Here is a 93,842-nt window from a genome sequence, read left to right on the forward strand (position 1 = left end):
TCCTGGTTCATCGGCGCGACGTAGTCGAGCCGATCGAAATAGGGCATCGCCTGCAGATAGGTCTTGGTCTCGATCAGCTTCTCGGTGCCGCGGTGGAGCAGGCCGATATGCGGATCGACGCGCTCGACGACCTCGCCATCCAGCTCAAGGACGAGACGCAAAACACCGTGGGCCGCCGGATGCTGCGGACCAAAGTTGATCGTGAAGTTGCGGAGTGCCGGGCTTTGCTCGTTCATGCTGAAGCTCCCACTCACTTGGTCGCTTTCTCATCGCCCGGCAGCGGATAGTCCGCGCCTTCCCAGGGCGAGAGAAAATCGAACTTGCGGAATTCCTGGTTGAGCCGGACCGGCTCGTAGATCACCCGCTTCTCCTGGTCGTCGTAGCGCACCTCGACGAAACCGGTGGTCGGGAAGTCCTTGCGCAGCGGGTGGCCGTCGAAGCCGTAGTCGGTCAACAGCCGGCGCATGTCGGGATGGCCGACGAAGATCACGCCATAGAGGTCGTAGGCCTCGCGCTCGAACCAGTCGGCGCCCGGGAACACGTCGATGATCGACGGCACCTGCGTCATCTCGTCGGCTTCGGCCTTGAGCCGGATGCGGGTATTCAGCGTCGGCGACAGGAAGTGGTAGACGACCTCGAAGCGCTTGGCGCGCTCGGGGTAGTCCACGGCCGTGATGTCGGTGAAGTTGATGAACCGGCAGGCCGGATCATCGCGCAGATACTTCACCACCTCCACGATCCGGGTGGCCTCGACGTTCACCGTGAGCTGATTGAAAGCGACCGAATGACCGAGAGCCGCGCCCGGAAGCGCGCTCACGATCGTCTGCCCAAGGGCGTCGAGCCTGCCGTCGTCCATGACCAAAACCTTCAGCGTTCAATGGTGCCGGTGCGACGGATCTTCTTCTGCAACAGCAGAACACCGTACAGCAGCGCTTCCGCGGTCGGCGGGCAGCCAGGCACGTAGATGTCAATGGGAACGATGCGATCGCAGCCGCGGACCACCGAATAGGAATAGTGGTAGTAGCCGCCGCCATTGGCGCAGGAGCCCATCGAGATGACGTAGCGCGGCTCCGGCATCTGGTCGTAGACCTTGCGCAGCGCCGGCGCCATCTTGTTGGTCAGGGTGCCCGCGACGATCATCACGTCGGACTGGCGCGGCGAGGCGCGCGGCGCGAAGCCGAAGCGCTCGACGTCGTAGCGCGGCATCGAGACCTGCATCATCTCGACTGCGCAGCAGGCCAGGCCGAACGTCATCCACATCAAGGAGCCGGTGCGGGCCCAGGTGATGAGATCGTCAGCGGTCGCAACGAAGAATCCCTTGTCCGACAGCTCGTGCTTGACCTCGAGGAAATAGGGGTCGTTGGCACCAACAGGCCTGCCGGTCGCGGGATCGAGAATGCCCTTGGGGGCCGGTGCGATCACCGGACCGGAGGACGGGGTCGGGCTCAATCCCATTCAAGCGCGCCTTTCTTCCATTCGTAGGCAAACCCGACCGTCAGCACGGCCAGGAACACCAGCATCGACCAGAAGCCGGCCGCGCCGAGCTTGCCGAATGCGACCGCCCAGGGAAACAGGAAGGCAACTTCGAGGTCGAAGATGATGAAAAGGATGGCAACAAGGTAGAAGCGGACGTCGAACTTCATGCGGGCGTCGTCGAACGCATTGAAGCCGCACTCGTAGGCCGAGAGCTTTTCGGGATCGGGCTGCTGATAGGCGACCACGAAGGGCGCGATCAGCAGCACCACCCCGATGATGGCTGCGACACCTATGAAAACCACGAGGGGGAGATAGTTCTGAAGGATGCCGGTCATCGGCGCCACTTTCCTCTGCGGTTTCGGTGCAAACCGCAGACTCGCTGCATTGGAATTGGTCGAAGCCTTAGCGCAGCGCACCAAGCCGCGCAAGACGAGCCGCTTCGCCGTCGTCATCCCTCCCCACATTGCGGAAACCCGGACACACAGGGAAAAGCAGCCGCGGCAGGAGACCTTCGCGCCGGGCATCGCAGACCCGCAGCTTTACGGTGTCGCAGCGATGCGGACGGAAGCTGAATTGCTCAGCGATCGCCAAACACGCACGCCGGTGTGCGCAAGCTCCGGGCTGGTCGATGTCGTGTGGCGAGGGCCGCGAATCGGGTGACCCGTCGCCGGCCGAAGGGCGATCGTCCGATAGCCTTTCGCTATCGACTAGATGGTTGCGTGGGGCCGCCCGATCAAGGTCGACGCAGTGCTCGAAGGTCTGGTCTGCAGGGCTGTCCGATCACATGATCGAAGCCTCGGATGACGCGACCGGCCTGGCCCAGCCAGGATCCTCGGACGCCTGGCTGCTTACTGCCGATTGCCCCGGCGCCTGCTGCAACCGATGAAACCATTTTGAGGAAACGAAGAAACCGGATCGAAACAAACCGCAGGTAGAAGTACGGCCAACAAAGTGGCGCTCTGAGACGCCGGGAGGCCGACATGAACCACTCGCTCCATTCCGCAGACCGTTCGACCCATCTGAAGATCATCGTGGTGGCCCTGGTGGCCGGCATTGCGGTGACCGCCTTCGGGATCGCTGCCCGCACCAATGTCGACTACAGCCAGACCGCCGCGCATGTCGTGAAGGCGGGCAAGCCGGTCGTCGTCACCAGTTCCGCGAACTCGATGGTGCGCTGACCACTCACCGCATCAGCGAACCGTGACGTCCAGGCCGCCGCTTCGGCGGCCTTTTGCGTTGCCCGCCAGAGCGAAACGGCGCAACTTATCGCTGCGCGCAACAGCGCGAGCCGGACACGAAGATGATGCTGTAAGGGGGGGGCTAAGCCATTGAAAATGGCGCGAGAGACGGGGCTCGAACCCGCGACCTCCGGCGTGACAGGCCGGCGCTCTAACCAACTGAGCTACTCCCGCGTGATCGCGAAATCCCGCGGAGGAGTGCGACTTAAAGGGGCGATGTTTCGAAGTCAAGGACAATGAAACCGATTTGTGAGAAGTCCTTGCACAGAGGTCAACGACGAGGCCGGCCCGCGGTCCGGGTTCGGCCGGCGATCTACGCAGCGAGCTGCCGCAAGATGTGACCGCACGGCGTTCAGACCGCCAAAACGGCCAAGCCGCCGCCGATCACGTCGAAGCGGCAGCCCCCAAAGCATGATCGCAAGCCTCGCCGGAGCTGCCGGAGTCGGGCAGCCCAGATGAAGACGGTCAGACGTGAGTTGCCCAACGGCGGCGGCGAACCGGTCCGCCCATCGGGAAAAGAGTCGATATCCGAATCGTTCGACCGAGCAGGCTCGACGTCTCGTCGGATCATGCGAGGCAGCCGGCTTCAATGGGACCGCCTTCGTCCCTCTATTTGGGCAGTCGCAGGCGGCAGATCGCCGGCATCCCCTGTCATCTGGTATGCCAGCCTGATATATTACTGGACCGATTGCGGTACAATATTCCTCCTTCGTCCTATCGTGGTGCCCATGTCAGACCAGTTCCGCAGCTATACTTATTCCGTCACCGAGCGCTTCCTCCGCTACGTGGTGATCGACACCCAGTCGGACCCGAGCTCGCCGACCTGCCCGTCGACGCTGAAGCAGAAGAATCTCGGGCGGCTGCTCGCCGGCGAACTGCAGGCGATGGGGCTGGCGGACGCCCATCTCGACGACCACGGCTATGTCTACGCCACGATCCCCGCGACCACCGACAAGACCGTGCCGGTGATCTGCTTCTGCTCGCACATGGACACCTCGCCGGATTGCTCGGGCGCCGACGTGAAGCCGCAGATCGTGCGCAATTACCAGGGCGGCGACATCACCCTGCCCGGTGATTCCAGCCAGATCATTCGCGCGGCCGAACACCCGGCGCTCAAGCAGCAGATCGGCAGCGACATCATCACCACGGACGGCACGACCCTGCTCGGGGCCGACAACAAGGCCGGCATCGCCGAGATCATGGACGCGGCGCAGTTCCTCATCAGCCACCCCGAGATCAAGCACGGCACGATCAAGATCCTGTTCACGCCCGACGAGGAGATCGGCCGGGGCGTCGATCGGGTCGACCTGAAGAAGCTCGGCGCCGATTTCGGCTACACCATGGATGGCGAGACCGCCGGCCACATCGAGGACGAGACCTTCTCCGCCGACGGCGCCACCATCATCATCAACGGCGTCAGCGCCCACCCCGGCTTTGCCAAGGGCAAGATGGAGCACGCCATCAAGATTGCGTCCGCCATCGTGGAGCGCCTGCCGAAGGACAGCTGCTCGCCGGAAACGACCGAGGGCAAGGAAGGCTTCCTGCATCCGGTCGGCATCTCCGGCGCGCTCGAGCAGGCCAGGCTCGACTTCATCGTCCGCGATTTCAGCGAGCAGGGCCTGCGCCAGAAGGAGGCGCTGCTCGAGGACATCGTCAAGGACGTGATGAAGGACTATCCGCGCTCGACCTACGAGATGAAGGTCAAGGCGCAGTACCGCAACATGAAGGAAGTGATCGACCGCCACCCGGAGATCGTGACCTATGCCGAGGACGCGATCCGTCGCGCGGGACTGACGCCGGTCAGGACCTCGATTCGCGGCGGCACCGACGGCTCGCGGCTGTCGTTCATGGGCCTGCCCTGCCCCAACATCTTCGCAGGCGAGCACGCCTTCCATTCGCGGCTGGAATGGGTCAGCGTGCAGGACATGGAGAAGGCCGTGCAGACCATCGTCCATCTGGCGATGATCTGGGAAGAGCGCAGCTGAGCGCTTTCGGCGCGGCGCTCAGTTCCGCGCCGTCACCAGCCAGATCGAGCCGGACAGGCTGACGCTGCCGCCCTGGAGATGCTGCGCCAGCAGGTCACGCACCGACTGCCGGGCAGCCTGCCGCGTCGTTTCATCATGTCCCTCCAGAGCACGGCTGGCCGGACCGATCTCGAAGGCGGACTGCACGGCCGCCTCGAGCCCCTGGCCGCGGGCGATGTCGAGCGACAGCGCATGCGCCTGCAGCGCGACATCGTTGAAGCCGGCCTCCCCCAGGATCCGCCGCACCCGTTCCTCCGAAGCAAAGGCGAACGGGCCCGGATCCTCCGGCGCCATCTCCGGAAGCTTGGGCACGTGGCGATACACCGCCTGCAGCGGCGCGATCATCCAGGGATTGGCTTTCGGCTCGCGCCAGCAGGCAAACACGATCCGGCCGCCGGGCTTGAGCGCGCGGCGCATGTTGGCGAACGACGTCACGGGGTCGGCAAAGAACATCACGCCGAAGCGCGAGACCAGAAGGTCGAAGCTCGCCGGCGTGAACGGATGCACGGTGGCATCGGCCAGCACGAACTCGACCGGAAGCGCGGGCGGCGCCACGGCGCGGGCGCGCTCCAGCATGGGAGTGGAAATGTCGATGCCGAGCACCTGGCCGCCGGGTACAACCTGCGCCGCGAGCGCAATCGCCAGACCGCCGCAGCCGCAGCCGACGTCGAGGATACGGTCGCCGGGTCCGGCGGCGATCCGGTCGATCAGGATCTGCGACACCGGCGCGAGCAGGACGTCCTGCGCCTCCTGGCGATCGGACCAGCGCTGGCCGCCCGGCCCGTTCCAATAGGCGATCTGATCGGCGTTGCGGTCGTCTCCAAGAGGCAATGACATGATGCGTCCCGATGACATGATGACAGGCCGGCATCGCGCATGCTGGGGCCCGGCCTGTCAAGGCACGAGGGCGCGACGGACAGATGTCACCGGGCCTTGACCACACCGTCGAGACCATCCGCGATGATTGAGGGTACCGCTCGCCACGACCGCAGATCAGCGCCCGCCCTACTCAGTGGCGCTTTGCCGAGTGCGACATCGTTTCCATATCACCGGTGGAACGGGCCTCGCGATCGGGCATTCACGTGGCGGGCCGTGAGAAAGGACCATCATGAGTGGACATCCTCGCTTGTTGCTGCTCGTGGCAGCGGCGCTGTCATTTGCAGCCGTAGCCCAAGCCGAAGCCGCCGGCGGACGCAGCGGCACGCCGGTGCCGACGCGGCAGAACCCGGTGTTCTCCGATCCGCTCAATCAGCCGATCACCCCGTCGCGGCCGCTGACCGAGCCGTACAGTCCCGGCTACCCGTCCTACCAGACGAGACCGACGCAGCCGCGTTATCCCTCACGTCAGCAGCAGCGCTGACCAGGCGCCGGCCCGCATCCGTCTTGAAAGCACCGATGGTCTCTGATTTGCATTGAGTGCATCGGAGATCTCATGCGCTGCCTCGTCGTTGCCGACCTACACTACGCGCTGCCGCAGTTCGACTGGCTGGTCGCCGCCGCCGGTCATTTCGATGCGGTGGTATTCGCGGGCGATGCGCTCGACCTGTCCTCGATCGTCGACATTCGCGCCCAGATCGTCGTGGTGAAGAAGTATCTCGCTCTGCTCGCGGCGAAGACCCGCGTGATGATCTGCTCGGGCAACCACGATCTGGAAGAGCGCAGCGCCGATGGCGAGAAGATCGCGGCGTGGATCGGGACCCTCCACGAGCTCGGAATTGCCGCCGATGGCGACGATCTCCTGATCGACGACACGCTGTTCACGATCTGCCCGTGGTGGGATGGTCCGCTGGTGAAGGCGAGGATCGAGCGCCAGCTCACCAATGCCGCGCAGCGGACGGCGGCCCGCTGGATCTGGGTCCACCACGCGCCGCCGGCGAACTCGCCGGTGAGCTGGGGCGGCAAACGTTTCTTCGGCGACGCCGAGCTCGTCGGCTGGATCGAACGTCACCAACCGTCCATGGTGATCTCGGGCCACGTCCATCAGTCGCCCTTCATCGGCAATGGCTCATGGTTCGACCGGCTCGGCGCGACCTGGGTGTTCAACACCGGCCTGCAGCCCGGACGTCCCCCGACCTACATCGTGATCGAGACCAACGCGGCGCGCGCCTACTGGCTGGCCGCCGGCCATGCCGAATGGATCGATCTCGCCGCACCGCTGCGGCGGCCGGCGCAGCCGGTCGCCGAGCCGCCGGAATGGCTCAGAGCCGTGGGTCGGATTCCAGATCCGTTCCTGGCGAGACCTGCTGCGGCGGCAGGTTGATCATGCTCTGCAGGACGTCGCCGACCATCGAAAGATGCGTGCCGTGCCCGGCATATTGCCGCTTGAGGTCGGCGAGATAGGTGTTGGCGACGTTGAGCCGCTGCGCCAGCATGCGTGCGATCCACAAGGTCGCCTCGGGATTTTCGGTCAGGAAGCGCTGCGCATCCAGGATCTCGTAGATCCGGCTGTCGATGAGCGCGCGAACGGTCGCCGTATGCGCCTGCTCCAGCAGCAGCGACATCTCGCCGAACAGCGCGCCCGGCTCCGAGACAACGGCCACCGTAGCGCCGGCCTTGATCACCTCCAGCCGCCCGTCCAGCAGGATGTAGAGATGCCCGGTGCTGTGCCCCTCCTGCAGCAGGTCGCTTCCTGCCGCGATGATGCGTTCGTGTCCGCCGGTGCAGTGACGCAGAAAGTCGGTCATGAGCCCAACCACGTGTGACGTTCGAGGATGCAGCGTAGCCGAACGGCCGACGATCGCCATGGGAATTTCAGGCGCCCTCATTCACCGGGGGGGCAGAGCGGAGGCGCGGCTCCAACGGCCTTGGGCTGTCTCAATGCCAGCAAAAAACCTCGCTTTGGCCGATCGTTTCCATCGTGACGACCAAGACCCGAGCGCTACAATGGTGCAACGCGGGGGCGCTGCATGACGGATATCTGGTACTATTCCGAGGGCAATCAACCGAATGGTCCGGTCTCGCTCGCCAAACTGATCTCGGTGCTGGAATGTCTTGCCGACCCTCGGCCGGTGCTGATCTGGCGACAGGGCTTCGACAAGTGGAAGCCGGTCCGCGAAGTCGGCGAGGTCGCAGGTCAGTTGTTTCAACGACCGCCGCTGCAGGGCTCCTCGGCGCCCTCCCCCGAAACGCGCGAGCCCGTTGTGACCGCCGAGGAGGCGATCGCGTTCAAGAACGTCAGGGCCCAACCGCACGGAATCGGAGGCTGGCTCGTGCTCGTTGCCATCGGACAGGTGCTCGGCCCCATCCGGTACCTGATCAGCCTTGCCGACTACGTTCGATCCATCCGCGATGAGGTATGGACCCGCTTTCCGGCCATGATCTGGGGCGAGATCGCGCTGAGCCTCGCGTTGCTCGCCTTCTCGGCCTACACCACGATCCTGATGTTCAAGCACGCACGGAGCTTTCCGCGCTTCTTCATTGCCGAGATGCTGTTCACTGTCGTCGTGCCGCTCCTGGACGTGCTGGCGATCGCCGCCATTCTGGCGATCTCACTTGATCGAGCGATGACGGATTTCCTCAGCCGCGAATCGATCAATGCAGGACAATTGGCGATCACCGCGATCAGCGCGGCGATCTGGATTGCCTACGTCCTGCGGTCTCGCCGCGTGGCCAACACCTTCGTCAAATGAAAGCGGGCCGCAACGCGGACGGCACTGGGCGCTGACTTGACGACGGCGTTTACGGCTCCGCTCGGCATCGAACGGAGCGCGGCCTCTTGCATGTGACGAAAGCGTTCCGCGCCGGTCGGCCCCGGCGAGACTCGATGGGAAGCTTGCCTGCGGTGAGGTGGTAGGCGGTGAGAGATTCGAACTCCCGACCCTCTCGGTGTAAACGAGATGCTCTAACCAGCTGAGCTAACCGCCCGTCCTGCAGCCGATCGGGTATCCTGTCCAGCCATGCCGTGCAGGCCCGTCGCGCTGCGCCTCTTTACCCCCTGCCCGGGACGCAATCAACGCCGGAACCGCACGTCAGGCCGGAAAGCCGCGGCAGCTTTGTCGATCAGGACAACCCATTCAACGGAACGAGCCCAAAACGAAAACGGCGCCCGATCGGGCGCCGTTTCCTTGCATCTGTTCTGGCCTCAGTGGGCGGTCAGGCCGCCGGCGGCTTCGTCGCCATCGGCCTTCACGGGCACCTTGGTGTCCTCTTCCCAGACGATCGGCACCGGCTTGCGGACCAGGGCCCGGGCAACGACCTCGTCGAGACGGGAGACCGGGATGATCTCCATGCCGCCCTTGATCGCATCGGAAATCTCCGTGAGATCCTTGGCGTTGTCCTCGGGGATCAGCACCGTCTTGATGCCGCCGCGAGCGGCAGCCAGCAGCTTCTCCTTCAGACCGCCGATCGGCAGCACGCGACCACGCAGGGTGATCTCGCCAGTCATCGCGACGTCGTGACGAACCGGGATGCCGGTCATCACCGAGATGATCGTCGTCGCCATGGCCACGCCGGCCGAGGGGCCGTCCTTCGGGGTCGCCCCCTCCGGCACGTGGACGTGGATGTCACGCCGGTCGAACAACGGCGGCTCGATGCCGTAGTTGATCGCCCTGGAGCGGACGAACGAGGCCGCCGCCGAGATCGACTCCTTCATGACGTCGCGCAGATTGCCCGTCACCGTCATCTTGCCCTTGCCGGGCATCATGACGCCTTCGATCGTCAGCAGCTCACCACCGACATCGGTCCAGGCGAGACCTGTCACGATGCCGACCTGGTCGTCGCTCTCGATCTCGCCGAAGCGGTACTTCGGAACACCCAAGAATTCCTCGACGGTCTTCTCGGTGATCTTCACCGACTTCTTCTTGGAGATCATGAGCTCCTTCACGGCCTTGCGGGCCAGTGTCGAAATCTCACGCTCCAAATTACGCACGCCCGCCTCGCGGGTGTAGCGCCGGATCACGAGCAGCAGCGCGTCGTCGTCGATCGACCACTCCTTCGAGTCCAGGCCGTGCTTGGAGATCGCGCTGGGGATCAGGTGCTTGCGGGCGATCTCGACCTTCTCGGTCTCGGTGTAGCCCGCGATGCGGATGATCTCCATGCGGTCCATCAGCGGGCCGGGAATATTGAGCGTATTCGCGGTCGTGATGAACATGACGTTCGACAGGTCGTAGTCGACTTCCAGATAGTGATCGTTGAACGTCGTGTTCTGCTCGGGGTCCAGGACCTCCAGCAGCGCCGACGACGGGTCACCCCGGAAGTCCGAGCCCATCTTGTCGATCTCGTCCAGCAGGAACAGCGGATTCGAGGTCTTGGCCTTGCGCATCGACTGGATGATCTTGCCGGGCATCGAGCCGATATAGGTCCGGCGGTGACCGCGGATCTCCGCCTCGTCGCGCACGCCGCCCAGCGACACGCGAACGAACTCGCGGCCGGTGGCCTTCGCGATCGACTTGCCGAGCGAGGTCTTGCCGACGCCGGGAGGCCCGACCAGGCACAGGATCGGGCCGGTCAGCTTGTTGGCGCGCGACTGCACCGCCAGGTACTCAACGATGCGGTCCTTGACCTTCTCCAGACCATAGTGATCCGCATCCAGAACCGCCTGCGCGGCCTCCAGATCCTTCTTCACCTTGGACTTCTTGTTCCACGGAATCGACAGCAGCCAATCCAGGTAGTTGCGCACGACGGTCGCTTCCGCGGACATCGGCGACATCTGGCGCAGCTTCTTCAACTCGTGCTGGGCCTTCTCGCGCGCTTCCTTGGAGAGCTTGGTCTTGTTGATGCGCTCTTCCAGATCGGCGAGCTCGTCGCGGCCGTCCTCGTCACCCAGCTCCTTCTGAATGGCCTTCATCTGCTCATTCAGGTAGTACTCGCGCTGGGTCTTCTCCATCTGGCGCTTGACGCGCGAGCGGATGCGCTTCTCGACCTGCAGCACCGAGATCTCGCTCTCCATCAGGCCCAGCACCTTCTCCAGGCGCGTGGTGACGGACAGCGTCTCCAGGATGCCCTGGCGATCGGCGATCTTGACGGCGAGATGCGAAGCGACGGTGTCGGCCAGCTTGCCGAAATCGGTGATCGACTGAACGACGCCGACGACCTCAGCCGAGATCTTCTTGTTCAGCTTCACATAGCTCTCGAAGTCCGACACGACCGAGCGGCCCAGCGCTTCGGCTTCGACCGACTTGGCATCGGTGTCCTCGAGCGCCACGGCAGTGGCTTCGTAGTAGTCGGCGCGATCGGTGTACTTCTCGACGCGCGCGCGCTCCAGGCCCTCGACCAGCACCTTCACGGTGCCGTCGGGCAGCTTCAGGAGTTGCAGCACGCTGGCGAGCGTCCCGGTCTCGTAGATTGCATCCGGAGCTGGATCATCGTCGGACGCGTTCTTCTGCGTCGCCAGCATCACCAGCGCGTCGTTCTTCATCACCTCTTCGAGGGCGCGGATGGATTTCTCGCGGCCGACGAACAGCGGAACGATGTTGTGCGGGAAGACGACGATGTCGCGGAGCGGAAGCACCGGATAGGCGTGGCTCTCGCCGTAAACGATGGTCGGCCGGGGTTTAGGGGTCGTCATGGCCTGTTCCTTTTGTTTAGCCCCCTTGCACGCAGTCCGCCATCGTGCGCAACCGCCACAAGGTGCGATCTGATCCGGACTTCACTGACGCGTCGATATCGCCCGCTTATTTCGGATCGTTTGGTGAGGCGAATCCCGGGATTGAGATTTGTATCGCCACGCGACATTAGGTGGCTATCGACCCGGGGGGTGTCAAGTATCGGTAAACGCCCGCCAAAAATGGCTTTACGCGGCGGGTTACGCAAACGCTGCGATGCCGCGGACACAGTGTCCGCGGCAGTCGCTGATCCGATCAATCGAGGTGTTCTGTCTCTCGTACCAGCGCGGATCACGCGCTGGCGCTGCTTTCCACCGCACGATCGGAGCGATCGGCGTAGATGTAGAGCGGGCGGGCGGTGCCTTCGACCACCTCGCGCGAGATGACCACTTCCTCGACGCCTTCGAGACCCGGCAGGTCGAACATCGTCTCGAGCAGGATGCTCTCGAGGATCGACCGCAGACCACGTGCGCCAGTCTTGCGCTCGATCGCCTTGCGCGACACCGCACCCAGCGCCTCGTCGGCGAAGGTCAGCTCGATGTTCTCCATCTCGAACAGCCGCTGATACTGCTTCACCAGCGCGTTCTTCGGCTCGGTCAGGATCTTCTTCAGCGAGTTCTCGTCGAGATCCTCGAGCGTCGCCACGACCGGCAGACGGCCGACGAACTCGGGGATCAGGCCGTACTTCAAGAGATCCTCAGGCTCGACGTGACGGAAGATCTCGCCGGTGCGGCGATCTTCCGGCGCCAGCACCTGGGCCGCGAAGCCGATCGAGGTCGACCGGCCGCGCGAGGAGATGATCTTCTCGAGACCGGAGAACGCACCACCGCAGATGAACAGGATGTTGGTGGTGTCGACCTGCAGGAACTCCTGCTGCGGATGCTTGCGGCCGCCCTGCGGCGGGACCGACGCAACCGTGCCTTCCATGATCTTGAGCAGCGCCTGCTGGACGCCCTCGCCCGACACGTCGCGGGTGATCGAGGGATTGTCCGACTTGCGACTGATCTTGTCGATTTCGTCGATGTAGACAATGCCACGCTGCGCCCGCTCGACATTGTAGTCGGCGGCTTGCAACAGCTTCAGGATGATGTTCTCGACGTCCTCACCCACATAGCCGGCCTCGGTCAGCGTCGTCGCGTCGGCCATCGTGAACGGCACGTCGAGGATGCGGGCGAGCGTCTGCGCGAGCAGCGTCTTGCCCGAACCGGTCGGACCGATCAGCAGGATGTTCGACTTCGCGAGCTCGACGTCCGAGTGCTTGGTCTGATGGTTGAGGCGCTTGTAGTGGTTGTGAACGGCGACCGACAGCACCTTCTTCGCATGGTTCTGACCGATCACGTAGTCGTCGAGAACCTTGCAGATTTCCTTCGGCGTCGGAATGCCGTCACGCGACTTGACCAGCGAGGACTTGTTCTCCTCGCGGATGATATCCATGCAGAGTTCGACGCACTCGTCGCAGATGAAGACGGTTGGACCTGCGATCAGCTTGCGGACTTCGTGCTGGCTCTTGCCGCAGAACGAGCAGTATAGCGTGTTCTTGGCGTCGCCCGTACCGACCTTAGTCATTCCTGTCTCCGTCCGCGGTTCGCTCTTGTCCGCTCGTTCTTTCCGATCCGGCGCGGGCCGGACCAGTGTGGTGAAAGAGCAAATTTCGTACCAAAATTAAGACCTTGTTCTTCACCTGCCGTGCGATCCACGACTTCTGCGAATCCCCCACGATCCATAACTGGACACTCTAGCCAATCATGCTGTCATCCGACTATCAAGAATTCGCTAATCGGAGCACAGACCCTAGACCGTGACATTACCGTGATTTTGAGGCTTGACACGGTAAGAACACGCGAAATCGGCCGAACGTTGCGTGTTTGCCACGCCTGTTTGCCCGTCGCACGGCAGGGTTGCGGCCCTTTTAGGACCCACCTCGATACCGCTGCCAGCCGAGGCCGGCAGCAGTGATGCCGTCAGTCTCCGGGGCCCGATCCAGGGGCCCCGGCTCGCTCATTCCTGGCTCACTTGCCCATCGCCGCCGGATCTTCCGGCCGCTTGTCGAGCACCTTGTCGATGAGCCCGAACTCCTGGGCGGCTTCCGCCGTGAGGAATTTGTCGCGTTCCAGCGCATCCTCGATCGCCTTGTAGGGCTGCCCGGTGTGCTTGACGTAGATCTCGTTGAGCCGCTTCTTGAGGCTCAGGATCTCCTGGGCATGCAGCATGATGTCGGTCGCCTGGCCCTGGAAGCCGCCGGACGGCTGATGCACCATGATGCGCGAGTTCGGCAGCGAGAAGCGCATGTCCTTGTGGCCGGCGCAGAGCAGCAACGAGCCCATCGAGGCCGCCTGACCCGTGCACAGCGTCGACACCGCCGGACGGATGAACTGCATCGTGTCGTAGATCGCGAGACCCGACGTCACAACGCCACCCGGCGAGTTGATGTACATCGCGATCTCCTTCTTCGGGTTCTCGGCCTCGAGGAACAGGAGCTGGGCGACGATCAGGGTCGCCATGCCGTCCTCGACCGGGCCGGTCACGAAGATGATGCGCTCCTTCAGGAGGCGCGAGAAGATGTCGTAGGCGCGTTCACCGCGGTTGGTCTGTTCGACCACCATGGGCACAAGGTTCATATAGGTTTCGACGGGATCGCGCATGAATCACCCAGAGGTTGGACCAGCAGTTGAGACGACCGGCCGCCGCAGGTGAGGCTCATTCAACGAGCAGCGACGGACGAATGTCCCGTGATGCAGAACTTCAAGACCGAGCCCACAGATATGGACCAATTTCCCGGTGACAAGACCGGGCCCCGGGCCAACCGCAAGCGAGGTCGTTGCCCTGTTGAAGCTGATTCCCGCCGCGGCGACCAGCGCCGGAACCGGGTTGACCGGCGCTTTCGCCGGTCAACCTTAATCATGCGCTGATGTCGCAAACCCGACGAACGGTGGCCCGATCAGGCCGCCTTGTCGTTCTCGTCGTCTTTGAACAGCTCGTCCTTGGACACCTTCTTCTCGGTGACGTTCGCGAGCTCGAGGATGAAGTCGACGACCTTGTCCTCGTAGATCGGCGCGCGCAGCTGAGCGAGCGCCTGCGGGTTGCTGCGGTAGAAGTCCCAAACCTCCTTCTCGCGGCCAGGCATCGAGCGCGCACGCTCGATCACGGCGCGGCTGACCTCGTCGTCGGTCACGGTGATCTTGTTCTTCTCGCCGATCTCCGACAGCACGAGGCCGAGACGGACGCGACGGTCGGCAATGGTGCGGTACTCTTCCTTCGCCTTGTCCTCGGTGGTGTTCTCGTCGGCGAAGGTCTTGCCGCTCGACTTCATCTCGGCCTGGACCGAGTTCCACATCAGGTTGAACTCCTCGTCGATCAGCGACGGCGGCGCATCGAACTTGTGGGTCTCGTCGAGGCGGTCGAGCAGCGCGCGCTTGACGCGCTGGCGGGTCGCCTGGCTGAACTCGCCGGCCAGCCGGTCGCGCATCAGCTCCTTCAGCTTGTCGAGCGATTCGAGGCCCAGCGTCTTGGCGAATTCGTCGTCGACGACCTTGTCCTCCGGCGCCTCGATGGCGGTCGCGGTGGTCTCGAACTCGGCGGCCTTACCGGCGAGCTCGTTGTTGAGATAGTTGGTCGGGAACGTGACCTTCAGCGTGCGGGTCTCGCCGACACCCACGCCGACCAGCTGATCCTCGAAGCCCGGGATGAAGGTGTTCGAGCCGATCACGACATCGATGCCCTCGCCGGTGCCGCCGTCGAAGGCGACGCCGTCGATGGTGCCCTTGAAGTTGATCTTCACGCGATCGCCGCTCTCGGCCTTCGCACCCTCGGCCTTGGCGGCGTAGCTGCGGTTGGCGTCGGCCAGGCGCTTGATGGCCTCGTCGACGTCGGCGTCTGTGATGTCGGCGACCGGCTTCTCGACGGTGAAGGTCTTGAAGTCGGCAAGCGCGATGGCGGGAACGACCTCGATCGCGACGGTGTAGGTCAGGTCGGTCTGGCCGGCGAGGATCTTCTCAACCTCGGCCTCTTCCGTCGGCATCGTCACCTTCGGCTCGGTGGCCAGGCGGAAGCCGCGCTCGGTGAAGATCTGGGTGTTGGTGTCGCGGATGGTCTGGTCGATGGTCTCGGCCATGACCGACTTGCCGTAGATCTTCTTCAGGTGCGCCACCGGCACCTTGCCGGGGCGGAAGCCGTTGATGCGGACCTTGTCCTTCAGATCGACCAGCTTGGCGTCCGCCTTGGCGTCAAGATCCGCCGCCGGAACGCTGATCTGGAACTCGTGCTTCAAGCCTTCCGACAAGGTTTCTGTGACCTGCATGGCGCCAATCTTCTTCCGCTACGGTCCGAACCCTTGCGATCCGGACACACCTGACTCAATTGTGGACGACGCGCGGCAAAACGCCTTGCGCCGGGTGGGTCGGCGGCCCGCTTTCTCTTTGCGAGACAGCGGGGTCGCCGGTAAAACTTGGGGCAAACGCCAGAGCAGCGCTTGGTGCGGGCGGAGGGACTCGAACCCCCACAACTTTCGTCACTGGAACCTAAATCCAGCGCGTCTACCAGTTCCGCCACGCCCGCGTGAACTGCATCGATAACCCGGCCGCGGTGCCGCGGGCGGCGCGGCTTATACCACGCGCGAAACCGTCCGCAGCAAAAAAATGGGCTGGCGACAGCACCACAGGCCGGCCGATCGACCGTGTCGGACGCACACATAAGGGAAAACCACATGATCCGCATCCCCCTCATCGCACGATGTTTTGCCGCATGAGGCAGCCTGTGGAGAGGATCAGCCGCAGGACGCTGCTTGAAGGCCTCGCGGCAGGGCTGACCGCATCGCTCGGCAGGCCCGCGGTGGCCGCGAGCCGGATCGGGCTGGCGCTGGAGGCCCGCGCCGAATCTCTTGCGCTCGGCCCGGGCCGCGCGCCCAGCCAGCTCTGGCGGCTGACGGCCCCCGCCCCGCTGGTCCGGCTTGCCCGTGACGCGGCACTCGACCTCGGCTTTTCGAACGGGCTGTCCGTCGCAGCGGCCCTTGCCGGCCGCGGCCTCGCTCTGCCCGCCCCGCTGCTGGGGCAGCCGGCGGTCGGGCCCGGCGGCCGGACCAGCATCGCCGCGACCGCGGCACGGGCCGGCACCGGCCTGCTCGACGTGCGGCTGCTGGCCGATCATGCGGCTCTCCCGATCCGGCCGCTACCTGTCATCGTCGATGAGGCCCAGCCCGTAACTGTCGACCGCGACGAGATTTTCCTGGTGGAGGACTTCCGGCTGAGGCCGGACGGAAACGCGCTGGCGCCGGGCACCGAGGCAAAGGACGCCGAGCTGGTCTACGCCGTCAACGGCCAGATCCAGCCGGAGATCGCGCTGCGGACCCATGCGCGGGTCAGGCTCCGCATCATCAATGGCTGCCATCGCGCTGTGATCGCGATCAAAATCGCCGACCTCGACGCGGTCCGGGTCATGGCGATCGACAGCCAGCCGGCCGAACCGTTCCTCGCCCGCAACGGCGCCGTGGTGCTGCCGCCCGGCGGCCGCACCGACGTGTTCATCGACATGCCCGCCGCCAAGGCGCCGCTCCAGGTCCTGCTTCATGACGGCACAGCCGCGCGCCCCCTCGCCCGGCTCGCGCCGTCGGGCGAGCCACCGCTGCGGGCTGCGCCGCTGCCGCCGGCGCCGCCGCTCCCCGCGAACGGCCTGCCGGACAAGCTCGATCTGGGAAAGGCCGTGCGCGTGGACCTCGCGCTCGACGGCCCCGACTGGCGCCCGGCGGTGCAGTTCAGCGCGACGAGTGCGCCTGCCTTCCAGGCCAAGGCCGGCCGCGTCGTCGTGCTCGCGTTGGCGAACAAGACCAGCGGCACCAATGTGGTCCATCTGCACGGCCAGCCATTCCGGTTGCTCGACCGGCTCGACGACGGCTGGAAGCCCTATTGGCTCGACACCTTGGCGCTCGAAGCCGGCCAGACCCAGCGCATCGCGTTTCTCGCCCAACAGTCCGGACGGTTCCTGCTGGAGAGCATGGCCGCGAACTGGGCAGCGCCGCGGCTGTTGCGGTGGTATGAGATCGCTTGAGGAAACGAACCAGGGAGAACTCCCATGACCACAGCCGCCATCACCGGCGTGACCGCGCGCGCCGTCGTGACCCCGATGAAGCGCCCGCTGCGCAACGCCTTCGGCGTCATCGACACCGGTCCGCTGGTGCTGATCGACGTCACGACCGATCAGGGGGTTACGGGGCACTCTTACCTGTTCGCCTACACCAGACTCGCACTGAAGCCGCTGGTGCACCTGGTCGAGGAGATCGGCCGGGAGCTCGCCGGCAAGCCGCTGGTGCCGTTCGACCTCATGAAGGCGATGGACGCCAAATTCCGCCTGCTCGGCTGGCAGGGCCTGGTCGGCATGGCCGTTTCGGGTCTCGACATGGCGTTCTGGGACGCACTCGGCCAGATCGCGAACAAGCCGGTCGCCGCCCTGCTCGGCGGCGCGCCCCGTCCGATCCCGGCCTATGACAGCTACGGCGTGCTCGACGCCAGGGACGACGAGCGCACCCTGCGCACCGCGCGCGACGAGCACGGCTTCCGTGCCATCAAGACCAAGGGCGGCCATGGCGACCTCGCCACCGACGAGGCCATGATCAAGGGCCTGCGCGCCCTGCTCGGCCCGGACATCGCGCTGATGCTCGACTTCAACCAATCGCTCGATCCCGCGGAAGCCACGAGCAGAATCGCGCGGCTGGCCGATTACGACCTGACCTGGATCGAGGAGCCGGTGCCGCAGGAAAATCTGTCCGGCCACGCCGCCGTCCGCGAGCGCTCCGAGATTCCGATCCAGGCCGGCGAGAACTGGTGGTTTCCGCGCGGCTTTGCGGAAGCAATCGCGGCCGGCGCCTCCGACTTCATCATGCCCGATTTGATGAAGGTCGGCGGCATCACCGGCTGGCTCAACGTCGCGGGGCAAGCCGATGCCGCCTCGATCCCGATGTCGAGCCACATCCTGCCCGAGGCGAGCGCGCATGTGCTGGCGGTGACACCGACCGCGCACCTCCTCGAGGTGCTGGATCTCGCCGGCGCCATCCTTGCGGAGCCGTTGCAGGTGGTCGACGGCAAGGTCACCGCGAAAGGCCCGGGCCTCGGGCTCGCGTGGAACGAGAGCGCGGTGGCGAAGTATCAGGTAACGTGAGCAAGCACTAGAATGCGCGCGAGACGCGCGGACGTGACTACACCCACAACCGTCATCGCCCGGCTTGACCGGGCGAGCCAGTACGCCGGGACGTCTTTGATCTAATCGACAGGCCGCGGCGTACTGGATGCCCGCCTGCGCGGGCATGACAATTGTTGCTGACGTGACGGCTCGCTGTCCTCAGTACTCAATCCCGAATCGATCATAGAGCCTTCGAAACACCGCCGGCAGCGTCTCCGTCAGGTCCTCCGCGATCAGCCCCGGCCCCGCTTCGCTGCCGGCCTCGCCATGCATCCACACGCCGATGCTGGCCGCCTCGAACGCCGGTACGCCCTGAGCCAGCAGGCCCGCGATGATGCCGGCGAGCACGTCGCCGGCGCCGGCGGTGGCCAGCCAGGGCGGCGCATTGGCGGCGATCGCGGCACGTCCGTCCGGTGCGGCGACGGTGGTATCGGCCCCCTTCAGAAGCACCACGGCGCCGCAGCGCGCGGCCGCGTCGCGCACACGCTCGAGCTTGGAACGTCCCGGATATTTGTTGCTGAGGTCCGAGAACAGCCGCGGGAATTCGCCCTCATGCGGCGTCAGCACGATCTGCGCTTCCGGCGCGGTCTTGATCTGCTCGAACAGCCGCGACGGCGCATCGGCAAAGCTCGTCAGCGCGTCCGCATCCAGCACCAGATGGCGCTGCGCCGACAGCGCCGTGAACACCAGGTCGCGCGTCCGCTCGCTGACGCCGGTGCCCGGACCAATGATGCAGGTGTTGTAGCGCTTGTCGCCGAGCAGTTCGCCGAATTCGATGGCGGTGTCGGCGGCCCGCACCATCACCGCGGTCAACGCCGTGGCATTCACCGCGAGCGCGTCCCGGGGCGAGGCCAGCGTGACCAGTCCCGCGCCGGCGCGCAGCGCGGCGCGCGCCGCCATGCGCGACGCGCCGGTCGCGGTGACGTCGCCGGACACCGCGAGCACATGGCCGCGCGCATATTTGTGGCCGTCGATGCGAGGCACGGGAAAGCGGCCGTGCCACAGCTCCGGATCGTTCTCGAACGCCTGCGGCCTGATCTCGTCGAGCACCTGGGCATCGATGCCGATATCGGCGAGCCGAACCCGTCCGCAATGCTGCCGGCCAGGCAGCAGCAGATGCGCCGGCTTCTTGCGGAAGAAGGTCACGGTCTCCGTCGCGCGGACCGCGATGCCCATCACCGCGCCGGTGGTGCCGTTGATGCCGCTCGGCAGATCGACCGCGAGCACCGGCGCGCCATTGGCGTTGATCGCCGCGATCACGTCATGTGGCTCGCCCGTGATCGGCCGGCTCAGCCCGGCGCCGAACAGCGCATCGATGATCAGCGCCGGCTTGCCGATCGCCTGCGGCGTGAACGGCAGCACCGGGAATTTCCAGCCCTTGGCCGCGGAGGCCGCGTCCCCGTGCAGCGCATCGCGCTCGCACATCAGGATCACCGAGACCTCGCGCCCCTGCGCCGCGAGCTCGGCCGCGGCCACGAAACCGTCGCCGCCATTGTTGCCCGGCCCGCACACGACGACGATCGGACCGGCCTCGACCAGGTCCATCGCCGCCTCGGCGACCGCCTGACCGGCACTCAGCATCAGCGAAAATCCCGGCGTGCCCGCCGCGATCGTCAGCCGGTCGGCCCGCTCCATTTCACTCGTGGTCAGAATGTCCATCGTTACTCATATCCCCAGCCGCGGCATCGCGCGGCTGTGTCACGTCCCAAGTCCGCGTCCAAGGCTGCTCCCAAGGCTGCTCCCAAGGCTGCCTCGCACGCCGCTTGGCGCATCCGTCCCTCGGCCTTGGCCGCCGTCGAATCCCGTTCCTCTATTGCCGCGCCTGTCGGCAACTTCCAAGCGCGCGATGGAGTCGACAGGTCACGCAAAACGGGCAACGCCGCCTGTTCCCTGGGCATTTCAGCCATCGCATGGCCGGGAGCCCCTCAACTGCACAACTTATGCCCTGTTTGCCTAATTCTCAGGCTTCGATATTCTACACCTTCTGAAGGGGAATCGTCGGGCTCGCACGAAAGTCCGGGATATCAGCGCGATTCAGGCGCGTGAACGACTTGGCATAGACCCTGCTTTTGTGGAGCCACTTCGGCACGGGGCAAGACGGGCTGTCAATCACTGGCCTCCGCTGGAGAGCGTCAGGGCCGGTCGAGGAATGATCGAACGACCTGCGCGGGGCGCGCAGCCTGACGATGACCCAACTGTGTTTTATAGCGGAATGCCCGGGAGGCGCTCAGTGAAGAAAATCGAAGCCATCATCAAGCCGTTCAAGCTGGACGAGGTGAAGGAGGCGCTTCAGGAAGTCGGGCTTCAGGGCATTACCGTCACCGAGGCCAAGGGCTTCGGCCGCCAGAAGGGCCATGCCGAGCTGTATCGCGGTGCCGAATACATTGTCGACTTTCTGCCCAAGGTGAAGATCGAGATCGTGATCGGCGACGACCTGGTCGAGCGCGCGATCGAGGCGATCCGCCGCGCGGCGCAGACCGGTCGCATCGGCGACGGCAAGATTTTCGTGTCCAACATCGAGGAAGCCATCCGCATCAGGACCGGAGAATCGGGGCTGGACGCGATCTAGCCCGGCGCGGGCGGCCTGGAACGACGGTTTCGCTCCAGGCGCCCGTTGAGGAATAGACGCTGCGCAGCAGCGGCCACGGCAGCTCAGATGTCCTCTAAGAGGCATCTGCATGCGGCCTTTTTGGCGTTTTCCGATATTGTCTTGGCCCCCCGGCGAGGCTAATGGAGCATGACCCGCGGACGCCGTCCCGCGCCGGGCCGTGACGTTTCAGCCAAGAGGGGTATTCATGAAGACCGCCAAGGACGTCTTGAAGGCAATCAAAGACAATGACGTCAAATACGTCGACCTCCGCTTCACCGATCCGCGGGGCAAGTGGCAGCACGTCACCTTCGACGTCAGCATGATCGACGAAGACATTTTCGCCGAAGGCACCATGTTCGACGGCTCCTCGATCGCCGGCTGGAAGGCGATCAACGAGTCCGACATGTGCCTGATGCCCGACCCGGTGACCGCGACGATCGATCCGTTCTTCGCCGAAACCACCATGATCATCACCTGCGACGTGCTCGAGCCGACCACCGGCGAGCCGTACAACCGCGACCCCCGCGGCATCGCCAAGAAGGCCGAGGCCATGGTGAAGTCGATGGGCGTGGGCGACACCGTGTTCGTCGGCCCCGAAGCCGAGTTCTTCGTGTTCGACGACGTGCGCTACAGCTCCTCGCCCTACAACACCGGCTTCCGCCTGGACTCCTCGGAGCTGCCGACCAACTCCGACACCGAGTATGAGGGCGGCAATCTCGGCCACCGCATCCGCACCAAGGCCGGCTACTTCCCGGTGCCGCCGCAGGATTCGGTGCAGGACATGCGCTCGGAGATGCTCGGCGCGATGGCCCGCATGGGCGTCAAGGTCGAGAAGCACCATCACGAGGTCGCTTCCGCCCAGCACGAGCTCGGCATGAAGTTCGACACGCTGACGCTGATGGCCGACCAGATGCAGATCTACAAGTACTGCATCCACCAGGTCGCGCACATCTACGGCAAGACCGCCACCTTCATGCCGAAGCCGGTCTATGGCGACAACGGCTCGGGCATGCACGTCCACCAGTCGATCTGGAAGGACGGCAAGCCGGTGTTCGCGGGCAACAAGTACTCCGACCTGTCGGAGACCTGCCTGTCCTACATCGCCGGCATCATCAAGCACGCCAAGGCCATCAACGCCTTCACCAACCCGTCGACCAACTCCTACAAGCGTCTGGTCCCGGGCTATGAGGCGCCGGTGCTGCTCGCCTACTCCGCGCGCAACCGCTCGGCCTCGTGCCGCATCCCCTACACCTCCTCGCCGAAGGCCAAGCGCGTCGAGGTCCGCTTCCCCGATCCGCTCGCCAATCCGTATCTCGGCTTCGCCGCGATGCTGATGGCCGGCCTCGACGGCGTGAAGAACAAGCTGGATCCGGGCCCGGCGATGGACAAGGACCTCTACGACCTGCCGAAGGAAGAACTGAAGCAGATCCCGACCGTCTGCGGTTCGCTCCGCGAGGCGCTCGAGAACCTCGACAAGGACCGCGCCTTCCTGAAAGCCGGCGGCGTGTTCGACGACGACTTCATCGACAGCTACATCGCGCTGAAGATGACCGAAGTCGAGCGCTTCGAAATGACCCCGCACCCGGTCGAGTTCGACATGTACTACTCGGGCTAACAGCCCGAACGATCGGCGGAGACGACACCAGGGCGTCCCTCACGGGGCGCCCTTTTGTTTGGTAGTGAGCGTTGTTTGGTGGGAACGGCCACGGGCCTCGTCCTTCGAGACGCTTGGCTGCGCCAAGCTCCTCAGGATTAGGGGATGGATCTCGTCATGTTCATGGTCAGCGATGCAGCGCCACGTCAACGCTTCATCCTCATGGTGAGGAGGCGCGCGCCCGTCAGCACCTGGGAACGACAAACAAAGAACCGCGCGCCGTCTCGAACCATGAGGCCCAAATGCAGCGGCGATCCTCTCATCGTAGCGCCAGACCGATTGCTGCGGTAGCGAACGCTGGTCCTGCGGTGGCCAGCCCTGCGGAACGGTGCTAAAAAATGCGTCACTCAATTCAGTCAGACGCAACCTGCCCCCATGCAGCTCAATCCGCTTCGCCATGCCGAGCGCGTCACCGGACGACGGCAGTCGGCGCTGATCGACCTCTGGTCGACGGCGGGCTTTGCCGCGGCGGTCAGCGAGGTCACCGGGCCGCATCTCTACGAGTATGGCGAGCTGCCGGTGCCGACGATTGCGATCACGCTGTACGACGTCCGCCGCCACGTCCTGATCGAGGATGGCACGGTCCGGCGCGATGCGCCGGTCAGCGCGGGGCGCTTCCGGATCGGCCAGCCCGGGTGCAGCGTGGTGGTCGATGCCGTGCCCGAGGTTCGCTCGGGCCGGCTGCTGTTGCTGTATCTCGGCGATGCCCTCCTGAAGGAGGTCGCGGCGTCTCGCGGCTCTGCAGCGCCCGTCACCCTGATGCACCAGGCCTGGGACACCGAAGATCCAATGCTCGAAGCCGCGGCGAAGCGGCTGGTCGAGAGCTGCGGTGACGGCGAACGGCCAAGCCGGCTGCTCGCCGAGCAGTTCGCCTACACGCTCGCGCTGCACGTCTCGGACCGCTACGCGATGCAGCGTCCGTCCGGATCGGAGCGAACGCCGCCCTTGGACGAGCGGATGCGGGCGCGCGTCACCGAATTCGTGTGCGCCGATCCCGGCGCGCCGGTCACGCTGGCTGCGATGGCGGAGGTCGCTGGGATGAGCCCATCCTCTTTCATCCGCAGCTTCAAGCAGGCGACCGGAACGACGCCGCATCGCTTCGTCGTCGAGCAGCGCGTGCTCGCCGCGCGCCGGCTGCTCGCCACCTCCGACCTGCCGATCGTGGACATCGCATTGTCGCTCGGCTTCTCCTCGCAATCGCATTTCGGCGCCGCCTTCCGGACGGTGACCGGCGAAAGCCCCGCGCGCTATCGCCGCCTACAGCGCGGCGGCCGGTGATTTCCTGACAAAGCAAGGCGCGGCAGCGCCGATCCCGGCAATTTTCTGACAGACGCCGTCGGATCTTTCAGCGAACTCTGCCGCCGATCAACCGTTCAAGAAGAGCGGCGCATGGGAGGCGAGGATGTCGACAGCTACAGACCGGGTGGTGCCGATCGAGGATACGAGCCTCACCGGCTTCTACAATGGCATGACCACGGCCGAGCGGCGCACCTTCTGGGCCTGCGCCACCGGCTGGGCGCTCGACGGCATGGACTTCATGATCTACCCGCTGGTGATCGGCACGATCATCGCACTGTGGAAGGTCGATGCCGGCACCGCGGGCCTCGCCGGAACGGTGACGCTGCTCGCCTCGGCCTTCGGCGGCTGGGCGGCGGGCTATCTCGCCGACCGCATCGGCCGCGTTCGCACGCTGCAGCTCACCATCATCTGGTTTTCGCTGTTCTCGCTGTTGTGCGCTTTTGCGCAGAACTTCGAACAATTGCTGGTGCTCCGCGCCCTGCTCGGGCTCGGCTTCGGCGGTGAATGGGCGGCCGGTGCGGTGCTGATGGGCGAGACCATCCGCGCCGAATATCGCGGCCGCGCCGTCGGCAGCGTCCAGTCCGGCTGGGCGGTCGGCTGGGGCGCCGCGGTGCTGGCGCAAGCCGCCTTGTTCTCGCTGCTGCCGGCCGATCAGGCCTGGCGCTGGATGTTCGCGATCGGAGCCTTGCCGGCGCTGCTGGTGCTGTATCTGCGCGCCTACGTCAAGGAGCCGGAGGTCGCCGCCGCCGCCCGCGCCAAGGTCGCCGCCGCGGGCGACCGCCCGTCGATCCTGGAGATCTTCCAGGGGCCGATCTTGAAGACCACCATCCTCGCCTCGCTGGTGGCGACCGGCTGCCAGGGCGGCTACTACGCGATCACCTTCTGGGTGCCGCGCTTTCTCACCACCGAGCGCAAGCTCTCGATCGTGAGCTCGACCGGCTATCTCGCAGCCCTCATCATCGGCTCGTTCGTCGGCTATCTCGTCGGCGCCTGGTATGCGGACCGCTTCGGCCGACGCAATTTGTTTCTGGTGTTCTCGCTCGGCGCCATGGTCGTCGTCGCCGCCTACACCCAGTTGCCGTTGTCGAACGAGCTGCTGTGGGTGCTCGGATTTCCGCTCGGCTTCTTCGCGTCGGGCTATTTCTCCGGCATGGGCGCCTTCCTGACCGAGCTCTACCCCACCCGCTTGCGCGGCTCCGGCCAGGGCTTCTGCTACAATTTCGGCCGCGGCATCGGCGCGCTGTTTCCGTTCCTGGTCGGCTATCTGTCGCAGATGACCTCGCTCGCCACCGCCATCTGCCTGTTCGCCCTCTTCGCCTATGCGCTGTTCTTCGTCGCCGCCTATGCGCTGCCGGAGACGCGCGGCAAGGTGCTGCACGCCGATGCGTGAGCCTGCGTCTGAACCAGAAAAGGCTCCCGCCTGCGCGGGACCAGATCCGAAGCCGCGCACGGCCACCCGGTTCGTGGTGCCGCCGGGCGCGGTCGATACCCACGCCCATGTCATCGGGCTGCCGCCGCGGCATCCTTTCGTGGCCGAGCGCAGCTACACGCCGCCCGAGGCCACCGCAGCATCCTATCTGGCGATGCTGGATGCCACCGGCATGACTTATGGCGTACTGGTCCAGGTCAGCGTCCACGGCACCGACAACAGCCTCATGGTCGAGACGCTGCGCGCCAACAGCAAACGGTTGCGCGGCATCGCGGTGATCCCGCTCGGCCTTCCGGACCGAGAGCTGGCGGCGCTGCAGCAGGCCGGCGTCGTCGGGCTGCGCCTCAACGTGCTGTACGGCGGCGGCATCGGCTTCGATCAGTTGCACGCCTACGCAGCGCTTGCCCGTGAGCTCGGCTGGCATCTCCAATTCCTGATCGACGCCGCCGATCTGCCGGCGTTGGCGCCGCGGCTGGACGGCCTTTCCGTGCCGATCGTCATCGATCACTGGGGCCACTTCCCGGTGTCGCGGGGACTCGCGGACCCCGGCTTTCAGACGCTGGTCTCCTTGGTGCGAGATGGCGCCTGGGTGAAGCTGTCCGGCGCCTACCGCAACACGGTCGACAGACCGCCCTATGCCGATACGGTGCCCTTCGTCCGCCGCCTGCACGAGGCGGCGCCCGACCGCTGCGTCTGGGGCTCCGACTGGCCGCACGTAGCGCATCGCGGCCACATGATGAACGTCGGCGACCTGCTCGACCTGCTGGCCGATTGGGTACCCGATTCCGCCGCCCGCAACCGAGTCCTCGCTGATAATGCCCACCGCCTTTACGGCTTTCCGCCGGGCGCAGGCCGTGAGTGATCGATGAGCCGTGGCAACGATCCCGCCGGTCTCGCGCTGGCGGCGACGTCGATCACCTCGCGGCGAAGTTCACGCCGATCTCCGTCACGACCGGCGCGAGCTTCAGCAGCGCCGGATTGTCGGAGGCTACCTTCACGCCATCCCCCGACAGCGCGCGCGGCGTGTCCTTGCTGGTGCCGAAGCGGATCGTGATCGAGCAGCCGCCCGGCAGCGTGCGCCCGAGTGCGCCGTTCTTGAAGTCGGTGACGTAACCGCCATAGTCCCAGCCGAAGCCCGCCACGGCAAACGGCTTGCCGTTGGCGCTCTGCACCGCCGCGACGCTCGCACCGATGCTGATGCCGGCCACGCTCCAGCGGCTGGTCTTGGCGGTGTCGCGCAGCGTCAGGCCTGAGACCGTCGCCTTCTTGTCCTCGATGAACGAGATCTCGATGCGCCGGTCCGCCGCGCGCGGAAACAGGACCAGGCCCTTATAGGTCTCGCCCTCGGCGCCGGGCAGATCCTGCACCACCGCGTCGCTGCCATAACGCTGCTGAATGCTCTTCGCCGTGTCGGTCGAAGCCACGGGCTGCGTGCAGGTGATCGGCCCTTCGCTTGGCGGGGCGGTCTGGGCAAGGACGGGAGAAGCACTCACCAAAGCGGCTGTGATCAGAACGTGGCGCATCCAGGAACCTTGTCAGGAGACATCATGGAGCAAATCAAACCTTGGTCTGCCCCAACCCAACGCGGGTTCATGCCCGACCTCAGGCCGCGAGACGCCGCTTCCGCACCGCCTCCCCGAACGCCTCGAACAGCTTGCGGTTGATCGGGTTCTTCTGCGGATCATATTCAGCGTGCCACTGCACGCCGAGCGCAAAGCTCGGGGCATCGGCGATGCGAATGGCCTCGATGGTGCCGTCCTCGGCGATGCCCTCGATGACGACGCGGTCGCCGGGCTCGAGGATGCCCTGGCCGTGCAGCGAGTTCACCTTGATGCTGTCGCAGCCGAGAATGCCGGCGAAGGCGCCGCCGGGCGTCAGCCGCACCTCGTGGCGGTCGGCGAAGATGACGGTCGGATCGGGATGGATCTCACCATTCTCAAGCCGGGGCATGCGGTGGTTCATGCGGCCGGGGATCTCGCGGATCTCCGGATGCAGCGAGCCGCCGAAGGCGACGTTCATCTCCTGGAGGCCGCGGCAGATGCCGAACAGCGGAATGCCCCGGGCGACGCACGCCTCGGTCAGTTGCAGCGCGACCTCGTCGCGATGGACGTCGTAGGGCTCGTGCTTGAGGCTCGGTTCGGTGTTGAAGCGGGTCGGATGCACGTTGGCGCGGGCGCCGGTCAGCACCACGCCATCCACCACGTCGAGCAGCGCCGCGATGTCGGTGATCTCCGGGACACCGGCAAACATCAGCGGCAGCGCGCCCGCGACCTCGGCCACGGCGCTCAGATTGCGCTCGCCCACCATCTGCACGTTGAACCTGTTCTCGACGCGATGACTGTTGCCGATCACGCCGACCACGGGACGTTTCATTGCCCTCGTTTCTCTCCCTGTGCGCCCAGGCCTTTGTCTCTGCCCGAGATGGTCTCAGCCAGATGTGGTCCCGGCCTGGAGGCACAAATCGTGCCTCTTCAAATCATGCCCGCGTCGCAAAGCCGGATCAACATATGACCGCGCGGGTCCCCAATGCCAATTCCGGGCAACCCCGCATGGCTTCCAGCCGATGAACGGCCACGCAAGCCTTTGCTTGATCCGCCAGCCGTTTTCGCCAATGTGTGGGGGCCGATCAGCACAAAGGACGCCGCATGACCGCCCCCGCCGACCCGCGCCTCCAGGACCGAACCGACCTGGCCTGGGCCATTGCCGTGGGCGGCATCGGGGTGATCCTGTTCACCGCGGCGCTGGCGTTCAGCTGGTACTACGCTGCGGCGCTGTTCCTGCTGTTTTCCGGCATGCTGCTGGGCGTCGCCCTCAACGCCATGACCACCCTGCTCGGCCGCGTGCTGCCCTGGCCGCACCCGTTGCGGCTCGCGATCGTCTGCGTGGCGCTGGCGGCCCTGCTCGTCGGCATCGTCTTCCTCGGCGGCACCACCATCGCGGACCAGGCCAAGGTGCTGAGCGACACGATCAAGTCGCAGCTCGGCAACATCAAGGGCTTCCTCGACCGCAACGGCATCGACACCAGCTTCTTCGAGTTCAACGGCACCAACACGGCCACGGCGGCGCCGGATGGCGGGACGACGACCCCGACGCAATCGGCGTCGCACGGCCTGCCGGGAGGCCTGCCCTCGCCCAGCGCGCTGGCATCATCCGGCGGCGCCATCGTCAGCCAGACCTTCAAGCTGCTGCTCGGCACCGTCAGCGCCGTCGGCAACTTCTTCATCGTGCTGTTCCTGGGGCTGGCCTTTGCGGCACAGCCGTCGGTCTACCGCAGCGGCCTGCTGTTCCTGGCGCCGGCCAAGTATCGCGACCAGGCCACGGTGATCATCGACCGCATCAGCTATACGCTCGAGCGCTGGCTGATCGCGCAGATCACCACGATGTTCGCGGTGTTCGTGGTCACCTGGATCGGACTCGCGATCATCGGCGTGCAGAGCTCGTTCATCCTCGGCATCCAGGCCGGGCTCCTGGCCTTCATCCCGACGGTCGGCGCGATCATCGCCGGCGTCATCGTGGTGCTGGCGAGCCTCGCCTCCGGATGGGTCGCGGCGGTCTCCGCCTTCGTGCTGTTCCTCGGCGTGCACGCCATGGAGAGCTACGTGCTGACGCCGCTGATCCAGCGCCAGGCGCTGGACATTCCGCCGGCCACGCTGTTCGCATTCCAGATCCTGCTCGGCATCGTGTTCGGCGTCTGGGGCCTCACCCTGGCGCTGCCGCTCATGGCGATCGCCAAGGTCATGATCGACTATTTCAAGAGCGACCGCCGCACCGAGGACGCCGCGGCCGCGATCTGAGGAACGCGCCGGTCAGCCGGCCGGCATCGCCGTTTCGACGAGCTTGGCCCAATAGCTGATGCCGTGCGGGATCACGTCGTCGTTGAAGTCGTATTCCGGGTGATGCACGCCGGCGCCATCGCCGATGCCCATGAAGACGAATGCGCCGGGCCGCGCCTGCAGCATATAGGCGAAATCCTCGCCGCCGAGCCGGGGCGGCATGTCGGTCTTGACCTGGTCCGGCCCGACGACGCTGCGCGCGACGTCGGCGGCGAACGCGGTCTGCTCGGCATGGTTGATCACGACCGGATAACCCCATTCGTAGTCGATCTCGACCTCGACGCCCATGCCGTTGGCGAGCCCCGTCACGACGCTCTTGAAGCGCTCGTCCATCAGGCGGCGGACCTCCTCGTCGAGCGTGCGCACAGTGCCGCCGATGACCGCGGTCTGCGGGATGATGTTGTCGGCCGAGGTGCCCGCATGGAAGCGCGTGATCGACAGCACCGCGCTCTCGACCGGATCGACGTTGCGCGCCACGATCGACTGCAAGGCCGTGACGATCTGCGCGCCGGCGATGATCGGATCGACGCATTTGTTCGGCCGCGCGGCATGTCCGCCAAGTCCCTTCAGGCGCACCTCGAAGGTGTCGGCCGCCGCCATCACCGCGCCGGGGCGCGTCGAGACGTGTCCAAGCGGCATTCCCGGCGCGTTGTGCAGGCCGTAGACCTCCTCGATGCCGAAGCGCTCCATCAGCCCGTCCTCGACCATGGCGCGGCCGCCGGCCCCGCCCTCCTCGGCCGGCTGGAAGATGACGACCGCCGTGCCGGCGAAGTTGCGGGTCTCGGCGAGGTAGCGCGCGGCGCCGAGCAGCATCGCGGTGTGGCCGTCATGGCCGCAGGCGTGCATCCGGCCGGGGATGGTGGATTTGTGCGGGATGTCCCGGGTTTCCTGCAGCGGCAGCGCGTCCATGTCGGCGCGCAGGCCGATCACACGCGACGAGGGCTCCCGCCCGCGGATCACGCCGACGACGCCGGTGCGGCCGATGCCGGTCACGACCTCGTCGACGCCGAATGAGGTCAGCAGCTCGGCGACGCGCGCCGCCGTGCGATGCACCTCGTACTGCAACTCGGGATGCTGGTGAAAATCACGGCGCCAGACCGTGGCGTCCTGCGCCAGCTCGGCGGCGCGATTGATGATCGGCATGAGGGAGTTCCGGAAAATGAGGCGCGCGCCAGGACGGCGCGCATGTCATCTCATTGCATGTCGCACGGCAGCAAAACGCAAGCGCTATCAGCACATGCAATCACTGCGCAGGCTGCATCCCGGCTAAGTCAGCAATTGCCTCAGCTCGCGCGCGAGGTTGGCCCGCGCCTTTCCGTCCAGCGCCGCGGCGAAGGCGGGATCGGGATAGATCACGGGCCGGCTCGCGAACCGCTCCAGCACGGCCGCGCGGCCGGCGCGATAGGCGTCGTCCGGCACATGGGCATATTCGCGCCGGATCGCGCGCGCATAAGCGTCGTAGGTCGCCTCGTCGGCGCCGAGAACCGCGAGGTCGATCGAGACCAGCAGCGCACCGCGGCGGTCGCCTGCGGGAACATCATGGGTTCGTGTCAGGCGGATCAGGCGGCCGACCTCGTCTCGCATGTCAGGCGCGACATGCTGCTCGGCGAGAACGGCGCTCTGTTCCTCATTGTCGGACCGCGTGGGATCATAGACGACGTCGTGCCACCAGATCGCCTGGGTCAGGATCTCGCGGTCGCCGACACTGAGATCGGCGACGCGATCGAGCCGGGCAAGGCAGTCCTCGATATGACCGAGATCGTGGTAGTGCCGTCCCGGGGCGGTGTAGGCCGCAACCAGCTCGTCATGCGTCATGATCGCGGCTCGCGCTGCTCAGCCCGCCGAAGTCAGCACCGTCTCGGTGTGCTCGACATCCGGGGGGCTCGCGAAATACTGCCCGACCAGGCCCCGCCATTCGGTGAAGTTCTCCGAGCCGCGGAAATCAACGGTGTGGTTCTCGAGCGTCTCCCACTTCACCATCAGCCGGTAGCGCTGCGGCTTCTCGATCGACTTGTGCAGCTCGAAACCGTGAAAGCCCTTGGAACGGCCGAAGGCGGCGCGCGCCTTGGCAACCGCGGCCTCGAAATCCTTTTCCGTGCCGGGCTTGACGTCGATCTGCGCGATTTCGGTGATCATGGTCTGGCGGCCTCCCCTGATTGCTGGACCGTTTGTCTAGCCCAGACCAGGGGAGAGAGAAAGCCGCGCGTCAGCTGGAGATGGCCGCCTGCCCGGCTTGCGGCGCAGGCGTGGCCGTCGCGGCGGCCGCGCGCTGGCGGCGGTAGCGCTCCAAGGACAGCGGCAGCTCGGCGGAGGCTTCGACACGATTGCGCCCCGAGCGCTTGGCCTTGTAGAGCGCGGTATCGGCGGCGGCGAGCAGCACGTCGAGCTCGGTGCCGGCTGGGCCGCCGGCGACGCCGATGCTGACGGTGGTGTCGACCGGCTTCTCCTCGCAGACCACGCCCGAGGCCGCGAACGCCTGGCGCACGCGCTCGGCCGCGACCATTGCCTCCTCGATCGAGCATGGCAGCAGCGCGGCGAATTCCTCGCCGCCGATCCGTCCTGAGATATCCGTCAGCCGCAGCTTGTCGACGACGACGTCGGCGAACACCTTGAGAACCTCGTCGCCCTCGGCATGGCCGAAGCGGTCGTTGATCGACTTGAAATGATCGATGTCGAAGATCAGCACGCTGACCGGCCGCTCGGCGCGCGCCTCGCGCTCGATCAGTTGCGCGCAGGCATCCGCAAAGCCGCGGCGGTTGAGCAGGCCGGTGAGCGGATCCGTCGTCGCCGCGCGCTTGTGCGCAGACACGATGCGCTCGGACACCAGCATGAAGATCACGAACACGGTGCCGACCGCATAGAGCACGAGTTCGATGGAGAAGATCGTGACCCAGGCGGCGGCGAAGGCGCCATCCGCGTCGCGCAGCATGTTGCCGAGCAGGATCGGCAGCATCAGCACGAAGCCGTGCATCGCCGGCACGATCAGCGCGGGCCAGCGCCTGTGCAGCGTGCGCCGCCGCTCCTGCCAGAGTTCGGCCGCGGTGAGCATCGCATAGATCACGACGATCGCAGCCCCGATGGTCAGCCGCAGCGCCTGCGCGGCGGGATCGAGCAGCATGCCGCTGGCGATCCAGACGGTGGCGCCGAGCGCGAGGCCTGCGACGCTCGGCGACTTGCCATGGAATACGCGCGCCGCATTCCACACCATCGCGGTGGCGATCAGGCCGATCGAGCTCAGGAGCAGCGAGATCACCTCGCCATAGCTGTCGGCGACCAGGGTCCACAGCGCGATCGCGACCGCACCGAGAATATAGGCCGCGCCCCACCAGCGCAGCGCCGGCGTGTTCTCCTGCCGTCCGAAATACAGCAACATGGCGCCAAGCAGCGCCGCGACCATTGTCGCTACGATGTCGAGCGTCATGCTGTCGAGCGCCATGCGTCACCTCGGTTGCTGCGGCCGTGCGGGGAACTCAGGGTTAGCGCGGCCTTAGTGCGATCAAGCTACCGGGTGGTCTGTTGGAAAGAGGTTTGCCTGGGATGCCAAGTTTTCTCGAAAAGCCCGACGCAACTCGCCGGCAAATTGCTGCGCAAAAATGCTGCAAACAGGATTCAAAACCGATGATGGCCCCCGTAAACGACACTCGCTGGGATTGCGCACCGTCAGCCGCCGGTCATTGTTAGTTGAGTATGAAAGCGAGACATATGAACCATTTCACACCCGATTGCGGACGCTCATCGAAACGATAAGAAACTTTCTCAAATTTGAGATCATCTCTCCCTAACACGGCCCGACAGGGGCAAAGCGGCCACACGAGGGGACGAGAATGTCTTTCGACGACGATACAAACGACAAGAAATCCGCGGCAGATCATCCGGCTGGTGGCGTCGATCGCCGCACGCTGCTGCGCAACGCCATGGGCGTGTCGGCGCTCGGCCTCGGCGCCAGCATGCTGCCGGGCCAGGCGCAAGCGCACTGGCATTGGCGCATGCATCATCACCATCATCATGTGACCACCAGCTTCGCGCTCGCCGTGCTTCCGGATACGCAGTTCTATTCGCGCTATGCGACGTCGGAGGAAGGCCAGGCCTATCAGCGCCAATATGGCAGCACGCCCTACCCGGCGCAGACGCAGTTCATCGTCGACAACGCCGCGAAGTATCACATCCCATTCACGATCCATCTCGGCGACGTCGTTGACCAGGTCAAGCATCCGCAGCAATGGGCGGTCGCCGACGCCGCGATGAAGCTGCTGGAGAACGCCGGCCGCCCCTACTCGGTGCTCGCCGGCAATCACGACGTGCTGCAGGCGCTTGAGTTCGAGACCGCGGCGAGCCAGGGCTCGGGGACCGACGCGCAGCGCGCCCCGTCCGAGCCGTATTTGTCCTGGTTCCCGGCCAGCCGCGCCGCCAAGCAGCGCACCTTCCTGGAGCGCCATCCGAGCGGCTGGCACGAGGCGCATGTCTTCCACGCCTGCGGCGTCAGCTTCATGGTGCTGTCGCTATCCTGGCGCGCCTCCGATGACGCCATCGCCTGGGCGAACAGCATGATCGCGCGCTATCCGATGCTGCCTGTGATCCTCGCCAATCACCAGCTGCTCAACATCGCCAATGACGGTGTCAGCCCGCTCGAGGTGCCGTACGGCCAGTATCTCTGGGACAGGCTGATCCGCCGCAACGACCAGATCTTCATGACGCTCAACGGCCACTATCATGGCGGCGCGCATCTGACGAAGTTCAACGACTTCCACAATCCCGTGCATGAGATGGTCGTCGACTATCAGATGGCCTATCAGGGCGGCAACGGCCTGATGCGGCTGTACGAGTTCGACTTCACGAAGAACAGAATCGACGTCGCCTCGTTCTCGCCCTGGGTCGTACAAAAGCCGAAGAACAGCCTCAAGCAGTTCGATCGCGCGTGGCTGTCCGACGACAACCACGAATTCACCATCGAGATCGACTTCCAGCGCCGCTTCTCGCGCTTCACCCGCTTCTGCCATCTCCCGGCGTTCGCCGGCACGCCGATCCTGCCGCGCGTCAAGCAGGACCTCTACGCCAACTACACCGAACAGCCCGAGCCAGCGGTGGTGCCGCCCGCGAACGAGCAGGACTACCCGCTGATCGCCGAAACCGTCGCACATTGGCGCATCGCGTCGTCGGCGATCGGCAAGGCCGTCGCCGCCGGCACCGCGCTGCCGGACCTGACCGCGGGCAATCCGATGCAACGCGCCGCGCTCGCCGGTGCCGCTCAAGCGGCCGACGTCGTCTTCACCGCCGACAAGCATCGCCTGTCGTCGGCGCCGGGCAGCGTGCAGTTCCTCAACACCACCAAGCAGGGCGGCGGCCGGTTCAGCTGGTTCACGACAGCGGCCAATGCGCCGATCAACGCGGCGACCTTCGCCAAAGGCTACACCGTCGAGGCCTTCATCAAGATCGATCCGAACTGGAAGGCCGCGGATCACGCCTGGTGCAACATCCTGACCCGCTTCGGCAACCGCGGCTGGCTGCCGAACTATGCCGGCGGCGATCCGGAATCGCCGCCGATCCTGTTCGCGATATCGAACCTGCGCGAGGTGCAGTGGGAGATCGTGCCGTCGAGCGCGACCAGCCAGCCGCAGACCGACTGGTCCGGCGAGATCATGCTCAACACCTGGTATCACCTCGCGATCGTCAACGATCCCAAAGACAATTCGACCGTGCTCTACATCGAGGGCGCGCCGGTGGTGCGCAGCGTTATCGGCGGCAATGGGCTCGCCAGCGTCGCGGCGTCCCAGCCCTGGGCGCTCGGCTGCGGCTGGTGGGATCGCGCGCCGTCGGACGGCTTCATCGGCAGCATCGGCGAGGTGCGTGTCGTCTCGAAGCCGTTGGCGCCGAACCAGTGGCTGACCGCGCGCCGCGCCAGCGCCTGATCGACACACGCACAAACAAAACGGGCGCCCGCGAGGGCGCCCGTTCGTATTCGAAGCTGACCGATCCGGCCGCAGCCGGATCGCCTGGACATCAGCGCTTCGAGAACTGGAAGGAGCGGCGGGCCTTGGCCTTGCCGTACTTCTTGCGCTCGACGACGCGCGAGTCGCGGGTCAGGAAGCCGCCCTTCTTGAGGACGCTGCGCAGCTCCGGCTCGAAGTTCGTCAGCGCCTTGGACAGGCCGTGACGGACCGCGCCGGCCTGGCCGGACAGACCGCCGCCGGCGACCGTGCAGATCACGTCGTACTGGCCCTTGCGGGCGGCGACGACCATCGGCTGCTCGATCATCATGCGCAGCACCGGACGGGCGAAGTAGACTTCGATGTCGCGGGTGTTGACGGTGACCTTGCCGGAGCCCGGCTTGATCCAGACGCGGGCGACCGCGTCCTTGCGCTTGCCGGTGGCATAGGCGCGGCCGAACTTGTCGACCTTCTTCTCATACTTCGGAGCGTCGGGAGCGGTGACGGCGCCCTTGAGCTGCGACAGCTGATCGAGAGACTGGATGCTTTCGGCCATCTTATGCGGCCCTCGTGTTCTTGCGGTTCAACTTCGCGATGTCGATCTTCTCGGGGTTCTGCGCCTCGTGCGGATGATCGGGTCCACCATAGACACGCAGATTGCCCATCTGCACGCGGCCGAGCGGGCCGCGCGGGATCATGCGCTCGACGGCCTTCTCGAGCACGCGCTCCGGGAAGCGGCCCTCGAGGATCTGGCGCGCGGTGCGCTCCTTGACGTGACCGACGAAGCCGGTGTGCTTGTAATACGTCTTCTGCTCACGCTTGCGGCCGGTGAACACGGCGTGCTTGGCGTTGACGATGATGACGTTGTCGCCGCAATCGACGTGCGGGGTGTAGATCGGGAGGTGCTTGCCGCGCAGCCGCATGGCGACCAGCGTGGCGAGACGACCGACGACCAGACCCTTGGCGTCGATCACGACCCACTTCTTCTGGACCTCGGCCGGCTTTGCCGAAAAGGTTTTCATGAGAGATATCCGTGACAGGGAGAATGCGGCGCGGATGACGCGCCGAACTGGTCGCAGCTTCTAGAGAAGCGTCCCGCTTTCGTCAACGCCACCGAAGCAAAATTCCTGCAATGAAACCAGTCACTTGCAAATATGGTGTAATAATACCCTCGAAAAGCTCACGCGTTCGGAATGGAATAGGTGGCCGTGACATGGGCGATCGGATCGGGCGATTCCCCTGACAGCAGAGTGACTTCGCCCACGGCCAGCCGCTTGCCGAGCTTGAGCAGCCGCGCTTCCGCCAGCACGTCTGCCCCGGCGGCGCCCTTGCGGAGGAAGTTGATGTTGAGATTCGTGGTCACCGCGAGCCCGACCGGGCCGATCGCCGACAGCAGCACGACATACATCGCGAAATCGGCCAAGGCCATGAGCGTCGGCCCGGACACGGTTCCGCCAGGACGCAGCATGCGCTCGTTGAAACGCTGCCGCAGCAGGCAGCTCTTGCCATCGGCGCTTTCGATCGTGATGTCGCCGCCGGTCCGGAAGGCCTGGGGAAATTCCGCGTGCAGGAACGCTTCCAGCTCCGCGATGGTCATCTTGGCCGTCATGTCTCCCCCTGCTTTGTGTCGTTGCCTTCTGATACATTAGCCGCCAACACGCGCCCATATGGAAACGCCAAAGAGAAATCGGAATGTCCGCCCCTGCCCTCGCTCATGCTGCCGACGCACCGATCCTGTTGCGCGACGAGATGGCCGGCACCGTCGCGGTGCTGACCTTGAACCGGCCAGCGCAACGCAACAGCCTGTCGGAGGCGCTCATCGCCGAATTGCATCGGGCGCTCGCCGAGATCGGTGCCGACAAGGCGGTGCGCGCCGTCGTGATCGCCGCCAATGGTCCGGCCTTCTGTGCCGGCCACGACCTGAAGGAGCTCACCGCCCGCAGGGCCGATGCCGATCGCGGCCGCGCCTTCTTCGCCGGGCTGATGAATGCCTGCAGCGCGATGATGCAGGCGATCGTGCAGCTGCCGAAGCCCGTGATCGCCTCGGTGCAGGGCATCGCCACCGCCGCCGGCTGCCAACTGGTCGCAAGCTGCGATCTCGCCGTTGCCTCCGAGCGCGCCTCCTTCGCGACGCCCGGCGTCGATATCGGCCTGTTCTGCTCGACGCCGATGGTGGCGCTGTCGCGCAACATCACGCGCAAGCAAGCCATGGAGATGCTGCTGACCGGCGAGCCGGTTCCGGCGCTGCGCGCCCGCGAGATCGGCCTGATCAACCGCGTGGTGACGCCCGGCACGGAACGCGACACCGCGATTGCGCTGGCACAACAAGTCGCGCGCAAATCCGCGCATACGATCAAGCTCGGCAAGGAGGCGTTCTACCGCCAGGCCGAGATGAACCTTGCCGACGCCTATCGTTATGCGGCAGAGGTGATGACCGAAAACATGCTCGCCCGCGACGCGGAAGAAGGCATCGGCGCCTTCATCGAAAAGCGGACTCCCACGTGGCGGGATGAGTGAGACCCGCCCCGCTCTCTCCACGTCATTGCGAGCGAAGCGCGGCAATCCAGAGTCCCGCCCGAGCCCCTGGATTGCTTCGTCGCTTCGCTCCTCGCAATGACGGTCTCAGTGACTTCGTCATTCCGGGGCGCGCGGAGCGCGAGCCCGGAATCCATACTCCCGATCGTGGCTATGGATTCCGGGCTCGCCCTTACGGGCGCCCCGGAATGACGGCAACTAACAGATTGCGTCCATCATGAATCACGACACCTATCCCGACGACTACATCCGCGGCATCCTCAACGGCGTGAAGGTGATCGCGATGGTCGGCGCCTCGCCGTCCGAGATCCGGCCGAGCTTCTTCGCCTTCAAATATCTGGTGCAGCGCGGCTACGACATGATTCCGGTGAACCCCGGCCATGTCGGCAAGAGCCTGATGGGCCGCCCGTTCGTCGCCTCGCTCGCCGACATCGGCCGCCCGCTCGACATGGTCGACATTTTCAGAAGCTCCCAGCACATCATGCCCGTGGTCGACGAGGCGCTGAAGCTTCAGCCCTTGCCGAAGGTGATCTGGATGCAGCTCGGCGCACGCGACGATGCCGCGGCGGAGAAGGCCGAGGCGGCCGGCATGAAGGTGGTCATGAACCGCTGTCCCAAGATAGAATATGGCCGTCTATCGTCGGAGATCTCCTGGATGGGCGTCAACTCCCGCACCATCAGCGCCAAGCGCGCGCCGATCCCCACGCAAGGCATGCGGCTGTCGCTGAACCGCACCAGCGTCGGCGGCGGCGCCACGACGGCGGCCGACCGCGCCGCGAAGGATAGAAGCGATCCGACCTGACGCATCTGCGAAAGGAACGTGTCGCGACCGCCGCGCGACACAGCAACGCATTCCAAATCGGAGATGACATCGCCTGCCGCCTTGACGGCATCCCGGCCGCTGGCAAATGTCCTCCGCCGGGATGACGCGGAGGCGCACGACGACGCGCTATCGACACCGTCTCCCATCATCGATCCCCGCGCCGGCCGGCGCCGCCGCGCGCGGGATCCAAGCCCACGAGGAAACACCATGACCGAACGTGCCCCCGGATTCGCCACCCTCGCCATTCATGCCGGCGCCCAGCCCGACCCGACCACCGGCGCGCGGGCGACGCCGATCTATCAGACCACGTCGTTCGTCTTCAACGACGCCGACCACGCCGCCTCGCTGTTCGGCCTGCAGGCGTTCGGCAACATCTACACCCGCATCGGCAACCCGACCAATGCCGTACTCGAGGAGCGCGTCGCCGCACTCGAGGGCGGCACCGCCGCGCTTGCCGTCGCCTCGGGCCATGCCGCGCAGGTCGTGGCGCTGCAGCAGCTGCTGTCGCCCGGCGACGAGTTCATCGCCGCGCGCAAGCTCTATGGCGGCTCGATCAACCAGTTCACGCATTCGTTCAAGAGCTTCGGCTGGAACGTGGTGTGGGCCGACACCGATGACGTCGCGAGCTTCGAGGCCGCGGTGAGCCCGCGCACCAAGGCGATCTTCATCGAGTCGATCGCCAATCCCGGCGGCACCATCACCGACATCGAGGCGATCGCGCAGGTCGCGCGCAAGGCGGGCGTGCCGCTGATCGTCGACAATACCTTGGCCTCGCCCTATCTGATCCGCCCGATCGACCACGGCGCCGACATCGTGCTGCACTCGCTGACCAAGTTCCTCGGCGGCCACGGCAACTCGATCGGCGGCATCATCGTCGATGCCGGCACCTTCGACTGGGCCGGCAGCGGCGATAAATATCCGATGCTGACGCAGCCCCGTCCCGAATATCACGGCATCCGCATCCACGAGACGTTCGGCAATTTCGCCTTCGCGATCGCCTGCCGCGTGCTCGGCCTGCGCGATTTGGGTCCGGCGCTGTCGCCGTTCAACGCGTTCCTGATCCTCACCGGCATCGAGACCTTGCCGCTGCGCGTGCAGAAGCACAGCGACAATGCCAAGGCGGTCGCCGAATATCTCAGCAAGCATCCGGCGGTCGCCTCCGTCAGCTATGCCGGCCTGCCCGAGGACAAGTACCACGCGCTCGCCCGCAAATATTCGCCGAAGGGCGCCGGTGCCGTGTTCACCTTCTCGCTCAAGGGCGGCTATGACGCCGGCGTCAAGCTGGTGTCGAATTTGAAGCTGTTCTCGCATCTCGCCAATGTCGGCGATACCCGCTCGCTGGTGATTCACCCCGCCTCGACGACGCACAGCCAGCTCGACGACGCCTCCAAGATCAAGGCCGGCGCCGGCCCGGACATCGTCCGCATCTCCGTCGGCATCGAGGACAAGGAAGACCTAATCGCCGACCTCGAGCAGGCGCTGAACGCGTAAGCAGCGAACCACGCGTTGAACTGACGTATGCGCCGCAAGCGTCTGTCACCAGCGCTTGCGGTCGTCCTTCGAGACGCCCGCCTCCGGCGGGCTCCTCAGGACGAGGTCCGAGTTTGCGGCGACGTTGCAAATCTCAGCCCTCCGACCGGGGGCCTCTCAATGAACACGCCTCTCGGCGTGTTCATGGTCGGGGGTGCAGTGCCGCCCCGCTTTCGACCCTCATGGTGAGGAGCGCCTCTTGGCGCGTCTCGAACCATGAGGCCACCGCTCCCGCAACGTCCACCATCGGGCCACACTGGCGCTAACGCGCGAGAGCTTCGCCCAAAAACAAAGAGAGCGCGGGCAGCCCCCCTGGGCTTCCGCGCTCTCCTTCGTCCCACGGTCGGGCCGTTGCCGGCTTCTCGAACCGCGCCCTCGTTAACTCATCGCCTCATGTCATCTGGTGCAGCATCCGCGCATGCATCTGCCCCGCGAGCGGCAGCGCCGTCGCCGCGATCTGCCGGCTGACCGCCAGCGCCCGCAGGCAGGCTCCGTCCTCATCGATGGCAGCATGATCGGTATGGAATGAGCCTGTCCGTGATTGCGAATGTTGGCGCGCCGACGCGCAAAACGGGATCACCGACATGCTCGAAACCTTCTGGTCTGAGACTCTGATGAAATGCAGCAGAGATTCTGTCCCGAACGCGGACCTCCGGCCCTTCGTTCCGCCAGCCTTCAAAATCGCCGGCGGCCGTAAACTTGCACCAGCAGATGTTAACAGAAGCTGAAAAAGCCCGTCCTTCTACGGGCGATTGCAGCCCGGATTCGAGCCGGGAAAGTTTTCGTTAACCATAAAAGCCCCATCCTACCGTCCATGGAATCGCGCGGCACCCGACGTCGCGGGCGCCGGCCACGGCGGCAGCGCGAGACTTGATGTGTTCAGAAGGCTGGAGAGCAGAATGCGTATGTTGGTCATCATGATGCTGCTGGCAGCCACCGCCGCGAATGGCGTCGTGCTCGCTGCCGACCTGCCTGGCATCCACGACAAGGTCGTCCACTACAAGGCCCGCCGCGCCGCCAAGGCCCCGCCGCCGGTCGTCGTCGTCAAGGACCAGGACTCGCTGATCTCCCCGATGCTGCCGTCCACCCCGCTGCTGCTCGGCCGCCAGGAACTCCCCGGCTATTACGGCCGCGCGTTCTCGTATGACTACCAGGGCCCGTATTACGGCGGCGAAGGCTACACGAACTACATGTTCCGGTTGCCTTACGCATGCGGCGTGACGGGGTATTGCTGAGCGCCAATGACGGCGTCGCCTTGACGAGCCGAACCCTGCTCAATGATATATACCATTGGTATCTATCGTTGATGGGAGTCGTCGGTGACCTCCACTGCCAAGCTCTTCATGCATGGCCGCAGCCAGGCCGTGAGGCTTCCAAAGGAGTTTCGTTTCGAAGGAACCGAGGTCCTCGTCAGCAAAGTCGGCGACAAGGTCATCCTGGAGCCGGTTGCGAAGGCGCCAGTCGATCTCGACCGGTTCTGGTCCGAACTGGACGCCCTGGGAGCGCGTGAGTTTCTTCCCGGCGGTATGCCCGATGATCCGCCACTCGAACCCGACCCGCGCAGCTTCTTCGACGATTGATCTGCCTCGACGCCAACATCGTGATCGGGATGATCAGCGGCCGCAACCCGACTTTGCGTCACAGGCTTGGCGAACAGATGCGCTCGGGGACGCCGATCGGACTATCAGTCGTAGCACTGTTCGAGCTTCGTTACGTGATAGCCAAGAGCACTCGCTCCGTTGAGAACGAGCGGCTGTTGCAGCGTTTTCTCGAACTCGGCATCGATGTGCTGTCGTTCGAGGCGGAGGACGCCGACCATGCTGGCGATATTCGTGCGGGCCTAGAAAGAGCCGGCGTTCCGATTGGACCTTTCGACTGCCTGATCGCGGCGCAGGCCCGCCGCCGCAATGCGGCACTGATCACGCAAAATACACGCGAATTCGAGCGAGTGCCGGGACTGCTCGTGGTGAACTGGGCCGCCTGAAGTCCGCTGCCGGGCCGCCCCGAAACTTCTGTTTTGCCATTGCAAACTTCGAAAAATCAGCATATGCTGCATTCATTCCTGCCCAGCCGAGGGGCGCTTCCGGATCGTCCAGTTGCGTAGGGCATGGAATGCGGTGGATGTGGCGGGCCGTGCGCGGGCGAAAGCTGGCGCGGACGAGCGGCCTGTCATGGACTGCGAAATCGCGTGGTCCTGGCGCCTCGACGCTGGCGTCAAGTCTCGTGGCGGTGCTCACGCATCACGCGAGGTGACGGGGGCAAGACAGCCGATCCCCGGGGAGATCGCGTATAAGCGTTAAAACCATCGCGCAGGGAAGGCCGGGTGTTACCAGGCCGTACCTGTGGTGACCGCCGCGTGCTTTTTTTGTTGCACGCGGGCCATGGGTGCCGGCCAGGCATCCGGCCTTCCCTGCGCCCTCGCGTGTTTCGAGGGTGAAACGATCGGCATGACTCGGCGTCATCGGCGCGCGAGATTGAGAGCGTTTGTCTTTTGAAATGTTCGTTGAGGGCGAATGACCGCGCGCCATACTCAGTCGTCATCCCCGCGAAAGCGGGGATCCTGTACGCCGCGGCCCATCGAGGACTCACGACCGTCTCTGGGATACTGGATCGCCCGGTCAAGCCGGGCGATGACACGGAGATGGTAGCACGAGCGCGAACGAGGGCGAAGGTGAAGTGCACTGGCATCTCCACGTCATTGCGAGGAGCGCAGCGACGAAGCAATCCAGAGTCGTGGGCGGGACTCTGGATTGCTTCGCTTCGCTCGCAATGACGGAGGAGAGACTTTACCCCGCCTGCCCCGCGGCTACCGCCGCCTGCGGCACTTCGACCGCAGCCACCCGCCGCGGCGACATCCGTTCGGCCTGCAGCACCGCAAACGTCAGCACGATGAGCGCCGTGCCCTGATGCAGCAGCGCCAGCGAGATCGGCACCACCATCAGGAGCGTCGCGATGCCCAGCACCGCCTGCACCAGGATCGCCGCGAGCAGCCGGTGCGCGCCGCGCACCACGGCGCGGCCGGCGCCCGCGCGCATCACGTCGAAGGCGTGCCACGCCGCCAGCGCCAGCAGCGCGTAGGCGGTCATGCGATGCATGAACTGCACCGTCAGGTGGTTCTCGAACAGGTTGAACCACCACGGCGAATGGGCCCACAGATTGGCCGCCTTGGGGATCAGGGCGCCGTCGATCTCGGGCCAAGTGTTGTAGACAAGGCCTGCGCGCAAGCCTGCGACCAGCGCGCCGAGATAGAGCTGCACGAAGGTGACGCCGACCAGCACCCAGGCCGTCAGCCGCAGCCGTGCCGGCACCTCGATCTCGTCGCGCGGCTTGAGCCGCCGCAATGTCCAGACGATCGACGCGAAGATCAGAAGCGCCAGCGACAGATGCGTCGCGAGACGGACCGGCGCCACCTCGGTGCGCTCGGTCAGGCCCGAGGCCACCATCCACCAGCCGACCGCGCCCTGCAGCGCGCCGAGGCCGAAGATCAGCCAGAGACGGCGGCCGAGCGGCCCGGACACGGCGCCGCGCCACAGGAACCACAGGAACGGCAGCAGATAGACCATGCCGATGACGCGGCCGAGCAGCCGATGGCCCCACTCCCACCAGAAGATAGTCTTGAACTCGCGCAGCGTCATGCCGGCATTCATCTGCCGGTATTGCGGGATCTGCTTGTAGGCCTCGAAGGCCTCGGTCCAGGCCTGCTCCGAGAGCGGCGGCAAGGTGCCGGTGACCGGCTTCCATTCGACGATCGAGAGCCCGGATTCGGTCAGCCGCGTCGCGCCGCCGACCAGCACCATCAGCGCGATCAGGCCGGCCACGACGGTGAGCCAGATGCGGATCGCGGCGGTGTCTCGGGTAACGGGAACCGTGGTCATGGAGGTTGAACGCTCGATTGAACCTAAGCTGTCAGGCCCTTATAATCCCAGTGAATTCGCGCGCAAGCCGCGCCGCCCCCAACGCAGGCTGACATTCCCGTCATGACGATCCGCACCCGCAAACTGATCGGCGCCCTGGCGCTGCTGCTGCTCGCCTTCGCCTGGTCGATGATGGGCATGGTGCTGGCCCAATTCCCCCTGATCGCCAATTCCGGCTGGATGCAGGCGGTGTATTACGTCGTCGTCGGCATGGGCTGGGTGCTGCCGGCGATGCCGATCGTGAGCTGGATGCTGCGTCCCGATCCGGCGCGGGAAAGCTGATCGACCGGGCTGATCAGCCGAGGTCGAGCGCAGGCCGAGGCGCGAATTTTTGTCGCGGCAGGGTCACCCCGGCCATCAGCACCTTCAACACCCGCAGCGATCGCGAGCGGCCATCCCAGGCGATCCGCGGCAGCGTATGCAGATGGGTGCGCCCTTCGCTCTGCACCACGCCGCCGACCGCCGTGGCGGCGCTGACGAAGCCCGCCTGCTCCGCCAGCACGGCGTCGCCGCGGCGGAACGACTGGGGGTCACCGAACGGGTACGCCATGTGCCGGACCGGCCGGCGCAGCGCCGTTTCCAGCACCGCCTTGCCCATCGCGATCTCGCGCTGCGCGTCGGCGTCGCGGAGATGGGCCAGCACGGGGAAATTCACGGTGGCGCTGCCGATCGTGACGTTGGGATCGGCAGCCAGCCTCGCGATGTCGGCCCAATCCATCGACGCCTCACGGCTCAGCGCGGCGAGGTCCACCGAATGGCGCGAGCAGAGATCGCGAATCGCGACCGACAGCTCCGCGGGCGGCAGCTTGCGCAGCCAGCCGAAGAGATAGGCGAACAGCTCGTATTTCTCGGCCGCCTTGAACACGGAGAAGCGCTGCTCGCGATGATCGATGACCAGATTGATGCGGGCCTCGCGCGCGATCACCGCCTCGAGCGCCAGCCACCACGCCTCGCCGAGGCCATCGGGAAAAGCCGTGGGCACATACACCGCGAACGGCACGCCGTGGCGGGCCAGCACAGGATAGGCATGCGTGATCATATCTTTCGACGCGCCGTCGAACGTCAGGCAGGCAAAGCGCCGACTTTCAGGCAGCCGGACCGAGCGATGACAGGCCTCGTCGAGCGAGACGATGTCATAGCCCCATCGCTTCAGCGCGCGGATCACCTGGTCGAGGAAGGCCGGCGTGATCTCGATCTGCTTGAGCGGTTGAAACGCGCCCTTGCGGCGCGGCCGCACGCGCTCGAACCGCAGGATGGCGCCGGCCCCACCCGTGGCACGCGAGGCGATTAGCGCGCGGCCGCTGAAATAGGCCAGTTCGAGCCGGGCGCTCCGCAGCCAGCTGTTGTCCGACGACAATTCCCGCGCCCCTTTCCAAAAACCGACTTGAAACGAAGCCGTCCGTGCCCACCTGATGCTGACAGACCATGGCGCGATCGCGTCATGATCACCGCCACATGATTTTTAAGAACATTCCCTCTTAAGATCGGGTGCCGGAAACCGGTTTGAACACATCTTTGCTGCCCGTCTTTGTTTACTGCCCGTCTTTCCCGATTTGGGACGCGACCATTGCCATTACCTTTTGTTGAGACTTCTTTGCGAGGGTCGGCCGACGCCAAGCAACAAAATTCCAAAATATCATCCGAGACAACGCGAGCTGCGCGATGACCATGGCCGCCGTGATCGAGAGCCGGACGGCGCAGGCGCATCGGCCGATGTCGGGCATTGCGCTGATCGAGGTCATCTCCGATCTCGCTCAGGCCGAGCCGGTCTGGCGCGCACTCGAAGTCTCCGACAACCTCGCAACGCCCTATCAACGCTTCGATCTGCTGGCCGCCTGGCAACGTGAGGTCGGCGTCCACGAGCGTGCAACGCCCTTCATCGTCATCGCCCGCGATGCCGAGAAGCGCCCCCTGATGCTGCTGCCGCTCGCCCTGCGCCAGGTCTTCGGGGTTCGCGTCGCCTCCTTCATGGGCGGCAAGCACAGCACCTTCAACATGCCGCTCCTGGACCGCGACTTCGCCGCGCGCGCGAGTGCCGCCGATCTCGACGTCGTGCTGGCGAGCCTGCGCAAGCACGGCGGCGCCGACGTCCTCGCCTTCACGCAGCAGCCGAAACGCTGGCGCGACCTCGCCAATCCCCTCGCGAAATGGCCGCATCAGCCCTCGGTGAACGACTGTCCCGTGCTGCTGATGCCGCCGGGAGCGGCGCCGACCGCCCTGCTGTCGAACTCGTTTCGCAAGCGCCTCAAGAGCAAGGAAAAGAAGCTGCAGGCGCTGCCCGGCTATCGCTACATGATCGCGCGCAACGACGCCGAAATCGGTGAATTGCTCGACTGGTTCTTTCGCATCAAGCCGGTCCGCATGGCCGAGCAGAAACTGCCGAACGTGTTCGCCGAGCCCGGCATCGAGGCCTTCATTCGCAACGCCTGCATGGCGCAGCTCGGCTGCGGCCACCGCGCGATCGAGATCCACGCACTGCGCTGCGACGCCGAGATCATCGCGATGTTCGCGGGCGTCGCCGACGGCGCACGCTTCTCGATGATGTTCAACACCTACACACTGTCGGAGAACGCGCGCTGGAGCCCCGGGCTGATCCTGATGCGGTCGATCATCGATCACTACGCGCAACAGGATTTCCGCGCGCTCGATCTCGGCATCGGCTCTGACGACTACAAGCGGATGTTCTGCAAGGACGACGAGCCGATCTTCGACAGCTATGTCCCGCTCACCGCGCGCGGCCGTCTGGCCGCGAGCAGCATGGCCGCGCTCGGGCGGGCCAAGCATGCCGTCAAGCACAGCCCTGCCCTGTTCCGCCTCGCGCAGCGCCTGCGCGGCGCGATGCAGGGACGCGGCGGCGCGCCTCAAAGCGAGGCCAAGACCGAGGACTAGGCGGCGACGCCGCGGCGGCCTGGCTGATTGCGGTTGGCGCTGTCGACCGGCGCGTTCAGCATGGTGACGGCCGCAAAGCCGACCTCGCGCAGCTGCTCGCTCATCTGGCTGCGCGCCTCGGCAGGCATGGCCGGATCGGGCACGACGACAGCGCGCGCGCCTGTCGTCAGCAGCTCGGCCGGCAGGTCGGAGGCATTGCCGGCGTCGAGCAGCACGTGGTCGTAGACGCGCAGCAGCGCGTCGATCGCGAGCGACAGCCGCGGCGATTGCAGCTGGTTGCGGTCGGCGCCGGGACGGCCGGCATTGACCAGGTGCAGCCGCGAGGCCTGGTCCTTGGTGATGATGGACGAGAACGACGCCTCGCCCAGCATCAGCTCGATCAGCCCCGGCGCCGCCGGGTCGACCGAGAGGCCGGCGAGCAGCTGCGGGCTGCCGGCGAGATCGACCAGCACGACGCGGGCCTGTGGGGCCATGTCGCGGGCGAGCGACAGCGCGGTGGTGGTGACACCGGTGGCGCCAGCCGTGCCGAGCACGGTGACCTTGCGGGCCGCCTCGCCCGCGGCGACGAGATCAGCAGCGAGCTGCGCGAGCTCGCCCAGGGGCGGCGGCGGAGCGGCCGGTGCCGGAATCGGCGACGCTGCGGCGGCTGCCGTCGCCTCGGACACGGGTGCAAGAGGAGGAGGAGTTTGAGTGATGGCAGGCGACGCCACCGCGACGGACTCGACCACGGTCGGCGCGGGCCTCGCCGAAACGGCTGGCGCGGCCATCACCGGCTCGACGCGGGCCATCGGCGCGGCGGTGAGGACCACGGTCGTCATCTGCGTGCTGGCCGCCGTGCGCGGCGCGGTCAGGCGCAGCAGCTCACCGGTGATCACCACACCCGAGGTCAGCATCAAGGTCGCCAGCGTCGCGATCAGCACGATCGGCAGCTTCTTCGGATAGGCCGGCGTGTTGGACACCACCGCCCGCGAAATGATCCGCCCCTCCGCCGGCGGCGTGTCGAGCGACACGCGGGTGTCGGCCTCGCGATACTTGGCGAGATACGATTCGAGGAGGTCGCGCTGCGCCTTCGCATCCCGCTCCAGCGCCCGCAGCTGGACATCCTGGCTGTTGGTGGAGGACGCCTGCTTCTTCGCCTGATCGAGGCTCTGGGTCAGCATCTGCACCCGCCCCTCGGCGATGCGGGCGTCGCTGTCGAGCGAGCGCGAAATCTTCCCCGCCTCGTCGCGAATCTGGCGATCGAGATCCGCCAGTTGGGCCTTGAGCTCCTTGATGCGCGGGTGGTTGTCGAGCAGCGTCGACGACTGCTCGGCAAGCTGGGCGCGCAGGTTCACGCGCTGCTCGGACAGCCGCCGCATCAGCTCGGAATTGAGCACCTCGGAGGCTTCGATCGGCTGACCGCTCTGCAGCATCTCCCGGATCAGCCGCGCCTTGGTCTCGGCATCGGACTTCAGCGCCCGGGCATTGTTCAGCTGGGTGTTGACCTCGCCCATCTGCTGGTTGGACAATGAGGTGTTGTTGGTGCCCATGAACGAGTTCGACTTGGACCGGAAGTCCTCGACGCGGGACTCCGCCTCCTCCACCTTCTTGCGCAGGCTCTGGATCTCTCCGGCAAGCCACTGGCTCGCCGATTTCGCCTGCGCCTGGCGGGCATTCTGCTGCAGGACGAGATATCCGTCCGCGATCGCGTTGGCCACCTGCGCGGCGAGCGCAGGATCCTGCGACTGGAATTCGACGACGAGCACGCGAGATTTATCCACCGCATAAACCGTCAAACGCTCGTAATAGGCATCCATCACGCGCTCTTCCGGCGTCATCGCGAGCGGATCCCGGACCAGCCCCATCATCGCGGCGACCGACTTCAGCGGCGACACGCCGCGCAGCACGGAATCGAACTCCGGCAGCTCGCCGAGCTTGTTCTTGCGGATGATGTCCCGAGCCAGATCGCGCGACAGCACCAGTTGCACCTGACTGGTGACCGCCTCGGGATCCAGCGCCGTCCGCTCCTCGGTGCGCTCGCCATTCGGGCGCACGAACACGTTCTCGCGGCCGTCGATCAGGATGCGCGCCTCGGACTTGTAGCGCGGCGTGATCATGTTGACGGCCGCAACCGCGAGGCCCAAGGCGAGCAGCGTCGGCAGGACAATGAAAACACGCTTCCGCGCCAATGCGCGACCGATCAGTCTGATATCCAGATCGCCCGACGCATCAGGCTCGGCCGAAGCCGGCACGCTCACGACCGGACGGGCCGACGCTTCGTCAACCTGCTGCTTCTTGCCGGCACGCCAGAACGCCAACCGCATCATCCACTCCCGCGAGACCAACGCCACGCCGCCACCCTACGTGGTAGGATTACACTCCATTAAGGTTGCTGACGGGTTAATCCCGGACTTGCAGCCAGTTGAGGATCATTACCGCCTCTCGCCCATCTTATCAGGAGACGTTTTGCGCCAGATCGTCACAATGTCGCAGCGCGCAGCCGCCACGTCAGACTTTGTTAACCATCACTCCCTTATCGAGTGAACAGCCACCAAGAGTCAGCGACGAGAGGCGCCCGTGCTTCCTCACTCCGCCAGTCGTCAGATCAGTTCGCGCAGCAGCGCCTGGCACGAGCTTGGTCAAACAGCCGATGCGGCCGAGTGCGATATGGCGCCTTCGCCGGACAAGCCTCTGAGGATTCTTCACGCGGTCAGAGCGCCGGTCGGCGGCATTTTCCGGCACATTCTCGACCTCGCCAACGGCCAGGTCGATCGCGGGCACCAAGTCGGGATCATCGCTGACAGCCTCACCGGCGGCGAACGCGCTGACGCCGCGCTCGCACAGATCGCTCCCCGTCTGGCTCTCGGCGTCCATCGCATCGCCATTCACCGGGAGCCGTGGCCGACCGACGTCGTTGCGCTCCGTCATTTTCACCGGTTGGCGCGCAGCCTCAGCCCCGACGTTCTCCACGGCCATGGCGCCAAGGCCGGCGCCTTCGTGCGCATGTTGCCGCGCCGGTCCGGGACCATCCGCATCTACACGCCGCATGGCGGCTCCCTGCACTATCCGCGCAACACGCTCAAGGGCGCGCTCTACGGCCGGCTCGAACGAGCGCTGATGAACCGGACGGACCTGTTCCTGTTCGAGAGCATCTTTGCCCGCGACACCTATGAGCGCATGATCGGCCATCCCCAGGGGCTGGTGCATTGCGTTTTCAATGGCGTCACCGCCGGCGAGTTCGATCCGGTGACGCCCGCGGACGACCAGACCGATCTCGCCTATGTCGGGGAATTCAGACACATCAAGGGAACGGATCTGCTGATCGACGCCCTTGCGCAATTGCACGCGCGTGGCCGGCCGTTGACGCTGACTCTGGGCGGGGATGGCGAAGAGACTGCGCGGTTGAAGGCCCAGGTCGAGCGGCTCGGTCTCACATCCGTGGTGCGCTTCATCGGGCACGTGAGAGCTCGCGACGGCTTTTCCAAGGGACGCCTGCTCGTGGTTCCGTCGCGCGGCGACTCGATGCCCTATGTGGTGATCGAAGCCGGAGCCGCCGGCGTTCCGATGATTGCGGCCCGGGTCGGCGGGATCCCGGAGATCTTCGGCCCGAACAACGAGTCGCTGTTCATGCCGGGCAACGCCACGGCGCTTGCGGACGCGATCGAAGCCGCCATCGCCGATGCGGCGACGGTGCAATTGCGCGCCAAGGCGTTGCGGGAGCGCGTCTTCCAGCACTTCTCGCAGAAGGCCATGGTCGAGGGCGTTCTCGACAGCTACCGCGAAGCATTTACCAAGACCTGACGTCATTTACCAACGCTAACAGTTTCTTCCGAATTGCCCTCTAATCCCGCCGGTGGGGAATTTCCTCCGGCGCCATTGGCGCTTACATGACCAAAAATACTAACAAACATAATCCGGGCTTGTACGACTGTGGAACCGATCAACGCTCGCTCGATGTTGGATGCTGCCGCGGCCACGGCCGCCTCGACGACGGCTACGGGACAGCCAGCCGTTGAACGTCGCCGCCGCCTGTCGCCCGCGGCGCTGGCCGTCGCCAACCAGAAGGTACTTCGCGCCTATTCTCCGATCGTGCTGGCCGGCATCGTCCGGATCACCGATTTCGCGTTGCTGAGCTTTGTCGGCAGCGCCGTCTATTTCGGGTATGTGGTTCCGCTCAGCGGCTTCCATTGGGAGTATCTCGCCGCGATCATCGGGCTGGCGGTGAGCGCGGTGGTCTGTTTTCAGGCCGCCGACATCTACCAAGTTCAGATCTTCCGTGCCCAGGTGCGGCAGATGACCCGGATGATCTCCTCCTACTGCTTCGTCTTCCTGCTGTTCATCGGCCTCTCGTTCTTCGCCAAGATCGGCAGCGAGGTCTCGCGCCTGTGGCTTGCGGCCTTCTTCTTCGTCGGCCTGGGCGCGCTGATCGCAAGCCGCGTAGTGCTGCGCAGCCTGATCCGCAGCTGGGCCAAACAGGGGCGGCTGGATCGCCGTACCATCATCGTCGGCGCGGACCAGAGCGGCGAAGACCTGGTTCGTGCTTTGAAGGCTCAGGACGACTCCGAGATCGAGATCCTCGGCGTGTTCGACGACCGCAACGATTCCCGCTCGCTCGAGACCTGCGCCGGCGCGCCGAAGCTCGGCAAGGTCGACGACATCGTCGAATTTGCCCGCCGTACCCGCGTCGATCTCGTGTTGTTTGCGCTGCCGATCTCGGCGGAGACTCGCATCCTGGACATGCTGAAGAAGCTGTGGGTGCTGCCGGTCGACATCCGCCTGTCGGCTCACACAAACAAACTGCGCTTTCGCCCGCGTTCCTATTCCTATCTCGGCGCGGTCCCGACGCTCGACGTCTTCGAAGCTCCCATCACCGACTGGGACCTGGTGATGAAATGGCTGTTCGACCGTCTCGTCGGCGGCCTGATCCTGCTGCTCGCACTGCCGGTGATGGCGCTGGTCGCGCTCGCGATCAAGCTCGACAGTCCCGGGCCGGTGCTGTTCCGGCAGAAGCGGTTCGGCTTCAACAATGAGCGCATCGACGTCTTCAAGTTCCGCTCGCTCTATCATCACCAGGCCGATCCCACAGCCTCCAAGGTGGTCACCAAGAACGATCCGCGCGTCACCCGCGTGGGCCGCTTCATCCGCAAGACCAGCCTCGACGAGCTGCCGCAGCTGTTCAACGTCGTGTTCAAGGGCAACCTGTCGCTCGTCGGTCCGAGGCCGCATGCCGTGCAAGGCAAGCTGCAGAACCGGATGTTCGACGAGGCCGTCGACGGCTACTTCGCCCGCCACCGCGTCAAGCCGGGGATCACCGGATGGGCGCAGATCAACGGCTGGCGCGGCGAAATCGACAACGAGGAGAAGATCCAGAAGCGCGTCGAGTTCGACCTCTATTACATCGAGAACTGGTCCGTGCTGTTCGACCTCTACATCCTCTTGAAGACGCCGCTGGCGCTGATGACCAAGAGCGAGAACGCCTATTGAGTTTGGGGATCCGGAGCGGGCGTGCGCCCGCTTCGTACATGGAGTTGGCTGGTCCCGCCGCGTACCGCGTATGAGTGTGAGTTGGTGATGGCGTACACGGCGTCCGCCGGAGAGTTCGCGTTGAGGCCGACCGCCCCTGCGGGCGTGGTGGCCCTGCAGCGCGCGCTCGTCTGGCTGATCGGAGCCTCCGGCGCGATCGTCTTCATCGAACCCAGCCCCTACGAACTCGTGACGCTCGCCTCCGCCGCGGTATTCATCGCGACCGGTATCAGGCTACGCGCTGTGTTTCTGCCCCTCCTCCTGCTCCTGTTCCTGGTCAATCTCGGTTACACGATCAGCGCGGTACCGCTGCTCGACGATTCCAAGATCGCGACCTGGATCGCGACGTCCTGGTACATGGCGGTCACGGCGATGCTGCTAGCGATGGTGACCGCCGAAGACACCGCGGCACGGCTCGACATGCTGCGCCGGGGCCTCGTGATGGGCGGGGCGATCGCGGGCCTCGCCGGCGTCGCCGGCTACTTCCATCTCGTGCCCGGCGGCTATGATCTCCTCACGCTGTATGGACGCGCGCGCGGCACGTTCAAGGACCCGAACGTGCTCGGCGCGTTCCTCATCCTGCCGGCGCTGCTCGCGCTGCAGAACGTCGTCACGGCCCGCCTCGCGGCCACCTTGCGCGCCAGCTTCACGTTCGGCGCCATCTCGCTCGCCATCCTGCTCGCCTTTTCGCGGGCCGCCTGGGGCGGCCTGGTGCTCACCGCCGCCTTCATGCTGGTGATGATGGTGCTCACCAGCCAGACGCGGAGCGAGCGGTCCCGCATCATTCTCATGACCCTTGCCGCCGCGGCGGCAGGCGTCGTCCTGGTCGGCGTTCTCCTCTCCATCGACTCCATCGCCGACATGTTCAAGCAGCGGGCGAGCTTCGACCAGAGCTACGACGAGGGCCGCTTCGGCCGTTTCGGCCGCCACATCCTCGGCGCCGACATGGCGCTCGACCTGCCGTTCGGGATCGGGCCGCTGCAGTTTCACAACTACTTCCCCGAGGACACCCACAACTCCTATCTGAACGCCTTCATGTCGGGCGGCTGGCTGTCCGGCATCTGCTATCCCGCGCTGGTGTTCACCACCGTCATTCTCGGCTTCCGCTATCTGTTCGTACGCGTGCCGTGGCAGCGTACCTACATCGCTGTGTTCTCCGCCTTCCTCGGCACCGTCGGCGAGAGCTTCATCATCGACACCGACCACTGGCGGCACTTCTTCCTGATGCTCGGCACGATGTGGGGCATGATCGCCGCCACCCGCGCCCACCAGGCCGCGAGCCGATCCGCAGGGATCGGCTCGCCTCTGCTGTCGATCAATCCTCCGCCGTGAACGTCAGGCCGGCATTGTCGACCAGCCGCTTGATCAGGCTGTCCTGCAGCGCCGCGCCCGGGGTCCAGAAGCCGCCCTTGACGCTGGTACCGTCGCGCAGCAGCCCAATGGCGCATTCGCTGATCATCTTCGAGGTCGAGCCGTAGCCGGGGTCGCGGTTGCCCTTCACCGTGGCGCGCACCTGCCGCCCGTCGGGCGCGATCGCGACGAACATCAGGTTGTAGTAGCCGTTGTCGCGCTCCTCCTTGGAGGGGCCCTCGCCCGGCTTCGGCGCGTTCGGACCTGTCTTCTCGGAATTGGCCGCCATCACCTTCTTGGCGTTGGCCTCGCCCTTCTCGCCCTGACCGGTCAACACCATCTCGTCATAGATGAAGTCCTGGCCGTAGGGGAAACCCATCAGCATGTTGGAACGGTGAACGTTGCGGGTGTTGATCAGCGCCATCATGAAAGGCGCCGCCCAGGATTGCAGATCCTCCTCATAGAGCGGCTTGTTGCCGGGCGGCTGCTTCGGACCCTTGAAGCCCGGCGTCAGCGCAAAGAAATCCTTCAGGATCGACACCAGGCTGAGATCCTGGGCCACCGCATCGAACGTCGCCTTGGCGCTGGCGGCGGTGCCGCCCGACAGGGTGCCGCTCATGCCGCGGACGCGGCCCTTGACGCGGGCGGCCGGCGCGCCGAGCACCTTCTTCGCCTGCTGCTGCACGAAGTAGACGCCGAGCTCGAACGGCACGGAATCGAAGCCGCAGGAGAACACGATGCGGGCGCCGCTCTTTTCCGCGGTCGCCTGATGCTTGTCGATCATCTGCCGCATCCACACCGGCTCGCCGCAGAGATCCACGTAGTCCGTGCCGGTCTCGGCGCAGAGAGCGACGAGTTCGTTGCCGTAGAGCTGATAGGGACCGACCGTGGTCAGCACCAGCCTGGTCTGCGCGACCATTGCCTTCAGTGACTCGAGATTGGACGCATCGGCAGCGATCAACGGCGTGTCGGCCGGCGCGCCGATCTCGTCGCGGACGGCGGCGAGCTTGTCCAGGCTGCGACCGGCCATCGCCCAGCGCAGCGAGCCATCGCCGCGATATTGCGTGGCAAGATACTCGGCCACGAGCTTGCCCGTGAAGCCGGTGGCGCCGTAGACGACGAGGTCGAATTTGGATGACGTCATTCTTGTTCCCTGGACATCAGCTTCAATTTGAACGCTCCGTCATTGCGAGGAGCCAACGGGTCCGCGCAAAGCGCGGCCCGATGACAGGCTCCGCGACGAAGCAATCCAGAGTCCCAACGCGGCCCCTGGATTGCTTCCGCCTTCGCCCTGCGGGCTTCGGCGGACACGTCGCTGCGCTCGCAATGACGGAGCATGTGGTTCTACTTCTTCCCATACGACACGCTCATGCCCGCACGCACATCGTTCTGGATTCCATACGGCGCGATCGGATAGCGCAGGCCGTTCCTGGCGAGCTGCTTCATCCCGGCAATCGCCTTGGCGAGATCGGCGGGCTTGAGCGCCATCAGCATCTCCTCGTCCGGCACGCCGCCGTAGCGGCGCTCGGCGAAGCAAGGCAGCGACAGGCTCGGCTCGCCGGTCTTCAGCGCGCGGCCCCAGGAGTCGGCACAGGCGGTCTCGCCGACGACGCCCCATTCGAACTTCTTGTAGCCGACGTATTGCAGGCCGTTGATCAGGATGATCATCTGGCCGGGGGTCGCGTAGACGAGACAGATATCCGGCGGATCGAGCCGGCCGCTCGCCAGCGGGCTCACCGCCATGGCCTGGTAGCGGCCGAACGGCACCACGTCGAGCGCCTCCTGCCGCTTGCGCGCATCCTCCGCGGTCCCGTGCCAGACGCCGACATAGCCCTCGCCCTTCAGCCATGTCTCGTCCTGCGGACCGAGTCCGATCACGGCGCGGCATTGCGCGCCGACGAGATCCTCGCCGGTGATGCCGACAGTCCAGCCAAGCCGTGCGGCCATGCTGACGATCTGATCGGTGGTATGCACCGCGTTGGGCCGGCGGATCTTCTCCACCGCCTCCATCTCCTCGACGCGGGCGAACATCTTGATGCCGATCACGGTCGTCTTCAGCCGCAGCAAGGCGTTGAGGTCGGCGACCATGGCCGCGAGGTCCAGCCTGTCGGCCGCATCAGGCTGTTGCATGGGGTGTTCCCTCCTCGACGCGCGGACTGTCGCTGCCGTGCGTGGTTCAGCTTCGGGGCGCTTGTTAGACGCTCGCCAGCCGCGATGCCAGCCCTTCCGCCTCCCCGGCTCGTCCCGCGTACCATGATCCTTCTCGATCCCCCAGGAATCACTTATGAATTTCCTCTCCTCAGACAGGACCATGCGATGAGCCGCAGCGACCGGAAGGAAGGCGCCATGGGCGCGACGGCCGGCCCGGGCGCAACGCCCGTCCTGTCGCCGGCGGCGCTTTATGAGGCCGGACTGCACCATCTCGGCGGCGGGCGGCTGCTCGACGCGCAGATGTGCTGCGAGCAGGCTTTGACGGCCGACCCGAACCATGCCGACAGCCTCGCGCTGATGGGCATCATCGCGCTGCAAAGCGGGCAGCACGACCACGCCGTGGCGTGGTTCTCGCGCGCCATCCGGCAGACGCCGAAGATCGACTATCTCACCATTCTCGGCTTCACGTTGAAACAGATGGGCCGGCTCGACGACGCGCTCGCGGTGTTCGACAAGGCGATCCAGCTCAAGCCCGATGATGCCGAATTGTGGAAGCACATGGGCGGCGTTCTGCTGGCGCAGAATCGCGGCGCCGAGGCGCTGCTGAGCTATCAGCACGCGCTCACGATCGATCCCAGCCATCGTGACGCGGCGTGGCAGAGCGGACTGCTGCTGCAACAGCAGGGGCGCCATGACGAGGCGGTGCGAGCCTTTACCGTCTGCCTGAACAAGCAGCCGGACGACCTGGCGGCGCTGCAGATGCGCGCCCGCTCGCTTCGGGAACTCAAGCGCTACGATGACTATCTGGCGGATTGCGAGCGCGCCCAAATGCTTGCACCGGCCGATCCGCTCGCCAGCAACAATCTCGGCGATGCGCTGGTCTGCCTCCGCCGCCATGACCAGGCGCTGGCCTGGTTCGATCGGGCGCTGGAGCTGCGGCCCGGCTTCGCCGACGTGCTGCTCAACAAGGGCTTCGCGCTCTCGCAAGCGCTGCGCTTCGAGGACGCCGCCGCGGTGTATCGCGAAATCCTCGCGGCCGAGCCTGACAATGCGAAGGCGGCCTGGCATCTCGCCCATGTCGAGCTGCAATGCGGTGACTACACAGCCGGCTGGGCCCGCCGCGAGGCGCGCTGGGCCATGCCGGACTTCTCGCCGGACTATCCGCGGTTCGCGCAGCCGAAATGGCTGGGGAAAGAGGATATTTCGGGCAAGACCCTCCTGATCGAGGAGGATGAAGGCTTCGGCGACAACATCCAGTTCGCGCGCTATCTGCCGATGGTCGCAGAGCGCGGCGCCAAGGTGATCCTCGTGGTGCGTGAGCCGTTGCGGCGGCTGATGAGCGGCATAGAGGGTGTCTCGCAGTGCCTCGCCTTCGCGCCGGACCTGCAGCGGCCGGCCTTCGACATGCATTGCCCGGTCATGAGCCTGCCGCTCGCCTTCGGCACCACGCTGGAGACCATTCCGCCGCCCAGCTATCTGCCGCCTCCCCCGGCCGATCGCGTGGCGGCCTGGGAGCAGCGGCTCGGGTCGCACGACCGGCTGCGCGTCGGCCTCGTCTGGTCGGGCAATCCGCACCAGGCCAACGATGCCAACCGCTCGATGCCGCTGTCGACGCTGCTGCCGCTGCTGGAGATCGAGGCTGACTTCATCAGCCTGCAGAAGGAGCTGCGGCCGGCGGACAAGGCGCTGCTCGCACAACAGGACCGCATCCGTGACGTCACCGCCGATCTCACCGACTTCGCCGAGACGGCCGCCCTGATGTCCTGTCTCGATGTCATCGTGACGGTCTGCACCAGCGCCGCGCATCTCGCCGCCACGCTCGGACGGCCGACCTGGATCATGCTGCCGCACGTCGCCGACTGGCGCTGGCTGAGGGATCGCGACGACAGCCCGTGGTATCCGAGCGCGCGGCTGTTCCGCCAGGACGCCAGCTGCCGCTTCGAGCCGGTGGTCGCGCGCGTGCGCGGCGAGCTCGCGGCGAAGGCGGCCGGCTTCAGGAGGACGACCGCTTAGGTCGGTCCGGGAAACAGCTCGTCGGTGCGGCCGCGCAGGCGGTAGGCCAACAGCCCCACCCATTCGCGCACGGCGATGTCGGCACGGCGCAGGCCAAGCAGCGAGACGCCGTCGACATCGAGCACGCGGCCGACGCGCCAGTCCACCGGATAGGGTTCGACGGCGAAGCCCGCTTTCCGGAACAGCCCGACCGAGCGCGGCATGTGATAGGCCGAGGTCACCAGCAGCCAGCGCTCGCCCGGCTTGGGCGAGATCATCGCCTTGGAGAAGATCGCATTCTCGTAGGTGTTGCGCGACTGCCGCTCCAGCAGCAGCCGCTCCTTGGGCACGCCGAGGCTCTCCAGGATCTCGGCGCCGACATCGGCCTCCTTCGCCTCGGTCGCGATCAGGTTGGCGCTGCCGCCGGTGAACAGCACGCGCGCATTCGGATAGCGCCGCGCCAGCACGGCCGCCTGGATCACCCGGTCGGCGCCCGCCACGGTCACCGGCATGCCGTAGATGACCGAGAGATCGGAATCGACCGGACCGCCGAGCACGATGATGCCGTCGGGGGCGCCCTTGGCCGGATCCCATTTCGGAAACCGGCTCTCCAGCGGATACAACATCAGGCTGCCGAGCGGCGTCAGGCCGACGATGGCCAGCAGCAGCATCGCCGAGACCACGAGCCTGCGGCCGAGCACGGCGAACCGCGTCGGCATCAGGACGATGCCGATGAGGCCGAGCGCGATCATGAAATTGGTCGGCAGCGCCAGCAGGCCGAGCGTCTTGGACAGGACGAAGAACATTCCGGGCTCCGGCGCGGGGTGAGATCGTATGGCCGCCCTCATACACGACAGCCGCCATGCGTCGCCATCTCTCCGCGAACGCGATCGGATGCGCTAAGCTCGGGCGAGATCCGGCAACAATGAGAGCATCATGGCCCATCATCATCTGCCCGCCAGCCCCGAGACCTGCCATTGGGGCTTCTTCGAATCCCGGCTGAAGCCGGTGCTCACGGTCGACAGCGGCGACGAGGTCACGATCGATTCGATCAGCGGCGGGCCCGACGTGGTGCCGGATACCAGCAAGTTTCACGTGCCGCCGGAATTGTTCGACGTCCATGCCCGGTCCGAGCGGATGGTGCCGGGCCACATCCTGACCGGCCCCGTCGCGGTTCGCGGCGCCGAGGTCGGCGACGTGCTGGAGGTCGACATCCTCGACGTGCAGCTGCGCCAGGACTGGGGCTACAATTTCATCCGCCCGCTGGCCGGCACCCTGCCCGACGATTTCCACGAGACCCGGCTGATGAACATCCCGCTCGACAAGGAGCGGATGGTCGGCAAGCTGCCCTGGGGCCTCGAGCTGCCGCTGTCGCCGTTCTTCGGCGTGATGGGCACGGCCCCGCCGCCGGCCTGGGGCCGCATCACCACGCTGATCCCGCGCGCGATGGGCGGCAATCTCGACAACAAGGAGCTCGGCGCCGGCGCCAAGCTGTATCTGCCGGTGTTCGTGCCGGGCGCGCTGTTCTCCTGCGGCGACGGTCATGGCGCGCAGGGCGACGGCGAGGTCTGCGTCACCGCGATCGAAACCGCGCTGCAGGGGCGCTTTCGTCTGACCGTGCGCAAGGACCTCAGCTTCGACTATCCGCGCGCCGAGACGCCGACGCACTACATGACGATGGCGATGGACCCCGATCTCGACCAGTGCGTGGTGAAGGCGCTGCGCGACATGATCGTGCTGCTCGGCGAGAAGCGCAATCTGTCGCGCGAGGACGCGTATACGCTGTGCAGCCTCGCGGCGGATCTGCGCGTGACGCAGACGGTCAACGGCTCCAAGGGCATTCACTGCATGATCGCGAAGTCGGTCGTGCACGGGTGAGGTCGTCGTGGGCCGCGCGCGCGCGGCTCGCTCCATTGTCGTCGCCCGGCTTGACCGGGCGACCCAGGACTCCGCGGCCATTGTGGGTCCTTCGATAGGCCGCGGCTTACTGGATCCCCGCCTGCGCGGGGATGACGACCGAATGTGACGCGCCTCGCTTATCCCAACAGACACGCGTTTTCATCCTCGCGCGCCGCTCGCGCCGAGTCATGCCGCTCATCTCACCCTCACGAAGTTCGGAGGGCGCAGGGAAGGCCAGGCGTCGGCTGACGCCTGCGGCCCGCCTGCGAGAAAAAATGCAGGCGGCAGGTACCACAGGTGCAGCCGGACAACGCCCGGCCTTCCCTGCGCGATGGTCTTCACGCTTATACGCAGTCTGCCTGGTGCGCCGGGCTTGTTGGCCACCATTCGCGACAATGCTTGCGCATTGCGCGGGACACCAGCATCGGGGTGCCAGCACGCTGCGACTTCACGTCCGCGCCGAACCGTTCGTCCACGCATCCATTGAAGGACACGCTGCGGCTCGCTCGCGGCCATCGCTCCCCGCCCCGCGTGTCGTGACGATCGCGCGCAACGCCCCTTCCGAGTGAGACGGGATGGCGACAGTAGAGCATGATTTTCGGAAAAGCGAAAGCGCTATTTTCTGAATTTTAGAAATTTCTGTTCGGGACACCCGCGCCGCAGCGCGGGCCGGGAACGCGGCGCGACGGGAACCATCACAAGCGGCGTTCTCTTGTCGTTGGACGAGCCATCGGAGGAGTCCCGCCAGTTGCAGTGCGAATCCCCTCCACCAGCTCGTGCACCGTACCATTCCGGGCCCGGACTCGCTGAAAGCGCCGAGAGTCACCAGCGCGACCTCGCCGATTCGTCATATTTCTATAAAATTCAATATCTTAACCACTTATCCCCAAGTGGCTGTACAACCTATTGGATTCCTAATAGAGTCTAAAAAGTTACTTTTCTGTACACCGGTTACGGACTAGCTTTTAGGCATGGCGACGGAAAAAGCCGAGACTGACCGCATCCCCGTAACCCTGGCCCTGGCCACCATTGGCTATCTCGAAAAGCTCGTGAAACAGGGCACCCACGGCACCAGCGTTCCGGGTGTCTGCAGAACGTTGATCGAAGAAGGCATCCGGCTCGCCATCAAGGACGGGCTGCTGTCGATTCGCGACAACGGACGGGCTTAAACAGGGACATCAGCGGCACAGTTTCGGACGACCGTCGGCCAGGACGATCCAGGACGGATCAAACTTGGAAGCGACAACAATGCCCGCCGAACGACAGACCCAACCCACCTGGACCGAGGAACGCCTCCGGGCCCTGAAGCAGCACTTTGAAGCCGGGCTGACCTGCCGCGAGATCGCCGCCGAACTCGGCGTCAGCCGCAATGCCGTGATCGGCAAGATCTCCCGCCTCGCCCTGACGCGCGACAATGGCGGCGACACCAGGCGCATGGTCCGCGACAACGCCCGCGACGGCACCCGCCGCCCCGCGCCGAAACTGCGCCGCCGCATCCTGCGCGCGGTGCCCAGCGACCCGCCGCCGATCGTGATCGAGGAGCCGCACGCCGGCCCCGTCGAGAACGGCTGCTCGCTGTTCGAACTCTCCAAGGAACGCTGCCGCTGGCCGATCTCGACGCCGGGCGCGGACGATTTCTGCTTCTGCGGATCGAAACCGATCGAGGGCCTGCCGTATTGTCCGAGCCATACACGGATGGCGTACCGGGTGGCGTCGTCGCGGTAGGTGCGACTCGACCAACTCAGTTGTCGGGTGTCCCGCCACTCAGTCGGCAAAGCACGCTGACAGATTGCGACGTGTACGCACCGACGTTTTTAGGTTTAGGCGCCTACGCTTTGCTCGGTCGCCGCGTTCTGCGGGGACGGCGCGGCGGTCTCGTCTCCCCTCCCCCTTGCGGGGAGGGGTCGGGGGTGGGGGTCCACGCGCGCTGAATTTCATGAAGCACACCGTCAATGTTTCCCAGCACATCGCTGTTCCAGAAGCGAAGAACGCGATATCCGAGCGCCTCGATTTGTCGGGTACGGGCGCTGTCCTTCTCCTGCTGCCAATCATGCTGGCCGCCGTCGACTTCGATCACTAATTTCGCTTTTCGGCTGACAAAGTCGACGATGAAGGGGCCAATCTGAGCTTGGCGACGAAAGTGGGAGCCGGCCAGATTGATGTCATGGCGAAGATGCTGCCAGAGGACTCTCTCGGCGTCAGTGGGTTCGGCGCGCATGCGTTGCGCGAATGATCGTCGGCTGTCAGCCATGGTGTTCGATCTCATCACGAGCAGCGGGACTCGGGGACCCCCACCCCCGACCCCTCCCCGCAAGGGGGAGGGGAGCTCACTGTCCGCGCCGTACGAGCGGTGTCCACAACTAACAGATAGTCCCTACCCCAGCTTCCACCCCGCCTCCTGCGCGAAACGCTGGAAGAACTCCGGCTCGTACGCCTGCTCCGGCGACTGGCGCACGCGCATGTCGAGCAGCTTGGCGTCCTCGCCCACCAGAATCCGCCATTGCTCGGCCTTGACGCCATCGAGGATGATCTTCGCCGCCTGCGCGGCGCTCGTCGGCGCATCCTCGAGGAAGCTGCGGGCGCGTTCGCGGGCGGCGTTCTGGATGTCCGTATCGCTCATCGCTGCGACGTCGATGCCCATGCCCTTCATGCGCTGGCGGGCCTGGGCGATCTCGGTGTCGCTGAGCTCGTCGGATTCGCCGCCGCTCTGCACTTTCCGCGAGTTCGATACGATCGAGGTGCCGATATGGCCGGGCATCACCACCGAGCATTTGATGTGCGGGGCGTTGAGGCGGAGGTCGTTGATCAGCGCCTCCGTAAAACCCTTCACCGCGAATTTCGCGGCGCTGTAGGCGGTGTGCGAGACGCCCATGCCGACCGAGGCCCAGAAGCCGTTGACGCTCGAGGTGTTGACGATGTGCGCCTCGTCGGCCTTCAGCAGCATCGGCAGGAAGGTGCGGACGCCGAGATAGACGCCGCCCCAGCAGATGTTGAAGGTGCGCTCCCACTGCTCCCGTGAGTTGCTGAACAGGCTGCCGCCGCCGCCGATGCCGGCATTGTTGAACAGGAGATGGATCTTGTCCGTGGCCTGCTGCTCGGCGAGCTCGTCGCGGAAGCGCTGCAGCTGTGCCTCGATCGAGACGTCGGCAACGTGCGTGGTGACGCGCAGGCCCTGCGGCACCCCATCGGCCCCGCACAGCCGCTTGGTCTCGGCCATCGCCTCGGTCGAGACGTCGCACATCGCGACGTTGCAGCCCTCGGCGACGAGCTGGCGCGCGAGCTCGCGGCCCATGCCCGTGCCGCCTCCGGTGATCACGGCGATCCTGCCGGCGAAATCCTTCATTGCACTTTCTTCCTTCCCTGCTGCGGGCCGCAACGCGCGGCCCCGCTCGTTCTCTTCGCGGAACGCCAGCCGAGCTTAGGACGTTTGACCGGCAAGACCAGAGGAGATGTCCGGGATCAGCATTGCAGCGCAGCAGCAAAAAAACTCATCCTGGAGTTGAACCGCTGCCGAACGCCCCTGACTTATTCCATGGGAAGGCAGGCTCGAGGAGGTTCGCATGGCGTACCAACAGGGGCATTGGCAGGACGAGAGCTGGCACGACACCATGGTCGATCCGGCGGGATCGGGCGACGGCGCCTATCTCACCGGATGGACGATCAGCGGCCTTGCCGTGATCGGCACCATCGTCGCGGTCTGGCTGCTCGGCATCTGACCGGCGCGACGCGCATCATGACGAAGGAAGGCTGCGCCGAGCGTGGCCTACAGCTGCGGTGCGCAGCTTTCTCCTCCGTCATTGCGAGCCACCCGGTCCGCGCGAAGCGCGGCCGGATGACAGGCTCCGCGAAGCAATCCAGAGTCCCCCCACAGCCCCTGGATTGCTTCGCTGCGCTCGCAATGACGTGGATCGAGTCGAGCGTCTCGCGGAGAGTTTGGCGCCCTGAAAAAGTTCTCACAACCGCACTTCGCGAACGTGCTCGCCTGGCTCTCCGAGGGTCTCGCCGGGCTGAACTCGTTGCATACAATTGAAGTCGATTGATTAAAACATAGGCTATCATTTGCTCACGGCATTCGTTGCCCACGCTGCAAGCAATCGCAAAGCAAAGCGCCTTCAGTGACTTAGCTCCTCCGCTCGGCCGAAAGCCCCTGGCACGAAGCTTGCGATCCCCTTGACGGCTGCGCCGTGCCGGCGAAGCCGAGAGGCGCGGGCGCGACAGCCCGCCGAGGGAGCACACCATGGACTTTGGCAGGATTTCACGACGGCATCTGTTGCAGGGTGGCGCGGCGCTGACGCTCGGCGCAGCCGCGGGCCTGCGGCCGGCCTTCGCGGCGGAGACGACGATCGGTTTCATCTATGTCGGCTCGCGCGACGACTACGGCTACAACCAGGCGCATGCGCAGGGCGCGGCGGCGCTGAAGAAGCTGCCGGGGCTGAAGGTCATCGAAGAGGAGAAGGTGCCGGAGACCGACGCGGTCGAGAAGACGATCGAGTCGATGATCAATCTCGACGGCGCGACGCTGCTGTTCCCGACCTCGTTCGGCTACTACAACCCGCACATGATCAAGATGGCCAACAAGTACCCGAAGCTCCGCTTCGAGCACTGTGGCGGCCTGTGGAGCGAGAAGGATCCGAAGAACGCCGGCTCCTATTTCGGCTACATCGACGAGGCGCAATATCTGTCGGGCATCGTCGCGGGCTATACCTCGAAGAGCGGCAAGCTCGGCTTCGTCGCGGCCAAGCCGATCCCGCAGGTGCTGCGCAACATCAACGCCTTCACACTCGGCGCCAAGCTCGCCAACCCCAAGGCGACGACGCAGGTGATCTTCACCGGCGACTGGTCGATGCCGGTCAAGGAGGCCGAGGCGACCAACAGCCTGATCGACCAGGGCGTCGACGTGCTGACCTGCCATGTCGACGGCCCGAAGACGATGGTCGAGAACGCGGCGCGCCGCGGCGCCTTCGTCACCGGCTATCACGTCAACCAGTCGCCGCTGGCGCCGAAGGCCTATCTGACCGGCGCCGAGTGGAATTGGGAGGCGCTGTATCCGAAGTTCGTCAAGATGCTGGCCGCCGGCGAGAGCATTCCGAACTTCTATCGCGGCGGTCTCAAGGAAGAGCTGGTGAAGACGTCGCCCTATGGCGAGGCCGTCTCCGAGCAGGCGCGCAAGCACGCCGACGAGATCAAGGCCAAATTCCTCGGCGAGGGCTATACGATCTTCAAGGGCCCCATCAAGGACAACAAGGGCAACGTCGTGATCACCGCGGGCACCGAGCGCGGCCAGAAGGACCCCGAGCTCGAGAAGATGGACTATCTGGTCGAGGGCGTGATCGGAGCGACGTCGTGACCACGGAGGCGGCCGATCCGGTTGATGCGGCCGCCATCGCGCCGGCCGCGGACCCAGGCTTTCTGCAGCGCTATAGCGCGAGCATTGAGTACATATTGATCCCGGGCGCGGCGCTGGTCGCCGCGCTCCTGGTGTTCGGCGGGTTCGTGGCGCTGTTCGGCAAGAACCCGATCGATCTGTATTGGTACATGTATTACGGCGCGTTCGGCACCTGGTTCTCCTGGCAGAACACGCTGAGCCGCGCCGCGCCGTTGATCCTGACGGCGCTGTGCACCGCCCTGCCCGCGCAATTGGGCATGGTGATCATCGGCGGCGAGGGCGCGCTGCTGATCGGCGCGCTGTCGGCGACATCAGCGGCGCTGGCGCTGCAAGGGATGCCGCCGCTCGTCGTGCAGATCGCGATGGTGATCGCCGGGATGACCGGCGGCGGGTTGTGGATCCTGCTGTCCGGTGGTCTCCGCCAGTATCGCGGGGTCAACGAGACCATCTCCAGCCTGCTGCTGGTCTACATCGCGCTCGCCATCCTCAACCATCTCGTCGAGGGCGTGATGCGCGATCCGGCGAGCCTCAACAAGCCGTCGACACGCGAGATCGGCGCCGCCAACATGATCGGCACCATTCCCGGCACCGACGTGCATTGGGGCCTGGTGTTCGGGCTGATCCTGGCGGTCGCGTCCTACGTGCTGATCTATCACACGACCTTCGGCTTCGCCGCGCGCGTGGCCGGCGGCAACATCCGCGCCGCCAAGATCGTCGGCCTGTCCGTCGGCAAGCTGATCCTGACCGTGTGCTTCCTCGCCGGCGCCTGCGCCGGCCTTGCAGGCATGGTCGAGGTCGCCGCGGTGCAGGGCCGCACCAATGCCAACCTCGCGGTCGGCTACGGCTTCACCGGCATTCTGGTGGCTTTCCTGGCGCGGCAGAATCCGCTGGCGATCATTCCCGTGGCGATCCTGCTCGGCGGCATCAACGCGTCCGGTGGCCTGCTGCAGCGGCGGCTCGGCCTGCCCGATGCGTCGGTGCTGGTGCTGCAAGGCATCATCTTCATCTCGGTGCTGGCGAGCGACGCGCTCTACGGGCGCATCGGGTTTCTGAAAGGAAAGTCCTGAGCCATGACTGACGGCAACATCGGACTCTGGACCGTCCCGCTCGCCGTGCTCGGCGGCGCCATCCGCGTCTCCACGCCGTTCCTCTTTGTCAGTTTGGGCGAATGCATCACCGAGCGTTCCGGCCGCATCAACCTCGGCCTCGAGGGCACGCTGGTCATGGGCGCGATGAGCGCGTATGGCATCTCCTATCTCTCCGGCTCGCCATGGCTTGGGGTGCTCGCCGCCGGTCTCACGGGCGCTCTGTTAGGTGCCCTGCATGCCGGCATCTGCTCGCTGCCGCGTGTCAACGACGTCGCGGTGGGCATTTCGTTGATGCTGTTCGGCACCGGCCTCGCCTTCTTCCTCGGCAAGCCGCTGATCGAGCCGACCGCGGCGCGGTTGCCGGCGATCGATTTCGGCTGGTGGAGCGACGTGCCGCAGGTGCGCGCGGCGCTGCGCATCAACGTGCTGTTCCTGATCGGCGTCGCGCTGGCGCCGATCCTGTTCTGGGCGTTCAAGACCACGCGCTGGGGCCTCTTGATCCGCACCGCCGGCGAGAGCGCCGATGCGGCGCGCGCAATGGGCCATTCGGTGCTGGCGATCCGGCTGCGCGCCACCATGGCCGGCGGCTTCCTCGCCGGCATCGGCGGCTCGTTCCTATCGCTGTTCTATCCCGGCAGCTGGAACGAGGGATTGTCATCGGGACAAGGCATCACCGCGGTCGCGCTTGTCATCTTCGCGCGATGGGACCCGATGCTGTGCCTGTGGGCCTCGCTCGCCTTCGGCGGCGCCGCCGCCCTCGGCCCGGCGCTGCAATCGGTCGGCGTCACCTCCGGCTATCATCTGTTCAACGCCGCGCCCTACATCCTGACGCTGCTCATCATGATCATCACCTGCTCGCCCAAGCGCACCCTCAGCGGCGCGCCGGCCGAGCTGTCCATCACGCGGTGATGTGAGTGGGCGATGCGACGAACGTCGGAGCAAACAATCTTTGCGCGGCCATCCTTCGAGACGGCCGCCTGCGGCGGCCTCCTCAGGATGAGGGGTCTTTGCGCGGCGACGCACCAACTCAACCCTCATGGTGAGGAGCGTCGCCCTTGCGACGCGTCTCGAACCATGAGGCCCCATACATGCTGACGGGAGTTTGATTCATGACCCAGCGCACCATCCGCTCCGAGCCCTACGCCTGGCCCTACAACGGCGATCTCCGGCCTGAGAACACCGCGCTGATCGTGATCGACATGCAGACCGACTTCTGCGGCGTCGGCGGCTATGTCGACAAGATGGGCTATGATCTCTCGCTGACCCGCGCTCCGATCGAGCCGATCAAGAAGCTGCTCACGGTGATGCGGGCGCAAAACTTCCTGATCATCCACACCCGCGAAGGCCATCGCACCGATCTGTCCGACCTGCCCGCCAACAAGCGCTGGCGCTCGCAGCAGATCGGCGCAGGCATCGGCGATCCCGGCCCGTGCGGCCGTATCCTGGTGCGCGGCGAGCCCGGCTGGGACATCATCCCCGATCTGGCGCCCCTGCCCGGCGAGATCATCATCGACAAGCCCGGCAAGGGCTCGTTCTGCGCCACTGATCTGGAGCTGATCCTGCGCCTCAAGGGCATCCAAAACATCGTGCTGACCGGCATCACCACAGACGTCTGCGTCCACACAACAATGCGCGAGGGCAACGACCGCGGCTTCGAATGCGTGCTGCTGTCGGACTGCTGCGGCGCGACCGACAAAGGCAATCACGACCACGCGCTGAAGATGATCAAGATGCAGGGCGGCGTGTTCGGCGCGGTCGCGACCTCCTCCGCGCTGATCGAGGCGCTGTCGTGATCGGCGACGATCCGACGCCCTCGGGCACATTCGGCGTCGAGGCCATCGCGATGACGATGCGCTTCGGCGCGTTCACCGCGCTCGACAATGTCGAGCTCAAGGTGCGCCCCGGCTCGTTCCACGCGCTGCTCGGCGAAAACGGCGCCGGCAAGTCGACCCTTGTCAAATGCATCATGGGCTACTACCGCCCGACCGAGGGCGACGTGCTGATCGCCGAGCGCGAGCGCGCGATCAGCAATCCCAAGGACGCCCACGCGCTCGGGCTCGGCATGGTCTATCAGCACTTCACCCTGGTCCCGGCGATGACGGTGGCCGAGAACCTGGTGCTGGCGCGTGACGACGTGCCGGCGGTGGTCAACTGGGCCAAGGAGAAGCAGGCGCTGGAGGCGTTCCTGGCGCGCATGCCGTTCCGTGTGCCGCTCGATGCGAAAGTCTCCGACATCTCGGCTGGCGAGCGGCAGAAATGCGAGATCCTCAAGCAGCTTTATCTCAAGCGCCGCTTCCTGATCCTGGACGAGCCGACCTCGGTGCTGACGCCGGGCGAGGCCGACGAGGTGCTGGGCATGCTGCGCAAGATGGTCGAGGCCGGCGACCTGACCATTTTGATGATCACGCACAAATTCCGCGAGGTGATGGCGTTCGCCGACGAGGTCACCATCCTCCGGCGCGGCAAGCTCGCCGGACGCGGCAAGGTCTCCGAGCTGACGCCCGATGACATGGCGCGGATGATGATCGGCGCCGAGCAGCTCACGGTGCAGCCGTCGCGCACCGGCGAGGCCGGCAAGGTCAGGCTCGAGGTCGAGAAGCTGGTGGCGCGCGACGACGCCGGCGGCCTCGCCGTGCAGGATCTCTCGCTCACCGTGCGCGCCGGCGAGATCGTCGGCATCGCCGGCGTCTCCGGCAACGGCCAGCGCCAGCTGGTCGAGGTGCTAGCCGGCCAGCGCGAGGCCGAGAGCGGCGCGGTCCGCGTGTCGGGCGCGCCCTACTCCGCCACGCGCGAGGAGATGCGGCGGCACAAGATGTCGCTGCTGCCCGAGGAGCCCTTGAAGAACGCCTGCGTCGGCGGCATGAGCGTCGCCGACAACATCGCGCTGCGCGAGTTCGACCGCGCCCCGTTCGCCAGCGGCGGCTGGTGGCTCAACAAATCAGCGTTCCGCAAGGACGCCACGACCAAGATCAACCGCTACAAGATCAAGACCCGCACGCCGGATACGCCAATCTCGGCACTGTCGGGCGGCAACGTGCAGCGCGCGGTGCTGGCGCGCGAGCTCGGCCATGACGTCGAGGTCCTGATCGCCGCCAATCCCTGCTTCGGCCTCGACTTCGCGGCGGTGGCGCAGATCCACGCCGAGATCATGGCCGCCCGCAACCGCGGCGCCGCGGTGCTGCTGGTCAGCGAGGATCTCGACGAACTGCTGGAGCTGTCGGACCGCCTCGTCGTCATGTTCCACGGCCAGCTGGTCTACGAGACCCGCGCCGGCGAGGCCGACCTGACGGAGATCGGCCGGCACATGGCGGGGCATTGAGGCGCCTCTCAACTACCCGACGGCGGATTTCCACTGCACGCGAGATAAGCATGGCACAGCGTGCTCTCTCAACGTCATTGCGAGCGAAGCGAAGCAATCCAGAGTCCCGCATGCCGCCCTGGATTGCTTCGCTGCGCTCGCAATGACGGAGGAAAGAGCGGCGCACAGCCGATGCCGGGACATTGCGCCGCACCCGGACAAACGACCTCAGCGTGTTGACGACTAATTCATCCCGCTACGATAAATTGCGCTCCGGCGGGCTTTGTTTGGCCAGTGATTTGCCGCGCCTGCCGGCATTTTTCCTATTTTCGTTCAAACCTTTAAACAGCAGGTCGACATCATGAAGGCCTATTTCATCGGCGGTGGCATCGGTTCACTCTCAGGCGCAGCATTCATGATCCGCGACGGCGGCGTGGCCGGGCGGGACATCACTTTGTTCGAGAAGCGCCTGCCCTATGGCGGCAGCCTCGACGGCGCCAGGCTTCCGGACGGCTCCTACTCGATGCGCGGCGGGCGCATGCTGACAACCGAGCAATACGAATGCACCTGGGATCTGTTGTCGACGATCCCGAGCGCGTCGCAGCCGTCCGAGAACATCCTCAGCGAAACCGAGATGTTCAACAAGCTGCACGTCACGCATGCGCAGGCGCGGCTGGTCGACCGCAACCGGCACAAGGTCGACGTCTCCACCATGGGCTTCTCGATGCAGGACCGCATCGAGATGACCAAGCTCACCGAAACCCCGGAGGACAAGCTCGGCAACTCGCTGATCTCGGACTGGCTGTCGCCGCCGTTCTTCACCACGAATTTCTGGCTGATGTGGCAGACGGCGTTCGCCTTCCAGCCGTGGCACAGCGCGGTCGAGTTCAGGCGCTACATGCGCCGCTTCATGAACGAATTCCCGACGATGAATACGCTCGGCGGCGTCAAGCGCACGGTCTACAATCAGAACGACTCGATCGTGAAACCGCTGATGCGCTGGCTGGAGGAGCACGGCGTCAACTTCGTCGGCGGCGCCGATGTCACCGACATCGCGCTCGTCACGGAGAACGGCAAGCATCGCGCCACGCGGCTCGACCTGACGCAGAACGGCGCCAGCCGCTCAATCGAACTCGCCCCCGACGATCTCGTGTTCTACACGGCGGGCTCGATGACCGATGCGACCAGCCTCGGCAGCCACGACAGCGCGCCGAAGCAATTGACCAAGGAGGACAGCCACGGCTGGGCGTTGTGGGAGAAGCTCGCCGCCGGCCGGCCCGAATTCGGCAATCCCGCGATCTTCAACTCCAACATCCCGGAATCCAGCTTCGAATCCTTCACGGTCACCTGCCGCAATCCGCGCTTTTTCGATGCGATGCAGAATTTCAGCGGCAACGTCGCCGGCACCGGCGCGCTGGTGTCCTTCTCCGACTCCAATTGGCGGATGTCGATCGTGCTGTACACGCAGCCCTATTTCCCGGACCAGCCGGCCGACATTCAGATCTTCTGGGGCTATGGGCTCTATCCCGATCGCGTCGGCAATTTCGTGCCCAAGCCGATGTCGGAATGCAGCGGCGCCGAGATCCTGAAAGAGCTGTGCGGGCATCTGCGCTTCCCGCTCACGGTGTTCGACGACGCCACCTGCGTGCCGTGCTGGATGCCCTACATCATGAGCATGTTCATGCCGCGCAGCCCGGGCGACCGGCCGCTGCCGGTGCCGGCCAATTCGCAGAACCTCGCCTTCATCGGCCAGTTCGTCGAGCTGCCGGAGGACGCCGTGTTCACCATCGAATATTCGGTGCGCGCTTCCATGCACGCGGTCTATCAGCTCATGAAGATCGATCGCGCCATTCCGCCGGTCACCCCGTGGGACAAATCGCTGAAAGTGCTGGCGCAGGCCGCCATCAAATCTTTCGCCTGAGCCCGCGCGCGAGATCGTGATCGACCGTGGCTCGCCGCGGTTGATCTGAATCAGTTCCGCCGGGACACACGGCCGCTAACCCCGGATCGGTACAGACGATCCGGGTGATCCATCATGAAGGCTTATTTCATCGGCAGTGGCATCGGCGCGCTGGCAGGCGCGGCGTTCCTGATCCGCGACGGCGGCGTCGCGGGACACGACATCACGATCTTCGAAAAGAACCTGCCGTTCGGCGGCAGCCTCGACGGCACGCAGCTGCCGGACGGCTCGTTCTCGCTGCGCGGCGGCCGCATGCTGACGACCGATCACTACGAATGCACCTGGGACCTGCTCTCGACGATTCCTGGCTCGAACGATCCCAACCGCACCGTGCGCGATGAGACCATCGCCTTCAACAAGGACCACGTCGCGCATTCGCAGGCCCGCCTTGTCGATCGCAATCGGCACAAGATCGACGTCTCCACGATGGGCTTCTCGATGCAGGACCGGCTCGAGCTCGTGAGGCTGACGGAAGCCTCGGAGGAGAAGCTCGGCAAGTCCCGCATCACCGACTGGCTGTCGCCGCCGTTCTTCACCACGAATTTCTGGTTCATGTGGCAGACGACCTTCGCCTTCCAGCCGTGGCACAGCGCCGTCGAGTTCGAGCGCTATCTGCATCGCTTCATGAACGAGTTTGCGCGCATCGAGACCCTCGCCGGCGTCAAGCGCACCGTGCTCAATCAGTACGACGCGATCGTCGTGCCGCTGATGAAGTGGCTCGAACAACACGGCGTCAATCTCGAAGGCGACGTCGACGTGACCGACATGGCGATCGGCACCGAGGCCGGCAAGCATGTCGTCAGGCAGCTGACGCTCGACCGCAACGGCCGCAGCGAGGCGCTCGCCGTGTCGCCAGATGATCTCGTGTTCTTCCAGAACGGCTCGATGACGGATGCCACCAGCCTCGGCTCGCAACATGCGCCGCCGTCGCGCCTGACCAAGCGCGAGAGCAAGGGTTGGGCACTATGGGAAAAGATCGCGCAGGGCCGTCCCGAATTCGGCAATCCCGCCGCGTTCAACGCATCGATTCCGGAATCCTGCTGGGAGTCGTTCACCGTCACCTGCCGCAACGCGCAGTTCTTCGATGCGATGGAAGCCTTCAGCGGCAACAAAGCCGGCACCGGCGGCCTCGTCACCTTCACCGACTCCAACTGGCTGATGTCGATCGTGCTCTATCACCAGCCGCATTTCGTCGGCCAGCCGAAGGACGTCCAGGTGTTCTGGGGCTATGCGCTGCATCCCAACCGCATCGGCAATTTCGTGCCGAAAGCGATGGCGGATTGCAGCGGCGCCGAGATCTTGAAGGAGCTGTGCGGCCATCTGAATTTCGAGCTGTCGGTGTTCGACAATGCGAGCTGCGTGCCGTGCCGCCTGCCCTACATCACCAGCATGTTCATGCCGCGAAGCAAGAGCGACCGGCCGCTGCCGGTGCCGGCGAATTCCAAGAACCTCGCCTTCGTCAGCCAGTTCGTCGAGATCCCCGACGACGTCGTGTTCACGGTGGAATATTCGGTGCGCGCGGCGCAGATGGCGGTCTATCAGCTGCTCGACATCAACAGAGCCATTCCGCCGATCACGCGCCACGACAAATCGTTCCGCGTGCTGATCGAGACCGTGGAGAAGGCGTTCGCCTGACGTCGCGGCGCGCGACGCCACCGCCAAAACGAGCGCGCCCGGATCTGGCTGATCCGGGCGCGTCCACAGCTCGCCACTATGTATCCTAGCGTGAATTCGTCAGTAGCCCAGCAGAGCGAGGCCGACATAGCTCACGGCAAACAACGACACGACCGATGTTGCAGCGGCGAAAACGGACAATGAGACTTTCAAAGTCTTGAGGACCATACGCGCCTCCTTCAACGATAAAAGCTGCCATCGGGATAAACCCCGAGGCCGATCCAAAATTTCCTGAAAAATCGACTCGACGGGAGCCGAACATCAGGTTGGTGCGCACGTCTGCGCGAAGGTTCAATGCCGGGGCCACAGTCCCCCGATCGCTCGCGACATCAACGTTAAAAATGATCCAGGGTTCCCGTGATGGAACTGGAACCATTCAAAACCGGAGCAAGCGTCCCACCCACTCGGAATGGGATGCCCGCCGGGTGGTGGCCTTCTGCGACGGGTCACATCGTGCCTCGGGGTCTCACTTCAGCGGCAGGAACAGGTCAGCCACGGTCTCGTGCTCGGCAACCTCGGGAAACAGATTCAACCTTTGGCAGTAGATCGGAAAATCTCGCGTCTCCTCGCCGCTGGCTGGAAGCCAGTCGCGGTAGAGGTAGAGAGCGGCCGGCTCGAGATTATGGGTGTTGCCGATGACGCGTAGCACGGCGCAGCGCCCGCCGGGAATTTCGCCGGCCTTGATGTCGAAGCCATGGGCCATGATCGGCCGGTCGGTGCCGACGCAAAGGTCCACGCTGTAGTCGGCGGGCGACGCCGTACGCCGCTCGGAGCGCCAGACCGTGAAGGTCGGATGGGTCTTTGGATGCAGGCCGGCCGCCTTGCGCCACGCGATGAACCTCTGGATGCTCGCGCCGAGTGTCGCGGGGTCGCCACGGTGTTCCACGATCGCCACCGGCGTGGTCGGCACGTCGCGAATCGTCACGTCATCAGGAGAAAAGGTCGTCGTCATCAGCTTGCTCCTCGCTTCGTCGAGAGGCCCGAAGGCCGCAAGCCACGGCTCCCAATCGGGAGACTTCCGGAACGACGACGGCGATTGCCCGAACCGTTGCCGAAAGGCGCGGGCAAAGGCGTCCGGGGCATCGTAGCCCGCATCCAGCGCGACATCCGTCACGCTGTCAGCATCGCTGTAGGCCAGCTGATAGCTCGCGCGCTTCATGCGGGCGAGCTGGATGTAGCGATGCACGGACAGGCCGAATATGGCCGTGAACTGCCGGTGAAAATGATATTTGGAATAAGCGGCGAGGCTGCTCAGCGTGTCCAGATCGAGATCATCGTCCAGATGCCGGTCGATATGATCCAGCACCCGTTGCATCCGGGCGTGGAAGTTTCGCAGCGCCGCCGTCATCGTTCCTTGCTCCGTGGCGGCACCAGCTAACAGCGCCCACGCCGGATACGCTCGACCGATCTTGCGGCTTTGCGGAAAAGCGACGGCCGCGGCGCGCGCGTCTACGGATCGACCGCCGTCACGATCCAGAATGAGGCGGGGACCATGACGCTCGGTCCCTTGGCGTAGCGCGCAAGCGCCTTGCGCACGGCAGCCGTGGCCGCCTCGACGGCTTCGGACGGCTGCCCGGCCACCGCGCGAGAGCTGGGGCCAAGCGCCAACGCGGTCTGCACCGCGCCGTCGAGGCCGCTGCCTGCCGCGAGATCGAGGCTGACATCGCAGCGTTCCAGCCGGACCCGTCGCAGGCCAGCCTCGGTCATCACCCTCTCGACCCATTCGGCGGCGCCGAAAGCAAAATCGTCTGGCGCATGCGGCCGCAATCCCGGCAGCTTGGGGACGTGATCATAGGCCGCCTGCAGCGGCTCCAGCGCCCACGGATTGTCGCGCAACTCCCCCCAGCAGGCGAATGCGACACGGCCCTCGGAGCGCAGCGCGTTGCGGATGTTCAATACGGCGCGCACGGGGTCGGCGAAGTACATCACGCCGAGCCGTGAGATCACGAGGTCGGCGCTCGCGGCCTTGAAGTGATGCACCATGGCATCGCCCTGCACGAAGCTGACCGGCGCCTCGGCCGGCGCGAGCTCGTGGGCCGATGTGAGCATGGAAGCGGAGACATCGAGGCCGAGCACGCTGCCGGTGGGGCCGACTTTCTCGGCCGCCGCGATCAGGGTCGCCCCGCAGCCGCAGCCGATGTCGAGCACCCGCTCGCCCGGCTGGATCGCGGCGCGCTCCAGCAGCGCCTCCTGCACCGGCAGGAGCATCGCATCGAGCTCCGCCCGCCGCGCCACCCAGCGCGCCCCGCCCGCACCGTTCCAGAACGCGATCTGCTCGGCGTTCTCGAAATGCCCGAAGGAAGTGTCGGCAATTGCGGCGTCCATGAGCGAGCTCGGCAGGATTTAAAAATGAAAAACGGTCTTTGGCGCCGGCAATCGGCCGTCGGCCAGACCGTGGAGTTTAGGCGGGGGTTAGCGGGTTGAAAAGTCGCCCTTGTGCGGCGCAACCGCGCTCGCGGCGCAAGGCGCACTGGGTCTTTTGACCCAAAAACACGTCGGTCTGATTCTGCTTCAGGAGTTCTAATCGATCCGCCACGGCCAGAAGGCTTGGCCGAGGTGCAGGACCGGCTGCTCTCACATCGCAGCGATCTCGAGAAATGGTCGGAGCGGCGGGATTCGAACCCACGACCCCTAGTCCCCCAGACCAAAGCGCCGGACAGACTTTTACGTTGCATTTTCATACCCTTAGATCGCCCGGACGGAGCGCTTCCGGTGGCTGCTCCGGTGGTTTTTGTTACGGCGCTTGCGACGAACCTCCGCGACCGCCTCGATTCCGGCAGCTACGTCTTCGGGCTGCACGTGTGCGTAGCGCATCGTGGTCGTGATCGAGGCGTGATCAAGTGCCTTCTGGACGATCTTGAGCCCCGCGGCAGGCGTCTCCGCCTTCACCTCGCGCAGCAGGTTGGTCGCAAAGTCATGTCGCAGATCGTGCAATCGAAACCGGTCTGGTCCAGCCGTCGGGAGACGGGCGTCTTTGCGGACACCATCCCAAACGCGGCGAAACCCGGAACTCGTAATGGGATACCTCTGTCCCTTGATAAAGGTGACCCTCCTCCCGCGGACCACCTTGTCGACGGTTCGCTGCGCGACGAAGGTGAAGACGAAGGTGGCGTGCTGTCCACGCAACGGCCACAGGATTTCACGGATCGTGTCCGTGATCGCCACCTGAACTGTTCGACCGCCCTTGCCTTCGCGTTCGATGACGCCCCGGTCCCATTTGACGTGATCCCATGTCAGGGTCATGCACTCAGCCTTCCGTTTGCCGGTCGCGCGTAGAAACTGGAGCAGCGGCTCGTAATCCTTGCGAAGCGCCTCGAGCGCATCATCGAGCCGATCGGCCTCGGAATCCGACAGATAGCGTTCGCGCTCATCAGGTTCATCGAGCCAGAGATCGACCATTTGGGTTCGTTCTTGAATTCGACGTCGCGGTGTTTGCAATATGTGAAGAGTTTTTTGAGCTGCTCGGTCGTGTCGTTCACCGTGTAGGCTGAAATAGGTCTTTGGGACTTCGTCCCCTTCCCACCCTTCCCAACGGTGTGCTTTCGGCGCCAGTTGACTAGTTTAGCCGCTTCGTCGTGGGTAATGTCTGCTAGCGATTTGTCGGGTCCAAAATACTCGATCAGGCGTTTCAGCTTGTGCTCATGGATTTGCGGCCCCTCGCCGCGATGGTGCTCGCCGACATCCCGCATCCAACGCTCAGCGATATAGTCCAGCTTCAGCGATTCCAGCTTCGACCCTTGCCGATCGAGCTGTTCCCGCAGGTCCTTCTCTATCTGCTCGGCGGCGGACCTTGCTTCGCGCTCTCGCGTGCAGCGAGTCGAGCGCGAAAACTTACGTCCATTGATCCAGATGTCGACCTGCCAGTACGGCGACTTGCGGTCCTTGTAGATGGTGGGCATGCTGTCCCCAGTTTCTTCTGGCGCTCTTCGAACAATCTCACCTCTTCAGGGTCGAAGCGCATCCGAGGGCGCTTCGGCCCCATGCCGACATTGACAAAGGACAAGCGCCCTTCGTTCGCGAGACGCCGTACGTGCTCTTTCGTAACGCCCCATTTTGCAGCCACCTGCTTCGCACTCAGGTAACCCATCACGCAGCAACCTCGTTCTGGTCGGTCGCCATTGCGGCACGAACCGCGGCGAGAATGACCGAATTCATCGAGGTCAACCGAAGCTCGGCCTGCTGCTCAAGCCAGGCTCGCACGTCGAGCGGCAGCGCAACGATTTGGCGGACCAGTGGTGTTTGCCGGCGCATCAGATGAACATCTCCCGTCTGTCGCGCAAATATAGGCCGACCCACAGAAGGCGCAAATAACTGAATTATATCAATGACTTGCACCGCATTGGTGCACGCAAGCACGCCTTACGGTTGATTTTGTAGCAACATCAAACGCTTGTAGGGTGCTAGGAGCCCAACACTGCCGCCCCCTTGGCAAGCGGCGATCACACGTCGGCTAACCCTCTGAAATTTTTTGAATAATTTCTGATACCCCCCTGAGTTTTTTTTTGCGCTAGCCCAGGTTGCACATGCCCCGAACCGGTTCACGCTGTCGCAGTCGGGACGTCGACCGGTCCACGAAATCGGAGGCAAAGACCGAACATCCCGCGAGCGAACGGTAGGTTTGAGAGGGCCCTATGGTATTGACTCGACAAGGTGCATGTATAGGAGCGGCATCCTATCTACGTGCTCACGGTCGGTGATGATCTGAGCTCGGTGTTCGCGTCGCCGCTCAGCGGCTCCTGAGCCCATGATACAAAAGCGGCTTCGCTTCCGGCCGCTCCAACGACATGCTTGTGCCGGTCTGTCAGTTCTAAATCGATTCCAATTTTCATCGCTGCACATGTCAGCGCGCCACGTCGTCGAAGCAGTATGAAGCTGTATCGCGCATCTTTACATCTCGACGTTCTTATGTAGGGTCAGCAACCGGACGTTGACGTCGCCCCCCGCCAGTGTGCAGGCGGCATCGAGGTTCGGGGGTCGTGGTTGTGACTGGCGTTTGGAATGCATTCGCAGACTGCTTGCGCGACGCAGCTTCGTTGCGCGCCCACCACGGCCACGCACGCAATTCATCGCCAGGCATTATCGAGAGTTCCAGCTGCAGCCTCGCTGCTAGCGGGCTGCGGACGCAGCTGTCCTGCGCGCCCCGAGCCAGCAGCGTGAAGCGGCTCGCAGGGCTCTCTCTCGCTCTCATTATGCTTCCCACGCTGACGCCGGATTGCGCGGCGGCCGCTGAGACATTTTCAGTACGGTGTGAGGGTGGCGTTCCCGTGCGCCCATACTTTGCGACGTTCGACGTCGACGCCAAAGCCGTCGTCTTTGAAACGCCGCCGACAAATGTCGAGACCAACTTCGGCATCAATGCTCACTCGGGAGAGATCATTTCCACGAACGATGGAGAGATCGAATTCGTGCTGCACGTCCGTCCAGGACGGTTCGACTTGATATTCAATCGCGATCGAAAGACGATGAGCTGGCCGGGGCTGGAAGATCCTACCTTCCGACCGACATTGACCCATCAGTGTAACATCCTCCCCCCGAGAAGCATTTTGAGCTTCCGGGTTCGCGACCCAATTCAGCATCCGATCTCGGTCCGCTGCGAAGACGCGGGGTACATGTATTTCACGATGGATACGGCTTAGAAACAAGCACTCTTCGAGCGCGGCACGGAGGGAAGAGGGTTTCGCGGTGAAGTCACCGATGCCGGCCAGGATGAGGTCACGCTGTCGATGAATTTCGATGTCCATCGTCGGGTCGTATGGAGCAGAAGCCGTCAGACCATCACGATGCGAAAGCATCGCGGGCGACGCAGCACGACCTCGCACCGTCATGCAATGTCAGTAAATCCCGCCTCCAACAATGATGGAATTTCACAGAAGCCCACCGCGGTGGAAGCTCTCTGGAGCGGGAATGATCCACGCCGGCTCCGCGGCGGCATGACGACCTCTCCGTATGCGCTATGCTGCGAATGACAGCCGCCGACTGGAGCGCAGCAGCGATAGTGTACGGTACTCCTTCTGATTGTCCTGGTCGCCCCCGGTCCACTCGGACGTTTTCCTACGGACTCGCCCGCGCTGACTATGCTGGGACGCGAACGAGCAGGACAGACGATCAGCCGGATCGGAAACCCGAACCTCGTCCGGCCTGGCTGTAGGCCAGAGCTGCCGCCCTTGCCATGTTTCACGGCCATTGACTCCTTCGCACGAAGATTTTTATGGGTATGTTCGGCGTCGGTCTTGCGAAAACAGATAGGGCCGCCCGGTTTCGATTTTCGGACGCAGATCTGCTTGGCTCTCTCCTATAGGTGACACAGATGGAAGCGAGACCGGATCTGCAAGATCAGGCCCGACAGGCAATCTGGGACTTCCTGCTGCAGCGTCGGTCGAGCGCCGTGCAGCAGCGGTGCTACCTCGTCTCATATCCGCGCTCGGGGAACACACTGGTGAGAGCGTATTTCGCCATCCTGCAGGGGCGCCCGCAACTCAGCGTCTACGCAGGAGATGTGGTCTCGGCGGAGAGAGGCGGGCTGGCCGCCGACCTCGACGGGGTCGATCTCATTAAAACTCATCAAATACCGGCCGGCTCCGATCCTGTGATCTACCTCGTACGCGACGGGCGCAACGCCACGCTGTCATTCTTGCAGATGAGCCTGCTGTTCGGAGGTCATGATTTCCAGCGGCTCGACCAGGTCCATGAGGCGATCCAATGGCTGGACAGGCGGGAGGGCTCCTGGAGCGATCATGTTTCGCAGGCATTGGCGGCCAGCAAGACGCGCCGGGTCATGTTCGTCAGATATGAAGATCTCATCGCGACGCCGGAACAAGCGCTTGACAGGATGATCCGATTCATCGGGCGGCATCTGCCCGCAGAGATCCTTACCGAGTGTGTGAACCGGCAGCGGCTTTCGGATCGCTATGCCGAGAACCCATATAATGGCTTTACCTATCAACCGCGGCAAGGATCCATCTTCGAACTGCTGCAGCGATACCGCAATGGCAGCTATTGGCGGCACATTTTGGATGACCGCAGCAAGCGCTACTTCCATGAGACAGGGGCCACGGCGGCGTTGCTGCAGTTCGGCTACGAGGATACGGACCAATGGTGGAAGACTTAGCGCAGCGCCCGACGGTTTTGATCCTGACGCCGATGAAGTCGGCAGCGCGCTATCTGGATGGCTACTTCGCCGGTCTGCAGGCGCTGACCTATCCGCATGAATTGCTATCGCTTGGCATCCTCGAGGGGGACAGCGATGATGACACCTATGCGCAGCTCCAAGTCTTGATGGGGTTGGCCTGCAAGCATTTTCAATCCAAGCACTTGTTCAAGCGGGACTTTGGCAAGGTCATTCCCGTTCATCTTCCCCGCCACACGGCGGTCTACCAGTCCGCGCGTCGGGCGGTGCTGGCCCGCGCCCGCAACCATCTTCTGTTCAACGCGCTGCGTACCCAGGATTGGGTGCTCTGGCTCGATGCCGACGTCATCGCCTATCCACCCGACATCATCGAGCGGCTGATTGCATTGGGACTTGACATCGTTCACCCCCACTGTGTCACAGCGTATGGCGGCGACACCTTCGACCGCAATGCCTGGGCTGATCACGGGCGGACCTATATGCAGGACCTGCGCGGGCGCGAGCGCGTGCGCCTGGACTCAGTCGGTGGCACGATGCTGCTCGTGCGAGCCGATCGGCACCGGGATGGACTCGTGTTTCCGCCGTTTTTCTATGGAGCACAGAGCCGCTGGGCCCGAATTCCCCATCCCAGCAGGGGTCATCTCGTAGGTGAGATCGAGACCGAAGGCTTTGCCCTCATGGCGAAAGACATGGGCATCGAGTGCTGGGGCCTCCCCGACCTCGAAATTCTCCATGCGCCCGACTAAGCGTTGCGCTGAGCAAGCGCTCGATCAACCCGCTCGCGGGCAGCGGACATTTCCGCCACGTAGTCGCGCGCCATAGCGAAAGCCTGGCCCTCTGCGGCGATGCGCCGGCATTCAGCCGAATGCGTCCGGCACCAGGCGATGGCGTCGTGCAAGTCGCTGAGGTCAGCCTTCACTGGGACGTAGTGAGTCCAGGGCTCCAGATCTTTGTAATACCACTGCCGATACCCATAGGGTGAGTCGACCTTCAGAACGCAGCAGCCCATCAGCAGGCGGGTGAAGAAGGCTGACCAGGTGTTACTGTTGCCGTCGATCGCGATGGCAAACTTGAAGCCGTACCATGTCATTGGATAGACGAACTCGCCGAGAATTCCCGCAGCGGCCAGCCGCTGCTGATCGAGGCGCTTGTCCTGCGACTGCGTGACGCCACTCAGCTTGACATCAGTGCCTGGAACGTTCTTCAAGGCGAGACAGAGCCGAACGCGCGGGATCAATTCGGCATCAGCGACGTCGAGGTCTGGCTTCGAAATCAGGCCGATTCCCGTCGTCGAACCGCGCCAGAGAATCTGGTCGTTGCGCGCATCCCAGGTGGTGACGCAGACCCGTGCAAGCTCGCGCTCTCTCTCGTATCCGCGGGTCTGATTGAAGAGATGATCCGGAATGAGGATTGCACCGGGATTGTAGCTGCAGAAGCTGAGGAGGCCGGCATCGCTGTCCTCGCCGTCCGATATATCCGCGGCGACAGGCAACCCGCGCTTGGCAGCGCTGCCGGCGGCGACCGATAGAACGGTGGCCGCGCGTTGAAACACCTCCTCCGGCTTCTGCGCGAGCAGGAGCGCATCGCAAACGACACCGATTCGATCTCCGGTGACCGCAATATCGACGATGTGAGGCTTCGTACTTCCCCGCTCCCTTCCCCTCACCGATACGGTCGAAACATCCAATTTCAGAACATGCCGGCAATAGCGTGTGAGCCTTCGGCCGAGACGAACCCGGCCATGGAGATTGGGGGCAATTCCGCGCAATGCCTCTGAGGCGGCGCCGCGGATGGAGCGAAGAGTGCGCATGGCGCAGTTTACCGCGGCTTCACCGTTAGCCAACAACCAAAATCTCGATTGCGACCCCAGCTCTTCGTTGTCGAATTGGTTCACGGCCACAGAGGCCGCTGAGGATGACTGCGCGGCAGACGATCAGAGCTGGCGGGCACGGAGGGACGTTCTTGACCACGCCTGCCAAACCGGCTTCTTTGGCTTTCTCAAGAACATGGCCCGACCGTCGGATGCAACAATCACTCGATGAGACGATCAGACGCAGGCGCGCTGCGCCGTTGCCTTACGCTTCCGAGAGATTCGAGGGCCGTGGCATCGTGATCTGCGCAGGCGGCGTTCGCTATTTCACGTGCGCGTGGGTTCTGATCTGGTTCTTGCGGAGGGTTCATCAGGTCGCTCTGCCGATCCAGGTCTGGCATCTCGGCCAGGGTGAAATGAGCGAAGAAATGCGGCTCCTGCTGCTCGAGGAAGGTGTCGAGGTCGTCGATGCGGAAACGATCGCGGCGCGCCATCCGGCCCGCCTTGCCGGCGGTTGGCCGCTGAAGCCGTATGCGATCGCAAACAGCCGATTCCGGGAAGTGCTGTTTCTGGACGCCGACACGGTGCCGCTCGCCGATCCGCAGCAGGCGTTCCAATGGTCCGACTATCTCGAAACCGGCCTCCTGCTTTGGCCCGACAACGTCGACATCAAGGCGACCAACCCAATATGGGCGCGCATCGGCCTCGCGCCTGCCGAGCGGGTCAGCGTCGATTCCGGCATCATGCTCGTCGACAAGGCGAGGGCGTGGGACATTCTGGATCTCGCGCTGGCGATGAACGAGCACAGCGACGAGCTCTACGCATTGATCCACGGCGACAAGGACACGTTTCTGCTCGCAGCGATGCTGCTGCAGCGGCGCTTCGGCATGATCGCGCATCGTCCCTTCGCGTTCGAATGGGACATGGTGCAGAGAGATCCGAGCGGAGATCAATTTCTTCATCACCGCTGTGGCGCGAAATGGCTGTTGCACCTTCAGAACCGGCCACTGGCAGTGCCCGCGCTGATGCCCGAATGCGAAGCGGCGCTGGCAGACCTGCGGGCGCGTTGGACCGGCCGAGTGTTTCACGCACCGCCGCGATCGACCCGCGCTCTCGCCGAAGAAGCCCGCCTGACAGCCCTGCGGCGGATCAGCATCACGACGGAAGGCCACAGGACGCGTGTCGTGGAGTTGCTGCCAGGACATGTGGTGGGCGCCGGCCGAAACCTGGAGCAACATTGGGCTGTCAGTGAGGAACGAGACACGTTGCAATTGCAATTCTATCGGGATCTGGAGCCGATTGCGACCCTTCATGCGAAGGGCAAGGGCGTCTGGTATGGCCTGGGAGACGCGCCGGGCACTGACTTCCTGGTGAAAGAGTTGGGGGACGCTGCGGCAGACGATGCGCCGCCTCCCGTGAGGCGGACCATCCCTGGCCTTGTTGGGGCCTTCCTGCAACCCGACTGGTTCGCAGCCGGCTATGACGCCAAGCTGGCGGACGCGATCCACGCCGCGCTCTACCTGCTCAACGATACGTTCGAGGATGTGCCGGAGCAGATCGAGGACCATATTGCGAAGCTGCAGCTGACAACATCGTGGCGCGGCACCTTGAGCGGAGTTGCACGCGATTTGGCTGCGCTGCGTGACCGGCGGCAGTCGCTGGTCCAACGCTGCGAGCAGGAGCGACCAGCTGCGCTCGATCCCCTGCTCTATGGGCGCGCGCCGTCTGGGGATGGAGCGTGACCAAAGCCGATCGCGGGCGGTTGCTGATGTTTTCGCCCGTCATGCCGCTCGATCGCGGCAACGGGCTGGCAATGCGTGCGGCATTTTTCCTGGATGCGTATGCGCAACGCTACGACGTGGACCTCGTGGTGGCTCCCGTGGCCGGCGGCGGAGAAATCAACGCATTTTCAAGCGACCGCGCGCGCCGGATCGAAGTCCTGGACGTCCGCGTGACCGACGGTCATTTTCGGCTTGCCAAATCCGTTCGCGACGTCCCGACGCGGCTCGAAGCGCTGCGGCAATATGGCAAGCCGTCGCTTGCAGCCTCCATTGGTCCGGCCGCCCATTCGCTCGATGCGATGCTGGCCGGTGACGATTACGTGGCCGTGCACGTCTTCCGACTCTATCTGGCTGAACTGGCCTGGCGATGGCTGAACATGGACGGTGCGACCCGTCCTCGCCTGATCTTGGATTGCGACGAGAATGACGCTGAAGTCCATCGCAGGCTCGCTGTCATGGAGCGCCGGCGCGGCGATCTGCAGCGCGCAAACGAGATGGATGTCGAGGCGGAGGGGTTCACGGGATTGATTTCAAAGTATGTCCCGCAATTCGATCTGGTCCTCGCCGCCTCGCGCCGTGAGCTGACGTCTCTGGGAGCGACGGCAGCCTCACAGGCCGTCATTCCCAATGCAGTGATACCACCCGCGGCGTCGCAGCGGCGGTCAAGCCCGAGCTTCACGATCCTGTTTGTCGGCAGCCTCGGCTATGCCCCGAATGCAGATGCCATAGCCTGGTTCGTCTCGCGGGTCTGGCGACGCCTGCAGCGTGAGATGAACTTCAAGGTGAGGCTGCTCATCGTTGGCAGTCATCCGTCATTGGCCATCCGGCGACTGGACGCATCCCGGGGCATAACGGTCACAGGTGCGGTCGCCGACGTCGCGCCGTTTTATCAAGAGGCTGATCTGGTCGTCGCTCCCATCCGGGCCGGCGGGGGGACTCGCATCAAGATCATTGAGGCCGCCGCCTATCGGCTACCGATCGTCGGCACCCGTGTTGCCAGCGAAGGGACGACTTTCAAACCCGATATTGATATGCTAGTAGCCGACAATGAGGCGAGCTTCTTGAACGCATGCCTGCGAATAGCAAATCAAAGGTCAACGGCGAAACGCGTGGCTGACCGGGCATATATGCGCTTCAAGCAGGATTACTCGTCCGAGTATTGGCGTAGGCGCATCGTCCGATGGGTCACTGATGACGGCGCGTCAGGCGGCACTTAGCCGATCAGGAAATTTGATGTCCGACTCAGTTGTTCGTGCAGACGATCTTGAGGTTCACGAAGTCCCCGACGGCTATATCGTCTACCAAGGGACGCGGGATCGGGTGCATTACCTGAACAAGACCGCAGCCATCATTTTCGAGTTTTGCGATGGTCTGCGTCCCGTTGATGAGATCGTATCGAGGGTCGCCAGGGCCTTCGAATTGGGGACCTCGGCCCATCAGGAGATTCGCGCCGGGCTCGAATCCCTGAAGAACGAAGGACTTGTCCAATCGCCGTCGACGTAATCTCCAAGGCGCTCTCCCGGCGCTTCATCCTGCGAACGACGGAACGCGACGTTTTTGAGGCGATACGTTATCTCGCATGTGATCCCCAAATCGTCGGGGAGCTATCCGTGGACACGCTGATTTCCGTGGAGGCGCACCGAGGACGCTATCGGGTCCTGGAGGATAGCCGCGCAATTGCGGAGGTCATGGACACCCGTTCGATCGTGGAATTTCTCCACGCCCGGCTTTTTTCCTATGCGTTGCGCGAGCGACCGCGATCCGGAATTGTGCATGCCGCGCTGCTGCGCCGGCAGGGTCGACGGCTTTTGATGGCCGGTAGCAGGGGCTCCGGAAAGACGACGTTGACCCTCAGGCTTGTCCAGAGCGGCTGGGAGATGGAGGGGGACGAGCATGTCTTCCTCGAGGCGGATGGCGTGATCGCTCGACCGCGCGCATGCCGGGTCAAATCGACATCATTGCCGCTGCTGCCGGATCTGGCGCCCATCATCGCTGGCGCTCCGGTGTATCAGGACGTTCACGGCCGCATGATCTTCAACGTCGAGCCGACCGCCATCGGCGCCGCGTGGCGGATCGAGTGGGGGCGCGTCGATTGCGTTGTGATCCTCAGACCGAACCACGGCGGCTATTCGTCCATTCGCGCCATACCGCCGATGATGGCCGCTCAGGCACTTCTGTCGGAGATCGGCATGCGCGATCTTGATCGTGGCGCATCCGTCGGAGCGGTGGCAGCTCTGGTCGCCCGAGCCAGGACCTTCGATTTATCTCTCGGAGATCACAAGAGCGCCATGTCCTGTCTGGCGCGGGCGCTTGACGGCAACTGTTGAGCGATCCGTTTCAAGCTTATTCGTTCTAGTCGCTTCTTTTGAGATTCTCGGCACATCCGCGCCGATGAGTGTCGGCAATCGTGATTGTCAGTTGAGTCCGGTGCTGGACGGCGGATAGTGGATGAGCTAACAGGACCCGGCATGGAATCTTGTACTTTTCGCTGAGATTCTGGGCACATTTGGTAGCGACAATTTCAGAGTTGCCTGCATGCGCGAGAACCACCCCGATCTGGACGGAGCTCTCGAAGGAATCGACGAGCATAAGCGATCGACCCTGCGGCGCCTGATCGGGACGGGAGCCTTCGTAACTCCGGCGGTGGTCTCGTTTGCGATGGCGGATCTCAGCATCGATGCCTTCATGCACGTGGCCGCAGCCAACGTGACGACGGCGCAGCCGACAACGACGACGACCACCGGAGCTCCCGGCACTACGACCACCACGACCACGGGTGCTCCCGGCACGACGACAACGACGACCACGCTACCGCCTGGACATCCCGCGAAGTCGTGAGCGTTGGTTAGCGCTGTTCAGCATCGAGGGCCCGTGCCCCATGGCCGTGACTGCTGCCCTGATCGTTCGAGATGAAGAGAACGTCTTAGGCGACTGTCTCGCGTCGCTGACCGGCCAAGTCGACGAGATCGTCGTAGTCGATACCGGCTCCACGGATCGTACGATCGAGATCGCGCGCGGCTTCCCGGTGAATGTGCAACACTTCCCCTGGTGCGGAGACTTTTCCGCGGCGAGAAATCGCGCGCTCGACCTCGCGAGCGGCGAATGGATTCTGTATATCGACGCTGACGAACGGCTGGCCATTCCTGATGGCAGCAGTCTGCCGCGTCTTCTGTCAGACGCGAGCAAAGTCGCCTGGAAGCTCAGACTGTATCCGCGCCTGGGCTGGACGGCTTATTCGGAGCTGCGGCTGTTTCGCAACGACCCGCGCATTCGCTTTGAAGGCGTGATCCATGAGACCATGCTGGACGGCGTCGCGGCCGTTGCACGGACGGATGGCCTGGAGATCGGGGTATCTGACCTCGGGCTCCATCACGTAGGGTACGAGGGAGATCAGCGTCCGAAGAACCCGCGCAACATTCCCCTGCTCAGGGCACGTCTCGCACGCGATCCTGAGAACTTCTTTGCGTGGTGGCACCTTGGAGATTGTCTCCGCCTGGCGGGAGACGAGGACGCTGCTGTGGAGGTCTGGAGCGAGGGTCTGACGCGGCTGCGGGCCGCCCAGCCGAAGCGCACAGGCCTCGCCCACAGCCTTCTCTATATGGCGCTGCTCAACCTGCGCCGTGAGCGCGGCGGGCCGCTCGATGAGCTTCTGCTGGAGGCGCTCACGACCTTTCCAGACAATCTGGCGCTGCAGTTCCTGCAGGCACGGGTCGCGGTCGATCGCGGGCAGATCGATATGGCGCGCCCAATCCTGGAGCGGCTGCTCGCTATCGACGCCGACAGCTTTTTCGAGCCCGAACTGGCGTACGACAAGGGTCTGTTCGGGCACCTGTCAGCCGAATTGCTTGCGCTCTGTCACTTCCGGGACGGCCGATTTGCCGATGCCGCCCAACTCTATCGCCGGGCCGCGCGCACCTCGCCGTCACCCGAGAGCTGTGACATCAAGGCTCGGCTGGCGGATTTGCGCGCCGCCAAAAGCTAAGCCGTCGTCGCTACCGGCTGCAACCGGTGAGGCGTCGCAACATGCCGGCCCGATGCCGCTGCGCCAGCTCCATCAAGTTCCTCCCGAAATGGGCCAGCGAGACGTCTGCCGCTGACACCTCGTACTTCGCCGCGAGGGTTTCGCGGGCAAAGGACACGCGAAGCTCATCGGCGAGTTGCGCGGTCCGGCGCTTCCAATAGGGATCGAAGGCGCGTCGCAGCGTCAGATCGGCGTGATGACGGGCCCTCACCGATACGTCCGCGAGCCAGGGCGCTTCGAGCCCGAACAGCCGGTTCGACAGCAGTGACCAGCTGTCGAGGACATCGAGGGCACCGGTTGCATTCATATGATCCCTCATGGCACGCCAGTCATCCGGCGTGAAATCTGACGCAAGCATCGACCATTCCCACAGGCCCTTGAAGCAGAGCTTGCGCAGAGCGTGACCGCGATCCTGCAGCTGATGGTGCAGCAGCCCGTGAAGCGCATGCCATGCCGGCGGCAGCACATGGAAGCCGTGGAGCTCGGTTCTGGTGGCAACGGCCCAGAGCTGAGAGCTTTTCAGGACAAATTGCGCCGCGGGGATCAGCGCATCGACATGGAGCTCCAGCGCCATGGGATGGTCGGGATGGTCGAGCGGCGGAAGATGATGTGGCGCACGATAGGGCGCCGCGCTCTCTGCCTGCCGATAGCCTGCGCTCATGAGGGCGGCAGTCGCGCGACCGGCGTCGTCGGCGCGAACGAGCATGTCGAAGTCGCCCATGGTTCGCGCCTCGCGCCAATCGCCGGTCGGCTCGGCGAGGTAACGGATGCCTTTCAGGAGGAGCGGCGAGATTCCGGCCTGCGCGAAGATTCCCAGCAGTTCCCCGAACTGTCTCTCCTGGCGACGGCGGTGGGCGAGATGAACCGCATAAACCTGCTGGAGACGCACTGACACATGTCTGTCTCGGGCGAGCGCGCGTGGAATGGGCGGCGACAACGCGCGCGTGGTCAATGCCCAGATGACCGGCAGCAGCACGCCTTGCGCAAGCGAAAGCTCCACCAGCGCCTGCCACGGAAATCCCGACCGCAGCAGCCGCAGGCGCAACGCGCTGGCTTGTGGCGCATCAAGTCTCGGCCTGAGAATCTCGCCAAGCAGGTACAACAGGTCGGGATCGCCGATATCAGGATGGGTCTGCACGGTTGCCCTCGCCGGATCACGCGATGCGAGGAAGCTGGTTGTCATCTGCAGCCATGGCCTGCTTCGCCGTCGGATTGAGGTCCATGGCCGACGGTGCCTCGTCATGGAGCAGGCCCGGTCCGATCGCCTCGGAGACGCTCGCCCATACCTGTTCGCCGAGCAATTTTTTGAAGTGATCCACGACCGGCCGGGTGTCCCAACCGACCTCGCGGAAACCAATCAGGTAATTGCGCACGCGATCGGCCCACACGTTCGGATACGGCAATCCGAACGGACGGTTGAAGCGGTGCACCCACCGCAGGAACGGCAAGCACAGGACCTTCCCGCCCCGCTGCCTGAACTTTTCGTGGATATAGCCCTCCTCGCCACCGAACCCCCGGAACTCCGCACTGAAGCCGGCCCAGGCCTCGCGCCGGCAGGCAAACAGGCCCATCCCCTGCATCGGGATCTCGAACGGCGGCAAATCCGCGTGAGCTCCAGCGGGATCGCTGTCCCAGACGCCATACATGCCGCCGCGCCACTCCGGCTTGAAATGCGTCGCATACCCCTCAAGATCGTCATAGATCAGCGGGCCGTGCAGCAGATCTTTTGTCTCGGGATCGGCATCAAAGTAGTCGATGAGGCGCTTCAATGCGCCCGGTGCCACGAGGATGTGGCAATCGACGCAAAGCACATACTTGCCTTGCGCCTGGCGAAAGACCCAGTCCTTGATCGTCGTCGCCTTGATATGCCCCTGCGGCAGATACCGGCAGTCCGGAATAGCCGCCGCGAGTTGCCTGAGGGCAGCACCACACAAGCCACCAGGGTTGTTATCGACGATAATGAATTCAACGTCGGACAAAATCTCCGGATGGTACAGCCGCATCGCCTGGAGCGTAAAATACACGCCATCATAATCGTCATACGTGGCCATGCCGATCGTCAACGTCTTGCGCGTGCCGCTGGCACGCGGCGGCGCTGGCGCTTGGTCTGCATCGTCCGCCAACCGCGAAGCAGGGAGATCGGCGGAAGGCGAACGAGGAGAGGTGGCGAATCTGGCTATGAGCGTCTTCAACGTGGCCGCGGGGACGCCGCTTTCGGCGACCAGGCGAACAAGTGGCCGTGTGATCTGTGGCGCCTTCTCACGCCGATAGGCCGCCGTCAGGGCGTGACTTACGAGCGAGCCGATGTCATCGAAGGCCGGCTGCCAACCGAGCTCACGGCGGATTCGCGTGGTGTCGGCAATGAGGACTGCCGGATCACCCGGTCGCGGCGGTACACGACGCAGCGGCAGGCTGGCACCGCAATGGGCTTGGATGGCGCGAACGACGTCCAGCACGGAATGGCCGTGGCCGCTGCCGCAATTGAAGATTCGGCTGTCGCCCCCGTCTCGCAGATAGCGGAGAGCCGCGATATGGGCACCGGCAAGATCGAGAATGTGGATGTAGTCGCGAATTGGCGTTCCGTCATGGGTGTGCAACGTAGCGCTGTGAACATCGAGCGCAGCTTGCTGTCCCAGCGCGACGGCGACCGCGCGTTCGACTGATGTCGACGGGGACGCCCTGGCCACACGATGTTCGTCGATCGTTGCGCTGCCAGCGACGTTGAATGCGCGCAGGATGACGTAGCGAACACCGGATGCCGCTGCGACGTCCTGCAGGATCATCTCGCTCATCAGCATCGACCTGCCATAGGGGGAAATCGGCTGAGGCGGAACGGCTTCCGACAGAGGACCGGGACCGGCATCGCCGTAGACGGCGGCCGATGAGCAAATAACAAAATGCGCAACACCGCGCTGAGCGGCAATCTCGATCAGGTTGCGCGCTGCGACCGTGTTGTTGGCGTAAAAGCTGCCCGGGTCATTGATGGAGTCCGAGACGACCGCCGACCCCGCCAGATGAATGATCGCAGTCACATCATGCTCATCGAGGACCGAGCCAACCAGAGACTGGTCGCCACACTCACCGGCAATGAAGGTGACCTCCGGCGGGACGTTGGCGCGCACGCCGCTCGACAGGTTGTCCAAGACGACGATCTGGTGGTCAGCCGCCGCAAGCTCGCAGACAACATGACTGCCAATATAGCCGGCTCCGCCGGTGACCAGGATACTCATACGATCAATCACTTAAGACAATTGCCGGGCCTTCAAATCGCGCGGTCATCCTGCCATTCCTAGCTCACCAGTCCTGGTTTCGCAAACTGACGGCGACGCTGAATGCGGGCGCATTCGTCCGTCCAGCCGTCCCCGATCACGAGCGGCACGTGCTTGGGACGCGTTGTCCCCGTTGCTGGGATCAAGCGATCGCCTGTTGCAGATGCGCTTTTCAGGGCCGAGAACGAGCCGCTATAGTTTGCTCTCCCGTGGGTGAGAATTCGGGTGGTCAATGCCTGAGGATATTTTAATCGACGATTTCGGCCGGGGGCGGCATGTGCTGCAGCGGCTCCGCGATGCAACGACCGATCAACTCTGCGACGTCAGCTCAAGCATTGATGAAGAGGATTTTCGGCATCGCGCGGCGGTGATCCCCCTCGACGGCGCGCTGCTGATCGACGGCTGGACAAGCGCCTATTCCAACGCGCGCACATCGCGCCATATCGCGGCCGGGGGTATCGATCACTATATGGTGACCTTGTGTCTGGCCGGCAGCTTGACCTTCCAGTCAGGACGTCGCAGCCAAGTCTTGAGCCCTGGAGACATTTGTCTGATCGATATGGGGCAGGCGAGCCGCACTGTTATCGGAGCTGACGAAAAAACCGGGCTGTCGCACACAGTGACTTTGATCATTCCGCGGACGGTTCTCGCTCCCCTGCTCGCCACCCCGGACGCGGCCACCGCGTCACTGATTCCACGCCACAGCAGGACGGCCCAGCTCCTGGGCGCGCAATACGCAGAGTTGCGCGAGCATGCTGGCGGCACTGACGGGCAGATCCAGGTCCAGACGATGGCTGGCGTGATTGCCGACGCGGTCGGTAGCGCGAGCAGCGCCGAGCAGGATGTAGATTACGCTAGCCGCACGCTCCTGCTCTCTGCCATCAAGCGTCATGTGAGTAGCCGACCACCTGCCGAGACGCTCGACAGCACCCAGATCTGTCGGCAATTTCAGATCTCACGCGCGACGCTATACCGGTTGTTCGAGGCCGAGGGTGGGCTTTGGCACTATGTGCAGGAACAGCAGCTCCATCGGGCTTTTTCGAAGCTGGCCTCGTCTTCCGGCACTCCCGCCCACCTTGTCGAGATCGCGGCGGAGTTCGGCTTTGGCAGTGACAACACCTTCGTGCGCGCCTTTCGGAAGCGTTTTGGCCTTACGCCCGGGGAAGTGCGACGTCTGGCCATTGCACGACAACGTCATGCCGGAGACGGCATCCCTGAGTCCGTCGGCCGGATCAGAGCGCTCGCCGACCGGTAAACGGCTCTGAGCCTCGCGCGCCTTGAGACTCTCGACACATTTGTCCGCGAGCCCATCTCAAGGCTGGTCCGCCGCCTAATATCAGGCGCGCGGCGCTTCATCAAAAACGATCAAGCACTCAGCTGGCGTCTTGCGGAGCTGCTGAGCCCTGGAGGTGAAACGCACATGTCGGTTGCGGATCGTTGAGTTTCACCAACAGGCGGGAATTTCGCCGGCCGCTTCGACCTCTCTCCGCAGCTCCTTCGACATATAGGCTGTTCCCATTTCATTTGCTCCGGCGAGAATTCACGTTTGCCGACGCAAGCTGCTCGAAGCTGCGTTCGAGATAGGATTCGAGGTCACGGATGCGCTTGGCTGCAACTCGGGCGATGCGAAGTTGCCCCTCTTGGCGCCGATCATAGCGGCGCGCTATCTCAGCGCGTTTCGCGGCAATCAGTTTTTCATTAGTAGAGGTAGAGGTCGCGTGGCCTTGCGCGCGCGAGGGCGCGGCACTATACTTTACGCTGTTCATGATACTTCGCCGCTGTGCTAGGTGGCGTGTTTTGTCTGCAAAAGCCCGCCGCGCCAACGGTGGGCTTTCGTGCCGAGATCCCTCACAGGCTCTTGCCAAGAGATGAAGTTGCTTGTGCGCAAGAGTGTGCGCGAGACCACCGGGAGGCACTCGACACCGCCGCGGGCGCGCTTCTATCGAGATCGGGCCAACAAACGAACGCTCGTAATGGCTCCACTCCAAAGTGATCGAGGCTGCCGGCGCATTGAACGATCAGGGCGCTCGCCGCCTGACGCCGACCACGTCGTTCCATCCACCGTTGGCAGACCATGCGAAGGCGATATCGTCGGTCTTGCCAATAGCACAACCACCGGCGCACAAACGCCCGCGCCTTAACGATGAGCCTCCCTTTGCACGTGATGGTGATCTCGACGGGTGACGGCGCCCAGCTCAGGGTGCGTCGCTGATCCGTTGGTTTCTTGACGTCGAGCTGCGGCGGCGAACGACACCAGAACAGCGCCCCACCGCTCCGGTGGTTGCTCCGGTGGAATCTGCAACGGTTCGAGGATTTTTGCCGTGTTTCGTTCGCTTTTTCACCTCTCCCGGTAAGAGAGCTGCGAAACGAAAAACCCTTTTGGATCAAAGGGAAAGAATGGTCGGAGCGGCGGGATTCGAACCCACGACCCCTAGTCCCCCAGACTAGTGCGCTAACCGGGCTGCGCCACGCTCCGATGGCCGATCCTGTAGCCGTGATCGGGATGGGATGCAAGGTACGGCGGGTGGGTTTTGCGGGGGCGATCGAGAGAGCGGAGGTTGGGGACCCCCACCCCCGACCCCTCCCCGCAAGGCTACCGGATTCACACATCGCCTCGCGTGAGGAGGTTTGCGCCGCGCTTCATGGCCTGGAACTCAAGCCACCCCTC

At 64.7% G+C, this 93,842-nt stretch carries 86 protein-coding genes and 5 tRNA genes (1 of these 91 cut by a window edge); 47 read left to right on the plus strand and 44 right to left on the minus strand.

The genetic code is table 11. The features are described from left to right. The 4 genes in view from ACQR1L_RS17475 to ACQR1L_RS17490 are tightly spaced (at most 14 nt apart) and all read right to left on the minus strand, a layout consistent with a single transcriptional unit that may run on beyond the window. Nucleotides 1-236: the 5' end (the start) of an NADH-quinone oxidoreductase subunit D gene (locus ACQR1L_RS17475; RefSeq protein ID WP_009026255.1), read on the minus strand. Its footprint begins 961 nt before the window's first position; the window shows 236 of its 1,197 coding nt (coding positions 1-236); its start codon is at nucleotides 234-236; the stop codon falls past the left edge of the window. A gap of 14 nt (nucleotides 237-250) precedes the next feature. Further along, on the minus strand, nucleotides 251-856 hold the full coding sequence (locus tag ACQR1L_RS17480; RefSeq protein WP_434859167.1) for an NADH-quinone oxidoreductase subunit C: 606 nt from the start codon (nucleotides 854-856) through the stop codon (nucleotides 251-253). Between the two features lie 11 nt (nucleotides 857-867). Then, nucleotides 868-1,449 (minus strand): NuoB/complex I 20 kDa subunit family protein, encoded by a 582-nt coding sequence (locus ACQR1L_RS17485; RefSeq protein ID WP_006611012.1) that lies wholly within the window; start codon nucleotides 1,447-1,449, stop codon nucleotides 868-870. Continuing rightward, nucleotides 1,446-1,811 carry an NADH-quinone oxidoreductase subunit A gene (locus ACQR1L_RS17490; protein ID WP_006611013.1) on the minus strand — a complete coding sequence of 122 codons (366 nt, stop codon included), beginning with the start codon at nucleotides 1,809-1,811 and terminating at the stop codon, nucleotides 1,446-1,448. The genes ACQR1L_RS17485 and ACQR1L_RS17490 overlap by 4 nt, the downstream gene beginning before the upstream one ends. On the opposite strand from ACQR1L_RS17490, the gene ACQR1L_RS17495 reads away from it, so the two are divergent. Next, nucleotides 1,801-2,136 (plus strand): hypothetical protein, encoded by a 336-nt coding sequence (locus ACQR1L_RS17495; RefSeq protein WP_434859168.1) that lies wholly within the window; start codon nucleotides 1,801-1,803, stop codon nucleotides 2,134-2,136. The two genes, ACQR1L_RS17490 and ACQR1L_RS17495, sit on opposite strands and share 11 nt — an antisense overlap. Nucleotides 2,137-2,456: 320 nt before the next feature. Next, nucleotides 2,457-2,654, plus strand: a complete 198-nt coding sequence (locus ACQR1L_RS17500) for a hypothetical protein (protein ID WP_434859169.1) — start codon at nucleotides 2,457-2,459, stop codon at nucleotides 2,652-2,654. Between the two features lie 157 nt (nucleotides 2,655-2,811). Here the strand turns inward: ACQR1L_RS17500 and ACQR1L_RS17505 are convergent. Next, a tRNA-Asp gene (locus tag ACQR1L_RS17505) sits at nucleotides 2,812-2,888 on the minus strand. Between the two features lie 554 nt (nucleotides 2,889-3,442). On the opposite strand from ACQR1L_RS17505, the gene pepT reads away from it, so the two are divergent. Then, the gene (gene pepT, locus ACQR1L_RS17510; protein WP_434859170.1) at nucleotides 3,443-4,699 is read left to right on the plus strand and encodes a peptidase T; all 1,257 of its coding nucleotides are present in this window, start codon (nucleotides 3,443-3,445) and stop codon (nucleotides 4,697-4,699) included. An 18-nt stretch (nucleotides 4,700-4,717) separates the two neighbouring features. Here pepT and ACQR1L_RS17515 read toward each other — a convergent pair whose 3' ends face one another. Continuing rightward, nucleotides 4,718-5,575, minus strand: coding sequence for a class I SAM-dependent methyltransferase (locus ACQR1L_RS17515; protein ID WP_434859171.1), 858 nt, complete (start codon nucleotides 5,573-5,575; stop codon nucleotides 4,718-4,720). A gap of 289 nt (nucleotides 5,576-5,864) precedes the next feature. On the opposite strand from ACQR1L_RS17515, the gene ACQR1L_RS17520 reads away from it, so the two are divergent. Both ACQR1L_RS17520 and ACQR1L_RS17525 read left to right on the plus strand, forming a co-directional pair. Next, nucleotides 5,865-6,098: a hypothetical protein gene (locus ACQR1L_RS17520; RefSeq protein ID WP_434859172.1), complete on the plus strand. Its 234-nt coding sequence runs from the start codon at nucleotides 5,865-5,867 to the stop codon at nucleotides 6,096-6,098. A gap of 72 nt (nucleotides 6,099-6,170) precedes the next feature. After that, nucleotides 6,171-6,998 (plus strand): metallophosphoesterase family protein, encoded by an 828-nt coding sequence (locus tag ACQR1L_RS17525; RefSeq protein ID WP_434859173.1) that lies wholly within the window; start codon nucleotides 6,171-6,173, stop codon nucleotides 6,996-6,998. On the opposite strand, the gene ACQR1L_RS17530 is transcribed toward ACQR1L_RS17525, so the two are convergent. Beyond that, nucleotides 6,937-7,422, minus strand: a complete 486-nt coding sequence (locus tag ACQR1L_RS17530) for a Crp/Fnr family transcriptional regulator (RefSeq protein ID WP_434859174.1) — start codon at nucleotides 7,420-7,422, stop codon at nucleotides 6,937-6,939. The two genes, ACQR1L_RS17525 and ACQR1L_RS17530, sit on opposite strands and share 62 nt — an antisense overlap. Before the next feature lie 222 nt (nucleotides 7,423-7,644). Here ACQR1L_RS17530 and ACQR1L_RS17535 point away from each other — a divergent pair, with 222 nt between their 5' ends. After that, on the plus strand, nucleotides 7,645-8,367 hold the full coding sequence (locus ACQR1L_RS17535; protein WP_434859175.1) for a DUF2569 family protein: 723 nt from the start codon (nucleotides 7,645-7,647) through the stop codon (nucleotides 8,365-8,367). A gap of 158 nt (nucleotides 8,368-8,525) precedes the next feature. Here ACQR1L_RS17535 and ACQR1L_RS17540 read toward each other — a convergent pair. The 6 genes from ACQR1L_RS17540 to ACQR1L_RS17565 form a co-directional block, all read right to left on the minus strand. Beyond that, a tRNA-Val gene (locus ACQR1L_RS17540) sits at nucleotides 8,526-8,602 on the minus strand. Between the two features lie 217 nt (nucleotides 8,603-8,819). Continuing rightward, entirely contained in the window at nucleotides 8,820-11,243 is a 2,424-nt protein-coding gene (lon, locus tag ACQR1L_RS17545; RefSeq protein ID WP_434859176.1) for an endopeptidase La, read from the minus strand. 328 nt (nucleotides 11,244-11,571) lie between these two features. Continuing rightward, nucleotides 11,572-12,846 carry an ATP-dependent Clp protease ATP-binding subunit ClpX gene (clpX, locus tag ACQR1L_RS17550; RefSeq protein ID WP_434859177.1) on the minus strand — a complete coding sequence of 425 codons (1,275 nt, stop codon included), beginning with the start codon at nucleotides 12,844-12,846 and terminating at the stop codon, nucleotides 11,572-11,574. 443 nt (nucleotides 12,847-13,289) lie between these two features. Beyond that, nucleotides 13,290-13,922, minus strand: a complete 633-nt coding sequence (locus ACQR1L_RS17555) for an ATP-dependent Clp protease proteolytic subunit (RefSeq protein ID WP_006611023.1) — start codon at nucleotides 13,920-13,922, stop codon at nucleotides 13,290-13,292. A gap of 296 nt (nucleotides 13,923-14,218) precedes the next feature. Continuing rightward, nucleotides 14,219-15,577, minus strand: a complete 1,359-nt coding sequence (gene tig, locus ACQR1L_RS17560; protein WP_434859178.1) for a trigger factor — start codon at nucleotides 15,575-15,577, stop codon at nucleotides 14,219-14,221. Nucleotides 15,578-15,749: 172 nt separating this feature from the next. Then, nucleotides 15,750-15,834: transfer RNA gene (locus ACQR1L_RS17565), tRNA-Leu, on the minus strand. Nucleotides 15,835-16,020: 186 nt separating this feature from the next. Between ACQR1L_RS17565 and ACQR1L_RS17570 the strand changes: the two genes are divergently transcribed. Both ACQR1L_RS17570 and ACQR1L_RS17575 read left to right on the plus strand, forming a co-directional pair. Next, complete coding sequence (locus ACQR1L_RS17570) at nucleotides 16,021-17,319, plus strand: multicopper oxidase domain-containing protein (RefSeq protein ID WP_434859179.1); 1,299 nt, start codon at nucleotides 16,021-16,023, stop codon at nucleotides 17,317-17,319. A gap of 24 nt (nucleotides 17,320-17,343) precedes the next feature. Continuing rightward, nucleotides 17,344-18,426: an enolase C-terminal domain-like protein gene (locus tag ACQR1L_RS17575; protein WP_434859180.1), complete on the plus strand. Its 1,083-nt coding sequence runs from the start codon at nucleotides 17,344-17,346 to the stop codon at nucleotides 18,424-18,426. A 180-nt stretch (nucleotides 18,427-18,606) separates the two neighbouring features. Here the strand turns inward: ACQR1L_RS17575 and ACQR1L_RS17580 are convergent, their stop codons facing one another. After that, a complete protein-coding gene (locus tag ACQR1L_RS17580; RefSeq protein ID WP_434859181.1) occupies nucleotides 18,607-20,106 on the minus strand; it encodes an NAD(P)H-hydrate dehydratase in 1,500 nt (499 codons plus the stop codon). A 571-nt stretch (nucleotides 20,107-20,677) separates the two neighbouring features. On the opposite strand from ACQR1L_RS17580, the gene ACQR1L_RS17585 reads away from it, so the two are divergent. The 5 genes from ACQR1L_RS17585 to ACQR1L_RS17605 all read left to right on the plus strand — a co-directional run bounded on the left by ACQR1L_RS17585 (nucleotide 20,678) and on the right by ACQR1L_RS17605 (nucleotide 26,281). Next, nucleotides 20,678-21,016 (plus strand): P-II family nitrogen regulator, encoded by a 339-nt coding sequence (locus tag ACQR1L_RS17585; RefSeq protein WP_009027873.1) that lies wholly within the window; start codon nucleotides 20,678-20,680, stop codon nucleotides 21,014-21,016. A gap of 226 nt (nucleotides 21,017-21,242) precedes the next feature. Continuing rightward, nucleotides 21,243-22,652: a type I glutamate--ammonia ligase gene (glnA, locus tag ACQR1L_RS17590; protein WP_006611030.1), complete on the plus strand. Its 1,410-nt coding sequence runs from the start codon at nucleotides 21,243-21,245 to the stop codon at nucleotides 22,650-22,652. Nucleotides 22,653-23,066: 414 nt separating this feature from the next. Next, nucleotides 23,067-23,969, plus strand: coding sequence for a helix-turn-helix domain-containing protein (locus ACQR1L_RS17595; RefSeq protein ID WP_434859182.1), 903 nt, complete (start codon nucleotides 23,067-23,069; stop codon nucleotides 23,967-23,969). A gap of 124 nt (nucleotides 23,970-24,093) precedes the next feature. Beyond that, complete coding sequence (locus tag ACQR1L_RS17600) at nucleotides 24,094-25,380, plus strand: MFS transporter (RefSeq protein WP_434859183.1); 1,287 nt, start codon at nucleotides 24,094-24,096, stop codon at nucleotides 25,378-25,380. After that, nucleotides 25,373-26,281, plus strand: coding sequence for an amidohydrolase family protein (locus ACQR1L_RS17605; protein ID WP_434859184.1), 909 nt, complete (start codon nucleotides 25,373-25,375; stop codon nucleotides 26,279-26,281). The genes ACQR1L_RS17600 and ACQR1L_RS17605 overlap by 8 nt, the downstream gene beginning before the upstream one ends. A 52-nt stretch (nucleotides 26,282-26,333) precedes the next feature. Here the strand turns inward: ACQR1L_RS17605 and ACQR1L_RS17610 are convergent, their stop codons facing one another. Both ACQR1L_RS17610 and ACQR1L_RS17615 read right to left on the minus strand, forming a co-directional pair. Continuing rightward, nucleotides 26,334-26,942: a hypothetical protein gene (locus tag ACQR1L_RS17610; protein WP_434859185.1), complete on the minus strand. Its 609-nt coding sequence runs from the start codon at nucleotides 26,940-26,942 to the stop codon at nucleotides 26,334-26,336. 79 nt (nucleotides 26,943-27,021) lie between these two features. After that, on the minus strand, nucleotides 27,022-27,792 hold the full coding sequence (locus ACQR1L_RS17615; RefSeq protein WP_434859186.1) for a gamma-glutamyl-gamma-aminobutyrate hydrolase family protein: 771 nt from the start codon (nucleotides 27,790-27,792) through the stop codon (nucleotides 27,022-27,024). A 272-nt stretch (nucleotides 27,793-28,064) separates the two neighbouring features. Between ACQR1L_RS17615 and ACQR1L_RS17620 the strand changes: the two genes are divergently transcribed. Next, nucleotides 28,065-29,213 carry an AI-2E family transporter gene (locus tag ACQR1L_RS17620; protein WP_434859187.1) on the plus strand — a complete coding sequence of 383 codons (1,149 nt, stop codon included), beginning with the start codon at nucleotides 28,065-28,067 and terminating at the stop codon, nucleotides 29,211-29,213. Between the two features lie 12 nt (nucleotides 29,214-29,225). On the opposite strand, the gene ACQR1L_RS17625 is transcribed toward ACQR1L_RS17620, so the two are convergent. The 4 genes from ACQR1L_RS17625 to ACQR1L_RS17640 all read right to left on the minus strand — a co-directional run bounded on the left by ACQR1L_RS17625 (nucleotide 29,226) and on the right by ACQR1L_RS17640 (nucleotide 32,688). Then, the gene (locus tag ACQR1L_RS17625) at nucleotides 29,226-30,395 is read right to left on the minus strand and encodes a M20 aminoacylase family protein (protein WP_434859188.1); all 1,170 of its coding nucleotides are present in this window, start codon (nucleotides 30,393-30,395) and stop codon (nucleotides 29,226-29,228) included. 123 nt (nucleotides 30,396-30,518) lie between these two features. Beyond that, nucleotides 30,519-31,067 (minus strand): HD domain-containing protein, encoded by a 549-nt coding sequence (locus ACQR1L_RS17630; RefSeq protein WP_434859189.1) that lies wholly within the window; start codon nucleotides 31,065-31,067, stop codon nucleotides 30,519-30,521. A gap of 18 nt (nucleotides 31,068-31,085) precedes the next feature. Then, complete coding sequence (locus ACQR1L_RS17635) at nucleotides 31,086-31,388, minus strand: antibiotic biosynthesis monooxygenase family protein (RefSeq protein WP_006611040.1); 303 nt, start codon at nucleotides 31,386-31,388, stop codon at nucleotides 31,086-31,088. Between the two features lie 70 nt (nucleotides 31,389-31,458). Beyond that, nucleotides 31,459-32,688, minus strand: a complete 1,230-nt coding sequence (locus ACQR1L_RS17640) for a diguanylate cyclase (protein WP_434859190.1) — start codon at nucleotides 32,686-32,688, stop codon at nucleotides 31,459-31,461. A 388-nt stretch (nucleotides 32,689-33,076) separates the two neighbouring features. Here ACQR1L_RS17640 and ACQR1L_RS17645 point away from each other — a divergent pair, with 388 nt between their 5' ends. After that, nucleotides 33,077-35,158 (plus strand): LamG-like jellyroll fold domain-containing protein, encoded by a 2,082-nt coding sequence (locus ACQR1L_RS17645; RefSeq protein WP_434859191.1) that lies wholly within the window; start codon nucleotides 33,077-33,079, stop codon nucleotides 35,156-35,158. Between the two features lie 91 nt (nucleotides 35,159-35,249). On the opposite strand, the gene rpsI is transcribed toward ACQR1L_RS17645, so the two are convergent. The 3 genes from rpsI to ACQR1L_RS17660 form a co-directional block, all read right to left on the minus strand. Next, nucleotides 35,250-35,732 (minus strand): 30S ribosomal protein S9, encoded by a 483-nt coding sequence (rpsI, locus tag ACQR1L_RS17650; RefSeq protein ID WP_006611043.1) that lies wholly within the window; start codon nucleotides 35,730-35,732, stop codon nucleotides 35,250-35,252. Between the two features lies 1 nt (nucleotide 35,733). Further along, entirely contained in the window at nucleotides 35,734-36,198 is a 465-nt protein-coding gene (gene rplM / locus ACQR1L_RS17655) for a 50S ribosomal protein L13 (protein ID WP_008966110.1), read from the minus strand. A 158-nt stretch (nucleotides 36,199-36,356) separates the two neighbouring features. Continuing rightward, complete coding sequence (locus tag ACQR1L_RS17660) at nucleotides 36,357-36,785, minus strand: PaaI family thioesterase (protein WP_434859192.1); 429 nt, start codon at nucleotides 36,783-36,785, stop codon at nucleotides 36,357-36,359. Between the two features lie 83 nt (nucleotides 36,786-36,868). Here ACQR1L_RS17660 and ACQR1L_RS17665 point away from each other — a divergent pair, with 83 nt between their 5' ends. The 3 genes from ACQR1L_RS17665 to ACQR1L_RS17675 all read left to right on the plus strand — a co-directional run bounded on the left by ACQR1L_RS17665 (nucleotide 36,869) and on the right by ACQR1L_RS17675 (nucleotide 40,025). Further along, nucleotides 36,869-37,693 carry an enoyl-CoA hydratase gene (locus ACQR1L_RS17665; RefSeq protein WP_434859193.1) on the plus strand — a complete coding sequence of 275 codons (825 nt, stop codon included), beginning with the start codon at nucleotides 36,869-36,871 and terminating at the stop codon, nucleotides 37,691-37,693. Nucleotides 37,694-37,928: 235 nt separating this feature from the next. Continuing rightward, nucleotides 37,929-38,513 carry a CoA-binding protein gene (locus ACQR1L_RS17670; RefSeq protein WP_434859194.1) on the plus strand — a complete coding sequence of 195 codons (585 nt, stop codon included), beginning with the start codon at nucleotides 37,929-37,931 and terminating at the stop codon, nucleotides 38,511-38,513. Nucleotides 38,514-38,741: 228 nt separating this feature from the next. Continuing rightward, the gene (locus ACQR1L_RS17675; protein ID WP_434859195.1) at nucleotides 38,742-40,025 is read left to right on the plus strand and encodes an O-acetylhomoserine aminocarboxypropyltransferase; all 1,284 of its coding nucleotides are present in this window, start codon (nucleotides 38,742-38,744) and stop codon (nucleotides 40,023-40,025) included. A gap of 430 nt (nucleotides 40,026-40,455) precedes the next feature. Here the strand turns inward: ACQR1L_RS17675 and ACQR1L_RS17680 are convergent, their stop codons facing one another. Beyond that, nucleotides 40,456-40,650 carry a hypothetical protein gene (locus ACQR1L_RS17680; RefSeq protein WP_434859196.1) on the minus strand — a complete coding sequence of 65 codons (195 nt, stop codon included), beginning with the start codon at nucleotides 40,648-40,650 and terminating at the stop codon, nucleotides 40,456-40,458. Nucleotides 40,651-40,963: 313 nt separating this feature from the next. Here ACQR1L_RS17680 and ACQR1L_RS17685 point away from each other — a divergent pair, with 313 nt between their 5' ends. From ACQR1L_RS17685 to ACQR1L_RS17695, 3 genes are all read left to right on the plus strand, one after another. Next, nucleotides 40,964-41,299 carry a hypothetical protein gene (locus tag ACQR1L_RS17685; protein ID WP_434859197.1) on the plus strand — a complete coding sequence of 112 codons (336 nt, stop codon included), beginning with the start codon at nucleotides 40,964-40,966 and terminating at the stop codon, nucleotides 41,297-41,299. Between the two features lie 84 nt (nucleotides 41,300-41,383). Next, entirely contained in the window at nucleotides 41,384-41,644 is a 261-nt protein-coding gene (locus ACQR1L_RS17690) for an antitoxin (RefSeq protein WP_434859198.1), read from the plus strand. Continuing rightward, the gene (locus tag ACQR1L_RS17695; RefSeq protein WP_434859199.1) at nucleotides 41,641-42,048 is read left to right on the plus strand and encodes a PIN domain-containing protein; all 408 of its coding nucleotides are present in this window, start codon (nucleotides 41,641-41,643) and stop codon (nucleotides 42,046-42,048) included. The genes ACQR1L_RS17690 and ACQR1L_RS17695 overlap by 4 nt, the downstream gene beginning before the upstream one ends. Before the next feature lie 802 nt (nucleotides 42,049-42,850). Here ACQR1L_RS17695 and ACQR1L_RS17700 read toward each other — a convergent pair. Continuing rightward, complete coding sequence (locus tag ACQR1L_RS17700; RefSeq protein ID WP_434859200.1) at nucleotides 42,851-43,939, minus strand: COX15/CtaA family protein; 1,089 nt, start codon at nucleotides 43,937-43,939, stop codon at nucleotides 42,851-42,853. 102 nt (nucleotides 43,940-44,041) lie between these two features. Here ACQR1L_RS17700 and ACQR1L_RS17705 point away from each other — a divergent pair, with 102 nt between their 5' ends. Further along, nucleotides 44,042-44,260, plus strand: coding sequence for a DUF2842 domain-containing protein (locus ACQR1L_RS17705; RefSeq protein ID WP_434859201.1), 219 nt, complete (start codon nucleotides 44,042-44,044; stop codon nucleotides 44,258-44,260). Nucleotides 44,261-44,273: 13 nt separating this feature from the next. Here the strand turns inward: ACQR1L_RS17705 and ACQR1L_RS17710 are convergent, their stop codons facing one another. Further along, entirely contained in the window at nucleotides 44,274-45,335 is a 1,062-nt protein-coding gene (locus ACQR1L_RS17710) for a polysaccharide deacetylase family protein (protein WP_434859202.1), read from the minus strand. A gap of 305 nt (nucleotides 45,336-45,640) precedes the next feature. Between ACQR1L_RS17710 and ACQR1L_RS17715 the strand changes: the two genes are divergently transcribed. After that, complete coding sequence (locus ACQR1L_RS17715; protein ID WP_434859203.1) at nucleotides 45,641-46,867, plus strand: GNAT family N-acetyltransferase; 1,227 nt, start codon at nucleotides 45,641-45,643, stop codon at nucleotides 46,865-46,867. On the opposite strand, the gene ACQR1L_RS17720 is transcribed toward ACQR1L_RS17715, so the two are convergent. Next, nucleotides 46,864-49,170, minus strand: a complete 2,307-nt coding sequence (locus ACQR1L_RS17720) for a GumC family protein (RefSeq protein ID WP_434859204.1) — start codon at nucleotides 49,168-49,170, stop codon at nucleotides 46,864-46,866. The two genes, ACQR1L_RS17715 and ACQR1L_RS17720, sit on opposite strands and share 4 nt — an antisense overlap. A gap of 343 nt (nucleotides 49,171-49,513) precedes the next feature. Between ACQR1L_RS17720 and ACQR1L_RS17725 the strand changes: the two genes are divergently transcribed. The 3 genes from ACQR1L_RS17725 (at nucleotide 49,514) to ACQR1L_RS17735 (ending at nucleotide 53,701) form a co-directional block, all read left to right on the plus strand. Continuing rightward, a complete protein-coding gene (locus tag ACQR1L_RS17725; RefSeq protein ID WP_434859205.1) occupies nucleotides 49,514-50,647 on the plus strand; it encodes a glycosyltransferase family 4 protein in 1,134 nt (377 codons plus the stop codon). A gap of 153 nt (nucleotides 50,648-50,800) precedes the next feature. Continuing rightward, a complete protein-coding gene (locus ACQR1L_RS17730; RefSeq protein ID WP_434859206.1) occupies nucleotides 50,801-52,330 on the plus strand; it encodes an undecaprenyl-phosphate glucose phosphotransferase in 1,530 nt (509 codons plus the stop codon). A gap of 87 nt (nucleotides 52,331-52,417) precedes the next feature. After that, nucleotides 52,418-53,701 (plus strand): O-antigen ligase family protein, encoded by a 1,284-nt coding sequence (locus ACQR1L_RS17735; protein WP_434859207.1) that lies wholly within the window; start codon nucleotides 52,418-52,420, stop codon nucleotides 53,699-53,701. Here ACQR1L_RS17735 and ACQR1L_RS17740 read toward each other — a convergent pair. Both ACQR1L_RS17740 and ACQR1L_RS17745 read right to left on the minus strand, forming a co-directional pair. Continuing rightward, nucleotides 53,685-54,863 carry a saccharopine dehydrogenase family protein gene (locus ACQR1L_RS17740; protein ID WP_434859208.1) on the minus strand — a complete coding sequence of 393 codons (1,179 nt, stop codon included), beginning with the start codon at nucleotides 54,861-54,863 and terminating at the stop codon, nucleotides 53,685-53,687. The genes ACQR1L_RS17735 and ACQR1L_RS17740 overlap by 17 nt on opposite strands. 200 nt (nucleotides 54,864-55,063) lie before the next feature. Continuing rightward, nucleotides 55,064-55,849, minus strand: a complete 786-nt coding sequence (locus ACQR1L_RS17745; RefSeq protein ID WP_434859209.1) for a DUF169 domain-containing protein — start codon at nucleotides 55,847-55,849, stop codon at nucleotides 55,064-55,066. Nucleotides 55,850-56,035: 186 nt separating this feature from the next. On the opposite strand from ACQR1L_RS17745, the gene ACQR1L_RS17750 reads away from it, so the two are divergent. Further along, nucleotides 56,036-57,883, plus strand: a complete 1,848-nt coding sequence (locus tag ACQR1L_RS17750; RefSeq protein ID WP_434859210.1) for a tetratricopeptide repeat protein — start codon at nucleotides 56,036-56,038, stop codon at nucleotides 57,881-57,883. On the opposite strand, the gene ACQR1L_RS17755 is transcribed toward ACQR1L_RS17750, so the two are convergent. Then, nucleotides 57,880-58,668 (minus strand): YdcF family protein, encoded by a 789-nt coding sequence (locus ACQR1L_RS17755; RefSeq protein WP_434859211.1) that lies wholly within the window; start codon nucleotides 58,666-58,668, stop codon nucleotides 57,880-57,882. The two genes, ACQR1L_RS17750 and ACQR1L_RS17755, sit on opposite strands and share 4 nt — an antisense overlap. A 130-nt stretch (nucleotides 58,669-58,798) precedes the next feature. Between ACQR1L_RS17755 and ACQR1L_RS17760 the strand changes: the two genes are divergently transcribed. The 3 genes from ACQR1L_RS17760 (at nucleotide 58,799) to ACQR1L_RS17770 (ending at nucleotide 61,486) form a co-directional block, all read left to right on the plus strand. Continuing rightward, nucleotides 58,799-59,740: an acetamidase/formamidase family protein gene (locus ACQR1L_RS17760; protein WP_434859212.1), complete on the plus strand. Its 942-nt coding sequence runs from the start codon at nucleotides 58,799-58,801 to the stop codon at nucleotides 59,738-59,740. A gap of 992 nt (nucleotides 59,741-60,732) precedes the next feature. Continuing rightward, nucleotides 60,733-60,930 (plus strand): hypothetical protein, encoded by a 198-nt coding sequence (locus ACQR1L_RS17765; protein WP_006614936.1) that lies wholly within the window; start codon nucleotides 60,733-60,735, stop codon nucleotides 60,928-60,930. A gap of 79 nt (nucleotides 60,931-61,009) precedes the next feature. Beyond that, complete coding sequence (locus tag ACQR1L_RS17770) at nucleotides 61,010-61,486, plus strand: GcrA family cell cycle regulator (protein WP_434859213.1); 477 nt, start codon at nucleotides 61,010-61,012, stop codon at nucleotides 61,484-61,486. Nucleotides 61,487-61,589: 103 nt separating this feature from the next. Here the strand turns inward: ACQR1L_RS17770 and ACQR1L_RS17775 are convergent, their stop codons facing one another. Both ACQR1L_RS17775 and ACQR1L_RS17780 read right to left on the minus strand, forming a co-directional pair. After that, nucleotides 61,590-62,012, minus strand: a complete 423-nt coding sequence (locus ACQR1L_RS17775; RefSeq protein ID WP_434859214.1) for an endonuclease domain-containing protein — start codon at nucleotides 62,010-62,012, stop codon at nucleotides 61,590-61,592. Between the two features lie 123 nt (nucleotides 62,013-62,135). After that, entirely contained in the window at nucleotides 62,136-63,104 is a 969-nt protein-coding gene (locus ACQR1L_RS17780) for an SDR family NAD(P)-dependent oxidoreductase (RefSeq protein ID WP_434859215.1), read from the minus strand. Nucleotides 63,105-63,321: 217 nt separating this feature from the next. Between ACQR1L_RS17780 and ACQR1L_RS17785 the strand changes: the two genes are divergently transcribed. From ACQR1L_RS17785 to ACQR1L_RS17820, 8 genes are all read left to right on the plus strand, one after another. Next, nucleotides 63,322-63,477, plus strand: a complete 156-nt coding sequence (locus ACQR1L_RS17785) for a hypothetical protein (RefSeq protein WP_434859216.1) — start codon at nucleotides 63,322-63,324, stop codon at nucleotides 63,475-63,477. Between the two features lie 521 nt (nucleotides 63,478-63,998). Beyond that, nucleotides 63,999-65,108 (plus strand): BMP family ABC transporter substrate-binding protein, encoded by a 1,110-nt coding sequence (locus ACQR1L_RS17790; protein ID WP_434859217.1) that lies wholly within the window; start codon nucleotides 63,999-64,001, stop codon nucleotides 65,106-65,108. Beyond that, the gene (locus tag ACQR1L_RS17795; RefSeq protein WP_434859218.1) at nucleotides 65,105-66,214 is read left to right on the plus strand and encodes an ABC transporter permease; all 1,110 of its coding nucleotides are present in this window, start codon (nucleotides 65,105-65,107) and stop codon (nucleotides 66,212-66,214) included. The genes ACQR1L_RS17790 and ACQR1L_RS17795 overlap by 4 nt, the downstream gene beginning before the upstream one ends. Nucleotides 66,215-66,217: 3 nt before the next feature. Continuing rightward, nucleotides 66,218-67,144 carry an ABC transporter permease gene (locus tag ACQR1L_RS17800; protein WP_434859219.1) on the plus strand — a complete coding sequence of 309 codons (927 nt, stop codon included), beginning with the start codon at nucleotides 66,218-66,220 and terminating at the stop codon, nucleotides 67,142-67,144. Between the two features lie 200 nt (nucleotides 67,145-67,344). Then, nucleotides 67,345-68,028: a biuret amidohydrolase gene (gene biuH, locus ACQR1L_RS17805; RefSeq protein WP_434859220.1), complete on the plus strand. Its 684-nt coding sequence runs from the start codon at nucleotides 67,345-67,347 to the stop codon at nucleotides 68,026-68,028. 50 nt (nucleotides 68,029-68,078) lie between these two features. After that, nucleotides 68,079-69,554 carry an ABC transporter ATP-binding protein gene (locus ACQR1L_RS17810; RefSeq protein WP_434859254.1) on the plus strand — a complete coding sequence of 492 codons (1,476 nt, stop codon included), beginning with the start codon at nucleotides 68,079-68,081 and terminating at the stop codon, nucleotides 69,552-69,554. Between the two features lie 304 nt (nucleotides 69,555-69,858). Continuing rightward, entirely contained in the window at nucleotides 69,859-71,454 is a 1,596-nt protein-coding gene (locus ACQR1L_RS17815; RefSeq protein ID WP_434859255.1) for an oleate hydratase, read from the plus strand. Nucleotides 71,455-71,568: 114 nt separating this feature from the next. After that, on the plus strand, nucleotides 71,569-73,128 hold the full coding sequence (locus tag ACQR1L_RS17820; protein WP_434859221.1) for an oleate hydratase: 1,560 nt from the start codon (nucleotides 71,569-71,571) through the stop codon (nucleotides 73,126-73,128). A 505-nt stretch (nucleotides 73,129-73,633) separates the two neighbouring features. Here the strand turns inward: ACQR1L_RS17820 and ACQR1L_RS17825 are convergent. The 7 genes from ACQR1L_RS17825 to ACQR1L_RS17855 all read right to left on the minus strand — a co-directional run bounded on the left by ACQR1L_RS17825 (nucleotide 73,634) and on the right by ACQR1L_RS17855 (nucleotide 78,908). Next, a complete protein-coding gene (locus ACQR1L_RS17825) occupies nucleotides 73,634-74,515 on the minus strand; it encodes an AraC family transcriptional regulator (protein WP_434859222.1) in 882 nt (293 codons plus the stop codon). 101 nt (nucleotides 74,516-74,616) lie between these two features. Next, nucleotides 74,617-75,492, minus strand: coding sequence for a class I SAM-dependent methyltransferase (locus ACQR1L_RS17830; RefSeq protein WP_434859223.1), 876 nt, complete (start codon nucleotides 75,490-75,492; stop codon nucleotides 74,617-74,619). A 277-nt stretch (nucleotides 75,493-75,769) separates the two neighbouring features. Next, nucleotides 75,770-75,890: transfer RNA gene (locus tag ACQR1L_RS17835), tRNA-Pro, on the minus strand. Then, the gene (locus tag ACQR1L_RS17840) at nucleotides 75,853-76,566 is read right to left on the minus strand and encodes a tyrosine-type recombinase/integrase (protein WP_434859224.1); all 714 of its coding nucleotides are present in this window, start codon (nucleotides 76,564-76,566) and stop codon (nucleotides 75,853-75,855) included. Before ACQR1L_RS17840 ends, ACQR1L_RS17835 begins: the two co-directional genes overlap by 38 nt. A gap of 370 nt (nucleotides 76,567-76,936) precedes the next feature. Next, the gene (locus ACQR1L_RS17845) at nucleotides 76,937-77,254 is read right to left on the minus strand and encodes a helix-turn-helix domain-containing protein (protein ID WP_434859225.1); all 318 of its coding nucleotides are present in this window, start codon (nucleotides 77,252-77,254) and stop codon (nucleotides 76,937-76,939) included. After that, nucleotides 77,254-77,418, minus strand: a complete 165-nt coding sequence (locus ACQR1L_RS17850) for a hypothetical protein (protein WP_434859226.1) — start codon at nucleotides 77,416-77,418, stop codon at nucleotides 77,254-77,256. Before ACQR1L_RS17850 ends, ACQR1L_RS17845 begins: the two co-directional genes overlap by 1 nt. A 986-nt stretch (nucleotides 77,419-78,404) precedes the next feature. After that, a complete protein-coding gene (locus ACQR1L_RS17855; protein ID WP_434859227.1) occupies nucleotides 78,405-78,908 on the minus strand; it encodes a hypothetical protein in 504 nt (167 codons plus the stop codon). A 566-nt stretch (nucleotides 78,909-79,474) separates the two neighbouring features. Here ACQR1L_RS17855 and ACQR1L_RS17860 point away from each other — a divergent pair. Continuing rightward, on the plus strand, nucleotides 79,475-80,275 hold the full coding sequence (locus ACQR1L_RS17860; RefSeq protein ID WP_434859228.1) for a sulfotransferase domain-containing protein: 801 nt from the start codon (nucleotides 79,475-79,477) through the stop codon (nucleotides 80,273-80,275). Then, complete coding sequence (locus tag ACQR1L_RS17865; protein ID WP_434859229.1) at nucleotides 80,260-81,039, plus strand: glycosyltransferase; 780 nt, start codon at nucleotides 80,260-80,262, stop codon at nucleotides 81,037-81,039. The genes ACQR1L_RS17860 and ACQR1L_RS17865 overlap by 16 nt, the downstream gene beginning before the upstream one ends. Here the strand turns inward: ACQR1L_RS17865 and ACQR1L_RS17870 are convergent. Further along, complete coding sequence (locus ACQR1L_RS17870; protein ID WP_434859230.1) at nucleotides 81,036-82,187, minus strand: glycosyl transferase family 90; 1,152 nt, start codon at nucleotides 82,185-82,187, stop codon at nucleotides 81,036-81,038. The two genes, ACQR1L_RS17865 and ACQR1L_RS17870, sit on opposite strands and share 4 nt — an antisense overlap. 68 nt (nucleotides 82,188-82,255) lie before the next feature. On the opposite strand from ACQR1L_RS17870, the gene ACQR1L_RS17875 reads away from it, so the two are divergent. The 6 genes from ACQR1L_RS17875 (at nucleotide 82,256) to ACQR1L_RS17900 (ending at nucleotide 87,866) form a co-directional block, all read left to right on the plus strand. Further along, the gene (locus ACQR1L_RS17875; protein WP_434859231.1) at nucleotides 82,256-83,845 is read left to right on the plus strand and encodes a hypothetical protein; all 1,590 of its coding nucleotides are present in this window, start codon (nucleotides 82,256-82,258) and stop codon (nucleotides 83,843-83,845) included. Beyond that, nucleotides 83,842-85,101 (plus strand): glycosyltransferase, encoded by a 1,260-nt coding sequence (locus ACQR1L_RS17880; protein WP_434859232.1) that lies wholly within the window; start codon nucleotides 83,842-83,844, stop codon nucleotides 85,099-85,101. Before ACQR1L_RS17875 ends, ACQR1L_RS17880 begins: the two co-directional genes overlap by 4 nt. Before the next feature lie 16 nt (nucleotides 85,102-85,117). Then, complete coding sequence (locus ACQR1L_RS17885; protein ID WP_434859233.1) at nucleotides 85,118-85,387, plus strand: PqqD family protein; 270 nt, start codon at nucleotides 85,118-85,120, stop codon at nucleotides 85,385-85,387. Between the two features lie 107 nt (nucleotides 85,388-85,494). Next, nucleotides 85,495-86,211 carry a hypothetical protein gene (locus ACQR1L_RS17890; protein ID WP_434859234.1) on the plus strand — a complete coding sequence of 239 codons (717 nt, stop codon included), beginning with the start codon at nucleotides 85,495-85,497 and terminating at the stop codon, nucleotides 86,209-86,211. Nucleotides 86,212-86,419: 208 nt separating this feature from the next. Then, nucleotides 86,420-86,722, plus strand: a complete 303-nt coding sequence (locus ACQR1L_RS17895; protein WP_434859235.1) for a hypothetical protein — start codon at nucleotides 86,420-86,422, stop codon at nucleotides 86,720-86,722. A gap of 40 nt (nucleotides 86,723-86,762) precedes the next feature. Continuing rightward, a complete protein-coding gene (locus tag ACQR1L_RS17900) occupies nucleotides 86,763-87,866 on the plus strand; it encodes a tetratricopeptide repeat-containing glycosyltransferase family 2 protein (protein WP_434859236.1) in 1,104 nt (367 codons plus the stop codon). Between the two features lie 10 nt (nucleotides 87,867-87,876). On the opposite strand, the gene ACQR1L_RS17905 is transcribed toward ACQR1L_RS17900, so the two are convergent. Further along, entirely contained in the window at nucleotides 87,877-89,088 is a 1,212-nt protein-coding gene (locus tag ACQR1L_RS17905) for a nucleotidyltransferase family protein (protein ID WP_434859237.1), read from the minus strand. Beyond that, nucleotides 89,060-91,135: a UDP-glucose 4-epimerase GalE gene (galE, locus tag ACQR1L_RS17910; protein WP_434859238.1), complete on the minus strand. Its 2,076-nt coding sequence runs from the start codon at nucleotides 91,133-91,135 to the stop codon at nucleotides 89,060-89,062. The genes ACQR1L_RS17905 and galE overlap by 29 nt, the downstream gene beginning before the upstream one ends. Nucleotides 91,136-91,406: 271 nt before the next feature. Here galE and ACQR1L_RS17915 point away from each other — a divergent pair, with 271 nt between their 5' ends. After that, the gene (locus ACQR1L_RS17915) at nucleotides 91,407-92,429 is read left to right on the plus strand and encodes a helix-turn-helix domain-containing protein (RefSeq protein WP_434859239.1); all 1,023 of its coding nucleotides are present in this window, start codon (nucleotides 91,407-91,409) and stop codon (nucleotides 92,427-92,429) included. Nucleotides 92,430-92,694: 265 nt separating this feature from the next. On the opposite strand, the gene ACQR1L_RS17920 is transcribed toward ACQR1L_RS17915, so the two are convergent. Next, nucleotides 92,695-92,940, minus strand: a complete 246-nt coding sequence (locus tag ACQR1L_RS17920; RefSeq protein ID WP_434859240.1) for a hypothetical protein — start codon at nucleotides 92,938-92,940, stop codon at nucleotides 92,695-92,697. Nucleotides 92,941-93,572: 632 nt separating this feature from the next. After that, nucleotides 93,573-93,650 (minus strand) — tRNA-Pro (locus ACQR1L_RS17925). Nucleotides 93,651-93,842: the final 192 nt, after the last annotated feature.

The sequence above is a fragment of the Bradyrhizobium sp. HKCCYLR20261 genome (genome assembly GCF_051168435.1).
Classification (GTDB): domain Bacteria; phylum Pseudomonadota; class Alphaproteobacteria; order Rhizobiales; family Xanthobacteraceae; genus Bradyrhizobium.

What these genes read in the sequence shown, in the direction of transcription:
- ACQR1L_RS17790 (WP_434859217.1), top strand. Translation starts at nt 63,999, where the DNA reads ATGGACTTTGGCAGGATTTCACGACGGCATCTGTTGCAGGGTGGCGCG.
- ACQR1L_RS17625 (WP_434859188.1), bottom strand. Translation starts at nt 30,395, where the DNA reads ATGCCGATCATCAATCGCGCCGCCGAGCTGGCGCAGGACGCCACGGTC.
- ACQR1L_RS17900 (WP_434859236.1), top strand. Translation starts at nt 86,763, where the DNA reads ATGGCCGTGACTGCTGCCCTGATCGTTCGAGATGAAGAGAACGTCTTA.
- ACQR1L_RS17580 (WP_434859181.1), bottom strand. Translation starts at nt 20,106, where the DNA reads ATGGACATTCTGACCACGAGTGAAATGGAGCGGGCCGACCGGCTGACG.
- ACQR1L_RS17750 (WP_434859210.1), top strand. Translation starts at nt 56,036, where the DNA reads ATGAGCCGCAGCGACCGGAAGGAAGGCGCCATGGGCGCGACGGCCGGC.
- ACQR1L_RS17595 (WP_434859182.1), top strand. Translation starts at nt 23,067, where the DNA reads ATGCAGCTCAATCCGCTTCGCCATGCCGAGCGCGTCACCGGACGACGG.
- ACQR1L_RS17745 (WP_434859209.1), bottom strand. Translation starts at nt 55,849, where the DNA reads ATGCAACAGCCTGATGCGGCCGACAGGCTGGACCTCGCGGCCATGGTC.
- ACQR1L_RS17490 (WP_006611013.1), bottom strand. Translation starts at nt 1,811, where the DNA reads ATGACCGGCATCCTTCAGAACTATCTCCCCCTCGTGGTTTTCATAGGT.
- ACQR1L_RS17755 (WP_434859211.1), bottom strand. Translation starts at nt 58,668, where the DNA reads ATGTTCTTCGTCCTGTCCAAGACGCTCGGCCTGCTGGCGCTGCCGACC.
- ACQR1L_RS17635 (WP_006611040.1), bottom strand. Translation starts at nt 31,388, where the DNA reads ATGATCACCGAAATCGCGCAGATCGACGTCAAGCCCGGCACGGAAAAG.
- ACQR1L_RS17715 (WP_434859203.1), top strand. Translation starts at nt 45,641, where the DNA reads ATGACCATGGCCGCCGTGATCGAGAGCCGGACGGCGCAGGCGCATCGG.
- ACQR1L_RS17760 (WP_434859212.1), top strand. Translation starts at nt 58,799, where the DNA reads ATGGCCCATCATCATCTGCCCGCCAGCCCCGAGACCTGCCATTGGGGC.
- ACQR1L_RS17735 (WP_434859207.1), top strand. Translation starts at nt 52,418, where the DNA reads ATGGCGTACACGGCGTCCGCCGGAGAGTTCGCGTTGAGGCCGACCGCC.
- ACQR1L_RS17775 (WP_434859214.1), bottom strand. Translation starts at nt 62,012, where the DNA reads ATGGCTGACAGCCGACGATCATTCGCGCAACGCATGCGCGCCGAACCC.
- ACQR1L_RS17730 (WP_434859206.1), top strand. Translation starts at nt 50,801, where the DNA reads ATGTTGGATGCTGCCGCGGCCACGGCCGCCTCGACGACGGCTACGGGA.
- biuH (WP_434859220.1), top strand. Translation starts at nt 67,345, where the DNA reads ATGACCCAGCGCACCATCCGCTCCGAGCCCTACGCCTGGCCCTACAAC.
- ACQR1L_RS17620 (WP_434859187.1), top strand. Translation starts at nt 28,065, where the DNA reads ATGACCGCCCCCGCCGACCCGCGCCTCCAGGACCGAACCGACCTGGCC.
- ACQR1L_RS17920 (WP_434859240.1), bottom strand. Translation starts at nt 92,940, where the DNA reads ATGAACAGCGTAAAGTATAGTGCCGCGCCCTCGCGCGCGCAAGGCCAC.
- ACQR1L_RS17700 (WP_434859200.1), bottom strand. Translation starts at nt 43,939, where the DNA reads ATGACCACGGTTCCCGTTACCCGAGACACCGCCGCGATCCGCATCTGG.
- glnA (WP_006611030.1), top strand. Translation starts at nt 21,243, where the DNA reads ATGAAGACCGCCAAGGACGTCTTGAAGGCAATCAAAGACAATGACGTC.
- ACQR1L_RS17740 (WP_434859208.1), bottom strand. Translation starts at nt 54,863, where the DNA reads ATGACGTCATCCAAATTCGACCTCGTCGTCTACGGCGCCACCGGCTTC.
- ACQR1L_RS17610 (WP_434859185.1), bottom strand. Translation starts at nt 26,942, where the DNA reads ATGCGCCACGTTCTGATCACAGCCGCTTTGGTGAGTGCTTCTCCCGTC.
- ACQR1L_RS17575 (WP_434859180.1), top strand. Translation starts at nt 17,344, where the DNA reads ATGACCACAGCCGCCATCACCGGCGTGACCGCGCGCGCCGTCGTGACC.
- ACQR1L_RS17800 (WP_434859219.1), top strand. Translation starts at nt 66,218, where the DNA reads ATGACTGACGGCAACATCGGACTCTGGACCGTCCCGCTCGCCGTGCTC.
- ACQR1L_RS17725 (WP_434859205.1), top strand. Translation starts at nt 49,514, where the DNA reads ATGGCGCCTTCGCCGGACAAGCCTCTGAGGATTCTTCACGCGGTCAGA.
- ACQR1L_RS17615 (WP_434859186.1), bottom strand. Translation starts at nt 27,792, where the DNA reads ATGAAACGTCCCGTGGTCGGCGTGATCGGCAACAGTCATCGCGTCGAG.
- ACQR1L_RS17905 (WP_434859237.1), bottom strand. Translation starts at nt 89,088, where the DNA reads ATGACAACCAGCTTCCTCGCATCGCGTGATCCGGCGAGGGCAACCGTG.
- ACQR1L_RS17720 (WP_434859204.1), bottom strand. Translation starts at nt 49,170, where the DNA reads ATGCGGTTGGCGTTCTGGCGTGCCGGCAAGAAGCAGCAGGTTGACGAA.
- ACQR1L_RS17570 (WP_434859179.1), top strand. Translation starts at nt 16,021, where the DNA reads ATGAGGCAGCCTGTGGAGAGGATCAGCCGCAGGACGCTGCTTGAAGGC.
- ACQR1L_RS17915 (WP_434859239.1), top strand. Translation starts at nt 91,407, where the DNA reads ATGCCTGAGGATATTTTAATCGACGATTTCGGCCGGGGGCGGCATGTG.
- ACQR1L_RS17705 (WP_434859201.1), top strand. Translation starts at nt 44,042, where the DNA reads ATGACGATCCGCACCCGCAAACTGATCGGCGCCCTGGCGCTGCTGCTG.
- ACQR1L_RS17675 (WP_434859195.1), top strand. Translation starts at nt 38,742, where the DNA reads ATGACCGAACGTGCCCCCGGATTCGCCACCCTCGCCATTCATGCCGGC.
- ACQR1L_RS17895 (WP_434859235.1), top strand. Translation starts at nt 86,420, where the DNA reads ATGCGCGAGAACCACCCCGATCTGGACGGAGCTCTCGAAGGAATCGAC.
- ACQR1L_RS17525 (WP_434859173.1), top strand. Translation starts at nt 6,171, where the DNA reads ATGCGCTGCCTCGTCGTTGCCGACCTACACTACGCGCTGCCGCAGTTC.
- ACQR1L_RS17500 (WP_434859169.1), top strand. Translation starts at nt 2,457, where the DNA reads ATGAACCACTCGCTCCATTCCGCAGACCGTTCGACCCATCTGAAGATC.
- pepT (WP_434859170.1), top strand. Translation starts at nt 3,443, where the DNA reads ATGTCAGACCAGTTCCGCAGCTATACTTATTCCGTCACCGAGCGCTTC.
- lon (WP_434859176.1), bottom strand. Translation starts at nt 11,243, where the DNA reads ATGACGACCCCTAAACCCCGGCCGACCATCGTTTACGGCGAGAGCCAC.
- ACQR1L_RS17670 (WP_434859194.1), top strand. Translation starts at nt 37,929, where the DNA reads ATGAATCACGACACCTATCCCGACGACTACATCCGCGGCATCCTCAAC.
- clpX (WP_434859177.1), bottom strand. Translation starts at nt 12,846, where the DNA reads ATGACTAAGGTCGGTACGGGCGACGCCAAGAACACGCTATACTGCTCG.
- ACQR1L_RS17780 (WP_434859215.1), bottom strand. Translation starts at nt 63,104, where the DNA reads ATGAAGGATTTCGCCGGCAGGATCGCCGTGATCACCGGAGGCGGCACG.
- ACQR1L_RS17660 (WP_434859192.1), bottom strand. Translation starts at nt 36,785, where the DNA reads ATGACGGCCAAGATGACCATCGCGGAGCTGGAAGCGTTCCTGCACGCG.
- ACQR1L_RS17885 (WP_434859233.1), top strand. Translation starts at nt 85,118, where the DNA reads ATGTCCGACTCAGTTGTTCGTGCAGACGATCTTGAGGTTCACGAAGTC.
- ACQR1L_RS17855 (WP_434859227.1), bottom strand. Translation starts at nt 78,908, where the DNA reads ATGGACATCGAAATTCATCGACAGCGTGACCTCATCCTGGCCGGCATC.
- ACQR1L_RS17860 (WP_434859228.1), top strand. Translation starts at nt 79,475, where the DNA reads ATGGAAGCGAGACCGGATCTGCAAGATCAGGCCCGACAGGCAATCTGG.
- ACQR1L_RS17605 (WP_434859184.1), top strand. Translation starts at nt 25,373, where the DNA reads ATGCGTGAGCCTGCGTCTGAACCAGAAAAGGCTCCCGCCTGCGCGGGA.
- ACQR1L_RS17785 (WP_434859216.1), top strand. Translation starts at nt 63,322, where the DNA reads ATGGCGTACCAACAGGGGCATTGGCAGGACGAGAGCTGGCACGACACC.
- ACQR1L_RS17555 (WP_006611023.1), bottom strand. Translation starts at nt 13,922, where the DNA reads ATGCGCGATCCCGTCGAAACCTATATGAACCTTGTGCCCATGGTGGTC.
- rplM (WP_008966110.1), bottom strand. Translation starts at nt 36,198, where the DNA reads ATGAAAACCTTTTCGGCAAAGCCGGCCGAGGTCCAGAAGAAGTGGGTC.
- ACQR1L_RS17665 (WP_434859193.1), top strand. Translation starts at nt 36,869, where the DNA reads ATGTCCGCCCCTGCCCTCGCTCATGCTGCCGACGCACCGATCCTGTTG.
- ACQR1L_RS17530 (WP_434859174.1), bottom strand. Translation starts at nt 7,422, where the DNA reads ATGACCGACTTTCTGCGTCACTGCACCGGCGGACACGAACGCATCATC.
- ACQR1L_RS17765 (WP_006614936.1), top strand. Translation starts at nt 60,733, where the DNA reads ATGGCGACGGAAAAAGCCGAGACTGACCGCATCCCCGTAACCCTGGCC.
- rpsI (WP_006611043.1), bottom strand. Translation starts at nt 35,732, where the DNA reads ATGGCCGAAAGCATCCAGTCTCTCGATCAGCTGTCGCAGCTCAAGGGC.
- ACQR1L_RS17840 (WP_434859224.1), bottom strand. Translation starts at nt 76,566, where the DNA reads ATGGTCGATCTCTGGCTCGATGAACCTGATGAGCGCGAACGCTATCTG.
- ACQR1L_RS17810 (WP_434859254.1), top strand. Translation starts at nt 68,079, where the DNA reads ATGACGATGCGCTTCGGCGCGTTCACCGCGCTCGACAATGTCGAGCTC.
- galE (WP_434859238.1), bottom strand. Translation starts at nt 91,135, where the DNA reads ATGAGTATCCTGGTCACCGGCGGAGCCGGCTATATTGGCAGTCATGTT.
- ACQR1L_RS17850 (WP_434859226.1), bottom strand. Translation starts at nt 77,418, where the DNA reads ATGCGCCGGCAAACACCACTGGTCCGCCAAATCGTTGCGCTGCCGCTC.
- ACQR1L_RS17685 (WP_434859197.1), top strand. Translation starts at nt 40,964, where the DNA reads ATGCGTATGTTGGTCATCATGATGCTGCTGGCAGCCACCGCCGCGAAT.
- ACQR1L_RS17845 (WP_434859225.1), bottom strand. Translation starts at nt 77,254, where the DNA reads ATGGGTTACCTGAGTGCGAAGCAGGTGGCTGCAAAATGGGGCGTTACG.
- ACQR1L_RS17820 (WP_434859221.1), top strand. Translation starts at nt 71,569, where the DNA reads ATGAAGGCTTATTTCATCGGCAGTGGCATCGGCGCGCTGGCAGGCGCG.
- ACQR1L_RS17770 (WP_434859213.1), top strand. Translation starts at nt 61,010, where the DNA reads ATGCCCGCCGAACGACAGACCCAACCCACCTGGACCGAGGAACGCCTC.
- ACQR1L_RS17535 (WP_434859175.1), top strand. Translation starts at nt 7,645, where the DNA reads ATGACGGATATCTGGTACTATTCCGAGGGCAATCAACCGAATGGTCCG.
- tig (WP_434859178.1), bottom strand. Translation starts at nt 15,577, where the DNA reads ATGCAGGTCACAGAAACCTTGTCGGAAGGCTTGAAGCACGAGTTCCAG.
- ACQR1L_RS17515 (WP_434859171.1), bottom strand. Translation starts at nt 5,575, where the DNA reads ATGTCATTGCCTCTTGGAGACGACCGCAACGCCGATCAGATCGCCTAT.
- ACQR1L_RS17825 (WP_434859222.1), bottom strand. Translation starts at nt 74,515, where the DNA reads ATGACGGCGGCGCTGCGAAACTTCCACGCCCGGATGCAACGGGTGCTG.
- ACQR1L_RS17645 (WP_434859191.1), top strand. Translation starts at nt 33,077, where the DNA reads ATGTCTTTCGACGACGATACAAACGACAAGAAATCCGCGGCAGATCAT.
- ACQR1L_RS17600 (WP_434859183.1), top strand. Translation starts at nt 24,094, where the DNA reads ATGTCGACAGCTACAGACCGGGTGGTGCCGATCGAGGATACGAGCCTC.
- ACQR1L_RS17680 (WP_434859196.1), bottom strand. Translation starts at nt 40,650, where the DNA reads ATGTCGGTGATCCCGTTTTGCGCGTCGGCGCGCCAACATTCGCAATCA.
- ACQR1L_RS17630 (WP_434859189.1), bottom strand. Translation starts at nt 31,067, where the DNA reads ATGACGCATGACGAGCTGGTTGCGGCCTACACCGCCCCGGGACGGCAC.
- ACQR1L_RS17865 (WP_434859229.1), top strand. Translation starts at nt 80,260, where the DNA reads ATGGTGGAAGACTTAGCGCAGCGCCCGACGGTTTTGATCCTGACGCCG.
- ACQR1L_RS17495 (WP_434859168.1), top strand. Translation starts at nt 1,801, where the DNA reads ATGCCGGTCATCGGCGCCACTTTCCTCTGCGGTTTCGGTGCAAACCGC.
- ACQR1L_RS17480 (WP_434859167.1), bottom strand. Translation starts at nt 856, where the DNA reads ATGGACGACGGCAGGCTCGACGCCCTTGGGCAGACGATCGTGAGCGCG.
- ACQR1L_RS17640 (WP_434859190.1), bottom strand. Translation starts at nt 32,688, where the DNA reads ATGGCGCTCGACAGCATGACGCTCGACATCGTAGCGACAATGGTCGCG.
- ACQR1L_RS17830 (WP_434859223.1), bottom strand. Translation starts at nt 75,492, where the DNA reads ATGGACGCCGCAATTGCCGACACTTCCTTCGGGCATTTCGAGAACGCC.